A 114,249-nucleotide genomic window follows, 5' to 3' on the forward strand; every position below is an offset into this window, starting at 1 on the left:
AACGGACGCGTGCCGAGCACCATCACCGGCCCGCGGGGGCCCGCCGCCGCGCCGGCCGCGATCACCGCCGCCGCGCCGAGCGTGGGCAGCGCCGCCGCGTACCCCGGCCATGCGGTCTTCCCGCTGACCAGCAGCGCCGCCGCGACGATCGCGGCGAGACCGAGCCACCCGAGGACGACCGCCACGGACCGGGGCATCCGCGCGGCGCGGACCGCCAGCAGCGCGATGGCGGCGCCGACCCCGAGTTCCCACAGCCGCGTGGTGGAGACGAAGAACGCCCGCTGCGGCGAGTTGGCCGTCTCGATGATCGACCAGACGAACGACGGCACCGCCAGCACCGCGAGACCGACCCACAGGACCGGCCGTACGTTGGCCCGCCGGAGCTTGCGCGCGGCGAGGATGGCCAGCACGATCAACAGCGGCCAGAGCAGGTAGAACTGCTCCTCCACGGCGAGCGACCAGAAGTGCTGGACCGGCGACGGCGCGACGTCCTCGGCCAGGTAGTCGACCGCGCGGTCGGCGAAGCGCCAGTTCACGATGTACGTGGCCGCGGCGGCGATGTCACCGCCGACGACCTGCCACTCACCCCGGGGTACGAACAGCCGGACCGCGACGGCGGTGGCCGCCAGCACCACGGTTGCGGCGGGCAGGATGCGCTTGGCCCGGCGCGCGTAGAAGCCGATCAGCGAGACCCGGCCGCTGCGCTCGATCTCGGAGATGAGCTGCCCGGTGATGAGGAAGCCGGAGATCACGAAGAAGACGTCGACGCCGACGAAACCACCGGGGATGAACGGCAGCCCGGCGTGGTAGAGCAGCACCAGCCCCACGGCGACGGCCCGGAGCCCGGCGACGTCGGCCCGGAACCGGCTCGGCGTCGCCTCCTTGCCCGGCTCGCGTGCGGTCGCCGTACCGCCCGGCTCCTCGGAGGGTGAACCTTCCCGATCGGCAACCTTCGTCAACGGCGGGGAAGTCATCGCGATCCTCAAACTCTGCGGCTGGGGGCGAGGGAACGATAGCGGCTGGTCACTCGGCGGGACAATCGCGCCGCGTCACCACCTCACCGGCGCGTGGCGTCGAAACCTGATGCGGTTGAATCGGCTGCGTGGCGAAGACCCTGACGATCACCACCCGCAACGCGAGCTTCCAGCAGTGGCAGGCGCTGCTGACCAACCGCACCAAGCGGCAGCGTACGGGGGAGTTCCTGGTCCAGGGGGTACGCCCGATCACCGTGGCCCTCGAGCAGGGCTGGCAGATCCGCGCCCTCCTGTACCCGGACCGGCAACCCCTCTCCCGCTGGTGCCGCGACCTGCTCGACCGCGCCGACGCCCGGCGGGTCGCGCTCGCGCCCGACCTGATGCGGGAGCTGAGCGGCAAGGACGAGGAGTCCCCCGAGGTGCTCGCCGTGGTGGCGCAGCCCGCCGACGACCTCGCCCGGATCCCGGTCGGGCCGGCCATGCTCGTGGTGGTCTTCGACCGCCCCAAGACCCCGGGCAACATCGGCACGCTCATCCGCTCCGCCGACGCCTTCGGCGCCTCCGGCGTGATCATCACGGGCCACGCCGCCGACCCGTACGACCCGAAGGCGGTCCGGGCCAGCACCGGCTCGCTGTTCGCCGTACCGGTGGTGCGCGTCGCCGGCCACCGCGACGTCCTGGACTGGGTCGCCGCGGTGCGCGCCGACGGACGTCCGCAGATCCAGATCATCGGTACGGACGAGCACGGGGACGTGGACGTCGCTGAGCACGACCTGACCGGTCCCACTCTCCTGCTGATCGGCAACGAGACGCACGGGCTCAGCAAGGGCTGGCAGGAGGCCAGTGACCGGATGGTGCGCATCCCGATCGTGGGAGCGGCGAGTTCGCTGAACGCGGCGGCGGCCGGGACGGTGGCGCTGTACGAGGCCGCCCGGCAACGCGCCGGGCGCCGGTAGCGGGCGCCCGGCGCTCCCCTGTCCGGCCTATCCGGACGGGCGATTCGACGCCCGGTCCGCGACGGCGTTTCGGTGGGCCGCACTGCCCTCCCGGTAGAACAGGTAGCCGCCGTGGTGCAGGACGTCGCCATCGAACCGGCCGTCGGCGGTGAACCCGCTGTCGTCCCAGTAGTCGATGTGCTCGCCGGTCACCTCGTACCGGCCGGTGTAGGCGCTCCTCCGGTCGCCGCGCGCCTCGTCGTACCGGCCGTCGGGCAGCAACTCCTGCCGGATGTGGCCGTCGGCGGTGACCCACATCCCGACGTACGGATGAACGGTCCCGGAGACCGGGAACCGCGCCTGCGTCGCGGACGGAGTGGCCTGCGGTCCGGGCGGTGTCTCCGTGCCGCAGCCGGTGAGCGCCGCCGCCAGGAAGACGGTGGCGGCCTTGCGGGGATCGATGCCGGACATGTCAGCCTCGCTGCCGGGTCGGACGGATGATGATCTCGTTGACGTCCACGTCCGCCGGCTGGCCGACGGCGTACGAGATGGCCCGCGCGATGGCATCCGGTGAGATCGAGTTCCGGCGGTATTCCCGCATCGCCTCCCGGGCCACCGGGTCGGTGATCGACTCGGCCAGTTCCGACTCGACGACGCCGGGCGTGATCGTGGTGACCCGCAGGCTCGGATCGGCCTCCAGTCGCAGACCCTCGGTGATCGCCCACGCCGCGAACTTCGTCGCCGAGTACACCGCGGAGGTCGGCACCACCTCGTGCGCGCCGACCGAGGCGACGGTGACCAGGTGGCCGCTGCCCTGCCGCTGGAAGACCGGCAGGACGGACGCGACGCCGTGCAGCAGGCCCCGGACGTTGACGTCGATCATCCGGTCCCACTCGTCCACCAGCAGGGCGTCGAGCCGGGACAACGGCATCAGACCCGCGTTGTTGACGAGCACGTCGACCCGTCCGAACTCGGCCACCGCACTGTCGACGAACGCGGTGACGTCGTCGCGGTCGGTCACGTCGAGCCGCCGTACCCTGATGTTGTCGTGCCGTTCGGCGAGCGCGGCGAGCCGCTCGCGGCGCCGCGCGCCCGCGACCACAGCGTGCCCCTCGGCGGCCAGGCGTAGTGCGGTCGCCTCGCCGATGCCGCTGCTCGCGCCGGTGACCAGAACGACCTTCGGTGTGGATTCCATGAGTCCACGGTGCGGAGTACGGCCGGCCGCAACCAGGGTGCGTCACACCCCGGCTGAGCCGCCTGGCGGCCGGTCGATCGCGGTTATGTTGGGGTGGTGGACGGCATCAATCCGCTCGGCGAGTTCCTGCGCGCCCGGCGGGAGACAACCAGCCCGGCGGAGGCCGGCATCGTCTCCTCCGGCCAACGCCGGACGCCGGGTCTGCGGCGCGAGGAGGTCGCCCAGCTGTCCGGGGTCAGCACCGACTACTACGCCCGCCTGGAGCAGGGGCGGGAACAGCACCCGTCGGAACAGATGCTGAACGCGCTGGCCCGCACCCTCGGACTCGACGCCGAGGAGGCGGCGCATCTGCACCTGCTGGCCAGGATCGGCCGCAAGCCTGTCCGCCGGGGTACGCGGGAGACCGTCCGGCCGAGCCTGCTGCGCCTGATGGACGGCTGGTTGCACACACCCGCGCTGATCATCGACCGCAGGATGGACGTGCTTGCCGCCAACCGGCTCGGACGCGCCCTGTTCGCCGCGCTGTTCGAGGCCGACGAGCCCAACCTCGTCCGGTTCGTCTTCCTCGACCCGGCGGCCCGCTCCTTCTATCCCCACTGGGACCGGGTCGCGCGGTCCAGCCTGGGCGCGCTGCGGGCCGCCGCAGCCGACATGCTCGACGACGCGCGGCTCACCGAACTGGTCGGGGAACTCTCGCTGAAGAGCCCGGAGTTCCGCCGGCTGTGGGCCCGTCACGACGTACGGGGAAAGACGCACGAGGCGAAGCTGTTCCACCATCACGACGTCGGCGAGCTGACCCTCACGTACGACTCGCTCACCGTCGCGGGCGCGACCGGCCAGCAGATGGTCGTCTACCAGGCGGAGGCCGGCAGCCGTTCGGCGCAGGCGCTGGCGCTGCTGGGCACGGTCGCCGCCGACCTGCCCGCTCCGGGCAGAAGAGCACGGGCGGCCTCGTAACCGCGATTACAGCCGAAACGCTACTGGTGATCCCGACTGTTCTCCTGATGGGATTTCCCAGCGGCGCGAGGACGATCATCCGATGCGACAGGAGCATCCGCGGCACGTACCCGATCGCGCCGACCCGGGCAGATGGGCGGTCGCCCGCTGGCGGCGCGCCCTGGCGATTCTCGCGCCGCTGGTCGCCGCGGTGCTCGGCGCCGCGATGGCCACGCAGTGGGAGGTCGGCGGCGGCCGAGCCGTCGGCTCTCTCCCCGCTCCCGCGCGATGGATGGCCGAGAACCTGCCGTTGTTCGACGGTGGGGAGCCGGCGTGGATCTGGCGTGGGCCCTTCTTCGTGTCGGTGCTGCTGACGCTGCCGCTCGTCTGGACGGTGACCGGCCACGCCACCGCGACGCCCCGGCGCCTCACGCGGTACGGGCTCCTCGCTGCCGCCATCGCGATCGGCCTGGAATACAACAGCCCCGGGTACGGGTGGATTTTCGACCTCGTGGCTCTGCTGACGGCGCTGGTGGGCACCGTCTGGTGTGGCCTGCAAGGGCTGCGTCGCGGTGTGCTGCCACGCCGCGTCGCGTGGGCGCTCGTCGCGGCACTGCCGTTGACGCCACCGGCCGGCTTCCTCACGTTCTGGTACCTGCCGCCCGGCCTGACCATGGGCGTACTGCTGGCCTGGGCGGCTGCCGGTGTCTTGTCCGGCCGGCCGCGTTCGCGGAGCGGCACCCCGTCGGCGGCGGGGTGATCGGCCTCGGCAAACGGCGAAGCCCAGGCCGATGACCTGGGCTTCTGTACCGAGCCGCCTGACGGAATCGAACCGTCGACCTACGCATTACGAGTGCGTCGCTCTAGCCGACTGAGCTAAGGCGGCAACGATCGTCAAGTGTACGGCACGCCCCGCCGGAAGCCGAACCGGATCCCCCCGCCCCCGAACCCGGACATCGGACCACATCCACCCCGCCACGGGAGAGACTTCGCGCCCGGTCCGGACTACCCTGCGGCGGGTGACCGACGAACCGCCGCGACCACCGGCTCCCGAGGCGCATCCCGGCGAGCGGGCGACCCGCCGCCCCCGCAGCATCGACCCCCGGGAGCTGGGTTTCACCCCGCGCCGGCCGGTGCCCTGGCTCGCGCCACTGCTGCTGATCAGCACCGGCCTGCGGACGTTGCTGGCGATGCTGTTCGGGGCGTACCTGGACAAGCGCGAGTTGCAGAACGCGTTCGGCGACGGCACGTTCCGGCAGGTCGGGCCGGACGGTGGGCTCTGGCTGGACTACGTGGCCGACCTGGGTGACGGCTTCGACGCCACGTACTCGGTGGCGTACCTGCTCGCCCAACCGGAACTGACGGTGGACGGGCATCGCCTTCCTCGCGCGCAGACGCTGGTGATGGGCGGCGATCAGGTCTACCCGGCGGCGGGCTACGAGGCGTACGAGGACCGCTGCAAGGGCCCGTACCAGTCTGCGCTGCCTGTCGCCCCGCCGGAGCAGCCGACGCTGTTCGCGGTGCCGGGCAACCACGACTGGTACGACGGGCTGACCGCGTTCCTGCGCCTGTTCGTGCGTACCCGGGACCGGCACTTCGGCGGCTGGGGCACCGGCCAGTCCCGCTCGTATTTCGCCGTCGAGCTGCCGGCCGGCTGGTGGCTGCTCGGCCTCGACGACCAGTCCGGCTCTTACCTGGACGACCCGCAGCTCACCTACTTCGACGAGGTGGCCCGCAAGCTCACCCCGGAGTCCAAGGTGATCCTGGCGGTGCCGGCGCCGACGTGGGTCAAGGCCGTCGACCACCCCAACGCGTACGACTCGATCGACTACTTCATCCGTACCCTCGTCGCGCCCACCGGCGCGCAGGTGCGGGTGCTGATCTCCGGCGACCTGCACCACTACGCCCGCTACGCCGGGACGGACCGGCAGCTCATCACGTGCGGCGGTGGCGGCGCCTACCTCTACCCCACGCACCGGCTGCCGGAGAAGCTGGAGGTCCCGCCGCGTGACACGCTGACCCGCCGGGCCAGCAACACCCAGGAGTACGACCTGGCGGCGCGCTACCCGGACAAGGCGCGCTCCCGCCGGTACGGCTGGGGGATCTTCGCCCGGCTGCCGTTCCGTAACCCGGGCTTCACCACGCTGCTCGGAACCCTGCACACGCTGCTGATGCTGGCGATGGCCGGGGTGGCGGTGCAGCGGGTGGGCACCACCGAGCAGCGGCTGTTCAGCGTGCCGCTGGCGATCATGCTGGTGGTGGCAATGATGGGCGCGGTGTTCTTCGCCAAGCCGCCCACGGCGGGCGGGAAACGGCACGCCCGGCACTGGATCCTCGGGGTGGCGCACGGGCTGGCCCAGATCGCCCTCGCCGCCGGCGGCACGTGGGTCTGGTTGCAGTTGCCGTTCTACGACTGGCCGTGGCCGCTGCCGGCGGTCGCCGCCGTGGTGCTGTACGGCCCGGTGAGCGGGCTGGTCGCCAGCCAGGTCGTCGCGCTCTACCTGTTGGTGGCGGGCGCCTTCGGGGTGAACCTGAACGAGCTGTTCGCGGGGCAGGGCATCGAGGACTCGAAGGCGTTCCTGCGCCTCCGGATCGACAGGGACGGCACGCTGACGATCTACCCGATCGCCGTCGACAAGGTGTCCCACGACTGGCAGCTGAACCCCGACCAGTCCCCCACCGCCTCCTGGCTGACCCCGAAGACCCCGCTGACCCCCCGCCTCGCCGAACCCCCCATCGTCATCCGCTGATTCCCTATCGGGGATCGGCTGTCAAGGTGGTGGCCGGCTTGACCTTGTAGGTCGGCTGGTTGGACGATCGTTGGCGGGGAAGGTCGCCTCGTTTGTCGGCGCTTTGCGCGTCTGACCTGACATGTCCCGCGAGGACTCGTTGAGGGGCCTTCCCCGCCTTCGTGTCGGTGGTTTTGGTGCTGCGCCGGCGGGCGCGGACGCTGGCGGGGACGGTCCACTGTTCGGTGATGAGCTGTTTCGCCTGCTGTGGGGTGACCGGGGTGCCGTCGAGGTCGCAGATCACGTAAGGCATGCGGCGGCGCATCACGGCCCAGAGCCGTTCGGCGAGCCGGGCCGCGACGACGCAGCTGGCCTTGAGGTGCTCGGCGCCGCGTTCGACCATCTGCTGGTGGTAGACCCGCGCGAGCTGGGGATCCTGCTTGCGGGCCCAGTCCGCGGCCCGGATCAGGGTGGCCCTGGCGAGCCGGGAGCCGGCCTTGGACATCGGCTGGCCCTTGCGGTTGGTGTCACCGGTCTCCGACGCCCGCGGCGCGAGTCCGAGGTAGGACTTGAAGTGCGCCGCCGTCGGGAACCGGGCGGCGTCACCGATCACCGCGGTCATTGCCGGTCCGCCGACCTCGGCCAGGCCGGGCAGGCTGCGGGCCAGCTGCATCGGGTCCACCCACCGGTAACAGGATTCCCGCTCGGCCGCGTGCGAGGCCAGTTCGGCGTCGATGGCGCGTAGCAGCCGCACCTCGGTCGCGATCTCCGCGGCCAGGTCGCTGAACGCGACCGCCGGATGCTCACCGTAGAGGTCGACCGCGGCCCGGGCGGCGACCAGCCACAACTCGGCCCGCGCCTGACCCTGGTGGTTGTTCGACGCTTTGACAATCAGCGCGGTCAGCCGGGCCCGCCCGAGCCGTAGCAGCGCACGCGGGTCGGCGTAGCGTTCCAGCACCGCCAGATCGGCCTTGCCCAGATCACCGGTCAGCGGCGTGCACGGCATCACCTGCCGGACCAGGTCCTTGATCCGCACCTTGTGCTCGGACGCGGCCATCGTCAGCCGATCACACGCCCGCACCCGCCGGTCCAGTGCCGCCGCGGCCGCATCCGGCAGTTCCAGGGGCCGCAACCCGTCCGGATCGATCAACGGCAGCCGGGCCAGGGTGTCCGCGTCGATGCCGTTGGACTTCGCATGCCGCGACAGGAATCGACGCAGATCCGCGGCCTTCGCACTCGACACCCGGAACACCAGATGCCCGCGGGCGGTAAAGAACACCGCGATCGGCAACCACGCTGGCCCGGTCGGCTCCATCACCACCTCCAACCGAGTCCCGGCCTCGGCGCCTGCCAGCGCCGCCGTCTCAATCGCGGTCAGACTCTGCAGCGTCGGCTCGCACCGCCGCCTGCACACCTCCTGCCCGGCCTCGTCACGCACCCGCACCGTGTGCGCCGACGCGATCCCCAGATCGATACCGACCAACCTGCGCTGCACTTGCCGCCTCCCGCGCACCGACCAACCACCTACTCCGGCGATCCGCGCGGGAACACCGCACAACAGCCACGGTCCCAAGGAGGCAGAGCAATCCGACGACGGCTCCCACTCATGTGCTGCAACCGGGCCCGACCTCAACAGGGCCGACCCACTTCCCTCATCCGGGGCATCCGTGGCCAGACCAGCGGTGGCAATCAGCGGTACGAGGCTCTCCCTCAGACCCCAACTCGACGCCACCCACCGGACCAACCGGGATGCTCATGCAATCCCAGGACCCCCGCGCTGATCAAGCACCGGAGTTCCTTACATGACCCCACCCGGCCGACTCACCCCGTTGATCATGAAGTTGGCGGCAAAGTCGATCACCATTTCGACCGCCAACTTCATGATCGACGGAGAAAGACAGGGTGGGAGGAGAGGCAGCGGGTCAGGGCTGGGGGTAGTGCTGGTCGTGGGCCTGCCTGGGGCCGCACACCGACGCGCGGGAGCACATCGAGCGGGAGCCGTCCGCGTCCAGCCGGACCGTCACCGCGTCGCGCGGGACGCTGTGGCCGACCACCTTGCCCTCGCCCTGTGGCGTGGACACCCGGCTGCCCACCGCCGGGGCCGTCTCCTGGAATTTCTGATACAGCGGGTGCTCGTACTTCAGGCAGCACATCAGCCGCCCGCACGCCCCCGAGATGCGCAGCGGGTTGAGCGGCAGGTCCTGGTCCTTCGCCATCCGGATGGTCACCGGCTCGAAGTCGGTCAGGAACGTGGCGCAGCACAGGTCACGACCGCAGGAGCCGATGCCGCCCTGCACCCGGGCGGAGTCGCGGGCGGAGAGCTGCCGCAGTTCGACCCGGCAGTGCAGCGTGGCGCCCAGGTCGCGGACCAGCGAGCGGAAGTCGACGCGGTGCGGCGCGGTGAAGTAGATCGTGGTGCGGTCACTGCCGTTCTCCGGCGTGGCCAGGACGTGGTCGACGGCGACCACCTTCATCGGCAGGCCGTGTTCGCGGATCAGCCGCTTGGCGGCGACCTTCGCCTCGGCCTTGCGCCGGCGCAGCATCTCGTCGCGGCGCAGGTCGTCGTCGCCGGCGATCCCGGCCAGCTTCGGGAAGCCGTCGGTGTCCTCGCTGACCCACTGCGCGGCCCACACGCACTCGGCCACCTCGGGCCCGTCGTCGGTGGGCACCAGCACCCGGTCGCCCACCTGCGGGCGCAGCTCACCCGGGTCGAGGTAGTAGAGGCGCCCGTACCGGTTGAAGCTGACCGCGCAGAGCATGCCCATACGCCCCACCCTACGCGGATCGACGCCCGCCGCACGGCGCACCAGTCGCCGCCCGGTCACCCACCGCAGCGATCATCGTCGTTGACCCGGCCGAACCGGCCCCTTCGCCTCGCCCGGACGGCTGAATCTCCGACGGGCCCCTGACAAACACCGCCCGGGCGCGTTGAGTGAAGGCATACCTGCGGGGGGTGCAGGGGAAGGCCACGGCGTCGCCGCCGTCACCCGGCCACGGCCGGATCGGCGCGCGACGCCGTGGACCGTCAGTAGCCGATGCGGGTGGTGCCGCCGTAGCGCGGGCCGGTGATGGCGCGGTCCCGCCACTGTGTCTCGGCCAGGCTCGGCCCCCACTGGCGCAGCAGCGTCTCCGCGCCGTCGTAGGCCACCCCCAGCACACCCAGGATCCGGGTGGCGATCTCGGCCGCGGCCGACGCCCCGGCCCGTCCGGCCCCGGCACCGGGCCGTGTCGCCGCGTGCACCGCCACCGCCTCCGCCGAGCCCAGCACCTCGGCCAGCGCCCGGGCAAGCGCGGCCCGGCTGCCCTCCACCCAGCCGGCCAGCGCGTCGGCGTAGCCCGCCGTCGACTCCAGCCGCCCGACCAAGCTGTCCGGGCCTTCGTCCAGGTGCCGCAGCAGGGCGGCACGCGCTTCGTCGTACGCCGACGCGGCGGCACCGGACCAGGCGACCTGGTCGGCCAGCACGGCGCAGGTGTCGTCGTACCCCCGGACGAGCCGGCGCACGGCGTGGCCGGCGCCGGTCAGCGGCGCGGGATGCAGGTCGAGGAACTCGCGCACGGCCGCGCCGGGGAGCACCTGCATGCGGCGCAGCAGCGGCCAGAGCCGGTGCCCCTCGGGTGCGCCGGCGGCCAGCAGCGTGTCGACGCGGGCGAGCAGGTCGAGCCCCGGCTCGGCGAGGCGGTCGAGCGCGTCCATCAGGCCTCCCGGGCCATCCGCCGGGCGACCGCGTCGTCGGCCGCGGCGTAGCGGTCGGCGGCACTGCGCAGTGCCGCCGCGGCGGCGGCCAGCCGGACGGCGGCGGCCTGCGCCTCGCGTGCCCGGTCGGCCGTGGCCAGGGTCCACTGACGGTGCAGCGCGCGGCCCACCTCGCCGGGGCGGCCGGTGGCGTCCGCGCCGAACGCGGGGTGCGGCGGGTCGGTGGCGGTCACCGTGCGCGAGAGGGTGGCGAGGGTCGCGCCGGCCTCGTCGAGACGGGCGGCCAGCGCACGCAGCGTCTCCATGTCAGGCCCCCGCCAGCGGCCGGTAGGCCGCGAACGTCTCGTTGTGCAGCTTCTCCCGCGCCCACTGCGCCGCGTCGGCGGCAGCCGTCACCGCGGCCTGCACCGAACCGGCCACGTCGCGCGGGCTGCGGTGGTGCAGCGCCCCGAGGAAACGCACGTCGGTGATCCGCCCGCCGGCGGTGACCACCACCTCGACGAGCCCGTCGGGTGAGCGGACGGTGACCTCGACCGTCGCGACCGCCTGGTCGAACTCGGCCTGCAGGTTCTCGATCCGGCGGTAGCGCCGCACCGCCTCCTCGATCCAGGCCTCGTCGATCTCGCCCCGCGGCATCGGCGGACTCCTCCCGGCCGGTCCGGCCTTCACTGAGCGTGCCGCCTCGGTCACCGCGGCATCACCGGACCGTACCGCACGCCAATCGCGCGTGTCGATGCCCTGTGGACAGTGCGGAAGGGGCCGGTTCAGCCGCGCCAGAGGGCCAGCATCATCGCCTCCACCGCGATCCGCGGCTTGACGTTGGCCTCGATGGCCGCGCGGCACTCCAGCACCGCCTCCAGGCGGCGCAGCGAGCCCTCGGCGTCCCACTTCTGCGCGCCCGCCCCGGCGAGCGACGCGGTGTCGGTGTGCACCGGGGCGACCGGCGCCCGCAGCGCCATGACGATCGCGTCCCGGTAGAACCCGGCCAGGTCGACCAGGGCGCGATCGAGCGCGTCCCGCTGGGCCCGGGTGGCCCGCGACTTCTGCCGCTTCTCCAGGTCCTTGAGCTGGCCGGCCGCGCCGCGCATCGCGCCGGCCGCGCCCCGGCCGGTGCCGCCCGCGCCGAGCGCGGTCTGCAACGCCGTACGCTCCGCCTCGTCGATCTCGGCGACCGAGGCGGCGGCCTCCGCCTCGGCGGCCTCGATCAGCGCCGAGGCCGCGTCGAACGCCGCGCCCACGCCGGTCAGCCGACGCGGTACGGCCAGCACCGCGTCCCGCCGCTGCCGGGCCTCCGGGTCGCGGGCCAGCCGCCGGGCCCGGCCCACGTGCCCCTGCGCCGCCGCGGCGGCCCACTCGGCCACGTCCGGCGCGATGCCGTCGCGGCGGACCAGCACCTCGGCCACCGCGGCCGGCGGCGGCTGCCGCAGCGGTACGACGCGGCAGCGCGACCGGATGGTCACGGAGACGTCGTCCGGGTGGGTGGACGGGGCGCAGAGCAGGAAGACGGTACGCGGCGGCGGCTCCTCGATCGCCTTGAGCAGCGCGTTGCCGGCGGCCTCGGTGAGCCGGTCGGCGTCCTCGATGATCACGATCTGCCACCGGCCGCCGGAGGGCGCGCTGGCCGCCCGCAGCACCAGCGCGCGCATCTCGTTGACGCCGATGGACAGGCCCTCGGGCACCACGAGGCGCACGTCCGCGTGGGTGCCGGTGAGCGTGGTGTGGCAGCCGGGGCAGCTCCCGCACCCGGTGCCGTGCACGCACTCCAGGGCGGCGGCAAACGCGCGGGCGGCCACCGAGCGGCCCGATCCGGGCGGGCCGGTGAAGATCCAGGCGTGGGTCATCCCGGCGCCCGGGTCGGCCGGCGCGGCCGGGCCCGGGTCGCCGTCGTGCTCCTCGGCGAGCGCGTCGAGGTCGTCGTACCCGCCCGCGGGCACCGTCACCGGCGCGCGCAGCAGGGCGGCGGCCGAGGCGGCGGCCCGCCGCAGCATGGCCACCGCCTCGTCCTGCCCGACCAGATCGCCGAAGACGCCGGTCATCGTCGGGGTTGCTCCATCGTCACCAGCTCCGCGTCGGATAACTCGGGCTGGACCGAGGTGTCCGGGCCCTGCGCCGGACGGGGGTGCACGATGCCGGCCGGGTCGGTGAGCAGCTCGCCCACCCGGCGGGCGACCGCGTCGGCGGTCTCGTCGATCGGGCGGGACGCGTCGAGCACCAGGTATCGCTTCGGGTCGCCGGCGGCGAGGTCGAGGAAGGCGTACCGGACCCGCTCGTGGAACGTCAGCGACTCGGCCTCCAGCCGGTCGGTGCCCTCGTTGCGGTCCTCGACCCGGCTCAGGCCGGTACGCGGCTCGACGTCGAGCAGCACCACCAGGTCGGGCTTGAGGCCGCCGGTGGCCCAGGACGAGAGCCAGGAGACCTCGTCCACCGGAAGCGTCCGGCCGGCGCCCTGGTAGGCGAGCGACGAGTCGACGTACCGGTCGCTGATCACCACCGCGCCGCGCACGAGCGCCGGACGGACGACGGTGGCGACGTGGTGCGCCCGGTCGGCGGCGTAGAGCAGCGCCTCGGCGCGCGGCGACGGCGCCTCGCCGGGAGTGGTGCCGAGCACCAGGGAGCGGATCCGCTCGCCGACCGGCGTGGCGCCCGGCTCGCGGGTGACCACCACGTCGCGGCCCTGCGCGCGCAGCCGCTCGGCGAGTTCGGCGAGCTGGGTGGACTTGCCGGCGCCCTCGCCGCCCTCGAAGACCACGAACAGGCCGCTGGAGACGAACGGCTCGGCCGGCATCAGCGGGCGGCCCCGGATCGAGCCCCACAGGTCGGCGAGGACCGGTACGCCCTTCTTGTCGTCCATCTGGCCGAACGCGCTGATGCCGGCGATGATGCCGGCCGCGCCGGCGGCGAGCAGCAGCAGCCGGGTCGAGGAGATGGAGATGCCCAGGTCGGCGATGGTGAGCTGGCGGGAGCCGCCGACGCCGACCAGGAGGCTGCTCAGCGCGATGGCCAGGATCAGCACCAGCCGGGTGCCGATCTGCACCACCGCGAAGACCCGGCCGCGCACCTCGTCGGCCACCTCGCCGCCGAGCAGCGTGGTGCCGGCCAGGAACGCCATGCCGGCGCCCGCGCCGACCAGGATCGCGCCGAGGATGGCCATCGACAGGTGGATGGCGAAGGCGAGCACCAGCACGGAGGCGCTGGCGAGCACGATGCTCATGCCGAACCAGCGGCGGCGGGACATGTCCCGCACGATCATCGGCCCGAGCCCGATGCCGAGCGCCAGGCCGACGAAGATCGCGCCGAAGAGCAGCGAGAACGCGGCGTCACCGGCGCCGAGCGAGTTGGCGAAGAACTTGGCGGTGCCGACCACGATGCCGCCGCCGGCGAACGCGCCGAAGATGCCCAGCACCAGGCCGCGCACGAGCGGGGTCTGGCCGATGTATTTCCAGCCCTCGGAGAACTGCCGGAACATGCTCTGCTCGGAGCGCTCCGCCTCGGCGCGCTGGGCGTGGCTGATCTCCTTGATCCCGAACGCCACCACGAGCGCGGTGGCCAGCCGGGAGAAGGCGTTGAACCAGAGCGCGAGCTGGGCCGGTTCGGCCCAGTCGGGCAGGTCGCCGCCGACCGCACCCCGGACGCCGCGGTCCAGCACGGCCAGCGCGATGGCCGCGGCCACCGGTGTCAGGCCGTACGTGGTGATCAGCGTGAGCTGGTTGGCCGCCTCCAGCCGGGTACGCGGGATGAGGTTGGGGACCGCCGCCTCCTTGGCCGGGATCCACATCAACGTGATCGACTCGATCAGGAAGGTGGCGATCAGCGCCCAGCCGACCACCAGCCCGCCCGCGGCGCCGGTGAGCGCGTACAGCGGGATCGAGGCGAACAGCACGAAGCGCAGCAGGTCGCAGATGACCATGGTCCACCGGCGGTCGAACCGGTCGGCGAACACACCGGCCACCGGGCCGAGCACCAGCGCCGGGAGCAGCCGGATCGCGGTCACGCCACCGAACGCGGCGCCCTGGGCGGTGCTGCCGGAAACCTGGGAGGCGGCGAACAGCGCGGTGGCCAGCAGGCCGAGCCAGTCGCCGAAGGAGGCGGCGCTGAGCACGATCCACAGCCTGCGGAACGGCCGGATGCGCAGCACCGACCGGATGGCGGCGACGCCGGAGTGGTCGGCGGCTGTCCCGGACGACACGCCGGGCGACTCGCCGTTGTTCTGGCTTTCGATGGCCGTACCTCCACGTGCCGGCCCAGGTCTGGGCATCCCCGGTGGAACACTCTAGTCGCGCAGGAGGGGTCGTCCCCCGCGACATTCGCCTGCTCGCCGAGCCTAGGCCGCCGGGACCACCGCCCGCAGCCCGGACAGACGCGAGGGTATTTCGCATTGCCGTCCAGACAGTTAGCGTGCAGACGTGGCCATCGACCGTGACAAAACTCGCGATCGTCTCGACCGGGCGACCGCTCATCTCGACCCGCCGTACGCCGTTGTCGACCTCACCGCGTTCGACGCCAACGCCGAGGCGCTCGCCGGGCGGTCGGGCGGCAAGCCGCTGCGCGTGGCGAGCAAGTCGGTACGGGTCCGCGAGCTGCTGACCCGGGCGCTCAAGCGGCCCGGGTGGCACGGCGTGATGGCCTTCACGCTGCCCGAGGCGCTGTGGCTAGTCCGCTCCGGGGTCAGCGACGACGTGCTCGTGGCGTATCCGACGGCCCACCGGGGCGGCCTCGCCGACCTGGCCGCCGACCCGGCGCTCGCCGACGCCGTCACGCTGATGGTCGACGACACCGCACAGCTCGACCTGATCGACCAGGTGTGCCCGCCCGCGCGCCGCCCCGCACTGCGGATCTGCCTCGACCTGGACGCCTCCTGGCGCCCGCTGGGCGGCCGGGTGCACGTCGGCGTGCGCCGCTCCCCGGTGCACAGCGCCACGGCGGCCGGCGCGCTCGCCGCCGCCGTCGCCGGGCGGCCGGGCTTCCGGCTGGTCGGCCTGATGTCGTACGAGGCACAGATCGCCGGCCTCGGCGACGCGCCGCCCGGACAGGCGATGCTCGGCTCGGCGATCCGGGTCGCGCAGCGCGGGTCGTACCGGGAACTGCTCGCACGCCGATCGGCCGCGGTCAGCGCGGTACGCGAACACGCCGACCTGGAGTTCGTCAACGGCGGCGGCACCGGCAGCGTGGCCGCCACCAGCGCGGACCCCGCGGTCACCGAGGTCACCGCGGGCTCCGGCCTGTACGGGCCGACGCTGTTCGACGCGTACCGTGCCTGGCAGCCGGCCCCGGCGGCGTTCTTCGCCTGCGCGGTGGTCCGCCGCCCGGCACCCGGGCTGGCCACGGTGCTCGGCGGCGGCTGGATCGCCTCCGGTCCGGCGGCGGACAGTCGGCTGCCGCAGCCGTGGCTGCCGGCCGGGCTGAAGCTGCTCGGCGCGGAGGGCGCCGGCGAGGTGCAGACCCCGCTGGCCGGAAAGACCGCCGACGACCTGCGCGTCGGAGACCGGGTGTGGTTCCGTCACGCCAAGGCCGGCGAGCTGTGCGAGCACGTCAACGAGGTGCACCTGATCGAGGGGGACGCGGTGGTCGCCACCGCGCCGACCTACCGGGGCGAGGGGCACGCCTTCCTCTGAGCCACCCCGGGGCTCCGCCCTACCGCGTGACGACGGCGGGTCCCGGCGCACTCTCGGGAACCCGCCGCTCGGCGTGCCGCTCAGCCCTGGTGGACGGCCTCCGTGGGGGCGTTCACCTGCCGGTGCAGGTACTCCCGGATGAGCGCCTTGGCCTCGGCCAGCACCCGCTCGTCGCCGTCGGTGCGGCGGCGGAAGGCCAGCTTGATCAGGGCGTCGGCGGCCTCCACCGCGACCTCCAGGTGGAACCGCAGGTCGGGCACCCCGGCCAGGCCGAAACGCTCGGTGAGTACGCGGGCGAGCTGCTCCGCGATCACCCCGTTGTTGTCCCGCTGGTCGTCCAGCAGGTGCAGGTCGACCACGTCGCCGAAGTGCAAGGTACGGAAGCCGGGCACGGTGCGGTGCATCGAGATGTACTCGTCGATCGCCGCGTCGACCCCGTCCCACCAGTGGGTCAGGTCGTCCGAGGAGAACCGCTCGTCGAGCCGCTGGAGGTAGGACTCCATGGTGCGCAGGGTCAGTGCCTGCACGATCGCCCGTTTGTCCGGAAAGAACTGGTAGACCGACCCGATCGCCACCTCGGCGCGCTCGGCGAGCAGGGTCGTGGTCAGCCCTTCGTACCCCACCTCGTCGACGAGCTCGGCGCAGGCGTCCAGCATCCGCTGGACCCGCGCGACACTTCGACCCTGCACCGGTACCCGACGCAGCGGCCCGGTCGTGGCGGCTGGTGTGGACACTCGGCGCCACCCCCCTTCGACGGATGAACATATCTGCACGTCACGAGTCTGTGACTACCGGTACAACGAGCCGGGCTCGATTGCGGTATTTACCAGGCACAACGTTCCTGATATGAATTCAGTTCATATTCATGTCGAGGAGTGGCAGCCATGTCCGGTACCACCGCCACCTGGTCCAACTGGGCCGGCAACCAGCACAGCACCGCGCTCCTCACCGTGCGCCCGCGTAGCGTCTCCGACGTCGTCGAGGCGGTTCGCCAGGCCGCCGCGGCGGGCCGGACCATCCGGGCCACCGGCAGCGGCCACTCCTTCACCGCCACCGCCGTCGCCGACGGGCACCGCATCGACCTCGCCGCGCTGGAGACGGACGTCACAGTCGATGTGGCGCGCCGCCTGGTCACCGTACCGGCCGGGATGACGTTGCACACGCTCAACGAACTGCTCGCCGGGCACGGCCTCGCGATGCCGAACCTGGGCGACATCGACGCCCAGACCATCGCCGGTGCGCTCTCCACAGGCACCCACGGCACCGGGGCGAAACTGGGCTGCCTGTCCACCTTCGTGGCCGGGCTGACACTGGTCACCGGCACCGGCGAGGTGCTGCGCTGCTCGGCCGAGGAGAACCGCGACGTCTTCGACGCCGCCCGGGTCGGGCTCGGCGCGGTCGGCGTGCTGGTCGAGGTCACGCTGCGCTGCGTGGACGCCTTCGTGCTGCGCGCGCACGAACGCCCGGCCCCGCTCGCCGAGGTGCTCGACGACCTGCCCGGCCTCTACGACGCGCACGACCACGCCGAGTTCTACTGGTTCCCCTACACCGACCGGGTGCAGGTCAAGACCAACGACCGGGTACCCGCCGACGACCGGCCGCTGCCCGGCTGGCGCGGCTGGCTGGACGACGAGTTCCTCTCCAACACCGTCTTCGCCGGCGCCTGCCGCCTCGGCCGCGCCGTACCCGCCCTCGCACCCACGATCAGCGCCGTCTCCGCCCGCGCGCTCACCGAACGCACCTACACCGGCCGCTCCGACCGTGTGTTCTGCACGCCGCGCCGGGTCCGCTTCGTGGAGATGGAGTACGGCCTGCCGCGCGAGGCGCTTCCGACCGCGCTGGCCGAGTTGCGCCGGATCGTCGACCGGCTGCCGTTCAAGGTGCTGTTCCCGGTCGAGGTGCGGTTCACCGCCGCCGACGACATCTGGCTGTCCCACTCGTACGGGCGGGACTCGGCGTACATCGCCGTGCACCAGTACGTGGGTATGCCGTACGAGCCGTACTTCCGCGCGTTCGAGGAGGTGGCGACGGAGTTGGGCGGCCGCCCGCACTGGGGCAAGCTCCACTGGCGCACCGCCGAGTCCCTGGCGACGGCCTACCCGAGATTCGCCGACTTCCAGTCCGTCCGCTCCCGCCTCGACCCCCACAACCTTTTCAAGAACCCCTACCTGTCCCAGGTCCTGGGCTCCTAAGGATCTTGGTACGAGGGCGCCCGTGGAAGGGCGTTTCCGTACCAAGATCTCGGCGGCTGTCCACAGGGACAGCCAAGACGGGTGCTGTTCGGGTGGGGTTGCCGGTGTGGAGATGCCGGGGGATTTCGCGGACGAGCTGAGCTGGTTGCTGTTTCGTCAGCGACGGGTGCTGGGAGCGGCGCAGGCTCGACGGTTCCTGTCCGAGAAGGCGATCCGGCACCGAGTCGCCAGCGGACGGTGGCAGCAGGTGCACCCCCGGGTCTACGTCACCCATGACGGTCCCGTCGGCCCGGAGGAGCAACGCTGGGTCGCGGTGCTGGCGGCGGGCCCGGCCGCGACGTTGGGCGGGCTGACCGCGGCACAGTGCTGGGGACTCAGGCGCTACGAGAGCCGCCTGATCCATCTGCTGCTGCCTGCTCGGCACCAGACCCGGGTGCTGCCACCTGGGGTACGGATCCACCGCACCACAGTCCTGCCGCCGGAGGATGTACTCACCGTCGGCCAACCCCGCCGGACCATGCCGGCCCGCTCGCTCGTCGACGCGGCACAGTGGGCGGCGACCGACGAGGAGGCACGGGCTGTCATCGCCGCAGGATTCCAGCAACGCCTGGTCTGGGGTGACGACCTACACCGGGTGCTGGAACGACTCCCCCGCGCACGGCGGCGTCGGCTGATCCTGGCGACCGCCACGGACGCGGCGGGCGGCGCCCACTCCCTCGCCGAACTCGACTTCCTCGACCTCGTCCGCCGGGCCGGGCTGCCCGAGCCGTCCCTTCAGGTCGTCCGCCGGGACGCCAACGGGCGGCGGCGTTACCTGGACGTCTGGTTCGAGCGGTGGCGGGTGCACGTCGAGATCGACGGCGGGCAGCACCTCGATCCGAGGGCCGCCTGGGCGGACATGCAGCGGCAGAACGACATGTGGGCCGCCGGTGACCGGGTGCTCCGCTTCCCGGCCTGGGCCGTCCGCACCAACCCCACCCGAGTCGTGACCCAGTTACGAGCCGCCCTGCGATCCGCAGGCTGGCCCGGCTGAGATCTTGGTACGGACACGCCCTTCCAGGGGCGGCTCCGTACCAAGGTCACTCCTTCGGGGTTGAGGTCGCCTTCTTGGGGGCGGCCTTCTTCGCGGGGGCCTTCTTCGCCGCCGTGGCCTTGGCAGCCGTCGTGGCCTTGGCGGCCGTGGTCTTCTTCGCCGCGGCCGTCGTCTTCTTCGCCGCCGTCTTCTTGGCCGCTGTGGTCTTCTTCGCCGGAGCGGCCTTCTTCTTCGGCGCCGGGCCCTTCGCGCGCTTCTCGGCCAGCATCTCCGACGCCTGCTCCAGCGTCAGCTCCTCCGGCGTCTGCCCGCGCCGCAGCGACGCGTTGAACTCGCCGTCCGTCACGTACGGCCCGAAGCGCCCGTCCTTGATCACCAGCGGCTTCTCGGTGAGCGGGTCGTTGCCCATCTCCCGCAGCGGCGGTGCGGCGGCCCGGCGCTGACGCGTCTTCGGGGCGGCCAGCAACGCCAGCGCCTCGTCCAGCGTGACGGTGAACATCTTGTCTTCCGAGTCCAGCGAGCGGAACTCGTCACCGCGCTTGACGTACGGGCCGTAGCGGCCGTTGTTGGCGAACACCTCGGTGCCGTCCGGGGCCACGCCGATCAGCCGGGGCAGGCGGAGCAGCTGCAACGCCTGCTCCAGGGTGAGGCTGTCCGGCGACTGCGAGCGCAGCAGCGAGGACTTGCGCTCGCCGCTGGCCACGTACGGGCCGAACCGGCCGGACTTGAGCAGGATCGGCTCGCCGGTCGACGGGTCGTCGCCGAGCTTGCGCTCACCGCCACCGCCGAGGAACAGCTCGTGCACCTTCTCCGGGGTCAGCTCGTCCGGCGCGAGGCCCTCCGGGATCGGCGCCCGGTCGCCCTGCGAGCCGCCCTCCTCGCCCTCACTCTCACCCGAGGCCGAGGCCGAGGCCGAGGCCGAACCCGGGCCCGAAACCGAGCCGGGCAGCGCCCGCTGCAGGTACGGCCCGTACCGGCCGACCCGGACGACGACCTCGCGGCCCTCGTCGTCGGTGAACAGCGGGATGGAGTTGACGCTGCGCGCGTCGATCTCGCTGAGGTTCTCGGTCACCAGCTTCTTCAGCCCACCGGCGTGCGCGATGGCCTGGTCACCGGTGCCGTTGGTGCTGCCGAAGTAGAAGGAGGTGAGGAAGTCGACGGCGGCGTGGTCACCACCGGCGATCTCGTCCAGCTCGTTCTCCATGCTGGCGGTGAAGTCGTAGTCGATCAGGCGCGGGTAGTGCCGCTCCATCAGCCCGATCACCGCGAACGCCAGGAACGACGGGATCATGGCCTGGCCGCGCTTCACCACGTATCCGCGGTCCTGGATCGTCTGCATGATCGACGCGTACGTGGAGGGCCGGCCGATGCCCAGCTCCTCCAGCGCCTTGACCAGCGACGCCTCGGTGTAGCGGGCGGGCGGCTGGGTGTGGTGGCCCTGCGCGGCCAGCTCGTCGGCGGTGAGCGGCTGGTCCTTGACCAGCGTGGGCAGCCGCCGCTCGGCGTCCTCCGCCTCGGCGTTCTCGTCGTCGCTGGACTCGACGTACGCGCGCAGGAAGCCCGGGTCGGTGATGGTCTTGCCGGTCGCGCCGAAGTCGGCCTCCTCCTGGGCGGAGGAGACGGCACGGATGCGCACCGACACGCTGGAGCCGACCGCGTCGGTCATCTGCGAGGCGATGGTGCGCCGCCAGATCAGCTCGTAGAGCTTGTACTCCTCGGCGGACAGCTCCTTGGCCACCTCGCCGGGAGTGCGGAAGTTGTCGCCCGCGGGGCGGATCGCCTCGTGCGCCTCCTGGGCGTTCTTCACCTTGCCGGTGTAGCGGCGCGGCTCCGGCGGCACGCTGCGCTCGCCGTACAGCTCGACGATCTGCCGGCGGGCGGCTGCGATGGCCGTCTCGGACAGGTTCACCGAGTCGGTACGCATGTAGGTGATGTAGCCGTTCTCGTACAGGCGCTGCGCGGTGCGCATCGTCTGCTGCGACGAGAACCGCAGCTTGCGGGCCGCCTCCTGCTGGAGCGTGGAGGTGATGAACGGCGCGTACGGGCGGCGGCGGTAGGGCTTCTCCTCGACCCGGGTGACCGTGAACGGCTGGTCGGCCAGTCGGGCGGCGAGCCCTCGGGCCCCGCCCTCGTCGAGGTGCACGACACCCGCGCCGGCGCGAACGCGACCCGTGGTCGGTTCGAAGTCCTTGCCGGTGGCGATCCGGTCGCCGTTCAGCGCGACGAGCGTGGCGTTGAACGTGCGCGGACCCTCGCCCGGCTTCGCCACCGCGAGCGTGGCCAGGATGTCCCAGTATTCGGCGGTGCGGAACGCCATCCGCTGGCGCTCCCGCTCGACCACGATCCGCGTCGCCACGGACTGCACCCGGCCCGCCGAGAGCTTCGGCATGACCTTCTTCCACAGCACCGGCGAGACCTCGTACCCGTAGAGGCGGTCGAGGATGCGCCGCGCCTCCTGGGCGTCGACCAGGTCGCGGTCGATCTCCCGGGGGTTCGCCACCGCGGCCTGGATGGCCGGCTTGGTGATCTCGTGGAAGACCATCCGCTTGACCGGCACCTTGGGCTTGAGCGTCTCCACCAGGTGCCAGGCGATGGCCTCGCCCTCGCGGTCCTCATCCGTCGCCAGGAAGATCTCGTCGACCTCCTTGGCCAGCTTCACCAGCTTGCTGATCTGCTGCTTACGGTCGGGCGAGACCACGTAGAGCGCGTGGAAGCCGTTGTCGACGTCGACGCCGAGGCGCGCCCACGGCTCACCCTTGTACTTCGCCGGGACGTCGGCGGCGTTGCGGGGCAGGTCCCGGACGTGGCCGAAGCTGGCCTCCACGACGTACCCCGGGCCGAGGTAGCCCGAGATCGTCTTGGCCTTCGCCGGAGACTCGACGATGACCAGACGGGTGGTTCCAGCGTTGCTCGGCACGTCTCTCCCCGACCTCACTCCTACGCCATGCCCGCTTCGGGCCGTGTTGCGCCACCCGGACCACAGGCGGTCCGGATGTCCAACGTAACGCGCCGTCCGCGTTCCGGGTTTCGTGGGCGGCAAACGGGCCGCCCTCCCGGCGACCGCCGGCCGCACCCTGCCGGACGGCGTCACGGTACACCGTGGGTAGGGCGGCAGGCGTGTCACTGTGACGATCGCGTACACCCGGCGGAGTCGTTCCCGGGTGTCCGGGTTCGGACACCGGACGGTCAGCCGTGCGACCCGGGCCACTCCGTCGCCGGAGCCGTGGCCGGCCGTTCGCCCACCAGCTCGGCGAGTCGCGACATGCGCCGCCCGCCGATCCGGAACGCGGGCCCGCCCTCGTCCGGTTCCACGAACGCGGCCGGCAGGCCCACCGCCGCCAGGGCGGCGCGGACCACCGGCCAGGACTGCTCGTCGGCCGGTCCGAGCCGCAGCCGGAACCCGGCCGGTTCGGCCGTGCCGGCCGCCGCCGCCCAGAGCCGCAGCCGGCGTCCGTCCAGGTGGAAGCGGGCCGGTGGCCGCTTCGCCGCGCCGCGCAGCCAGGCCCGCGCGAGCGGCGCCAGCATGCTCGTGTACGCGGTGCGCACCCGGTGTCGCCCGTCCTCGGTCGGCTCCCAGCTCGCCGGCACGCCCCGGGCGGCCAGCTCGGCCACCAGCACGTGCACCCGCCAGGCGGCGTCCACCACGACGGAGATGCGGGCCGTGCCGCCCATCCGCCCCACCTCACCCGGCCCGGCGAGCAGGCCGGCGAGATCCGCCAGCGCGGGATCGGCCGCCTCGGTGGAGAACAGCGAGGGCTGGCGGGCCGGTTTCGGGGTGGGAGGGGTCAGCGACACTCCGGGACCTCGTCGAAGGCCTCTTTCAGCTCGGTCGAGTTGAGCTTGCTGGTGTCCAGCGCGCTCGCGTCGTACTCCTTGTTGAGCGTGTCCACGGCGGCGCGCACGCCGTCGTAGAACGGACCGGCCTGGGCGGTGTCGAGCCGGTCGACGGTGTCCCGGGCCCGGCCGTACGCGTCACGCATCTTGCTCAGCGACCCCAGGAACCCGGCGGACACCTCGGCGCCGCGCTCGGCCTCGGGCACGCCCGCCTCCTCGACCTTGCGCCGGGCCGTCTCGCTGGCCTGTTCGGCGCCGGCGAAGAGCCGGACCAGGTTCTCCTTGGCCTGCGCCGGAGTGGTCTGCGCGGTCATCTGCTGCTGCGTGCTGCTGGTCAGCTTGGAGATCTCCGCGCGCCACGGGGTGAGCGCCTGGCACACCGACGCGGCCCAGACCCGGGGGTTGGGACCGCCGCCGCATCCGGTGACCACGAGGACCAGCGTGGCCAGGACCACCGTGAGCTTTCCGGCGGTTGCCGCCCGGCGCGTACGCATGCGTTGCAGCGTACGACCTCCGGGCGGAACCGCCACCGGTCAGGTTTGCCGGACCCGGGGTTCCCGGCCGGCCGGGGCCGGCCGGGAACCGTCGCGTGCGATCAGGCGTTCACCGTCTCCGGACGCTGGTCCGGGGTGCCGGCGTCGCTGTCCGAGTCGGACATCGCCACGCCCTTGCGCTTGCTGAACACCACCGCCGCCGCGATGATCAGCGCGGCGACCACGGCGATCGTGATGCGCAGCGGGTTGTTCTTGTCGTCGCCCACGCTCCAGGCCACCACGGCCGGGGCGATCAGCAGCGAGACCAGGTTCATCACCTTGAGCAGCGGGTTGATCGCCGGGCCGGCGGTGTCCTTGAACGGGTCGCCGACGGTGTCGCCGATGACCGTGGCGGCGTGCGCGTCGGAGCCCTTGCCGCCGTACGCGCCGTCCTCCACCAGCTTCTTGCCGTTGTCCCAGGCGCCACCGGAGTTGGCCAGGAACACCGCCATCAGCGTGCCCGCGCCGATCGCACCGGCCAGGTACGCGGCCAGCGCGCCCGGGCCGAGGCCGAAGCCGACAGCGATCGGGGCCAGGATGGCCAGCAGGCCGGGGGTCATCAGCTCGCGCTGCGCGTCCCGGGTGCAGATGTCCACGACCTTGCCGTACTCGGGCCGCTGGGTGCGGTCCATGATGCCGGGCAGCTCGCGGAACTGGCGGCGTACCTCCATCACCACGGCCCCGGCCGAGCGGGAGACCGCGTTGATGGCCAGGCCGGAGAAGAGGAAGACCACCGCGGCGCCGATGATCAGGCCGACCAGGTTGCGCGGGTTGGACACGTTGAGCGAGTTCAGGATCTCGCTCCCGACGTCGCCCACGCCCGCATCCTCGTAGGCGGAGCGCAGCGTGTCGGTGTACGACCCGAACAGCGCCGTGGCGGCCAGCACCGCCGTGGCGATCGCGATGCCCTTGGTGATCGCCTTGGTGGTGTTGCCGACGGCGTCCAGCTCGGTGAGCGTCCGCGCGCCGTGCTCGTCGATATCGCCGGACATCTCGGCCACGCCCTGGGCGTTGTCCGAGATCGGGCCGAACGTGTCCATCGCGACGATGACGCCGACGGTGGTCAGCAGGCCGGTGCCGGCCAGTGCGACCGCGAACAGCGACAGCGTGATCGAACTGCCACCGAGCAGGAACGCGCCGAACACGCCCGCGGCGATCAGCAGCGCCGAGTAGACAGCCGACTCCAGGCCGACGCTGATGCCGGCGAGGACGACGGTGGCCGCGCCGGTCTGCGAGCTCTTGCCGATGTCCTGCACCGGGCGCCTGTTGGTCTCGGTGAAGTAGCCGGTGAGCGCCTGGATCGCGGCGGCCAGCACGATACCGATCACGACCGCGCCGATGGCCACCAGCCGCGGGTTGCGGTCGACGTCGGTGAGCCCGCCCTCCAGCTCGGCGAACGTGGCCGGAAGGTACGCGAAGGCGGCGATCGCGACGAGCACGGCGGCGATCAGCGCGGACAGGTAGAAGGCCCGGTTGATGGCGGTCAGGCCGTTGCGGTCGCTCGCGCGCAGCCGGGTGATGAAGACGCCGACGATCGCGACCAGCACGCCGATGGTGGAGATGATCAGCGGGAAGACCAGACCGGTCTCGCCGAACGCGGCCCGGCCGAGGATCAGCGCCGCGACGAGCGTGACCGCGTACGACTCGAACAGGTCGGCGGCCATGCCGGCGCAGTCGCCGACGTTGTCGCCCACGTTGTCGGCGATGGTGGCGGCGTTGCGCGGGTCGTCCTCCGGGATGCCCTGCTCGACCTTGCCGACCAGGTCGGCGCCGACGTCGGCGGCCTTGGTGAAGATGCCGCCGCCGACCCGCATGAACATGGCGAGCAGCGCGGCGCCGAAGCCGAAGCCCTCCAGCACGGTCGGGGCGTCGCCCCGGAAGATCAGCACGACCAGCGCCGCACCGAACAGGCCGAGGCCGACGGTGAGGAAGCCGACCACGCCGCCGGTGCGGAAGGCGATCTTCATGGCGCCCTCACGGCCGCCTTCTCGCTCCCGCGCGGCCGCCGCCACCCGCAGGTTGGCGCGGGTGGCCAGCCACATGCCGGCGCCGCCGATGAACGCGCTGAACAGCGCACCCACCACGAAGAACGCCGAGCGGCCGACCTTCACCAGCGTTTCGTTGCCGTCGGTGTCGTGCACCGGCAGCAGGAAGAGCAGCACGACGGCGATCACCACGAAGATCGCCAGCGTGCGGAACTGCCGCAGCAGGTACGCCGACGCGCCCTCCTGCACCGCGCCGGAGATCTCCTGCATGTTGGTGGTTCCCTTACCGGCCGCCAGGACCGCCCTGGTGAGGGCGGCCGCGAAGACGAGCGCCACCAGCGCGATGACCGCGGCGATGACGACGTACGTCACGTTGGCTCCGGTAAGGGACAGTGCGCCGCCGTCGGCGGCCAAGGTCCCGGACATCTATGTCCTCCTGTACCGAACAACTCGCGCCGACCCGTGGAGACGCACGGGCCGACGCCTGAATGCGGACTCGCAAGCGCGCGCCAACTCACCCCGGCGGACCGTTCCCGCTGGCTACGGGACGGGATCACTTGCTGACAACCCGGGTACTGTAGCCCTCCGGCGTGGCGGAGGTCACACCGAGGGGGCACCGTGTCTCGATGATCTTCGTAACTGTGCTAGATGAGGAAATCTGATATATGGCGCGGCCAATACGACGAGGCCGCGCCCCCTCTGCGGGAACGCGGCCTGCGTGTGCGATTCGGGTCAGGCGCGGCCGGCCGGCCAGGACATCCGCACCTCGGTGCCGACGCCGTCGTCCACCGGGCGGACCTGGAGGTCCTCCACGAAACCGGCGAGCAGCGCGAAGCCCACACCGGTGGTGAGCGCGTCCTCGCTCAGCGACTCCTTGGCCAGCTCGTCCGGGCCGAGCGCGGCCAGGCCGAGGCCCGCCTCGATCGGAGCCCGGTCCACCACCCGGACCGTGTAGCCGCCGCCGTCGGACATCTCCACGTACACCGGGTCGGCCAGACCGTACTGCCGGTGCAGCGCGACCGCCCGGGTGCACGCCTCGCCGATGGCCAGGCGCACCTCGTCCAGCAGGTCCTCGCGTACGCCGGCCCGCCGGGCCACCGCGACGCCGACCAGGCGGGCGGTGCGCACGTGCACCGGGGCCGGAGAGAAGGACAGCTTGACGGTCGCCATCACGCGCCGGTGGAGTCGGCGGCGATGGCCGCGTCGACCGTCGGATGCAGCGGGAAGACCTGGTCCAGGGCGGTGATCCGGAAGATCTTGAGCAGCGGCTCCTTGTCGCACACCAGCGCGAAGGAGCCACCGGCCGTGCGCAGCCGCTTGAGCGCGCCGACGAGCACACCGAGCCCGGTCGAGTCGAGGAAGTCCACCCGGCCGAGGTCGACCACCACGTGGCGGGCCCCGCCGTCGATCAACTCCAGGAGCCGTTCCCGCAGGCGGGGGGCGGTGTAGACATCCACCTCACCACCGACCTCGAGCACCGTGTGCTCCCCCACGGCGCGGGTCGCCAGCGACAGCTCCATCGGTCCCTCCTCGGTAAACTCTCCTGGGCATCTAACCATCCCCCCGCGCGACCCTCTCGGGTCACCGGCCACGCCCTCCCCATACCCCCACCCTGCGGTTCCCAATTCCGAACACCAGTGCGAGAGTGCAGGACGTGACCGACCACAGCCCCGGCCCGCGGCGTGCTCCGGGCGAGCTGCTGCGCCGGCTGCGGCTGCGTCACCCCACCGACCCGGTCACCCACGTCGAACGCGTCCCGGCCCGCGCCGGTGAGCCGGTCGGGTGGCCCGGCTGGGCGCCGGAGGAACTGCGGGCGGCGTTCGCGCGGCGCGGCGTCGTCGCCCCGTGGCGGCACCAGGCCGAGGCCGCCGAGCTGGCGTACGCGGGCCGGCACGTGGTCGTGGCCACCGGCACGGCGTCCGGCAAGTCCCTGGCGTACCAGCTCCCGGCACTGAGCACGCTGCTCGCCGACCCGCGCGCCACGGTGCTCTACCTGGCGCCGACCAAGGCGCTCGCCGCCGACCAGCTCCGCGCCGTCGCCGGTCTCGAACTCGACGGGGTACGCCCCGCCACCTACGACGGGGACACTCCGCGCGCCGAGCGGGAGTGGATCCGCCGGCACTCCCGGTTCGTGCTGACCAACCCGGACATGCTGCACCACGGCATCCTGCCCGGGCACGCCCACTGGTCCGGGTTCCTGCGCCGCCTCGCGTACGTGGTGGTCGACGAGTGCCACACCTACCGGGGCGTCTTCGGCTCACACGTCGCGCACGTGCTGCGGCGGTTGCGGCGGCAGTGCGCGCGCTTCGGGCGTACCCCCGGTCAGGCGCTCGCAGGCTCGCGCGGCACCCCGACCTTCCTCCTGGCATCGGCCACCTCGGGTGACCCGGCGACGGCGGCCGGGCGGCTCACCGGCCTGCCCGTCACCGCCGTCACCGAGGACACGTCGCCGCGTGGCGGCGTCACGTTCGCGCTCTGGGAGCCGCCACTGCTGCCGCCCACCGACTCCTCCGTCGACGCCGACCTCGTCCAGGTCCGGCGCTCGGCGCTGCGGGAGACCGCCGACCTGCTCGCCGACAGCGTCGTCGAGGGGGTACGCACGCTCGCGTTCGTGCGGTCCCGCCGGGGCGCCGAGGTGGTGGCCGCGAACGCCCGGCGGGCGCTCGACGAGGCGGTACCCGGGCTGGGCGACCGGGTGGCCGCCTACCGGGCCGGCTACCTGCGTGAGGAGCGCCGCGAGCTGGAACGGGCGCTGCTGCACGGCGACCTGCTCGGGCTCGCCTCCACCAACGCGCTCGAACTCGGCGTCGACCTGGTCGGGCTGGACGCGGTGCTGATCTGCGGCTGGCCCGGCACCCGCGCGTCGCTGTGGCAGCAGGCCGGGCGGGCCGGGCGCTCCGGCGACGAGGCGCTCGCCGTGCTGGTGGCCCGCGACGACCCGCTCGACACCTACCTGGTGCACCACCCGGAGGCGCTGTTCGGGCGGCCCGTCGAGGCGACGGTGCTCGACCCGGCCAATCCGTACGTGCTCGCGCCGCAGCTCGCCTGCGCCGCCCACGAGTCCCCGCTCACCCCCGCCGACCTGGACCTGTTCGGCGAGGGCGCGAAGGAGGCGGTGGACTCGCTGGTCGAGGCGGGGGCGCTGCGGCAGCGGCCCACCGGCTGGTACTGGCGGCACCGGGAACGCCCCGAGGTCGACCTGCGCGGCGAGGGCGGCGCACCGGTGTGCGTGGTGGAGGAGTCCACCGGCCGCCTGCTCGGCACCGTCGACGGCGGGTCGGCGCACTTCCTGCTGCACACCGGGGCGGTCTACCTGCACCAGGGCGTCTCGTACGTGGTCGACTCGCTCGACCTGGCCGACGGGTGCGCGCTCGTGCACGCCGAGGAGCCGGACTGGTCCACCCACGCCCGCGACGTGACCTCGCTGTCGGTGGTGTCCGTGCGCTCGTACGTGGACGCCGGACCGGTCGGGCTGTTCCTCGGCGAGGTGGACGTGACCAGCCAGGTGGTGTCGTACCAGCGGCGGCGCATCGCCACCGGCGAGGTGATCGACACCCGCCCGCTGGACCTGCCGGCCCGGGAGCTGCGCACCGTGGCGGTCTGGTTCACGCTCTCCCCCGAGTCGCTTGCCGCCGCTGGTGTCGAGGCTCCGGACGTGCCGGGCGCGCTGCACGCCGCCGAGCACGCCGCCATCGGCCTGCTGCCGCTGATGGCGACGTGCGACAGGTGGGACATCGGCGGGCTGTCCACCGCCCTGCACCCGGACACCGAGGCGCCCACAGTCTTCGTCTACGACGGTTACCCCGGCGGGGCGGGTTTCGCCGAGCGGGCGTACGGCACCGCCGCCGCCTGGCTGCGCGCCACCCGGGACGCGATCGCCGAGTGCGGCTGCGAGACCGGGTGCCCGTCCTGCGTCCAGTCCCCGAAGTGCGGCAACGGCAACAACCCGCTGGCCAAGGCGGAGGCGGTGAAGGTCCTCGACGTGGTGCTGGCCAACCTCGCCACGGTCACCGCCCCGGAGGCGGGCGTCGGCCCGAAGGCGGGCGTCGGCCCGAAGGCGGGCGTCGGCCCGAAGGCGGGCGCCGGCCCGGGGGGAGGCGAGATGTTGCCCCGGCAGGGCGACCGGGTGGCCCGCCCGGCCCAGCCAGCCGGTGACCCATCCGCGTGACCAGGCCGGGTGGGTGGCCTGCCCGTCCGCCAGTTCGGGGAGGTTGCGGTATCGGCGGGTGTTGGACCCCGCCACTTCCCCGAGCTGGTGTCGATCAAGCTGGCTCGGGCGGCCTTCCGGAGGCCGGGGTGTCTGGTTGGTGGGACGAAGGCATGAGCGCGGGGCGGTCGGGGCATTGATGTATGGGAGCGCTTCCATGCATCATTTCCGGTAGCGCAGGTGACCCGAGACCCGTCCCGCCGGAGGTGCCGCCGTGGCCGACACGATCGCCGAGACCGTCGAGCTGCTCTACACGATCGATCAGGAAAACCTCACCCCCGACCAGCAGATAGCGCTGGGCACCGCGATGGCCACGCTCGCCCAGGCGGAACGGCTGGAGCAGATCAACGAGCGTCTGCGCGGCATCCATCAGGTGCTGAACACCTGGGCGATGAAGGCCACTGTCGACGGCGGTCGCTGACCCTTGCGTTCCGCCCGGCGTGCCGGTGCCGCGGTCGGCCGGCCCGCGCCAGGGGCGGCGCTCGACGCACCTCCGGCAGCGGCTGCTGGGTGGGTGCGACCGGGCGAGCGGTGGTCGCCCTGCTGTGCAAGACTCCGGCGACCCTCGAAGGAGATCCCATGTCGCCCGACAACCTGCAGGCCCAGCACCGCTTCATCATCCGTCAGCGGCTCCGGATGATGGTCAACCAGTACGAGGTGCACTCGGTGGCACCCGACGGCTCCGAAGGCGGGCTGCTCGCGTTCGCGCAGCAGAAGCGGCTCGCCTTCAAGGAGCAGGTGACCATCTACACCGACGACTCCAAGCAGTACCCCCTTCTCGGCTTCAAGGCCCGTCAGCGGCTCGACCTCGGCGCCACCTACGACGTGACCGATCACGCGGGTAACCCCATCGGGCTGTTCCGCAAGGACTTCGCCCAGTCGCTGCTGCGCTCGACGTGGCACGTCGAGCAGCCCGGTCTGCCGCCTGCCACCGGGCAGGAGCGCAGCCTGCCGGTGGCGCTGCTGCGCCGGTTCGTCGACTCGCTGTCCTGGCTGCCGTACCACTTCGACTTCATGGCCGGCGGCCAGCCGGTGTTCTCGGTCGACCGGAAGTGGGGCCTGCGGGACCGGTACTCCGTGGAGATCCAGCACCCGCAGATCGACCGCCGTCTGGTGATCGCCATGGCGGTCGGACTGGACGCGCTCCAGTCCCGCTGACCTGGCCCGACGGTCCGCATCCGCCGAGCCGGGCTTGGTCCTCGGCCTCACTCGGCCCCGCTCCCGGTCCCGGCTCGGCTTCAGATCTCGGCGCGGGCTCCGGGCCTGGCCCGGCTCTCGGTTCCGGTGCGGCCCTCGGGCCCTCGGTTCAGGCGCGGCACCCCGCCCGTCAGGCCCGGGCGGGGCCGGCCCGGGACGTCGCGGTGGCGTCCCGGGTCAGCCCCGGCAGCGGCGCGACACGGACCCGCGCCGTGACGATCAGGTCCAGTCCGTCGGCCCGGCATCCTGTCATCCGGCCGCCGTTGGCAGTGACCAGGTCGGCGGCGCGAGCGCAGGCGGCATCGGCGCCGTCGAGCACCTGCCCGGCACCCGCCAGCGCACCGAAGTCCGCCGCGTTGCGGGCCTGATGCCGCGCGCAACGGGCTGCCCCGAGCGCGGCGCCGAACGTCCCGACCAGCACGAACACCAGCCCGATCGCGAGCAGGCACACGGTCGCGCCGCCCCGGTCGGACTCCCGCCGTTTCCCGCGCCTGGTTGTTCCGGGCCCGCTTGCTGCGGTGCATGATCGGTCCGGCTCGATCGTGACCGGCAGTCCTTCCGCCATCAGCCGGCGCAAGGACGGGTCAGCCCGGGCACCGCCGGTGCTCACGGCACCGGCCCCGGCGCACCGGGTTCCACGGCGGCCACCGCCTCCCCCGACACGACCAGGCGAGGCAGCCGCGCACCGAGCGTCCGGACCGGCGCCCGGACCGTCGCCGTGACCCGATCGCCTGTCACCGTCACGGTCACCTCGGCTCCCTCCGGGGCGTACCGGCTTCCAGCGGCAGTGCCGGTCTCGCCCCGGGCCGCGGCGAGAGCCGCCTCCCGGGCCGCGTCGACACACGAGACCCGCACGCCCACCGCGTTCACCGCGGTCAGACCGGCGACGAGGAGCAGCATGAGCGCCGGCAGGCCGGCCGCCAGCTCGGCGGTGAACGAACCCCGCTCGCACGCGACCCACGAGCGCCACCGGCGCCACACCGTCCCGGCCCGGCGACCGACGGTGTCCTGGACGGAATCGGTCGACACGTCGAGCAAGTGGAGCCGCCGGCCACCACGGCCGGCCCGCCGGCGCCCGATCACTTCAGGGCCCGGTCGATGACGGCGGTCAGCGCGGACTGCACGTTGCCGGAGGTGAGCACCTTCAGCAGGATCCCGGCGAAGGCGACCGCGGCGAGGGTGCCCACGGCGTACTCGGCGGTGTTCATGCCGGCGTCACCCCGCAGGCGGGTGAAGAGCTTACGCATGTCGTACGTCCCTTCTCGATGGTTCACAGCACGTCGCCGAGAACGGCGACGATCACCGGCACCAGACCGGCGAGAATGAAGGCGGGCAGGAAGCACAGCCCGAGCGGCAGCACGATGAGCACTCCCGCGCGGCGGGCCGCCGCCTCGGCCGCGGTCGAGCGTTCGGCACGCAGGTCGTCGGCCAGCCGGGTCAGCGCGCGAGCCAGGGCGGCGCCGCTGTTCGACGAGCGCACCGCTGCCGCGACCACGGGCTCGGCCCCGGTCACGCCGTCCAGGTGCGACCAGGCTTCGCCAGGGCTGCCACCGAGCTGCAGAGTCCGGCCGACCCGGCCGAGTCGCTCCGCGAGTGGGCCGCCGAGCGCCTCCGCGACGGCGAGCACCGAGCGGTCGACCGGCGCGCCGGCCCGCAGCGCGGCGGCCAGCAGGTCCGCGGCCAGCGGCAGGTCGGCGGTCTCCCGCAGTCGCCGTTCCCGAGCGGCGCGTGGCTCGATCCGGCGCAGCAGACGGTCGGCGGCGACACCGGCCAGCAGCCCGAGGACCAGGCCCGTCGCACCGCCGACGACCACCGCCACGGCGACCCCGGCCAGCGCTGCGCCGAGGCGTACCCGATCCGGCCACCATGCTGGGCGAGTCGGCGGCGGCGCCGGGGCGAGCCGGCGCAGCCGCCGCGCCGGGCGGACGACCGGACCGGCGACGACCAGGAGCGACGCGGCGCCGCCGAGGCACACGGCGGCCAGCACCTGCCGCGACATCAGGCGGCCTGCCCGGGCGTGACGCCGAGCCGCTCGGCCCAGAGCAACCCACCGACCTGCAATACGACTGCCGCCACCGCGCTGCCACCGCCCACCGGCGTGTGCAGGAGCACCGCCACCGGGTCCACCCCGATGCCGTAGCCGAGACCGATCCCGCCGAGCGGCAGTGCGGCGAGCAGCCAGGCGGTCGCCCGCGCCCCGGCAGCCTGGGCGGCGGCAGCGGCAAGGCCCCGGTCGGCGGCGCGGGCGTCGGCCTCGATCCGTTCCAGGAGATCGGCCAGCGGCGCGCCCGTCCGGTCGGCCAGCCTCCCGGCGGCCAGGGCCAGCCGCGCCACGCGTCCCGGGCCGTCGTCGATGCCGCCGTCGGCGGGTAGTCCGGCCCGCAGGTCGGCGGCGACAGCGCCAAGCCGGTCGAGTTCGCGGCGGTGCGCGAGCGCCGCCGTCCGATGGGTACGCCGACGCAGCACCGCCCGGGCCGCGAGCACGCCGTAGGTGGCGAGCACCAGGGCGGCCACCGGACCACCGAGCAGCGCCCCGGTCACGGCGCCGCCCAGCGCCGCCACCGGCAGCACGCGTCCGGCGGAGAGCGCCGGAGCGGCAGGCGAGTGGTCGGCCGATCGATGCGAGTTCGCGCCGAGGCGGGCCCATCGCCGGACCCGCTGCGCCATCCCCGAAGCCGATGCCGGCCACCCGGAAGCCGCAGCCGGTTCGAGGTCCGGCCACCGTCGTGCTTGGTGCTCGGCTCCGGGGCGACGCCGTTCCCGGCCGCGGCCGGGTGGCCGGGCAGACGCCTTCGGCCCGGAGTCGAGCGGACGTCGTGGCGGCCGGGCCGGCGATGCCGGACCCGCACCCCTCGCCCGCTCAGCCGGGGTGCCGGCATCGCCAAGGATCGCCAGGCGCCGGGCGCGACCGGCCCGTACCGGCCAGGCGACGGCGACCGCCGCTGCGGCCAGGAGCAGGACCGCCGGCCAGAGGTGGCCGGTCACGACGGTTCCGCCGGGGTGGGCCACGCCGCCTGGAGGATCGGCGGCACCGGCGCTCCCCGCTCCCGCAGCAGGCCGGCGAGCAGCCGGGCCGCCGGGGCAGGACCTCGGCCGCGAGTCCAGGCCGGGACCACTGTCACCACCCGGTCGGGCCCGTCGGGCAGCAGCAGGCCGATGGAGTCCAGCACGCGCCCCTCGCCGGTACGGCGGAGCTGGAGGACGACCTGCAACGCGGCGGCGACCTGGGCGTGCAGCGCGAGCCGGGGCAGGCCACCGAGCATCCCCAGCGCCTCCAGCCGGGCCGGGACGTCGGCCGGGGCGTTGGCGTGCAACGTTCCCGCCCCGCCGTCGTGGCCGGTGTTCAGTGCGGCCAGCAGATCGACCACCTCGGCGCCCCGGCACTCGCCCACGACCAGCCGGTCCGGCCGCATCCGCAGCGCCTGCCGCACCAGATCACCGAGACCGACGGCACCGGCACCCTCGACGTTGGCCGTACGCGCCTGCAGGCCGATCACGTGCGGGTGCACCGGGCGCAGCTCGGCGGCGTCCTCCACCAGCACGATCCGCTCGGTGCCGGGCACCAGCCCGAGCAACGTGTTGAGCAGCGTCGTCTTGCCGGAGCCGGTACCGCCGCTGACCAGGTACGCGAGGCGGGCCGCCACGACTGCGGCGAGCAGTGGCGCGACCGGCCGGGGCACGGTGCCCCGCTCGACGAGTTCGTCCAGTGTGAACGGCCGCTGCCGGAAGGTACGCAGCGACAGGTACGGTCCGTCGGTCGCCACGGGAGGCAGCACCGCGTGCAGCCGGGTGCCGTCGGGCAACCGCGCGTCGGCGTACGGCGAGGCGTCGTCGAGCCGCCGGCCGGCGGCCGAGGTGAGGCGCTGCGCCAACCGGCGTACGTCGTCGAGCGTGCCCAGCGGCACGGCGACCTGTTGCAGTCCCCGGCCCCTGTCGACCCAGACCCGCACCCCGTTCACCAGCACGTCGGTGACCTGCGGGTCGGCGAGCAGCGGCGCCAGTGGCCCGGCGCCGACCAGATTGTCGTGCACCCGGTCGGCGATCCGTAGCAGCGTGGTGTCACCGAGTACCGCTGTCGCCGGTTCGGCGCGTACCGCGGAGACGATCGCGGCGGGTGTGACAGGGGTGGCCTCGGCGGCGAACCGGTGCCGGACCCGGGCCGCCAGCTCCCCCGGGTCGGCCGGCACGGTCATGCCGCACCCGCTGCGGACGACCCGACCAGTTCGTCCACGAGCCGCTGGCACAGCGCGGCGAGCGGCCCCTTCCCGCTCGCGCCCGGCGCCTCGCCCCGCTCGAGCCCGCGGCACAGTCCCGGCTCGGGTCGCAGCGTGCCGGCGAGCGGCAGTCCCAGCGCCCGGGCCACCTCTGCCGCGCGCAGCCGACCGGGCGCCGGGCCGCGCACGACTACAGACAGATCGACGCAGTGCGGCGCGGCGACGGCGGCGACCCGGGCTGCCGCGGCCGCTGCCCGCAGCTCGGCCGGTACGACGAGCAGCGCGCGATCGGCGGCCTGGAGCGCGACCACCGCCGCGTCGTCCAGGTGCCGGGGCAGGTCGAGCACGACCACGTCCCGCCCGCGCCGGCCCGCGTCGACGGTGGCAGCCATCGCCTCGGCCGGCAGGTGCCGCAGGTCGCCCCGGTCCCAGGAGAGCACCACCAGGTCGCCTCGGCTGGGCAACGCGCGGATCAGCGACGGCGGGTCGACCCGCCCGTCCGTGCCGGCCAGTTCGGGCCAGCGCAACCCGTCGAGCTGCTCCCACCCGAGCACCAGGTCGAGACCGCCACCGAGCGGGTCGGCGTCGACGAGCAGCGTCCGCAGCCGGGACCGGGCCGCGCTGACGGCGAGCCCACCCGCCAGCACGCTGGCTCCGGCGCCGCCCCGGCCGCCGAGCACCGCCACCACCCGGCCCGAGCCCGGGCCGACCGGGCCGGCCACGCACTCGGCGAACCGGTCGACCAGCCAGGGCTCGGCCGCCGGCAGCGTCGCGACGTGCTCCGCGCCGACGAGTTCGGCCAACTCCGTACCCGGATCGAGCTCTCCGGAGCGACCGACCAGGACCGTGCGGGCGCGGCGGGGAAGGCGTGCCCGCAGGCAGGCCGCCGCCTGGTCGGCGCCGATGAGGACCAGCGGCGCCGGGGCCCAGCGGGCCCGGGCGGCGGCCGGATCCGCCGCCAGCTCGACCTCGGTGCCGCCGGCGGCCGCGAGTCGCAGCAGCTCGTCGAGAAGGTCGCCGTCGGACGTGACGAGCAGGGGCAGGCGACGGTACGGCGGGAGCGGAGTACGGGGCGGCATGGCGGCCTCCAACTGTCGAACTCGGACGTGCCGGGATGCAGCCTGCCCGGCCGGAGGAGGCGAGGTCTGTGCCCTGTGGACAAGCAAAGGGGTTGTGGACAGACCTCGGCGAGCCGGTTGATCTGCTATGTGCCGGAGACGGGAGAAACGATTCGCCCACCGGGCATTGACGGCAGGGATGATCAGTAACGGATAATCGGGGCCCCTCGCCGCTCAATGGACGGCACCCGCTTGCGGAATCGAGGCCATGACCGATTCACCGCGCCCCCTCGCGACCCCCTCGGTTCGACCCCACTCGCGGTCCGCCCCGACGGCCGGTGGCCAGGTGTGGCTACGCGATCCGTCGCCGATGCTGCTCGCCGCGATCGCCCTCGGGCTCGTGGTGCTGGCGAGCATCGTCAGCGTCTTCGCCGCACCGCGTCGCCCCGACCTCCCGCCGCCGCTCGAAGGTCAGGCGATCCTGGCCTCCCCGACCCGGGCGGAGTCGGTGACGGAGACGCCGGAGAAGTCCTACGCGCCGCCGTCGGTGTCGTTCTCCAGCCGCGCCGTGGCGCCGACCCGCACCACCGCACCCACTCGCCGCGCCGCCCCGAGCAGCCGGGCGGCCTCTCCGGCGCCCACGCGTCCCCGGCCGAAGCCGCCGGTGGTCAGGCCCGGGGACCTTGCTCCGCTACCGGCCTCGCGCGAGTCGCGGCTGCGCTCGCACGGCGGTGGTCCGTCGACGTTCATCGACTTCGTCAACACCCGGGAGTCGACAGTCGTGGTCCACTGGATCAACTACGACGGCCGCCGACAGCAGTACGCGGTGCTGCGGCCCGGGCAGTCGTACCGGCAGCAGACGTACGTCGGTCATCCGTGGGTCGTGGCCGACGAGCGGGGCCGAGGGCTGGTGTGCTTCGAGCCGGCCCGGCAGACGCTGCGCGCGGTGATCCGGTAACTCCCTTGCCGGGCCCCGCCGGCGGCTGCCACGCTCCGTCGAGTGATCGACAAGCCTGACATCGACGAGCGGATGCTGGCGGCGGAGGTCGCCGCCGCCTGGTCGGTGGATGTCACCCACCTGGCGTTCATGCCGGTCGGACTCGACGGGCAGGCGTGGGCGTACCGGGTGGAGACGTCCGACGGCGGGCGCTACTTCCTGAAGGTGCGGCGGGGTGACTTCACGCCGGCCGCCGTCCTGCTGCCCGGCTTACTCCGGGCGCAGGGCCTTCGGCAGGTGGTCGCGCCGCTGAACCTTCGCCTCCATGGCGGGGTCGCACGTCGATTCGGGGACTATCGGCTACTGCTCTACCCGTTCCACGACGGCGGCAGCCTGTGGGGGCGCGGCCTCACCGACCGCCAGTGGATCGAGTACGGCGAGTTCCTGGGCCGGCTGCACCGGGTCACGCCGAGCGCGGAGGTCGCCGCCGTCCTGCCGGCCGAGACGTACCGGTCGAGCGCGGGCGAGCGGTTGCGCACCCTCGGCGGGCAGGCCGCGACGAGCGAGGTCCTCGGCGCCTTCTGGAAGCGGTACGGTGACGCGCTGCACCGGCTGGCGGAGACCGTCGACGACCTGGCGTCGCGCGTGACGCCGGGGCAGCACGTCATCTGCCACGCCGACATCCATCCCGGCAACCTGATCGCCGACGGCGACGGTCCCCTGCACGTCGTGGACTGGGACGCGCCGATCCTCGCGCCGCGCGAGCGGGACCTCATGTTCGTCTACAGCACCGACTTCGGCGACCACCCGATCAACGGGCGCCGGGCCGAACTCTTCCGCGAAGGCTACGGGGCGCTGGAGCCGGACCCGATCCTGCTGAGTTACTACCGCAGTGAGCGGCACCTCGACGACGTCGCGGCGATTCTGGGCAGCATCCTCGATCCGGAGGCCAGTGCGGAGTCGCGGGCCAATGATCTGCACTGGCTCACCCGCATCGCCGAGGCGGTGGCCGACCCCGGTTACCGGCCCTGATCTCGGGGCGGAACGCGGACCGCGCAAAGGGACGACCCCCGTCGGGGGGAGACGGGGGTCGTCTTGTGGTTCGGCTCCGGGGGGGTCGAGCCGAACCGACTCAGCGGTTACGGGGGGTGCAACCGCCGAGGCCTATCGACGCCGGGTATGCGAACTCCCGTCGCGAGGACAAGCATGCCGCAGTCGACCCTTATACGTCGAGTGTTGTTCACTCCACGCAAAGCTAAATTCATCGATAGCTGCCTGTGACCGCCGTCACTCCACCGGGTGCTCATCGGCTTTCCCGACCCGCGCGGACGCCTCCGCGTCTCCGGTCGGGCTAGACTTTCGCGCCGTGGGCCGTAGCGCCGCTTTCTTCGATCTCGACAAGACCGTCATCGCCAAGTCGAGCGCCCTGGCGTTCGGTCGGCCGTTCTACCGGGACGGGCTGATCACTCGGCGTGACGTGGTCAAGTCGGCGTACGCGCAGTTGATGTTCCGGCTGGGCGGCACCGACGAGCAGACCATGGCCCGCACCCGGGACTACCTCGCCACGCTCTGCAAGGGCTGGCCGGTGGAACAGGTCCGCCAGATCGTCGCGGAGACACTCCACGAACTGATCAACCCCTATGTGTACGCCGAGGCAGCCGCCCTGATCGAGGAGCACCAGGCCGCCGGGCGGGACGTCGTACTGGTCTCCGCCTCCGGCGACGAGATGGTCCGGCCGATCGGTGAGCTGCTCGGGATCACCGACGTGATCGCCACCCGGATGGGTGTGGTGGACGGCCGCTACAGCGGCGAGGTCGAGTTCTACGCGGCCGGCCCGAGCAAGGTCGAGGCGGTCAGCGAACTGGCTCTGGAGCGCGACTACGACCTGGCCGACTCGTACGCGTACTCCGACTCGTACTCGGATCGGCCGCTGCTGGAGTGCGTGGGGCATCCGACGGTGGTCAACCCGGACCGCGCGTTGCGCAAGCTGGCGGTGGAGAACGCGTGGCCGGTGCTGGAGTTCCGGCACCCGATCCCGCTGGGCCGGCGGCTGCGCGAGCGGCCGGCGGTGCCGGTCGCGGCGGCGGCACTCGGTGTGGGCGTCGGCGTGGCCATCGGCATCGCCTGGTACGGCCGACACCGGCGCACCCGCGCCGCCGCACCGACCGCCTGACACCCCGCGCGCCCGTCAGGACGCGGCGAGGATCTCGTCGCCGATCAGCGTGATCTGGTCGGCGCCGACCTCCACCGCCGTCATGTAGTGCCGCAGCCAGGAGCGCAGGCCGTCGGGCGTGCCGGTGGCGAACGCGCCGGCCGCGCCCACGTACTCCGGTTCGCGCTCGCGGTGACCGACGTCCACCGCGACCAGCCCGCGGGGATCGAACCCGGTGGAGATCAGCACCAGCCGGGCGGCGGCGCGGGCCACCACCCCGGACGGGCCCGGGAACGGGCGCAGGTTCAGCAGCTCGCCGTGGACGACGGCGGCCAGCACCAGCGGTGGCACCTTGGTGCCGCCGGCCACCAGGGCGGCCAGGCCGTCGAGGCGGGCCGCGACCACCGGGTCGGCGACCGGGCGGCCCAGTTCCTCCTCGGTCACCACGTCGCGGGCGGCGAGTACGTGCAGCCGGGCCATCACCTGCCGGGGCGCCTTGGGCCAAAGGTCACTCAGCCCGGGCAGCGCCCCGGCGACCCGCAGCGCGCCCTGGAGCACGGGGTCGGTGACGGTGCCGGCGCGTACCTCTTCGCGGTCGTGGACGCGGCCCTCCAGCGCGGCGCTGGCCACGGCGGAGCGGAGGCTGACCTCGGCGGCGACCTGGCCGCCCTGGCGGCGCAGCGCGCGGTGCCGGTGGGCCTGGTCGACCCGCTCGCGGGCCTGGTCGACGGCGGTGGCGACGTCGGCGAGCGCGAGCAGCGGGGCGAGCGGATCGGTGGTCACCCCGTCACGCTAGCGACCACCGGACTCCTCCCGAGCCCGGGGTTGTTAATAAGGGGCCCTTCCTCTACCGGAGGCGTTAACAAGGGGCCCTTCCTTACACCTCGGCGCGGGGAGGAGGCCGCTGGGCGCGCGGTGCGGGGCGGGGCGGTCGCGGCCGGGGTACGCCGGGACTAACCTTCCCCGCATCAGGAGACGCAGGTCACGCGACGAAGGAGTCACCGCATGAGCGAGGCATTGGCCAACTTGCTGAACGAGACGCGCCAGTTCCCGCCGCCGGCTGAACTCGCCGCGAACGCCAACGTGACCGCCGAGGCGTACGAGGAGGCGGCCGGTGACCGGCTGGCCTTCTGGGAGCGCCAGGCCGGCCGGCTGGCCTGGGCCCAGCAGTGGGAGCAGGTGCTCGACTGGTCGAACGCCCCGTTCGCGAAGTGGTTCACCGGCGGCAAGCTCAACGTGGCGTACAACTGCCTGGACCGGCACGTCGAGGCGGGTCTCGGCGACAAGGTGGCGATCCACTGGGAGGGCGAGCCCGGCGACACCCGTACCGTCACCTACGCCGACCTGCACCGGCTCACCTGCCAGGCGGCGAACGCGCTGACCGAGCTGGGCGTGACCGCCGGTGACCGGGTGGCGATCTACCTGCCGATGATCCCGGAGGCGGCGGTGGCGATGCTCGCCTGCGCCCGGGTCGGCGCCACGCACAGCGTGGTGTTCGGCGGCTTCTCCGCCGACGCGCTCACCAACCGGATCCAGGACGCCAGCGCCAAGGTGGTGATCACCGCGGACGGCGGTTTCCGCCGGGGCAAGCCGTCGGCGCTCAAGCCGACGGTGGACGAGGCGGTGGCGAACTGCCCGTCGGTGGAGCACGTGCTGGTGGTCCGGCGCACCGGTGAGGAGGTCGCCTGGTCGGCCAAGGACCACTGGTGGCACGAGACGGTGGAGACGGCGTCGCCGGAGCACGAGGCGCAGGCGTTCGACGCCGAGCACCCGCTGTTCATCCTCTACACCAGCGGCACGACGGCCCGGCCGAAGGGCATCCTGCACACCACCGGCGGCTACCTGACCCAGGCGTCGTACACCACCCACGCGGTGTTCGACCTGAAGCCGGAGACGGACGTGTACTGGTGCACCGCCGACATCGGCTGGGTGACCGGGCACTCCTACATCGTGTACGGCCCGCTCTCCAACGGCGCCACCCAGGTCATGTACGAGGGCACGCCGGACACCCCGCACAAGGGCCGGTTCTGGGAGGTCGTCGACAAGTACAAGGTGACCATCCTGTACACCGCGCCGACGCTGATCCGCACCATGATGAAGTGGGGCGAGGACATCCCGGCCGGGTACGACCTGTCGTCGCTGCGCCTGCTCGGCAGCGTCGGTGAGCCGATCAACCCGGAGGCGTGGATCTGGTACCGGCAGCACGTCGGGCGCGGCGAGCTGCCGGTGGTGGACACCTGGTGGCAGACCGAGACCGGCGCCATCATGATCTCGCCACTGCCCGGTGTGACCGAGGCGAAGCCCGGCTCGGCGATGAGCCCGCTGCCCGGCATCGTCGCCGACGTGGTCGACGACCAGGGCCAGTCGGTGCCGAACGGCGGCGGCGGGTACCTGGTGCTGAAGGAGCCGTGGCCGTCGATGCTGCGGACGATCTGGGGCGACGACAACCGGTTCCTGGAGACCTACTGGTCCCGGTTCGGCGCGGGCGCGAACACCGGCGACGAGTGGGTCTACTTCGCCGGTGACGGCGCCAAGAAGGACGACGACGGGCACATCTGGCTGCTCGGCCGGGTGGACGACGTGATGCTGGTGTCCGGTCACAACATCTCCACGACGGAGGTGGAGTCGGCGCTGGTGAGCCACCCGTCGGTGGCGGAGGCGGCGGTGGTCGGCGCGACCGACCCGACCACCGGCCAGGCGATCGTCGCGTTCGCCATCCCGCGCGGCAGCACGGAGATCTCGGGTGACGCGGGCGAGCAGCTCATCGCCGAGCTGCGCAACCACGTGGCGAAGACGCTCGGCCCGATCGCCAAGCCGCGGCAGATCATGCTGGTGCCGGAGTTGCCGAAGACCCGCTCCGGCAAGATCATGCGCCGGCTGCTGCGGGACGTGGCGGAGAACCGGTCGCTCGGCGACGTGACCACGCTCCAGGACTCCTCGGTGATGGATCTGATCTCGTCGGGGATGAGCGGCGGCAAGTCCGACGAGGACTGACCACAGCCCGACCAGGGGGCGGACCGCACTGCGGTCCGCCCCTTCGTCGTATCCGGGATCCGCGCTGGTCGATCGGTGGACCCGAGCTGACCTGATCGGCCAGAGCACTTTTCCACCACTGTCGATGTCGCTGCTTGTCGGTTACGTTCAGCCGCACCGGCGGATTTCGACGAGCGTCAGTGAGACGGCCGGTTCCCCACCATTCCCTACGAACGGAGTGGCATGCTCCCCATGTCGCAGCACAGGGCACGGCGACGCTTACTCGTCGCGCTGCCCGCCATCGCGCTCGCGGCCACGTCGCTGACCGTGACGGGCAGCGCGGCGGCTCAGCCGGCCCGATCCGCACCGGTCACGATCGGGGCGGACGAGCACTACATCAACTACGCCGAGCCCGAGGTCCAGCCGGACACCGGCGGCAAGGAGGTCAAGGGCCGCGACGGCGTCTTCTCCTCGCCCGCCGACGAGGCCCGCGCCTACGACCGCAAGTACGCCGGGGGCAACCCGGTCGCCGCCCGCGAGCTGGCCAAGCTGGAGGCCAAGTCCATCCGGACCGGTCATAGCCCGCGGAAGATCAAGAAGGCCAAGAGCACGCAGACCGCCAAGCTGCTGACGCTGCTCGTCGAGTTCAACGACAAGGCCAACGACGACTTCACGAACGTGATGGTCCCGAAGACGGTGTTCGAGGACCGCACCTGCGTTCCCGGCACCGTGCAGAACGGGCCGCGGCACAACACGATCCCGAACCCGGCCACGCTGCCGCACAAGGACAACAACTCGATGTGGGTGCCGGACTTCTCCCCGGCCCACTACGACAAGATGCTGTACAGCAAGAAGGGCATCACCGAGCGGGTCCGCAAGGACCTGAAGGGGCCGGACGGCAAGCCGGGCATCAGCCTCGCCGGGCGGACCATGCACAACATGTACCTGGAGATGTCCAAGGGCGCGTACACCGTGGACGGGCAGGCCAGCCCGTGGATCACGGTGCCGCACTCGGAGGGCTGGTACGCCGCCTCACGCTGCTTCCAGGACGAGAACGGCAACTGGGTCGCCGGACGTGAGCAGTCGATGAACGGCCACCCGGACAACCCGCAGGGCGCGGGCCGGCTCGCCACCGACGCGATCGACGCGCTGGCCGCCGCCGACCCGAACTTCCCGTGGGCCGACTACGACATCGAGGACCAGAGCGACCGCGACGGCGACGGCAACTACCACGAGCCGGACGGCGTGATCGACCACCTGGTGCTGGTGCACGCCAACCAGGGCAAGTCCCGTGGCGGCGGCGACGTCGGGATCTACTCGGTCTGGGCGCACTCCTCGACCGTGACCGGCGGCTACACGATCCCGGGCACCAACCTGAAGGTGTCGAACTACATCGTGCAGCCGGAGGACGCCGGCGTCGGCGTCTTCGCCCACGAGTTCGGGCACGACCTGGGCCTGCCGGACCTCTACGACACCTCCGGCAACGCCGACTCCGACGTGGACTTCTGGGACCTGATGGCGTCCGGCTCGCACTCCGGCGAGATCTTCCAGGCGCTGCCCACCCACATGGGTCTCTGGGACAAGTGGGTGCTGGGCTGGGCCGAGCCGAAGACGTTCGGGCCGGGTGACCGGGCCAAGCTGGTCAAGCTCGGGCAGACGTCGCGTACGCCGGTCGGCACCGAGGACGGCATCAAGATCGACCTGCCGGACAAGGTGATCTCGCTGGCCACGCCGCACAGCGGCGGGAACATGTGGTACTCCGGCGCCGACCAGAACTGGGCCGACGTCAAGCTCAGCCGCACGGTGACCGTCCCGAACGCCGCTGACGCGAAGTTCTGGATGTGGAACAACTACGTCATCGAGGCGGACTGGGACTTCGGCTTCGTCGAGGTCTCCACCGACGGCGGCGCCACCTGGAACGAGCAGAAGGTGTACGCCGAGGGCGGCGCGCTGGTCTCCACGAACGACGGCTACGCCGACCCGAACGGCCGCATGGTCGACTTCGGCAACAAGAAGTACGGCCTGACCGGCAGCACCGGCGGCTGGCGGCACGACTACGTCGACCTGTCGTCGTTCGCCGGGCAGACCGTGCAGGTGCGGCTGCGGTACGCGACCGACGAGGCGTTCGTGGAGCGCGGCTGGTTCGCCGACGACTTCTCGGTGACCGGCGGTGGCGCGACCACGTGGAGCGACGACGTGGAGAGCGGCGCGGCGGGCTGGACCCAGACCGGCGGCACCTTCACCGACACCAGCGGCGCGGGTTGGTACATCGACTCGGGCACGCAGGTGAAGTCGCACTACTACCTCGCCGAGTGGCGTAACTTCGACGGCTTCGACAAGGGCCTGAAGTACACCTACGACACCGTCTACTCGCACGAGGCGTGGAAGGTCGACCGGATCGCGTACAACGCGCCGGGCATGCTGGTCTGGTACCGGGACACCCAGCTCGGCGACGTCAACCACGTCACCGCGCAGATGACCGCCCTGCCCAGCTACGGCGCGAAGGGCGGTCTGCTGATCGTCGACTCGCACAACGACCCGCTGCGCCGCAAGGGCGTCGCGGCCGAGAAGGACCCGTCGGTGCTGAAGAACCTGCCCAGCCGGCCGCAGTCCTCCAACGCCGCGTTCGGCCTGAAGCCCACGTACCCGTTCAAGGAGTGCCTGGAGGCGGCGGACGAGCCGTACAGCGAGTACTGCACGAAGTTCGGCCCGCAGGCTCCGGTGCGTGGCTTCACCGACGCCAAGGGCTGGTACCCGGGCATCGAGATCCGCGACGGCGCCGCGTACGCGCGGGACAACGACGCCTCGGTGGTCATCCCGTCGCGGGGCAACCAGCAGTACACGACCCGGGTGGTGAACCCGGACGGCACGCCGGCGACGGACTACTACGGTTCGACGCTGGGTGGCGGGGCGATCGTGCTCGGCACCGGCAACCCGGGTGACGCGGGCGTCCAGTACGGCGTCTCGATCATCATCAAGCGGGCCGCGAAGGACAACTCGTACGCCCAGGTGTACGTGGTTCCGCCGCGGAGCTGAGCCGTACGTTCAAACCGGAACCGGAATGACCGGAAAATGAGCTGAAGATGCTCGATGGGGGAAGGGTCGGGAGCGCTCGCGCTCCCGACCCTTCCGCGCAGCCGGTTAATCCATGATTGTCACTGCACTCCATGATCGAGACATCGTTGCTGGTCAACGGCTCGGCGACGGGCCGGCGTGTGACGGTGGAAAGCATTCCCAACAAAAAGTTGCTACAAATCGACGCACACATCTTCCCACCAGTCGCAGCAGTGTCTATGTTCACCATTGGTCCCACTAGTGGGACGTTCCACCGGCCCGTACCCCCAGTTGGGCCGGTTCCCTCACACCGGAGGTACCACGTGCGCAAAGTCGCAGTGGGTCTGCTCGGGCTTTCGCTGACCGCGACGGGGCTGGTGGCGGGCACGTCCGCCAGCGCCGCGCCGACGCCGAAGCTGCCGGCCGCCGCTCCGTCGGTGGCCGAGCCTGCGCAGGCTGAGCACGACCTGCCCAACCCGCTCGAGGAGAAGCGGCGCGCGCTGCGCCAGGAAGGCCTCAGCGAGGTCCTGTCCGGCAGGGCGAAGGCCCAGAAGATCAACGGCAGCACCGTCGTCAAGGTCGGCGAGAAGGCTGCCGCCGGTTCCGCGGCGGGCAGGTCCGCCAAGAGCACCAAGGCCGGCAAGGGTCCGACCGAGGACCAGTACGTCGAACTCTCCCGCGAGCGGACCGACAAGATCTTCGTCATCCTCGCGGAGTTCGGCGACGAGCGGCACCCGAACTACCCGGACCAGGACACCGACCCGGACACCCCGGGCCCGACCCGGTTCGACGGTCCGCTCCGCAACCAGATCCCCCAGCCCAACCGTGCGGTGGACAACTCCACGGTCTGGCAGGCCGACTACAGCGCCGACCACTACCGGCAGCTGTACTTCGGCACCAACCCGGGCGACGAGTCGCTGAAGCAGTACTACGAGGCCCAGTCCTCGGGTCGGTACAGCGTCGACGGCGAGGTCACCAACTGGGTGAAGGTGCAGTACAACGAGGCTCGCTACGGCCGTTCCGACGGCTACCCGTGCGCCTCGAACGTCTGCACCAACACGTGGGCGCTGGTCCGCGACGCCGCCAACCAGTGGGTCGCCGACCAGAAGGCGCAGGGCCGCTCCGACGCGGAGATCGCCGCGGACGTCAAGGCGATGGACGAGTGGGACCGGTACGACTTCGACGGCGACGGCAACTTCAACGAGCCGGACGGCTACATCGACCACTTCCAGATCGTCCACGCCGGCGGCGACCAGGCCGACGGTGACCCGTACCAGGGTGAGGACGCCATCTGGAGCCACCGGTGGTACGCCTTCGCCAGCGACCAGGGCAACACCGGCCCGGAGAACTTCCCGGCCGGCGGCACCCAGATCGGCAACACCGGCGTCTGGATCGGTGACTACACGATCCAGCCGGAGAACGGTGGCCGGAGCGTCTTCTACCACGAGTACGGCCACGACCTCGGTCTGCCGGACGACTACAACGTGGTCAGTGGTGGGGACAACAACAACGAGCACTGGACCCTGATGGCCCAGAGCCGGCTCGGCGCCAAGAACGACGGCGGCATCGGCGAGCGCGGTGGCGACCTCGGCGCCTGGAACAAGCTCCAGCTCGGCTGGCTCGACTACGAGGTGATCGTGGCCGGCCAGAAGCGCACCCTGGAGCTGGGCCCGCAGGAGTACAACTCCCCCAAGGCCCAGGCTGCCGTGGTGGTGCTGCCGCAGCGGGAGTACACGTTCCAGAACGGCAAGCCGTTCGAGGGTACGAAGCAGTTCTTCTCGGGCAACGACGACGACCTGAACAACACGATGACGCGCACTGTCGACCTCACCGGGAAGACCAGCGCCGCGCTGTCGATGAAGGGTCGCTACAGCATCGAGGCGGACTACGACTACCTGTTCTTCGAGGCGTCCACCGACGGTGGCCAGACCTGGGCCTCGCTGCCCGGTACGGCCAACGGCACCCCGCTGAAGGAGATCTCCCCCGGGCGCTACGCCCTGGACGGCTCCAGCAACAACCAGTGGGTCGACGTCAACATCCCGATGGACGCGGTCGCCGGCAAGGTCGTGCAGTTCCGGCTCCGCTACCAGACGGACGGCGGTGTCTCCGAGGGCGGCTTCTACGGTGACGCGATCACCGTGACCGCCGACGGTCAGACCCTCCTCACCGACGGCGCCGAGGCCGGTGCCAACGGCTGGACCCTCAGCGGCTTCAGCATCGTCGAGGAGACCTACACCCGTAAGTTCGACAACTACTACATCGCCGGCAACCGGTCGTACGTCTCGTACGACAAGTACCTCAAGACCGGCCCGTACTTCTTCGGCTACGCGAACACCCGCCCGGACTACGTGGACCACTACGCGTACCAGGAGGGTCTGCTGATCTCCTACTGGAACCTGCGGTTCGCGGACAACGACACGTTCGCGCACCCGGGTGAGGGTCGGAACATGATCATCGACGCGCACCCGCGGCCGATCTACAACCTGACCGGCCAGCCCTGGCGGGCCCGTGTCCAGGTCTACGACGCGCCGTTCAGCCTGAAGAAGGCCGACTCGTTCACGCTGCACCTCAACAGCCAGCCGCAGTACATCCGCGGCCAGGCGGCGCAGCCGCTGTTCGACGACACCAAGCAGTACTGGTACCCGGAGCTGCCGAACCACGGCGTCAAGCTCCCGGCCACCGGCACCAAGATCAAGGTTCTGGAGCAGAACGGCACCTCGCTGAAGGTCCGCTTCTCCTGATCCACTGATCGACGCACCACGCGATGCCCGGGCGGGGAACCGCCCGGGCATCGCCCTTTTCGGGAACCCGGCACACCGCACCGGCGTCCCATCCCGGTGACGCCCCGCACCACGCTGCCGGCCGCGTTCGCGACGGCCTTGCCCGCCGGCGCTCGCAGCCGAGACGGAGGATCCGTGTCCAACGACCACCAGCCCGCCACCGGCGACGCGGCCTCGCCCGCCGGTCGCCCCACGCCGCGCTCCGCCGGCGACCTGCCGACGCTTCGCCGGCCCGCCGGCCCGCCGAAGAAGCCGACCGACAACCGGCCGACGGGCGTCGTCGCCGGCTGGATCACCAGGGGTGGGTCCGGGCCGTGCTACGGGCTGATGGACGAGAACGGCACGGAGTACGCGGTGTACGGCCCCAACGCCGGCGAGCTGCGCAAGGGCGACCTCGTCACGCTGCGGCTCACCGCACGGGACCGCTCCGTCGACTGCGGACCCGGCATCCCGATGCGGATCATCGAGGATTGACAGCCGGTAGCGGCGCGTTCACACGCCTCCGAAGCATCGGGGTTCGCGGTTCCGGGTGACCGCCCGGAGAAATCCCTGATCCTCGTCACCTGCGGGGCCGGTGGGTGACCGGCAGCCCTAGGCTGTGCCCCATGACCGACCAGCGCGGCGGACCCGTCGACGAGTCCTGCGTCCTGCCCGAAGGGCCGTGGACGCACCGGTTCGTCGGCGCCAACGGCAGCCGGTTCCACGTCGTCGAGGCGGGCACCGGCCCGATGGTGCTCTTCCTGCACGGCTTCCCCGAGTACTGGTACGCCTGGCACGAGATGCTGCCCGCGGTCGCCGACGCGGGCTTCCGCGCGGTCGCGGTCGACCTGCGCGGTTACGGCGCGAGCGACAAGCCACCCCGGGGGTACGACGGCTACACGCTCGCCGCCGACGTCGCCGGCCTGATCCGGGCGCTCGGCGAACGGTCCGCCACCGTGGTCGGCACCGGCGCGGGCGGGCTCATCGGCTGGACCGCCGCCTCCTTCCACCCGACCCTTGTGCGCCGGCTCGTGGTGCTCGGCGCGCCGCACCCGCTGCGGCTGCGGGCGGCCATCTTCGCCGACCCGCGCGGCCAGTTCACCTCGGCCACCGCGACCCTGAAGTTCCAGCTCCCCCGCTACGAGCACGTGCTGACCCGGGACGACGCCGCCGAGGTGGAGGAGATCCTGCGCCGGTGGGGCGGGCCGCGCTGGGTGTCCGGCCCCGACTTCGCCGACTACGCGCACTGCTGCCGGGTGGCGATGCAGATCCCGCAGGCCGCGTTCTGCGCGATGGAGGGCTACCGCTGGGCGTTCCGCTCGGTGCTGCGGCTGCACGGCTACCGCTTCGTGAAGCTGATGCAGAAGCCGCTGGTCACGCCGACCCTGCAACTGCACGGCGCCCTCGACCGTGCCTCGCTCCCTCGTACCGCCCAGGGCTCCGGCCGCTACGTCACCGCCCCGTACGAGTGGCGGCTGCTCGACGACGTGGGGCACTTCCCGCACGTCGAGGCGCGAGACCTGGTGCTCGGCGAGATCCTGCGCTGGGCGAAGTCCTGACTCAGACCCGCTGCTCGCCCAGGTCGGCCACCTCGGCCGCCGGTGCCCAGCCCTGGTAGACGCCGAAGTCGAACGCCTCCAGCCCCATCGCCTCGGCCACCGGCCAGCGCCCACCGGTGTACTCCAGCCGCAGCCAGCCGTCGTGCTCGGCCAGCACGATGAACGGCTGCCCCTGCCAGGTGCAGGTGGTCCGCACGTACGCCAGATCGTCGACCTCGGCGGCCGGCACCACCCGGACGTACCGGCCGGGGCGTACCTCGGTGAAGCCCTCGTCCGGGCCGGGCTGGTACAGGCGGATGTTGTCGCCGTCGGGGCTGGCCTGGTACTCCCGGCCCTGCCAGCGGGCCACGTAGCCGTCGCGGGTCACGCCTCGGCCGCCTTCCGCCACAGCAGCTCGTCGGTGTCCAGCACCGCGACGAGCTTGCTGTCGCCGTCCGCGCCGACCCGCCACAGCTCGGCGCCGTGCGGGAGCCGGGCACTGTCCACCTTGAACTCGGCGATCACGTCGCTGCTCTCCCCCGGCGCGAAGCCGTTGCCACGGAACGGGGGCCGCTCGATCACCCAGCCCTCCATCGCCCGCATCGCCGTCTCGGTCGGACCGCCGTACGGGATCCGGTAGAGGCTCGGCCGGTAGGCGGGCCAGCGCAACAGGTAGATCTCCTCGTCGTCCGGGGAGAACGGCGAACCCGGGTGGCCGAGCCCGAGCGCCCGGTACAGCTCCGCCGGGGTACGCAGGTGCGCCAGCTCCCCGGCCCGGTGCACGAAGCCGGAGACCCGGTCGTAGCCACGCTCCAGGTAGTACGCGAGCTGGCTCGCCGCAATCGCCTTCTGCATGGTCACCGGCCGGTTCGCGGCGATCGTGGGCGCCTCCGGGCGCTGCCGTTCCGCCGGCTGCGGCGCGGCGGCCGGCTCCGGATCGTCGCCGAGGCCCACCTCGGCCGCCCAGTTGGCGAGCGCGAGGACCTGCTCCCCCGGGTACGTCGCACCGACCGGGCTGCCCGGGTTGACCCGGAACGACCACGCCACGTCCGGCCACCTGCGGATGAGCTGGACGAACTTGACCCGTACCGTCTCGACCTGGCCCTCGGTGTGCTCGGCCAGGCGTTCCGGCGAGGTGTAGACCGAGACGCACCGCTCGCCGTCGACCCGGTCGGCGTGCCAGACGAAGCCGGGGTCTCCCGGCCGGCTGCCGGCGGCCGAGTCGGGCGCGACCGGCAGCAGCACGCGGGCCAGCAGCAGCGTGGTGAGGAATCCGTCGGTGCTGCCGCTGCCCGCGGCGGCCAGCAGGTCTTCCTCGACGTCGTTCGCCGGTACGAAATCGGCGGCCGGTCCGTCGTCGGACGGCGGGACGTCCGGAGCCGCGGGCTCCGGTGTGGACAGCGGCGCTTCGGTCGGGTCGTCGGAGGCGAACAGCGACGTGGTGACCGGTTCGTCGGCGGTCGCCGGCTCGAAGAGGGACACGGTCGGCTGGTCCGCCGGCACGTGTCCGGACAACGACACGGTCGGCTCGGCCGAGACCGGACCGGTCAGCGGGGCGGTGAGGTCGTCCGGCACGGAGAACGCTGTCGTCGGCTCGGCCGAGACCGGGTCGAACAGCGACACGGTCGGTTCGGCCTCCGCCGAATCGAACAGCGACACTGTCGGTTCGGCCTCCGCCGGGGCGGACAACGGCGCAGCCGGTGCCGGATCGAACAGCGACACCGTCGGCTCGGCCGACGCCGACGGCGTGAACAGCGGCGCGGTGACCTCGCCCGCCGGGGCCGGCGACTCGAACAGTGACGTGGTGGGTTCGGCCGCCGGCGCGGACGACACCGTCGGCTCGGCGGGCGGCGTGCTCCGGTCGGGCGTACCGGTGGCGTCGAGACGAGTCGGCGCCGGCTCGGCGAGGTTCACCGTGTCGTCGGCGACCGGCGCCGCGGAGAGCGGCATCGTCGGGTCGGTGGTGCCGGCCCACGGCGTGGTCGCGTCCTCGGCCGGCTCCGGACGTATCGGGCCGGCCTGCTGCGCGGACCAGAACGGCGCGGGCTCGGTCAGGTCGCGGGCCTCGATCACGGTGCCCTCGATGACGATGGGTGTGAAGTCGCGGCGCGGCGCGGGCGGCGCGGAGACCGGCTCGGCGATCGACGGGGGCAGTTCCTCCACCGGCTCGGCGAGCGTTTCCCACCGCACGGTCTCGCCCTCGGTGCCGTCCGGTGCGGCACCCCGCCCGTCGGCGGCGGCCGGTCCGGCGTTCGCGGTCGTAGCCGGTCCGGCGTGCGTCACGGTGCCCGGTCCCGCGTGCGCGGCCGGGCCGGCGGGCCGCCGGGGCAGCGTCTCGGTCGCGTCCTCGGCCGGACGGGTCGGCCGGAACGCCTGGGTAGCCTCCTCCGACCGGGACGTCGGCGGCGGCTCGTCCGGTTGCGCCGGGAACGCGTGGGTCGGGCCCTCGCGTACCGGCTCGTTCAACGGCCGCCGCCGTGGGAACGGCTGCCCGCCGGCGAACCGGGTCGGCGGGGTGGCCCGGTCACCGGCCCGGCGCGACGGGTCCAGCGACGACGGGCGCCGCGCCGATCGGCCACCGGACGAGGGCTCGAAGAAGGAGCGGGACGGTGGCGGCACGGAGGTCGCCGGTGACTCGTCGGGCGGCGCCGCCGGGGCGGCGGCGAAGGGGTCCGGCTCGTCCGGGCGGCGGCGCAGGTCGGTGAGCCAGCCGTCGAGGGCGTCCGTCTCGGGCTCGGCACCGGGGGCGGTCCGGCTCGGGACGTCGTTGTCCGGTGCCCGGCGGCGGGGCGGCACGGTGGGCAGCCGCCGTCCCAGGACCGAGGCGGCCCGCATCGGAACCGTGGACGGCTCCTCGCCGCCCATCAGCCGCTCGTCACGGCCCGGCACACCCGCAGCCGGCGGCACGGCCGGGGACGGCACCGCGGGCGGCGGCACGGCGGGAGGCGGCACCACGGGCGGTGGCACCGCGGCCGGGGGCACGGCCGGAGGCGGCACCGCGGGCGGCGGCACCGCGGCCGGCGGAACGACGGCAGAAGGCACCGGAGCAGGCGCGGCGGCCGGCGGGACGGGAACGGCCGGCGGGCGGGGTGCGGGCTCGGGCACCGCGTTGCGCGCCCCCCGGGTGGCGTTCTCGACCCGTTCCAGCCGTGCGCGGGCGCCCATGGTGCGGCCGGGAAGCCGGATGTCGCCCCGGGAGAGCTGGGCCACGTACCAGGCGGGCAGGTAGCCCTCGATCGGCAGGCCGGGGTTGACCGCCAGCCACCATTCGGGGTTGGGCCATCCGGCCGCCAGGTCCGGGTAGGGGACGCGACGGGTCGGCCCCGCGTTCTCCCCCAGGCTCGCGCGCAGCGCGGCGGCCGAGGTGAAGGCCAGCACGTGGGTCCGGCCCCCGGCGGTCCAGGTGCCCCACCCGGCGGACGGCCCGCTCGCGACCGGAAGCAGGAGATCGACGCGCGTCAGCACGCGGAAGTACTGCTGCTGGTCCTGCGCTCGCAGCGCGTCCCGCATCGCCACCTCGGCCTCGGTGGCCGGCTCCCATCCGGTCACGGCCACCTCTCCTTCCGCGAACAGGCCACAGGCATCGCCTACAACCTACAAGGTGGCAGCAAGATCAGGACTTCTGGCCATCGACGGGCGGCCCCGGACCGAGCGAGGCGCTAACATCCCGTTCCGGAGCCGACACGTTACGGAGGTCGTCGATGCCTCGGCCAGTCGCGTACCCCGCCGTGGCCGCCCTGGCGACGCTCCTCGTCACCGCATCGCCGGCCGCACCGGCGGCGGCCCGCGCGCCGGCCGGCTGCGCCAACCCGCCCGCGCCGGCCCGGACGGTGGCGGACCAGCCGTGGCCGCAGCAGCGGTACGCACCGGACCGGCTCACCCCGCTCGCGACCGGCGCCGGAGTGGTGGTCGCGGTGGTCGACTCCGGAGTGGACAGATCCCATCCGCAGCTCGCGGGCCGCGTACTCGACGGCGCCGACTTCCTCGACCGGGGCGGGGACGGCACCCGGGACTGCGCCGGGCACGGCACCGGGGTGGCGAGCATCATCGCCGCCGCCCCGCAGCCCGGCGTCGCGTTCCGCGGCCTCGCGCCGGACGCGCGCATCCTGCCGGTACGGGTGAGCGAACAGCAGGTGGTCGAGGGGCGGGAGTCGGGGCGTACGGTCGACGCCGCCGGATTCGCCCGCGCCATCCGCTGGGCCGTGGACCACGACGCCGACGTGCTCAACCTCTCGGTCGTGCTGTACGCGGACGACCCGGCGGTACGCGCCGCCGTCGCCTACGCGGTGCGCCGGGACGTGGTGGTCGTGGCCGCAGCCGGGAACCTGCACGACAACGGTGATCCCCGGCCCTACCCGGCGGCGTACGACGGGGTGCTCGGCGTCGGGGCGATCGGGCGGGACGGGACGCGCTCGGCGTTCTCCCAGACCGGCGCCTACGTGGACGTGGTCGCCCCCGGCAGCGAGGTGCTGATGGCGGCGCCCCGGGCGGGACACCAGCGTGCCGAGGGGACCAGCTACGCCACCCCGTTCGTGGCCGGCACCGCGGCGTTGCTGCGTCAGTACCGGCCCCGGCTGAGCGCGGACGAGGTGACCGCGCGGATCGTGGCCGCCGCCGACCCGGCACCGGGGCGGGACGCGGGCTACGGCGCGGGGGTGCTGAACCCGTACCGGGCGGTGACCGAGTCGGCCGGTGCGGCGGATGCCCGTACCCGACCGGGTGCGGTACTTCCCGCCGACCGGCCGGATCCGGCCGCGCTGGCCCGGCAGTCCCGCCGGCAGACGGCTCGGGACCGGGCGCTGCTGGCGGCGGCCGTGGCGGGCGGTGCGGTGGCGCTCGTGGCGGCACTCGCCCTGGTGCTGCCGCGCGGAGCACGCCGGCGGTGGCAGGCGGCCGCGACGGACGCTCCGAGATGACCGGCGGCCGGGCACGCCATCGCACGGCCCGGGTCAGCTGCCCGGGCCGTGCGATGCCGCTTCACTGGAACAGGTTGGCGTTGCGCTTCTCGGTGTCCAGGTAGTCGGTCGCGGAGTCCTCCACCGCGAGCTTGATGTCGCGCAGCATCGCCTGGAGGTCCTGCGAGGCGGCCCGCCACCGGGACTGCCGCACCTCGTACGCCTCGCGGGCCTCGCCGTTCCAGCCCGCCACCAGCGGGGCGGCGTCGCGTTCGAGCTGACCGAGCTGGCTCTCCAGGGTGGACAGCGCCCGTTGGATGTCGGCGCCCGCCTGTTGCAGGGCGGCGAAGTTGACGACCAGCACACCGTGCTCCATGGGTTCGATCCTTCCGGTTGTCAGAGCGGCAGCTGGATGCCGCGGTTGGTGCCCGCCACCCGGCCGGCGGCCTCGGTGTCGGAGGCGTCGTACTGGCGGCCGGCCGTGCGGATCGCGGTGGCGGTCTCGCGCAACGCTCGTTGCAGGGCGGCCTGGTCCTGTGCCCACTGCTGCTTGACCTGCGCGAACGAGCGCCCACCGGCGCCGCGCCAGGCCTGCTGCAACACCTCCAGCTCGGCCATCAGGCCGCTGAGCATGGTCTGGAGCGACTGGTCGACCTGCTCGAACTTCGCGGCGGTCTGCTGCATCACCGCGGCTTCTGCCTGGGTCTGGGACATCCCGGACGTCACCTCGTCTCCTCGGTCGTGGCTGGCCACCGAGTGACCACCGTGGACTCGTCGGGGGGTGCCCGGGGCCGGTGGAGGGGAAGCCTGGCGGCGGCGGACACGCGACTCGACGATTTCGTCGCTGACGGTAGCCGTCCGACTCCGGTTCTGCTACCCCTTCGGGCTCCCCTGTGGACAACTCGCCCACTACGATGAGCCACGACTACGTCACGCGAAGGCCCGGCGAGGAGGTGCGGTGACCGCGAGCACGTCCGAGCGGCCCGCGTCCGTTCCGGTCCGCACACCACAGTGGACGACCCGCCCGGCCGCGCGGCTGCGCGCCGGCCAGATCGTGGCGACCCAGGTCGCGGTCGCTGTGCTGATCGCGACCGCCGGGCGGGGGGTCGTACCGACAGCCGTCGCGCTGCTGTCGGCGGCCCTGCTGCTGCCGGCCGCGTGGGTCCGGGTGCACGGCCGGTGGCTGCACGAGTGGCTCGTCGTCGCCGCGGCGTACCTGACCAGGCGGCGCGCCCTGCCGGCGGCGGCCGATCCGGCGGCGCTGCTGGAGCTGCTCCGGCCGGGCTCGGTGGTCGGCGCGACGGAGGCGTCCGGCGGTGCGGCCGTGCTGCACGACGCCGCCGGCCTGACCGCGCTGCTGGAACTGGGTGACCCGGACGACCTGCTCGGCGACCACGCGCCCGAGCTGCCCGCGCCGTTCGACCTGCTTCCCCCGGCCGCCCCGGACGCCCCCGCGATCCGGTTGCAGCTGGTGTTCTCGTCGTCGCCCGCACCCGCGCCGTCGGTCGCGGGCGGCCCGGCCGGTACGTCGTACCGCCAGCTCACCGACGGCCGGGTCGCCGGGCGGACCCGCGTGGTGCTGGCCGTCCAGGTGCTGCGCGCCGACGGCTGGCCGGACGAGGACCTGTTGCGGGCCCTGTCCGGCACTCTGCGGCGGCTCGTCCGCCGGCTCGACCCGCTCACCGCCCGGCCGCTGGGCGGCGACGCGGCACCGCGGGTGATCGCCGAGCTGGCCCATCACGAGCCGGGTGCCCCGGTGCGGGAGACCTGGCCGTTGCTCACAGTGGGTGGACTGGCGCAGGCCACCTGGCGACTGCGCCGGTGGCCCGATCCGCGCGGCGAGGCCGCCCGAGGGCTGCTGGGACGGCTGCTCGCCCTCCCGGCCACCGCCACCACCGTCGCGCTGACTGTCGGTCCGCGCATCGGCCCGGCACCGGTTCCGGCCGAGCTGGCGGTACGGGTCGCGGCGGGCAGCGCGGCCGAGCTGTCGACCGCGGAACGCACGCTGCGCCGGGTCGCCGGTGACGTCGGCGGCGAGCTGCGCCGGCTCGACGGTGAGCACCTGGCCGGGCTGGCCGCCACGCTGCCGCTGGCGGTGACCGGCGGCGCCGCGTCCCCCGTCGGGTCGCCCCCGCCCGTGCTGGATCTGCCCTCGGCCGCCGCCGGCCTTATGGTGGGCGCGAACCGGCACGGCGCGGCGCTCACCGTCCGGCTGTTCCGGCCGGCCACGACCCGGGTGCTGCTGGTCGGCGGCGTGCCCGCGGCGCAACTGCTCGTGCTGCGGGCGCTGGCGCTCGGCGCGCGCGTGGTGGTGCAGACCGGCCGTCCCCGGTTCTGGGAGCCGTTCGTGCGGGGTGTCGGGACGGTCGGCGGCGGCGTACCGCTGATCCCGCCGGGCCGTCCGATCGGTGGCGCGCCCGGCTCGCCGCTGTGCCCGCTGCTGGTGGTGGTGGACGCCGGCCCGGTGCCGCCGGAGGCCGGACCGGCCGCCGCCTGGCAGTCGGTGCTGGTCGTACGCGACGAGCTGACCCCGGCCGACACGCAGGCGCTGGCCCGCGCCGACCTGGCGATCCTCCAGCCGCTCGACCCGGACGAGGCCGCGCTGGCGGGCGCGGCGCTGGGCCTGGGCGGCTCCGCGGAGTGGCTGACCCGGATCCGCGACGACATGGTGGCGGTGGTCAACCGGCGAGCCCTGCGCTGGGCGCTGCTCTCGCCCACACCTGTCGAGTCGCAACTGGTCGGTCGCCCGGCCCGCCACTGACGAGCCGCACCGCCGCGTACCAGGTCGAGCCTTCCGCTGGTGGTACGGCCGTGGCACGATCCCGGCCATGGATTTCCTGAAGGGTCTTCTGATTCGCGTGGGCTCGACGGCGGTGGCGTTCTGGCTCGCCACCCTGCTCATCCCCGGCATCTCGCTCGACTCCGACTCGGCCACCGAGACGGTGATCACGCTGGTGCTCGTCGCGGTCATCTTCGGCGTGGTGAACGCGGTGCTCCAGCCGATCATCAAGACCGTGGGGTGCGGCTTCTACCTGCTCACCCTCGGCCTGATCGCGCTCGTGGTGAACGGCCTGCTGTTCCTGCTCACCAGCTGGATCGCCGGTGAGGCCGGACTGCCGTTCCACGTGGACGGGTTCTGGCCGGAGGCGGTGCTGGGCGCGCTGTTCGTCGGCATCGTCACCTGGATCCTCGGCGCCGTCCTCGACCGCGACTGACGCCACGGTCCCGGCCGGGCGCGACGGCGACCGGCCGGGCCACCAGGAGGGAATTGGCTGGCGGGAGGGCCGGGCGGCGGTACTAGCCTCGGCCTGGTGTTCATCCTGACCCGCGCGGACGGCTACGAGATCAGCACCGACCCGGACCGGATCGACCTGGACCGGGTCCACGCCTGGCTCTCCACCGACGCGTACTGGGCGCTGGGGCGGGAGCGGGAGACGGTGGCGCGCGCGTTCGCCGGCTCGGTCGGCTTCGGCGTCTACCGGCCGGATGACGGGCGGCAGGTGGCTGTCGCCCGGGTGGTCACCGACGGGGCCACGTTCGCCTGGCTCTGCGACGTGTACGTGGACCCGGCCGAGCGGGGTCGCGGGCTGGGCACCTGGCTGGCCGGGGCGGTTCGCGACCACCTCGCCGAGCTGGGCGTACGCCGGATTCTGCTCGCCACGCTCGACGCGCACGGGGTCTACGCGAAGATCGGCTTCCGCCCGGTCGCGGCGGATCGGTGGATGGAGCTGGACCAGCGGGTGACGCCGGTCACCGATAAGGATCAGGACAGCGATCCACCACTTACGGTGGAGCGGTGAACCAGCTCCGGCTCGGCTACCTGTACGGCGTCGGCGCGTACCTGATCTGGGGTTTCTTCCCGATCTATTTGAAGCTGCTGCGCCCGGCCGGGCCGGTGGAGATCCTCGCGCACCGGATCCTCTGGTCGGTGGCGTTCGTGGCGTTGCTGCTGGCCGCCACGCGGCACGCCGGCTTCCTGCGCAAGCTGGCCCGGCGGCCCCGGGCGCTCGCCGGCATCGGGCTCGCCGCCGCGCTGATCGCCGTCAACTGGGGTACGTACATCTACGGCGTCAACTCCGACCGGGTGGTCGAGACGGCACTCGGCTACTTCATCAACCCGCTGGTGTCGGTGCTGTTCGGCGTACTGGTGCTGCGGGAACGGCTGCGCCGGGCCCAGTGGGCGGCGCTCGGCGTCGGCGCGCTCGCGGTCGCCGTACTCACCGTCGACTACGGCCGCCTGCCCTGGCTGGCGCTCACGCTGGCGTTCAGCTTCGCCGGGTACGGGCTGGTCAAGAAGCAGCTCGCACTGCCCGCCACGGAGGGGCTGTTCGTCGAGTCGGCGGTGCTGGCGCTGCCCGCGCTGGCGTACCTGGGGTGGCTGTCGACGCGCGGCGACTCGACGTTCGGGCATGTCTCGGCCGGGCACACCGCGCTGCTGGTGCTGGCGGGTGCTGCCACCGCGATCCCGCTGCTGCTGTTCGCCGGTGCGGCGAACCGGCTGCCGCTGTCCACTGTCGGCATGTTGCAGTACCTCGCGCCGATCCTCCAGCTCGGCTGCGGCGTGCTGATCTTCCACGAGCCGATGCCGCCGGCCCGGCTGGCCGGCTTCGCCCTGGTCTGGCTCGCGCTGGTGGTCTTCACCGCCGACGCCCTGCGCCACTCCCACCGCACCCGCGTAGCCGCCCGCACCTCAGCCACCCCGACCCCCGCCCCGTCAACGGGGAGGTAGGGGGCGGGGAGAGGGCTCAGCGGAGGTCGTAGGCCAGGACGGGGGAGTTTGTTCCTCGGAGCAGCTCCAGGCGGACCAGTTCCCCCTTGGTGAAGCGGGTGACGCCGGAGAAGCGCAGGTCGTCGCCGGGGGCGGCGAGCCAGGAGCCGATCTGCTCCGTCGCGCCGTCCGGGCCGTGCGCCACCAGCCGGAACGTGTACGCCTCCCGATGCCCGGCCCGCCTGTCGTACCCGCAGTGCATGGTGACCTCGGTGCCCCAGGGCGTCTCGGTCAGCCCCACCTCGGCGTGCACCGGCACCGTCCCGGCCACCGGCCGCATCGAGGCCAGCGCCACCGGCGGCTTGGACGGTTCGGCGGGCGGCTGCACGAGCCCCACGCCGACACCGGCGATCACCGCGAGCGCGGCGGCGGCGAGCGCGGTCAGCGCGTACCGTCGGCGGGAGCGGGACCGGTCGCGGCGCTTGCGCTCGCGCGCGGCGTCGAGCAGCGCGGGCACCCGCGACGTCTCCGGCCCGACCTCCAGGAACTGCTCCAGCCCGGCCGGGTCGAGCCGGCCCAGGAGGCCGGGCAGCACGGCGATCTCGGCCACCGCCTCCCGGCACTGCGCGCACCCGGCCAGGTGCCGCTCGTAGGCGACCCGGTCCGCCGGGGCGAGGGCACCGAGCACGTACGCCCCGTCGTCGTGCGCGAACTCGCAGCCTGTCACCCGGTCACCCCCATCTCGGCCAGCGCCAACCGTAGTGAGCGAAGCGCGTAGTGGGTACGCGACTTCACCGTTCCCGGTGGTACGCCCAGCCGCGCCGCCGCCTCCGCCACCGAACGCCCCTGGTAGAAGCACTCGACGAGCACTTCCCGATGGGTCGGGCTGAGCCGGTTCAGCGCCTCGGCGACGGTCCACGCCTCCACCGCGCGCTCGGTCTCGTCGACCGTCTCGGCGGTCTCGGGCAGCTCGTCGGTGTACACCTCGCCGACCCGGGCCGAGCGCCGCCGCCAGGCGTCGATGGCGAGGTTCCGTGCGGTGGTGAACAGCCAGGCGCGTACCGAGCCGCGTCGCGGGTCCAGCGACTCGGGGTGCCGCCAGGCGCGCAGCAGCGTCTCCTGCACCAGGTCCTCGGCCCGGGGCCGATCGCCGTTGACGAGCCGCAGGGCGTGCGCGTACAGCGCGTCGGCATGCTCGTCGTGCAGCGCGCGCAGCAGCTGGGCGTCGTGGTCACTGATGGCGGTACCTCGCTTCCGGCGGCGGGGAAACCGGCGATGCGTTCGCCCTTCCATACGTGCCGTGACGCCGAACGGTTCATCCGCAGGTCAGCGCGGAGCTGTTCACGTCCGGTTCAGATCCGGGCCGATCGCCGCTCACCGTGCCCTGGCAGCGTCCGGCGGGTGAGCGCGCGGGCCTCCTCGTCCGTGCGCATTCCCCCACGTCCGATCAGGAGGCTCCACCCCATGAGCGACCGGCCTCGCCTGCTTCCGCTGCTGGGCGGCACCCGCCACGGCAGCCGCGACGCGATGACCTGTCTGTACCGGTGCGGCAACGCGTGTGACCACCCGGTGCCGAACCCGACCGACAACCCGTACTTCGGGGACGTGGTCGGCACCGAGATCTCCCGGCGCGGCGTGGTCCGGGCCGGCGCGGTCGGCGCGCTGGTGCTCGGCTTCGGCGGCGCCGCCGCGGGCGCGCTCGCCGGCGCGGCACCGGCCGTCGCGGCGCCCGCCGCACCGCCCGCGCCCGGCGGCGGCCGGGTGCCTCCCGCCGATCCGGGCAACGGCAAGCTGACGTTCAAGCCGATCCCGCCGAACAAGCTCGACACCCTCGTCGTCCCGAACGGGTACGACCACTCCGTGGTGATCCGCTGGGGCGACGAGGTCGTGCCCGGTGCGCCCGCGTTCAGCCTGGGCCGGCAGACCGCCGCCGCCCAGTCCCAGCAGTTCGGCTACAACAACGACTTCGTCGGGGTGCTGCCGATCGACCGTCGGCGCGCGCTGCTCGTGGTGAACCACGAGTACACGAACGAGGATCTGATGTTCCCCGGCTTCACCGGCCAGGACGCGCTGACCGTCGAGCAGGTGCGGGTGGCGATGGCCGCGCACGGCATGTCCGTGGTCGAGCTGGAGCGGGTGGAGAACACCGGGCAGTGGCGGCCGGTACGGCGTGGCCGGCGCGAGTACAACCGGCGGGTCACGGCGCTGGCCACGAAGTTCGAGCTGACCGGCCCGGCGGCCGGCTCGGCCTGGCTGCGTACCGCCGCCGACCCGAAGGGCCGGACGGTGATCGGCACGCTGAACAACTGCGCCGGTGGCGTGACCCCGTGGGGCACGGTGCTCTCCGGCGAGGAGAACTTCAACCAGTACTTCGTCGGCGGCGACGGCGTGCCGGAGGAGCAGAAGCCGAAGCTGGCCCGGTACGGAATCCCGACCGACGTGCGTCACCCGAGCGGCAGCCGCAAGTGGGAGCGGGCGGACGAGCGTTTCGACCTGGCCCGGCACCCCAACGAGGCGAACCGGTTCGGCTGGATCGTCGAGATCGACCCGTTCGACCCGCAGGCCAAGCCGCGCAAGCACACCGCGCTGGGCCGGTTCAAGCACGAGGGCGCGAACGTGATCGTGGCGCGCAACGGCCGCGTGGTCGCGTACATGGGCGACGACGAGCGTTTCGACTACCTCTACAAGTTCGTCTCGGACAAGAAGTTCATGCCGGGGAAGTCCTCGGTGGCCCGGCGGCACAACCTGACGCTGCTGGAGTCGGGCACGCTCTACGTCGCGAAGATCGAGGGCGACAGCCCGGCCGCCGAGATCGACGGTTCCGGCACGCTTCCGGCCGACGGCGGGTTCGGCGGCCGGGGCCGCTGGATCAAGCTGGTCAGCGGCAACCGCTCGTACGTCGACGGCATGACCGCCGCCGACGTGCTCACCTTCACCCGGCTCGCCGGTGACAAGGTCGGTGCGACCAAGATGGACCGTCCCGAGGACGTCGAGCCGAGCCTGCTCACCGGCAAGGTCTACGTGGCGCTGACGAACAACAGCGACCGCGGCAAGGCCGGCAAGGCGCCCGCCGACGAGGCGAACCCGCGCAACAGCAACCGGCACGGGCAGATCCTGGAGCTGGTCGAGGACCGCGGCGACAACACCGCGGAGACCTTCGCCTGGTCGCTGCCGATCGTCTGCGGCGACCCGGCTGACGCCTCGACCTACTTCGCCGGGTACGACAAGACCAAGGTCTCGCCGATCTCCTGCCCGGACAACGTCGCCTTCGACGCCACCGGCAACCTGTGGATCTCGACCGACGGCAACGCGCTGGGCAGCAACGACGGCCTGTTCGCCACTGCCGTCGAGGGTCCGGAGCGGGGCCACCTGAAGCAGTTCCTCACCGTGCCGCTCGGCGCGGAGACCTGCGGCCCGTTCATCACCGGCGACAACCGCTCGGTGTTCGTCGCGGTGCAGCACCCGGGCGAGGTCACCGGCGCGTCGGTGGAGAACCCCGCCTCCACCTGGCCGGACGGCGACTTCGCCAAGCCCGGCGTGGTGGTCACCTGGCGCCTCGACGGCGGCCCGGTCGGCAGCTGACCCACCCCGGGGGCGGTCCGGCGCTGGACCGCCCCGCGAGGGGCCGCCGACCCACCAGGTCGGCGACCCCTCGTCGGTTGTGGGAGACGATCCGCAGGCGATCGGCCCGCGCGGCGAGTCAGTTCTCGGAGGCGATCCCGTCGGCGATGGCCCGCGCGGCGGTGAGCAGTTTCGCGCGGACCACCCGGGCCGAGGTCATCATCTCGCCGGCCGGCAGCGCGCACGCCAGCACCACCCGGCGCTCCATGTCCTTGTCCGGGGCGACGAGCACCGCCGCGCACGCCACGCCCTGCCGGAACTGCCCGAGTTCCAGCTGCATCCCGCGCCGGTCACCGGCGGCGAGGTCCGCCTCGAACGCCTCGACGGTGGTGAGGGTGGCGGTGGTGAACGGGCGCATGCCGTACTCGCGCAGGTAGCGGAAGCGCTGTTCGGTGGTGAGCGTGGCGAGCAGGCTCTTGCCCAGCGCGGTGGCGTGCGCGCCCTCGTCGAAGCCCGGCACCAGGTCTTCCAGGTAGGGCGAGCGCGGCCCTTCGGCGGACGCGGTCACCGCCACCTGTCCGCCGACGAAACGGCCGAGGTAGTGGCTCCAGCCGGTGTCCGACGCCGCGCGGCGCAGCGCCTCGCCCACCGCCGGCGGCCCCCGGAACGCGGTGACCAGCTCGCGGTAGCGGTCGGCCACCTCCAGCCCCACGATGTACGTCCCGTCCTCGCGCCGTATCACGTAGCCCTCGTACGCGAGCGTGCGCACGAGGTGGTACGTGGTGGCCACTGTCAACTCGCAGCGCCGGGCGATCTGCTTCACGGTGAGCCCTCTCGGCGCACGGCCGACCGACTCGAGCACTCGAAGCGCGCGGGACACGCTTCGGATCAGGTCCGAAGGTTCCGCCAGGGGGTCGCGCACAACCACCTCCGCCGCCGGGGACTTACACCATATGAAAAACCGGCCGAGTGCGAAATGCCTGTTCGGATGGAGGATGCCAGAAGACCGGACACACACAGTGTGCCGACGGACACGATGAGCAGCCAAAACGTTCCGGCGTAAGGTGTGCTCGCGATGACCGAAACTGTTTCGCGAACCGACGCGCCGACGGCCCGACACGCCGTCTCCGTGGGCGCCGGCGCCACCCTCACCACGATCGTGTGCGTCCTGCCCGTCTTCCTGGTCGGCGGTCTCGCCGTGCAACTCGCGGACGAACTCAGCTTCAGCCCGGCCGGGCTGGGCCTGGCCGTCTCGATCTACTTCGGCGTGAGCGCGCTCGCCTCGGTGCCCTCCGGCGCCCTGGTCGAGCGCTTCGGCCCGGCACCGGTCGCCCGGGCCGCCATCCTGCTCTCCGCCGCCTCGTTGCTCGCCGTGGCCGGGCTCGCCCGGTCGTACCCGGTCCTGGTGGCGCTGCTGGCCCTCAGCGCCGCCGCCAACGCCCTCGGGCAGCTCGCCAGCAACGCCGCGCTCGCCGAGCACGTACCCGCCCACCGGCAGGGCCTCTCGTTCGGCGTGAAGCAGGCCGCCGTACCGGCCGCCACGCTGCTGGCCGGTCTGGCCGTCCCCACGGTCGCGCTCACCGCCGGCTGGCGCTGGGCCTTCGTGGCGGCCGCCGCAGCCGCGCTGGCCGCGCTGCCGGCCGTACCGAGGGCCGGACGGGACCGGCGGGCCCGGACCGCCTCCGGCCGCCGCAACGGCGGCACCGGCCCGCTCGTGGTGATCGGACTGGCCGCGACGCTCGCCGCTGCGGCGGCCAACGCCCTCGGTACGTTCCTGGTCGACTCGTCGGCGGCGCGAGGGCTCTCCCCCGGCCTGGCCGGCCTGACGCTGACGCTGGGCAGCGTGGTGTGCGTGCTCGCCCGGGTGGGCCTCGGCTGGCTGGCCGACCGGCGCACCGGCGGGCACGTCGGGCTGATCGCCGGGATGCTGCTGACCGGCTCGGTGGGCCTGATCCTGCTCGCGGTGACCGGCTCGGTGCCGCTGATCGCGGGCGTGGTGTTCGGCTTCGGTCTCGGCTGGGCCTGGCCGGGGCTGATGAACTTCGCCGTGGTCCGGCTCCACCCGCAGGCCCCGGCCGCCGCCACCTCGATCACCCAGACCGGCGTGTACGCGGGCGGCTGCCTGGGGCCGCTCGGCCTGGGCGCGCTGGCCGACGCGTCCGGTTACCCGGCGATGTGGCTGACGGCGGCCGCAGCGATGCTCCTGGCCGCCCTCCTGATGCTGCTGGGCGCCCGCCTCCTCCGCCCCACCCCGCCCGGCCCGACCCAGCTGCGTCGATCATGAAGTTGGCGGCGCGACACGCCGTCCCGGAGCCCGTCAACTTCATGATCGACGGAGCGCCAGGGCGGCAGGTGGGGTGCGGGGAGGGTTGGGCCGGTCAGCTGGTGCGGTCGGCGATGTAGTCGCAGAGCGACTCCAGCGCGCGACGCGCCGGGCCCTCGGGAAGCGGGGCCAGCCGGGCCCGGGCGTCCTCGGCGTAGCTGCGCACCGTCTCCCGGGCTCGCTTGAGCGCCGGGGACTCCCGCAGCAGGCCGAGCGCCTCGGCGTGCAGCGCGTCGTCCACCAGCGGGCCGGTGGCCAGGATCTCGCGCAGCCGTACGCTCGCCGCGTCCGCGTCGTCCGAGGCCATCGCGTAGAGCACCGGCAGGGTCGGCACACCCTCGCGCAGGTCGGTGCCGGGCGTCTTGCCGGACTGTTCCGACTCGCTGGCGATGTCCAGCAGGTCGTCGGAGAGCTGGAACGCGACACCGATGATCTCGCCGTACTCGGCCAGGGCCTCGACGTGCGCGGGCGCCGCGCCGCTGAACATGCCGCCGAAGCGGGCCGAGGTCGCGATGAGCGAGCCGGTCTTCTCGGCGACGACGTGCAGGTAGTGCGCGACCGGGTCGGTGTCACGCGGGCCGACCGTCTCGGCGATCTGGCCGTGCACCAGCCGGGCGAACGTGCGCGCCTGCAGGCGTACGGCCTCGGGGCCCAGGTCGGCGGCGATGTCGGCGGCGCGGGCGAAGAGGTAGTCGCCGACCAGGATGGCGACGGAGTTGGTCCAGCGGGAGTTGGCGCTCGGCGCGCCACGCCGCACGGCGGCCTCGTCCATCACGTCGTCGTGGTACAGCGTCGCCAGGTGGGTGAGTTCCATCACCACGGCGGCGGGGACGACCTGGTCGGCGTCCGGGTCACCGAACTGGGCGCCCAGCGCCACCAGCAGCGGACGGAACCGCTTACCGCCGGCCTCGACCAGGTGCCGGGACGCCTCGGTCACCAGCGGGTCGGCGCTGGCCACGCTCGCCCGCAGGCTCACCTCGACCCGGTCGAGCACGCCCAGCACGGAGGCTTCGACGCGCGGATCGGCGAGGTGCAGGCCGAGCGCGCCGAACTGACCTGAACGCTCGCCAGCCGGGTTCGCCACGTCCTCAACCATGCCACACCCGTTCGACCTGCTCGTCGAGGGGGATACGCCGGGGGCCGGCACGCCACGGCGTACCGGCCCCCGGTGGGATCACCTCTGTCATCTGACGAATTCGGCGGCACCGGTCGTCAGGTCGAGCAGCGGACCGGGCACCACGCCGAGGACCAGCGTGGCGAGCACGCCGATGACCAGCGCGGCCGAGGTGAGCGCCCCCGGCACGGTCACCGTCGGGGTGGACTCGCCCGGCTCGGAGAGCCACATCATCACCACGACCCGCAGGTACGGGAAGGCCAGCACCATGCTGGTCAGCACGCCCGCGATCACCAGCCACGCCTGGTTCGCCTCCAAGGCCGGGCCGAAGACCGCGAACTTGCTGGTGAAGCCGCTGGTCAGCGGGATACCGGCGAAGGCCAGCAGGATGAACGTGAAGATCGCCGCGAAGAACGGCGAGCGGCGGCCCAGCCCGGCCCAGCGGGACAGGTGGGTGGCCTCCCCGTCGGCGTCGCGCACCAGCGTCACCACGGCGAACGCGGCGAGTACCGAGAAGCCGTACGCGGCCAGGTAGAACATGGTGCCGGAGAGCCCTTCACGGCTCGGGGACAGCACACCGACGAGCAGGTAACCGGCGTTCGCGATCGACGAGTACGCCAGCAGGCGCTTGATGTCGGTCTGGGTGACCGCCAGCACCGCGCCGACCAGCATGGTCAGCACCGCGATCGCGCCGAGCACCGGGGTGAAGTCCCACGAGGCCCCGGCGAACGCGACGTGGAAGACGCGCAGCAGCGCGCCGAACGCGGCGACCTTGGTGCAGGCCGCCATGAAGCCGGTCACCGGGGTCGGCGCGCCCTGGTAGACGTCCGGCGTCCAGACGTGGAACGGCGCGGCGGCAGCCTTGAACAGCAGGCCGATGGCGAGCAGCGCCATGCCGGCGAACAGCAGCACCGGGCTGGCCGGCGACTCGGTGACCGCGGCGTGCACGGTGGCGAAGTCTACGCCGGCCGTGCGACCCGGGATCCCGGAGGTGAAGCCGTAGATCAGGGCGACACCGAACAGGAAGAACGCCGAGGCGTACGCGCCGAGCATGAAGTACTTCAGCGCCGCCTCTTGGCTCAGCAGACGCCGGCGGCGGGCCAGCGCGCAGAGCAGGTAGAGCGGCAGCGAGAAGACCTCCAGCGCGACGAACATGGTCAGCAGGTCGTTCGCCGCCACGAAGATCAGCATGCCGCCGATCGCGAACGACATCAGCGGGTAGACCTCGGTGGCGCCACCGACGCCCTCGGCCTGCCGGCGGTCCTCCGCCGACTCGGCGGTGACCGCGGCGTGCGCCACGAAGGCGCCGCCCCGCTCCACGGTGCGCTCGCCGACGAGCAGCAGCGCCATCACCGCGAGCACCAGGATGGCGCCCTGCAGGAACAGGGTGGGTCCGTCGATCGCGATGGCGCCGCCGATGGTGATCAGCCGGTCGTCGGAGTTCAGGATCACCATGACGATCGCGGCGAGCATCGCCACCAGGGCGAGCCCGAGTTGCACCGCGTTACGCAGGCGGCGCGGCACGAACGCCTCGACCAGGACCCCGAGGAGCGCCGCGCCCAGCATGATCAGGATCGGAGCGAGCGCCGCGTAGTCGATCGACGGCAGCTTGAGCTCGGTCATTTTGCGGCCTCCTGGACGCTGCCGACCTCAGGGGCGGGGTCGGACTTGCCGACGTCCTGCATGGTCGCCTGGACGGCGGGGTTGATGACGTCGGTGACCGGCTTCGGATAGAAGCCGAGCAGCACGATCAGCGCGATCAGCGGCGCGACGACCACCTTCTCGCGCAGGGTGAGGTCGCGGCGCATGCCCTCGACCTCGGTCAGCGCCGGGTTCAGCGTGCCCTGCGTGGTGCGCTGCACCATCCACAGCACGTACGCCGCCGCCAGGATGATGCCCAGCGTGGCGATCACCGCGACCGGCTTGTTGACGGTGAACGTGCCGATCAGCACCAGGAACTCGGAGACGAACGGCGCGGTGCCGGGTAGCGCCAGCGAGGCGAGACCGGCGAAGAAGAGCACACCGGCCAGCACCGGCACGAGCTTGCCCGCGCCGCCGAAGTCGCTGATCAGCGCCGAGCCGCGCCGGGCGATCAGCATGCCGACCACCAGGAACAGCAGGCCGGTGGCCAGGCCGTGGTTGAGCATGTAGAGCACCGCGCCGGTGCCGGCCTGGGTGGTGAACGCGAAGATGCCGACGCCGATGAACCCGAAGTGCGCGATCGAGGTGTACGACACCAGGCGCTTCAGGTCGTTCTGGCCGACCGCCAGCAGCGCGGCGTAGATGATGCCGATGACGCCGAGCGCCAGCGCCCACGGCGCGAACCAGCGCGACGCCTCCGGGAACAGCGGAAGGCAGTAGCGCAGGATGCCGAACGTGCCGACCTTGTCCAGCACGCCGACCAGCAGCGCGGCGGCACCGGCCGGGGCCGCCCCACCGGCGTCCGGCAGCCAGGTGTGGAACGGGAAGAACGGCGCCTTGATCGCGAAGGCGACGAAGAAGCCGAGGAACAGCCAGCGGGCCGTGTCGGTGGCGAACTCCGCCTGGCTCAGCGCCTGCCAGTCGAAGGTCTTCCCGCCGACCACCCAGAGGCCGATCACCGCGGCCAGCATGAACAGACCGCCGACCAGCGAGTAGAGGAAGAACTTCACCGCCGCGTACTGCCGCTGGTGGCCGCCGTAGCTGCCGATCAGGAAGTACATCGGCACCAGCATGACCTCGAAGAACACGTAGAACAGGAAGACGTCGGCGGCGGCGAAGACGCCGATCATCGTGCACTCGAGGACGAGCAGCAGCGCGAAGTACGCGGGCACCGAGCGCTTCGACGCCTCGGCGTCGTGCCAGGACGCCAGGATCACCAGCGGCACCAGGATCGCGATCAGCATCAGCATGACCAACGCGATGCCGTCCACCTCGAAGGTGAAGCTCACGCCCCAGTTCGGGATCCACGGGTACGACTCGCGGAACTGGAACCGGTCACCACCGGCGGAGAAGGCGAACCACATCACCACCGAGAGCACCAGCACCAGCAGCGACCAGCCGAACGCCACCAGCTTGGCCAGGTCCGGACGGCTGCGGGGCAGCAGTGCCACCACCAGGGCGCCGACCAGCGGCGCCACGGTCAGCACCGAGAGGAACGGGAAGTTGGACATTATTCGGCCTTACCTCCGTCGTGACTGCGTGGCCCGCCGGCGGGGGCGGCCGCGTTGAGGTCGATCACGCCAACCACCCCGCCTGCACCGCGAGGAACGCCGCCACCACGAGCAGCGCGCCGGTCAGGATCGAGGTCGCGTACGACCGCACGAAGCCGGTCTGGAGCCGCCGGAGCCGGCCCGAGCCCCCGCCCACGGCGGCGGCCAGGCCGTTGACCAGCCCGTCCACGCCCCGGTTGTCGAGGAACACCAGCGCCCGGGTGAGGAAGATGCCCGGCTTCTCGAAGACCGCCTCGTTGAAGGCGTCCGTGTAGAGGTTCCGGCGGGCGGCGGTGACCACCACGCCGGCCGGCTGCGGCTCGGTGGCCGTACCGGAGCGGAACAGGAACCAGGCCAGCCCGGCGCCAAGCACGGTGACCAGCAGCGACAGCGCGGTGAGCAGCCAGTGCGCCAGCACCGGCGCGTGCTCCCCGCTCTCGCCGCCGAGCCCGTTGGTGGCGGTGAGCCAGTCCGGCACGGAGGTGGCGAGCAGGAAGCCCGCGCCCACCGAGCCGATCGCCAGCAGGATCAGCGGGATGGTCATCAGCTTCGGCGACTCGTGCGGGTGCTCGATGTCCTCGGTCCAGCGCTTCGGCCCGTGGAAGGTGAGCACGAACAGCCGCGTCATGTAGAACGCGGTGAGCCCGGCGCCGAGCAGCGCGGCCATGCCGAACAGCCAGGCCGTCCAGCCCTCCCGCTCGAACGCGGCCACGATGATCGGCTCCTTGGAGAAGTAGCCGGAGAACGGGAACATGCCGATGATGGCGAGCCAGCCCATCATGAACGTCAGCCAGGTGACCTTCATGTACTTGGACAGCCCGCCGAAGCGGCGGATGTCCACCTGGTCGTTCATGCCGTGCATGACCGAGCCGGCGCCGAGGAACATGTTGGCCTTGAAGAAGCCGTGCGCCAGCAGGTGCACGATGGCCAGCGCGTACGCCGCGCCGCCGAGACCGACGCCGAGGAACATGTAGCCGATCTGGCTCACCGTCGACCAGGCCAGCACGCGCTTGATGTCGTCCTTGGCCGCGCCGATGATGCAGCCCATCAGCAGCGTGAGCGCGCCGACGCTGACCACCACGAGCTGGAGCGTCTCGTTGGCCGAGAAGATCGCGTTGGAGCGGGCGATCAGGTAGACGCCGGCGGTGACCATGGTGGCCGCGTGGATGAGCGCGGACACCGGGGTCGGGCCCTCCATCGCGTCCGGCAACCACGCCTGCAGCGGGAACTGGCCGGACTTGCCGGCCGCGCCGAGCAGGAGCAGCAGCCCGAGCACCAGCACGGTGGTCGAGGTCATCGAGCCGACCCCGTTGAACACCTCGTCGTACTGGGTGGTGCCGAGCATCGCGAACATGATGAAGATGCCGATGGCCAGGCCGGCGTCGCCGACCCGGTTCATCAGGAACGCCTTCTTGCCGGCGGTGGCCGCGCTGGGCCGGCCGTACCAGAAGGAGATCAGCAGGTACGACGCCAGACCGACGCCCTCCCAGCCGAAGTAGAGCATCACGTAGTTGTTGCCGAGCACCAGCAGCAGCATGGCGGCGACGAACAGGTTGAAGTACGCGAAGAACAGCCGCCGGCCCGCGTCGTGCGCCATGTACTCCACGGCGTAGAGGTGGATCAGGAAGCCCACCCCGGTGATCAGCAGGACGAAGACCGCGGCCAGCGGGTCGAAGAGCAGACCGAAGTCCACCCGCAGGTTGCCGACCGCCATGAAGTCCCAGAGGCTCAGCTCGACCTGCTTGTTCTCCAGGCCGCGGAGCTGGAAGAAGTAGGTGAGCCCGAGCACGAAGGCGGCGCCGATGGCGCCCACACCCAGCCAGTGGCCCCAGCGGTCGGCCCGCTTGCCGAGCAGCAGCAGGATCGCCGCGCTGACCAGCGGGATCGCCACCAGCAGCCAGACACTGCCCAGCATCCCGTCCGCCGTGGCGAAGGTGACGGCTTCGGCTGGCTCAGACTGGGCGATCGTCAGAATCTGTTCCACCACGAGCCCCTCAGTACTTCAGCAGGTTGGCGTCGTCGACGCTGGCCGAGCGCCGGGTCCGGAAGATCGCCATGATGATCGCGAGCCCGACCACGACCTCGGCCGCCGCCACCACCATCACGAAGAACGCCATGATCTGGCCGTTCAGGTCGCCGTTGATCCGGCTGAACGTGACCAGGGTCAGGTTGGCCGCGTTGAGCATCAGCTCGATGCACATGAACAGCACGATCGCGTTGCGCCGGACCAGCACGCCCACGGCGCCGATGGTGAACAGCACCGCCGCGAGGATGAGGTAGTAGTCCGGGGTCATTTGTCAGTCCCCTTCGGTGCGGTCTCCTCGGCCGTCAGCTCACGCACCGGCATGATCTCCGGGATGCTGCGGTCGGTCAGCCGGCCGTCGGGCAGACGGGCCGGGGTGGCCACCGAGGAGGACGTGGCGTAGACACCCGGGCCGGGCTTCGGTCCGGGGTAGTTGCCGGGACGGAACCGCGCCTTCATGGTGGCGATCTGGTCCATCCGGTCCGCCTTGCGCCGCTCCACGTGCGCCAGCACCATCGCGCCGACGGCGGCGGTGATCAGCAGCGCCGAGGTCAGCTCGAAGGCGAAGACGTACTTGGTGAACAGCAGCCGGGCGATGCCCTGCACGTTGCCCTCACCGTTGGCCTCGTCGAGCCCGACCGCCTGGACGCCGTCGAGCGCCCGGTAGAGGCCGGTGCCCACCAGACCGGCGAAGCCGAGCCCGAGGACCACTGCCGCGACCCGCTGGCCGCGCAGCGTCTCGATGAGCGAGTCGGACGCGTCCCGGCCGACGAGCATCAGCACGAACAGGAACAGCATCATGATCGCGCCGGTGTAGACGATGATCTGCACCATGCCGATGAACGGCCCGGCCTGGAGCACGTAGAACACGCCCAGGCAGAGCATGGTCAGCACCAGCCAGAGCGCGGAGTGGACCGCGTTGCGGGCCCACACCATTCCGATCGCCCCGAGCAGGGCCAGCGGCGCGAGGATCCAGAAGGTGACCTCCTCACCCCCGGACACCTGGCCGGCGGCGGCGAGCACCGTAGCCGAGGTCATGCCTTGCCTCCCTTGCCCGCCGCGGCGGCGGACCGCTGCTCGGCCTGCTCGGCGCCGGGGAAGGTCACACCGGGGTGCTCCTCCACCTGGTACCGGCCGGGGCCCATCGGCGAGCGCTCGGCGCCGGCCGAGGTGCCCGGGTTGGTGAGCGCGCCGACGTAGTAGTCCTTCTCGCTGTCGCCCAGCCGCATCGGGTGCGGCGGCTGCTCCATGCCTTCGAGCAGCGGCGCGAGCAGCTGCTCCTTGGTGAAGATCAGGTCCTGCCGGTTGTCCCGGGCCAGCTCGTACTCGTTGCTCATGGTGAGCGAACGGGTCGGGCAGGCCTCGATGCAGAGCCCGCAGAAGATGCACCGGGCGTAGTTGATCTGGTAGGTGCTGGCGTACCGCTCACCCGGGGAGAAGCGCTGCTCCTCGGTGTTGTCGCCACCCTCAACGTAGATCGCGTCGGCCGGGCAGGCCCAGGCGCACAGCTCGCAGCCGATGCACTTCTCCAGCCCGTCCGGGTGCCGGTTGAGGATGTGCCGCCCGTGGTAGCGCGGCGCCGAGACCGGCGGCTTGAACGGGTAGTCGGTGGTGACGACCTTCTTGAACATGTGCGAGAAGGTGACACCGAAGCCCTTGAACGTTCCGGTGATCGCGCCCACGTCACACCTCCCTGGAGTCCGGGCCGGCGACGACGTTGGCCGGCTCCCGCTCGGCGAGCACGCGCTTGGTACGCGGGCTCGGCGGAACCTGAAGATCCATCGGCGGCAGCGGGAAGCTGCCGTACGGCCGGGTGTCCGCCTGCTCCTGGAGCGACGGCTTCAGCTCCTTCTTCCGCGACGGCCAGAAGAGCGTGATCAGCAGCAGCACGCCCGCGCCGACGGCGGTGACGAGCAGCCGGTCCCGGGCCTGCCAGTCCTCGATCGAGCGCAGCCCGGCGAGCACCATGATCCAGACCAGGTTCAGCGGCAGCAGCACCTTCCAGCCGAAGCGCATGAACTGGTCGTACCGGAGCCGGGGCAGCGTGCCGCGCAGCCAGACGAAGACGAACACCAGCAGGATGACCTTGCCGAAGAACCACAGCATCGGCCACCAGCCCTCGTTGGCGCCCGACCAGATGGTGATCGGCCACGGCGCGTGCCAGCCGCCGAGGAACAGCGTCACGGTGAACGCCGACATGGTCACCATCGCGACGTACTCGCTGAGCATGAACAGCGCGAACTTCAGCGAGCTGTACTCGGTCTGGAAGCCGGCCACCAGCTCCGACTCCGCCTCGGGCAGGTCGAACGGCGCCCGGTTCGTCTCACCGACGATGGCGATGAAGAACATGATGAAGCTGGGCAGCAGCAGGATCGCGTACCAGCCGGGCGCGGCGAGGTCGAAGCCGCCGATGCTCAGCCGGGTGCCGTCGCCCTGCGCGGCGACGATCCCGCTCGTCGACATGGTGCCGGCGGTCATGAAGACCGCGACCACGCTCAGGCCCATGGTGACCTCGTACGAGACCAGCTGGGCCGCCGAGCGCAGGCCGCCGAGCAGCGGGTAGGTCGAGCCGCTGGCCCAGCCGCCGAGCACGATGCCGTACACGGCGAGCGAGGAGAAGGCCAGCACCACCAGCACCGCCACCGACACGTCGGTGACCTGCAGCGGCGTCCGGTGCCCGAAGATGCTCACCATCGGCCCGAACGGGATCACCGACAGCGCGGTGACCGCGCAGACCACCGAGATCACCGGGGCGAAGAAGTAGACGACCTTGTCGGCCTTGCGCGGGAGGATGTCCTCCTTGAAGGCCAGCTTCACGCCGTCCGCGAGCGTCTGGAGCAGACCGAACGGGCCGGCCTGGTTGGGGCCGGGCCGGACCGCCATGCGGCCGACGACACGGCGCTCGAACCAGACGCCGAGCAGCGTGGCCGCCACGGCGACGACGAACGCGAACAGGATCTTGCCGAGGACCAGCCACCACGGGTCCTTGCCGAAGTCGGCAAGCGTCGGGTCCTGCGCCGCGAGGATGACGGGGTTCACTGCACCCACCTTTCGTTCCCGACTGCGGAGACGCTCACCACGTCGCCGGACGTCGCGCCGAGGCCACGCCGCACGGTGGAGCCGGGTGAGTTGGTCGGCAGCCAGACGACGCCGTCGGGCATCTCGGTGATCGCCGCCGGCAGCGTGATAGCGCCGCGGTCGGTGCCCACCGTGACCGGGTCACCGTCGGCGACGCCCAGCGCCTCGGCGGTGCCCTTGCCGAGCCGGACCACCGGCGGGCGGGCGGTGCCGGCGAGGTGCTCGTCGCCGTCGGTGAGGCTGCCCAGGTCGATCAGCTGGTGCCAGGTGGCGAGCACTGCCTCGCCCGGTCCGGGCTGCCGCACGGCGGCCGCCTCGACCGAGGGCGCCGACGGGCGCTCGACCCGGGTACGCGGCAGCGCGCCCAGCTCGCGCCGGATGCTCGGCACGTCGCCCGTGCCCAGCCGCACGTCGAGCTGCGCGGCGAGCGCGTCCAGGATGCGGGCGTCGGTCATCGCGCCGGTGTCCAGCACCTTCTCGAACGTGCGCAGCCGGCCCTCCCAGTCCAGGAAGCTGCCGGCCTTCTCAACCACCGGCGCGACCGGCAGAACCACGTCGGCGCGGCGGGACACCGCGCTCATCCGCAGTTCCAGGCTGACCAGGAACGGCACCGCGTCCAGGGCCGTCTCGGCCAGACGCGGGTCGGCCAGGTCGGCCGGGTCGACGCCAGCCACCACCAGGGCGCCGAGCTGACCGTTCGCGGCGGCGCTGAGGATGCCGTCGGTGTCGCGGCCAGCCTGGCTGGGGATCACCCCGGCCGGGATGTCCCACGCCTCGCCCAGTTCCGCGCGCGCGGCCGGCTCGGTGACCACACGGCCGCCGGGGAGCAGGTTCGGCAGGCAGCCCGCGTCGACAGCGCCGCGGTCACCCGCGCGCCGCGGCACCCAGACCAGCCGGGCACCGGTACGCCGGGCGACGTCCGCCGCCGCCGACAGCCCGCCCGGCACCTCGGCCAAGCGCTCGCCGACGATCAGGATCGCGCCGGGCTGCCCCAGCGCCTCGGCCACCGTGGCGTGCTCGGCCAGCACGCCGGCCTCCTCGCCGGGCACCACCCGGGCGAGCTTCGCCCCGAGCTTCTCCAGGCCGCGGGTCGCGAACGGCGCGAGCGCGTACACGGTGAGCTTCTTCTTCAGGTACGCCTTGCGCAGCCGCAGGAAGAGGATCGGGCACTCCTCCTCCGGCTCGAGGCCGACCAGCACCACGGCGGGCGCGTTCTCCACGTCCGTGTAGGTCACGTCGGTGACCCCGGCGACGCTGCTGGCCAGGAAGTCGGCCTCCTCGCGGGAGACCGGGCGGGCCCGGAAGTCGATGTCGTTCGTGTGCAGCGCGATGCGGGCGAACTTCGCGTACGCGTAGGCGTCCTCGACGGTGAGCCGGCCGCCGGTCAGCACCGCCGTGCCGGTCGCGCCGTCGCGGGCCGCACGCAGCCCCTCGGCGGCCCGGGTCAGCGCCTCGCTCCAGGACGCCTCGCGCAGCTCACCGGTCTTCTCGTCGCGCACCATCGGGGTGCTGATCCGGTCGAACGCGCGGGTGTACTGGAAGCCCCAGCGGCCCTTGTCGCAGTTCCACTCCTCGTTCACCGCCGGGTCGTCGCCGGCCAGCCGGCGCAGCACCTTGCCGCGCCGCCAGTCGGTGCGCTGGGCGCAGCCGGCCGAGCAGTGCTCGCAGACGCTGGGCGTGGAGACCAGGTCGAACGGGCGGGCCCGGAACCGGTACTGCGCGCCGGTGAGCGCGCCCACCGGGCAGATCTGCACGGTGTTGCCGGAGAAGTACGAGTTGAACGGGACGTCACCGGCGTCGCCGTCCTCGCCGTACTCCTCGTCCCGGTAGATGTTGATCTCCTCGTGCGAGGAGCGTCCCATCAGGTCGATGAACTTGTCCCCGGCGATCTCCTCGGAGAACCGGGTGCACCGCTGGCAGAGCACGCAGCGCTCGCGGTCGAGCAGCACCTGGGTGCTGATCGGCAGCGGCTTCGGGTACTCCCGCTTGTGCTCGTGGAACCGCGAGTCCGTCCGGCCGGTGGACATCGCCTGGTTCTGCAGCGGGCACTCGCCGCCCTTGTCGCACATCGGGCAGTCCAGGGGGTGGTTGAGGAGCAGCAGCTCCATCACCCCCTCCTGGGCCTTCTTGGCGACCGGGGAGGTGAGCTGCGTCCGCACCACCATGCCGTCGGCGACGGTCTGGGTGCAGGAGGCGACCGGCTTGCGCTGGCCCTCCACCTCCACCAGGCACTGCCGGCAGGCGCCGGCCGGGGCCAGCAGCGGGTGGTCGCAGAAGCGCGGGATCTCGGTGCCGAGCTGCTCGGCGACGCGGATCAGCAGCGCGCCCTTGGGCGCGGTGACCTCGACGCCGTCGATGGTCAGCGTGACGGTCTCGGTCTGCTTGGCTACGTCGGTCATCAGTGCGCCCCTACCAGGGTCTTCTCCGACAGCTTCGGAGCGGTACGTCCCTCGATGTAGTCGAGGTAGTCCTGCTTGAAGTACTTCAGCGACGAGGTCACCGAGCTGGTCGCGCCGTCACCCAGACCGCAGAACGAGCGGCCGAGGATGTTGTCGCAGGTGTCGAGCAGGGTGTCCAGGTCCTCGTGGGTGCCCTGGCCGGCCAGGATGCGCCGGTAGACCCGGACCATCCAGTAGTTGCCCTCCCGGCACGGGGTGCACTTGCCGCACGACTCGTGGTGGTAGAACTCCAGCCACCGGTAGGTCGCGTACACCGGGCAGTCCTGGTCGGAGAAGATCTGCGTAGCGGTGGTGCCCAGGATCGAGCCGGCCCCCGCCACCCCCTCGAAGTCCAGCGGCACGTCCAGGTGCTCGGCGGTCAGCAGCGGCGTCGACGAGCCACCCGGGGTCCAGAACTTCAGGTTGTGCCCGGGCTTCATCCCGCCGGCCAGCTCGATCAGCTCGCGCAGCGTGATGCCCATCGAGCACTCGTACTGGCCCGGGTTGGCGATCCGGCCGGACAGCGAGTAGATCATCGGGCCGGACGACTTCTCCGTGCCCATCGTCTTCCACCAGTCCGCGCCACCGAGCACGATGTACGGCACGCTGGCGATGGTGCCGACGTTGTTCACCACGGTCGGGCTGGCGTACAGGCCGTGGGTCGCCGGGAACGGCGGGCGCAGCCGGGGCTGGCCGCGGAAGCCCTCCAGCGAGTCCAGCAGCGCGGTCTCCTCACCGCAGATGTACGCCCCGGCGCCGGAGTGCACCACCAGGTCCAGGTCGAAGCCCGAACCGAGGACGTTGCGGCCGAGATAACCCTTGGCGTACGCCTCGTCGACAGCGCTGCGCAGCCGGCGGGCGGCGTGCACCGCCTCACCGCGGATGTAGATGTACGCCCGGTTGGCCCGGATCGCGTACGAGGCGATGATGACGCCCTCGACCAGCGAGTGCGGGTCGTAGGTCATCAGCGGCAGGTCCTTGCAGGTGCCCGGCTCGCCCTCGTCGGCGTTCACCACCAGGTAGTGCGGCTTGCCGTCGCCCTGCGGGATGAACCCCCACTTGAGACCGGTCGGGAAGCCCGCGCCGCCCCGGCCGCGCAGTCCGGAGTCCTTGATCAGCTGGATCAGGTCGTCCGGGTGCGCCTTGAGCGCCTTGCGCAGGGCGGCGTAGCCGTCCAGCTTCTCGTAGGTGCCGAGCCGCCACGCGTCCGGCGAGAGCCAGCGCTTGGTGAGCACCGGCGTGAGCTTGGCCAGCGTCTCCGGCCGAGGAGTGGTCACTTCCGGACCCCCGATCCGTTGGCGTCCGCCGGGTCGGCGCCGTCCGCGCCCGTACCGGACTCCGCTTCCTTGAGGTTGCGCTCCTGCGCGCCGGCGTCGTCGCCGGCGGGCTTGCCGTCGCCGGCCGGCGGGTTCGCCGCCGCGCCGGCCGCCTCCGCCGCCCGCGCGTCGCGCGGCGCCGGGGCCGGTCCGTCCACCGGGACCTTGGTGCCGGGGGCGTCCGGCACCGGGGTGCTCGCGTCCGGCTGCCGGGTCTCGGCGGTACGCACCTGCGGCGACTTGGCGTCCGGTGCCTTCACGTCCGGCGCGGTGCTGCCGGAGGCCGCCTTCGGCTCGGCCGGCTCGGGCGCGGGGGCCGGTTTCGCGGCCTCGGCCTTCGCCTTCGCCTCGGCGGCGGCCCGGTCGGCCTCGGCCTTGCTGCGGATCGGGGTCTTCGGGTCGAAGCCCGGCACCGAGACGCCGTGCTGCTCGGCCAGGCGCAGGCCGCGCAGGCTCGGCTCGCCCGGCCCGCCGTCGGCCACCGCGCCGTCGCGCTCGTCGGCGAAACCGGCGAGCTGGACCGCCATCTCCTTGAGCGTGCAGAGCCGCGCCCCACGGGTCGGCATCGGCCGGCCGCCGGCACGCAGCTCCTCGACCACGTCGAGCGCGGCCTGCGGCTCCACGTTGTCGAAGAAGTCGTAGTTGACGGTCATCACCGGGCCGTAGTCGCACGCCGCCAGGCACTCGGCGTGCTCCAGGGTGATCTTCCCGTCGGCGGTGGTCTCCTCGTGCCCGACGCCGAGGTGCTCGGCCAGGGTGTCGTAGACCTTCTGTCCGCCGAGCACGTCGCACATCGTGTTGGTGCAGACGCTCACCAGGTAGTCACCGGTCGGCTTGCGCTTGTACATGGTGTAGAAGGTGGCGACGGCGCCGACCTGGGCCTTGTTGAGCCCGAGCACCTCGGCGCAGAACTCGACACCGGCCGGGGAGACGTAGCCCTCCTCGGACTGCACCAGGTGCAGCAGCGGCAGCAGCGCCGAGCGGGACCGGTCCGCCGGGTACCGGGCGATGATCTCCCGCGCCCGGGCGCGAGTCGTTTCGGAAAAACTCATCGGTCACAACCACCCATCACGGGGTCCAGCGAGGCGCCGCCGGCGATCACGTCGGCGATCAGGCCGCCCTCGGCCATCGCCGGGAGGGCCTGGAGGTTGACGAAGCTCGGCTCCCGGTAGTGCACCCGGTAGGGCCGGGTGCCGCCGTCGGACACCGCGTGTACGCCCAGCTCGCCGCGGGGCGACTCGATGCCGACGTACACCTGGCCCGGCGGAACCCGGAAGCCCTCGGTGACGAGCTTGAAGTGGTGGATCAGCGACTCCATCGACTGACCCATGATCTTCGCGACGTGCTCGAGCGAGTTGCCCATGCCGTCCACGCCGATGGCGAGCTGCGCCGGCCAGGCGATCTTCTTGTCGGAGACCATCACCGGGCCGGGCTTCAGGCGGTCCAGCGCCTGCTCGATCAGCTTCAGCGACTCGCGGATCTCCGCGACCCGGACCAGGTAGCGGCCCCACACGTCACCGTCGGTGTGGGTCGGCACGTCGAACTCGTACGTCTCGTAACCGCAGTACGGCATCGTCTTGCGCAGGTCCCAGGCGAGGCCCGCGGACCGCAGCACCGGGCCGGTGACGCCGAGCGCCATGCAGGCGGTCACGTCGAGCACCGCCACGTGCTGCGTACGCTCCAGCCAGATCGGCTGGCCGGACAGCAGGTTCTCGTACTCCTTGAGCCGCTTCGGCATCAGCTGGAGGAAGTCGCGGATCTTGCGGATCGCGTCGTCCGGCACGTCCTGCGCCACACCGCCCGGCCGCACGTACGCGTGGTTCATCCGCAGGCCGGTGATGGTCTCGAAGATGTCGAGGACGTACTCCCGCTCGCGGAAGCCGTACAGCATCATGTTGATCGCGCCCAGCTCCATGGCGGTGGTCGCCAGCCAGACCAGGTGCGACGAGACGCGGTTGAGCTCCATCATCAGCACGCGGATGGTGGTCGCCCGCTCGGTGATGTCGTCGGTGATGCCGAGCAGCTTCTCCACCGCGAGCGCGTACGCCGTCTCGTTGAACAGCGGCGAGAGGTAGTCCATCCGGGTCACGAACGTCGAACCCTGGACCCAGTTGCGGTACTCCAGGTTCTTCTCGATGCCGGTGTGCAGGTAGCCGACGACCGAGCGGGCCTCGCGGACCGTCTCGCCCTCCAGCTCCAGGACCAGCCGGAGCACGCCGTGGGTGGACGGGTGCTGCGGACCCATGTTGACGACGATCCGCTCGTCGTTGATCGGGTCCGTGCCGGAGACGACCTCGTCCCAGTCCCCGCCGGTGACGGTGAAGACCTTGCCCTCGGTCGTCTCGCGCTCGGTCGCGTAGTTCGACGTGCTCACAGTGCCAACCCTCCGATCGCGGCTGCGGGGCTCCGCTTCGCTGCACTCCTCGCGCTCACTGGTACGACCGCCGCTTGTCCGGCGGGGGGATCTCCGCACCCTTGTACTCAACCGGTACGCCGCCGAGCGGGTAGTCCTTGCGCTGCGGGTGCCCCTCCCAGTCGTCCGGCATGAGGATCCGGGTCAGGGCGGGGTGGCCGTCGAAGATGACGCCGAACATGTCGTACGCCTCCCGCTCCTGCCAGTCGGCGGTCGGGTAGACGGCGGTGACGCTCGGGACGTGCGGCTCCTCGACGGAGACCGCCACCTCCAGCCGGACCGTGCGCCGGTAGGTCATCGAGGTGAGCTGGTAGACCACGTGCAGCCGGCGCTCCGCGCCCAGGTAGTCCACACCGGACACCGACGAGAGCAGTTCGAAGCGCAGCGCGAGGTCGTCGCGCATCACCTGGCAGACCTCGGCGATCCGCTCCGGGCGGACGTGCAGGGTCAGCTCGCCCCGGTCGACCACGACCTTCTCGATCGCGTCGCCGAAGTCCGGGTACGCCTCCTCCAGCGCGTCCCGCACCTCGTCGAAGTAGCTCCCGTACGGCCGGGTCGCCTCCTCGATCGGCTTGCGCTGGCGGACCAGGCCGCCGTAGCCGGAGACGTCACCGGTGCCCTGGTTGCCGAACATGCCCCTACCGGCGGGGCTGGCCGGCGGGTACTCCGCCGGGGCGGTGGAGCTGGCACCGGCCGGGGTGGTGGGTACCGGCACCCCGCCGTCGTTGTTCTTGTCGTTCGGTGCGGTCATTTCGGGCCCCTATGCGACGCCTGAAGGTGGTTCTGCGCCTTCATCCAGTTCTCGATCCGGAGCTGCTCCTCGCGCCCCTCGCGGACCGCCTTCGTCCACTCGGCACGGCGGGCCTTGTCGCTGCGGTACGACGAGGGCATCGAGCCGTACGGCACCACCGGCACGTCACCGCGCGCCTGGCGGGCCTCCAGCATCTTGCGGCCGTTCGGGCCCAGCGGCTCGTGCATGATCTTCTCGCGCAGCTTGAGCACCGCGTCGATGAGCATCTCCGGCCGGGGCGGGCAGCCGGGGAGGTACATGTCGACCGGGACGACGTGGTCGACGCCCTGCACGATGGCGTAGTTGTTGAACATGCCGCCGCTGCTGGCGCAGACGCCCATCGAGATGACCCAGCGGGGCTCGGCCATCTGGTCGTAGATCTGGCGCAGGACCGGTGCCATCTTCTGGCTCACCCGGCCGGCCACGATCATCAGGTCCGCCTGGCGGGGCGAGGCGCGGAAGACCTCCATGCCCCAGCGGCCCATGTCGTAGTGCGGGCCGCCCGCCGCCATCATCTCGATGGCGCAGCAGGCCAGACCGAACGTGGCGCCCCAGACCGAGGTCTTCCGCGTCCAGTTGACCAGCTTCTCGACGCTGGTGAGCAGGACGCCGGAGGGGAGCTTCTCCTCGATGCCCATCTGCTACCTCCTCAGTCCCAGTCCAGGCCGCCGCGACGCCACACGTAGGCGTACGCGACGAAGACCGCGACGATGAACAGGACCATCTCCACGAAGCCGAAGATCGGCAGGGCGTCGAAGGAGACCGCCCAGGGGTAGAGGAAGATGATCTCGATGTCGAAGACGATGAAGAGCATCGCCGTCAGGTAGAACTTGATCGGGAACCGGCCGCCGCCGACCGGCTGCGGGCTCGGCTCGATGCCACACTCGTACGCCTCGAGCTTGGCCTTGTTCAGACGCCGCGGGCCGGCGAGTCGGGCAGCGGCCACGGAGAACAGCGCGAACGCCGCAGCGAGGGCGAACAGCCCGATGATGGGTGCGTAAGGAGAGAGCGTCATCGTTGTCCCCTGCTCGTCCTTCCCTGACCTCGGTGGTTGGCCAAAATCACACTATTCACGTCCCTGAGACCTCGGTCGTCGGGGGGTCGATCTCTGTCCGGCTCGTGGTCGGTCGTCTCCTACACGGCCGGGGCCGCCTTCGTCATCGCGTTGATGACCCGGTCCATCGCGTCCCCGCCGCGCGGGTCGGTCAGGTTGGCCAGCAGCTTGAGCACGAAGCGCATGAGCATCGGGTGCGGCATGCCGTGTTTGGTCGCCATCCGCATGATCTCGGGGCGGCCGATGAGCTTCACGAAGACGCCGCCGAGCCGGTAGTAGCCGCCGAAGCGGGCCTTCAGCTCCTGCGGGTACGCCATCAGTGCCCGCTCCCGCTCCGCGCCGGCCGGGCGGGCCAGGGCCTGCACCAGGACCTCCGCAGCCATCTCGCCCGACTCCATCGCGTACGCGATGCCCTCGCCGTTGAACGGGTTGACCATGCCACCGGAGTCGCCGACCAGCAGCACACCGCGGGTGTAGTGCGGAACCCGGTTGAAGCCCATCGGCAGTGCGGCGCCGAGAATCGGGCCCTCCGCGTTGGCCTCGTCGGTCATCCCCCAGTCCTCGGGGGTGTTCGCGAGCCAGTCGGTGAGCAGCTTGCGGTAGTTCGTCTTGCCGAACGCCGAGGAGGAGTTGAGGACGCCCAGGCCGACGTTCACCCGGCCGTCGCCGAGGCCGAAGATCCAGCCGTAGCCGGGCAGCAGCGCGTCGCTGCCCTTGGCCCGCAGCTCCAGCCAGGACTCCAGGTAGTCGTCGTCGTGCTTGGCGGGCGAGCGGTAGTAGCGGCGGACGGCCACACCGATCGGGCGGTCCTCCCGCTTGGCCAGCCCGAGGGCGAGCGGGAATCGGCCGGAGACGCCGTCGGCGGCGACCACGAGCGGCGCGTGGAACGTCGCGGGTTCCTTGTCCGGGCCGACCTCGGCCTGCACGCCGATCACCCGGTCGTCGGCGCCGAGCACCGGCCCGAGGACGTTGACGCTGGTCTGGAGCTTCGCCCCGGCGGCGACCGCGCGCTGGGCGAGCAGGTCGTCGAAGTCGAGCCGGGTGCGCACCAGGCCGTAGTTGGGGAAGCTGGCCAGGTCGGGCCAGTCCAGCTCCAGGCGTACTCCGCCGCCGATCACCCGCAGGCCCTTGTTGTGCAGCCAGCCCGCCTCGGGCGAGGTGTCCACGCCCATCCGGATGAGCTGCCGTACGGCCCGGGGCGTGAGCCCGTCACCGCAGACCTTCTCCCGGGGAAACTCCGTCTTCTCCAGCAGCAGCACGCGTACGCCGTGCCGCGCCAGGTGGTACGCCGTGGCCGATCCTCCGGGACCGGCGCCCACGACGATGACGTCGGCGTCGTTCTCCACCGCGGTCATCCGCGCCTCCTCCCGCATGCTCGTGAAATGCTTCACAAGCCGATCCGGTTGGAGTCTATGACCGCCGTTACACCAGTACGCGGTGAGGGGGGCCTAACTTCGCGGAAACGGGCCGGTAGGAGCGCCGAAACCGGTCACGGACGGGCCGGCGAGGCCGGTCCCAGGCCGGCGTCGAGGCGGATCGCCTCGGGCAGGTGGTCGCGCAGCGCGCCACCGGCCGCCCGGTCCAGCGCCGCCAACACCTCGGCGACGACCTGCCGTACGTCGGCGGGATCCGCGCCGGCCAGTTCGCGAAGCTGCGCGATCAGCTCGGCGGCGTCGTCGTCGGTGGCGGCCTGGTCTGGTCCCGTCATGGGGGCGAGCCTACGGGACAAAGTAGACCAGAATCGGATATTCACGAAATGACCAGCGCTTGCTGGCTGGAGGGTCAGTTTCGGACGGCCCGGTGCAGCGCCACGACGCCGCCGGTCAGGTTGCGCCACGCCACCCGGCCCCAGCCGGCCGCGCCGATCCGGGCGGCCAGCGCCGCCTGGTCCGGCCAGGCCCGGATCGACTCCGCCAGGTAGACGTAGGCGTCCGGGTTGCTCGACACCGCGCGGGCGACGGCCGGCAACGACCGCATCAGGTACGACAGGTAGACGGTGCGGAACGCCGGGTTCACCGGCGTGCTGAACTCGCAGACCACCAGCCGCCCGCCCGGCCGGGTCACCCGGGCCAGCTCGGCCAGCGCGGCGTCGGTGTCGTTCACGTTGCGCAGCGCGAAGGAGATGGTCACCGCGTCGAAGCTGGCGTCGGCGAACGGCAACCGCAGCGCGTCCCCGGCCAGCAGCGGCACCGACGGGCGGGTGCGCTTGCCCGCGTACAGCATGCCCAGCGACAGGTCGGCGCCGACCGCGTACGCCCCGGAGTGGGCCAGTTCCTCGGTCGAGACGCCGGTGCCGGCGCCCACGTCGAGCACCCGCTCGCCGGGCCGCAGCCCGAGCGCCGCCCGGGTGGCCCGCCGCCAGGACCGGTCCTGCCCGAAGGAAAGCACGGTGTTGGTCAGGTCGTAGCGGGCCGCGACACCGTCGAACATCGCGGCTACCTCGTGCGGCTGCTTGTCCAGGCTGGCGCGCTGGCCCTGCGGGGTACGGCTCACCCCTCCACTCTGCCAGCCGCGCCGCTCCCGTCCCGCCCCGGGTACGCGAGAGGGCGGGGTGGTCACCCACCCCGCCCTGATCGCGTAACGGTTCGCCGGTCAGTCCTCGGCGCGCTCCTCGCCCGGCGTGACGAGCACCACCTTGCGGCGGCGGGACAGCATCATCAGCGCCGCGCCGGCCGCGAGGACGGCCGCGCCGATTCCGCCGATCAGGCCGACCTGCATACCGGTCACCGGCAGGCCGCCGTCGCCGGTGCCGCCTCCCGTACCGCCACCGGCGGTCGGGGTCGGCACCGCCGTCACGCTGCCGGTCGGGGTCGGCTCGGCGGTCGGCGTCGAGGTCGGGCCGGCGGTCGGCGTCGGGCTCGGCGTCGACTGCGGGCTCTGGTCGACGAAGACGTCGAACTGGGCGGTGTTGTCACCGTCGTCGGCCTCGGAGAACGCGCGGCGCTGCGCCGAGGTGGCGGCCTTCGGCCGCTCCTCCGGCGTGCCGGAGGCCGCCTCCAGCCCGGCGGCCCAGACGAAGCCCGGGCGGAGCACCTTCTCGGTCACGTCCGCGCCGACAGTCACCCGCACGCCCGCGGTGTAGTACTGGCCGGGCTTGAGCACCGCGCCCAGGTCCTCGCAGTACGCGTTGGCGAACCCGCCCAGGTTCTGCTCGACGCAGCCCTCGGGCAGCTCGGCGAAGGTGACGCCGGCCGGCAGCGTGATGCCGTAACTGACGCCGGTGGCGTTCTCGCTGCCGTCGTTGAACACGGCCCAGTCCAGCGGCGCGGTCTGGCCCGGCCGGACCGGGCGCAGGCCCGACTCACCGGCGTCGTCGCCGTCGACCACCACGTCGGCGTACACGTCCTGGACCCACGTGGTGAGGTCGTAACCGGGGTCGGTGACGGTGATGTCGTGGTCGACCGTGTCCAGCACGCCGGTGCCGTTCGCCGCGCTGATCGAGACCGTGAGCGTGCCGGCCGCGCCAGTGCCGCCGGTGGAGAACAGCGGGATGCCGAAGTCCTCAGTGGTCCCGGCGGGCAGGTCGCCCAGCAGGCAGGAGAAGGCGGTGCCGCGGATGTCGCAGCCGGCCGGGACCAGCACACCGACCTTGGCCCTCACGAGGCCCTTCGTCTCGACCGTGACCCGGACGTCCTTCGCGTCCACCGTCCCGACGGTGTTGTTCACCTGGAACTTGAACGGCTTGGCCTTGGCCTTGCTGACGCCGTTGGCGAGCTGGTAGCTGAGCGGGATGAGCTGGAGGTCGGCCTTGTCGGCCGCCTGCGCCGGGCCGGCGAGCGCGCCGAGACCGGCGGTGGAGAGCAGGGCCACGACGCCGGCGCTGGCCAGCGTGGACCGGTAGCGGAAGGTCATTGTTCCCCCGGGGGTAGGGACGTGCCGATCAATGCACGGAACGAAGGGACGGTACCGGAGCGACGCGTCGCCACGCCAGCGTCCGACGGTGGGAATTCCCGTCGGTACCGACAGACGGCAAGGGCGGGATGGTCACCCATCCCGCCCTTGCCGCGGTGCGTTATGTGAACGGCCCTCATGGGCCGATGGAGGACGACGGTCCCCGACGGACGCCGCCAGCGTAATGGCGTCGTCGGCTCACCGGGCCGTGCTCGACCGGGTCGCCGCCGACCTGTTACCTGCCTGCTCGCGGCCCGGATCGGTGGTGTCGCGCGGGCAGGCTAGCCGCCGGTGATCACGCAGGTGAAGACCCCTGACCGAAGCTTCACCGGAAACGGGCGGACCTCCGGCCGCACGACGGACGGTGACCGGCCGAACGGCCGAACCCGCTCAGTTGACCTCGACCAGCGGCAGCGACTTACCGGCCCCGCCGCCGGGCAGGGCGATCGACGAGAAGTGCGAGACCACCCGGTCGTCGCTCGGGTCGTCGGCGGGCGTGTGGTGCACCGCGAGCCGGTTGTAGAGCGTGTCCCGCTGGGCCGGGATCCGGTCGGCCGACCGGATCATGCCGATCAGCTCGTGCAGGTTGGAGCGGTGCCGGGCGCCGGCCGAGGAGATGACGTTCTCCTCCAGCATGATCGAGCCGAGGTCGTCCACGCCCATGTGCAACGCGAGCTGCCCGACGTCCTTGCCGGTCGTCAGCCAGGACGCCTGCAGGTGCGGCACCGTCTCGAAGAACAGACGGGCCACCGCGACCAGGCGTAGGTATTCCAGCGTGGTCGCCTGGGTGCGGCCCTTCAGGTGGTTGTTCTCCGGCTGGTACGTCCACGGGATGAAGGCCCGGAAACCGCCGGTGCGGTCCTGCACGTCACGAATCATCCGCAGGTGCTCGATGCGCTCGGCGTTCGTCTCGCCGGTGCCCATCATCATGGTGGCCGTCGACTCCAGGCCCTGCCGGTGCGCCAGCTCCATGACCTCCAGCCAGCGGGCGCCCGACTCCTTCAGCGGCGCGATCGCCTTGCGCGGCCGGTCCGGCAGCATCTCGGCCCCGGCACCCGCGATCGAGTCCAGGCCGGCGGCCTTGATCCGGGCGATGGCCTCGTCCAGGCTCACGCCGGAGACCTTCGCCATGTGCAGGATCTCGCTCGGGCCGATCGAGTGGATCGCGAGCTGCGGGTACGCCTTCTTGACCGAGGAGAACAGCTCCTCGTAGTACTCGACGCCGTAGTCCGGGTGGTGCCCGCCCTGGAGCATGACCTGGGTGGCGCCCAGCTCGACCGCCTCGCCGCAGCGGCGCAGGATCTCCTCGGTCGGGTGGGTCCAGCCCTCCTTGTGCTTGGGGGCCCGGTAGAACGCGCAGAACTTGCACGCCGTCACGCAGACGTTCGTGTAGTTGATGTTGCGGTCGATCAGGTACGTGACGATGTTGTCCGGGTAGCGGCGCCGCCGTACCGCGTCGGCCGCCTCGCCCAGCGCGTGGAAGGGCGCGTCGGTGTAGAGCAGCAGCGCCTCCTCGGGCGTGATCCGCCCGCCGTCCGCGCCGCGTTGCAGGATGTCGTCGATCTCCCGGTTCGCCGTCACATCCCCGAGCGTACGTCGCGGGCCCGACGGCGGGAAACGCCACTCCTCACCTGGTGACGAGAGACCCACCCGGTCAGGGCATGCCCGGGCTGGCCACCGGCAGCCCGATCGCCCTGGCCGCCTCCAGCAGCCGCTTGTCGTACGTGACGAACGCGACGAACTCGGCCGCCGCCTGCCGGGCCAGCACCTCGGCGGTCGCGAGATGGACGGCGTCCAGGCTGCGCAGCATCGGCTCCGGATACGCGCCCGCTGTCGCCCGGACCGTGGCGTCGATCTCGACCCGGTAGAGACGTCCCAGCACCGAGGGGACACCCACCAGCGCCTGTGGAGCGGCACGACGCAACGCCCGTGGCACCTCCACCTCGACGAGAGCCGACGACACCAGGGCGGTGCCGGCGCGCTCGTTCAGCCAGCCGAGCAGATCCGGTGTCTCCGCCTCCCGCCGCAGCATCTTGATGACCGCCGCCGAGTCGAGGTAGATCACCAGCGCTCCTCGTCGCGCGCCTCTACCAGCGCGGCTGCGGCGTCCACCGTGGGATCCCCGAGCACCGGCGGCATCGGGACCGGGCCGATCGTGGTCGGGGCCGTAGCCCGGCCCTCGGCCACCAACCGGCCGAGAAGCGCGTCGCCGGCCAGCACCGGGACGAGACGGGCGATCGGCTCACCCCGATCGGTCACCTCGACCGTCTCACCGGCGCGCACCCGCGCCAGCACCCGGCTGGTGTGCTGGTTCAGCTCCCGGACGGCGATCTGCTCCATGAGCCAAGTGTAGGACGCAACGTTCTACGTGTCACGGATGGTGGTCGACCCGAAACGCCACTCCGGAAAGCGGAGCGCTGGCGTCGCCCACCTACGCTCTCGGCGTGTCAGTCGTATCCACTCCCGTACGCGTGGCCGGTGCCCGCTCCGCCCTCTGGTCCCTCACCATGACCGCCGTCCTTGTCGGCTTCGGCCTCGCCGTGATCGCGGTGAACACGCTCGTCGGCTACCTGACGGTAGGGCTGTCCCAGGCCGTGCCGATCTGCCTCGGCCTGGTGGGTTGCTTCGCCTTCACCGTCGCCCTGCGCCTGCTGCACCGGGCCTGGTGGCTGGCCGTCCTGTCGGTGGTGCCTTCCCTCTTCGTGCTGGTGGGAAGCGTGCAGCTCGCCCCCGAGGCGGTGCTGCGGGATCGGGGCGTCGCCCAGCAGGTCACCATCACCGACGTGCAGACGGCCGGCAAGCGGCACGAGTTCGCGCTCCGCGGCGACTCCGGTCCGCTCGACGAGCCACTCGTCTACTCGGGCAGCGCTCCCGGCTACCGGGTCGGCCAGCGGCTGACCGTGCTCGCCGACCCGCAGGGGCAGGTGGAGCTGGCCGACGCCGAGAAGGTCGACGTCGCCGGCAAGCGGAGCATGCTCGTGCTCGGCGCGGCCGGCTGGACGCTGTTCGCGCTCCTGGCCGGATGGCGCGGCCACGTCCGCCGGGCCCGGGGGCGTGAAGCGTCGGCGCCGCTGCCGCTGCCGTTCTGACCGACGGGCACCGGCCACCTCACGCGTCGTAGTCGACTGTCAGCTCGCCGGTGACCGGGCTGGACTGGCAGGTCAGCACGTAACCGGCGGCCACCTCGTCCGGCTCCAGCGCATAGTTGCGCGCCATCGTCACCTCGCCGACCGTCACCTTGGCCCGGCAGGTCGAGCACACGCCGCCCTTGCACGCGTACGGCAACTCGCCGCGCACCCGCAGGGCCGCGTCCAGCACCCGCTCGTCCCGGCCCATCGTGAAGCTCGACGAACGGCCGTCCAGCAGGATCGTCACCTCGGTGCCCGCCTCGGGCCGGTCGGTCTCCCGCCGGACCGGCTCCGGCGGGGCGTCGACGTGGAACAGCTCGGTGTGCACCGCCGCGTCCGGCACGCCACGACCCGCGAGCACCGCCTTGGCGTCCACCACCATGCCGTACGGGCCGCAGAGGAACCACTCCTCGATCTCGTCACCGGGCACGACGGTGTCGAGCAGCCGGGTCAGCCGGTCGGCGTCGATCCGCCCGGACAGCAGCGCCGACTCCCCCATCTCGCGGGACAGCACGTGCACCAGGTGCAGCCGGGTCGGGTAGCGGTCCTTCAGGTCGGCCAGCTCCTCGGCGAACATCACCGAGTTCGCCGTGCGGTTGCCGTACACGAGCGTGAACGTGCTGTGCGGCTCGGTCGCCAGCGCGGTCGCGGCCAGCCCGAGGACCGGGGTGATGCCGGAACCGGCGACCACCGCGCCGTACCGGCGGGCCCGGTCCGGGGTGAACGCGGAGGTGAAGTGGCCCAGCGGCGGCAGCACCTCGACGGTGTCGCCGCCACGCAGCGCACCGCAGGCGTACGCGGAGAACGCCCCGCCCGGAACCTCACGCACCCCGACCCGCAGCCGGCCGTGCCGGGCCAGCTCGTCGGGGGTGGAGCAGATCGAGTACGACCGCCGGACCTCCTCGCCGTCGCCGCCGGCCGGGCGGCGGACGGTGAGGTGCTGCCCGGCGGAGAACGCGAATGTGTCGCGCAGCTCCTCCGGTACCGCGAACGTGATCGACACCGAGTCGTCGGTGAGCCGGTCCACGGCGGCGACGGGCAGCGGGTGGAAGACCGGCCGGCGGCGAACCGGCCGCGTGATGGTGACAGTCACAGCGCCTTCAGGTGGTCGAAGGGTTCGGAACAGGAGCGGCAGCGCCACAGCGCCTTGCACGCGGTCGAGCCGAAACGGCTGATCTGCGTGGTCTCCGGCGACCCGCAGCGCGGGCAGCGGACGGCCAGCGTCAACGGCACCACCGTGTCGTCGCCGCGCGGCGCGGGCGGGGCGATGCCGGCGGCGGCGAGCTTGGCCCGGCCGGTGTCGGAGATCCAGTCGGTGCTCCACGCCGGGTGGTAGACGGTACGGACCTCGGCGTCCGGATGCCCGGCGGCGGCCAGCGCCCGGCGGATGTCCTCCCGGATCACGTCCATGGCCGGGCAGCCGGTGTAGGTGGGGGTGATGGTGACGACGACCCGGCCGGTGTCCGGTTCCTCGTCGACCGCGCGCAGGATGCCCAACTCGTCGATGGTGATGACCCGGATCTCCGGGTCCACCACCGCCGCCGCGGCGTCCCTCGCGCTTGTCACCAGCGCGCTCCGGGGTGGGCGCGGTGCAGCACCTGCATCTCGGCGAGCAGATAGGAGAGGTGCTCGGTGTGCAGGCCGTCCCGGCCGCCACCGGGCGTCCAGCCCGTCTCCGGGCGGGTCAGCGTCGCCTCGTCCAGCACCACGGACACGGTGGCGTCGAAGTCGGCCCAAAGGGTGGACGGGTCGACCGGCGCCGCCGGGTCCGGGGTGAACAGCTCGTGGACGTACGGCCACACCTCGTCGACCGCGTCCTGCATGCGCCGGTGCGACTCCTCGGTGCCGTCGCCGAGCCGCTTCACCCACAGCGCGGCGTGGTCCAGGTGGTACGCCGACTCCTTGCGCGCCTTCGCGCCGACCGCCGCCAGCCGTTCGTCACCGCAGCCGGCCAGCGCCGTGTAGAGCGGCACCTGGTACGCGGCCAGGAAGAACAGCTTCGCCATGGTCACGCCGAAGTCACCGTTGGGCAGCTCGACCAGCAGGCAGTTGCGGAACTCGCGGTCGTCGCGCAGGTAGGCCAGGTCGTCCTCGTCGCGGCCCGCGCCCTCCAGCTCGCCCGCGTACGTGAGCAGCAGGCGCGCCGCGCCGAGCTGGTCGAGGGCGATGTTGGCGAGCGCGATGTCCTCCTCCATCTCGGGAGCGCGGGAGGTCCACTCACCGAGGCGCTGCGCCGCGATCAGCGCGTCGTCGCCGATGGCGAGCGTGAAGTCGAACAAGCTCATAGATGCGCAGCCCCTTCGGGGACCTCGTAGAAGGTGGGGTGCCGGTAGACCTTGTCGGCGGCCGGATCGAAGAACGCGTCCTTCTCGTCCGGGCTGGACGCGGTGATCGCGCTCGCCGGCACCACCCAGATGGAGACGCCCTCCTGGCGGCGGGTGTAGAGATCCCGGGCGTTGCGCAGGGCCAGCTCGGCGTCGGGGGCGTGCAGGCTGCCGACGTGGGTGTGCGACAGGCCACGGCGGGCCCGCACGAAGACCTCCCACAGGGGAGAGGACGAGCCGCTCATGCCGGATTGACCGGGCATGCCCTCACGGCCCTCGCTCCGCTCGGTGCGTTCGCTCATGCCGTGCTGGCTGGGCATGCCCTCACGGCCCTCGCTTCGCTCGGTGCGTTCGCTCATGCCGGCACCGGCTCCTTTCGCTCTGCCCGCTTCGCGGCGTACGCCGCGGCGGCCTCCCGTACCCACGCGCCGTCGGCGTGCGCCTTACGCCGGTGCGCCATGCGCTCCCTGTTGCACGGCCCGTCGCCCTTGATCACCCGCATCAGCTCGTCGTAGTCGGGCTGGGTGTAGTCGTACGCCTGCCGCTCGTCGTTCCAGCGCAGGTCGGGGTCGGGAAGGGTCAGGCCGAGCACCTCCGCCTGGCCGACGCACATGTCGACGAAGCGCTGACGCAGCTCGTCGTTGGAGAAGCGCTTGATCTTCCAGGCCATGGACTGGGCGCTGTGCGTCGAGTCGCCGTCCGGCGGGCCGAACATGGCCAGTGACGGATACCACCAGCGGTCCACCGCGTCCTGGGCCATCGCCTTCTGCGCTTCGGTGCCGTGCGCCAGCGTGTGCAGGATCTCGTAGCCCTGCCGCTGGTGGAACGATTCCTCCTTGCAGACCCGGATCATGGCCCGGGCGTACGGGCCGTAGGAGCAGCGGCACAGCGGCACCTGGTTGACGATCGCCGCGCCGTCCACGAGCCAGCCGATCGCGCCCACGTCGGCCCAGGTCAGCGTCGGATAGTTGAAGATCGAGCTGTACTTCTGCCGCCCCTCGAGCAGCAGCTCCACCAGCTCGTCGCGGCTGATGCCGAGCGTCTCGGCGGCCGCGTAGAGGTAGAGGCCGTGACCGGCCTCGTCCTGCACCTTGGCGAGCAGGATCGCCTTGCGCTTGAGCGACGGCGCCCGGCTGATCCAGTTGCCCTCCGGCTGCATGCCGATGATCTCGGAGTGGGCGTGCTGCGCGATCTGCCGGATCAGCGTCCTGCGGTACGCCTCGGGCATCCAGTCGCGGGGTTCGATCTTCTGGTCCGCGCTGATGACGTCGGCGAAGTACGCCTCGACGTCCTCGTCCGGGGCCGCACCGCCGCGCCGGGCCCGCGCCGCCGCCTCGCGCAGCGCCGCTTCCGCCGCCTCCACCTCGCCGAGCAGGCCGCCGCCCGGAGCGTCCTCCGGCGGGGCGAAGTCGTTGCCATACATGCAGCCAGTGTTACAGCTCGCCACGAATGACACCAGAGGGTGTAACAGGTTTCGAGGGACACCTCGCGTCACCGGGCATGTGCATGCCGACATCGGCCCTGGTAGCTGTGATGTCGATCACTCACAGTGGGTGAAATCCCCCAAGGATGGCAAAGCGGCTCAATATCCCGCTCACCCGGCAAACTCACGGGTGTCGAGACCTGGCATCGAGGCTGTCCGGAAGTAGACTTCCGACCGGCAAACCGTTCGGCTTCATGATCGTCACCGTTCAGGCCATCGTCCCCCGGCCTAGTGGCGACCGGGCCGAACCCATGCGGAAGCGCCGGTCCCCCCGGCCAGACATCTGGAGCTCACCACTCATGCGACCTCGCGTGACCATGGTGCTCGCCATCGTGGCGGTCCTCATCGGCGGCGTCATGCTGGTGCCGGCCGCGTACGCGAAGTTCTCCACCGGAGACGGCGTCGGCGGTTTCGGCGGCGGCGAGCAGGTCCCGGCGCCGGCACCGACCGCGCCGGCGGCCCCGACGCTCGCCGACGCCCCGGTGTCGGTGAACTTCAAGGGCGAGTTCTTCTCCTGGGCCCTGATGGACCGCGAGACCGGCACCGTCACCGGCGCCGAGAACATGAACCAGACCAGCTCCACGGAGTCGATGCTCAAGGCCTGGATCGTCGCGGACTACCTCCGCCAGCTCGGCGACAGGCAGCCGAGCGCCGGTCTGAAGAAGGCGGCGATCCTCGCGATCCGGGACAGCGACGACGACGGCGCGAACGCGGTCTACCGGGCGGCGGGAGGTTCCTACCGGCCGCAGCCGGGCGGGCGGCCCGACCCGGTCATCGCGCGGGCCATCCAGATCTGCGGTCTGACCGACACCAGGCCCGGCAACGTGCCCGACTACAAGGGCTGGTGGAGCTTCACCGAGATGTCCCCCCGGGACGCGGTCCGCCTCGGCGACTGCATCGCCGACGGTCGCGCCGCCGGCCCCAAGTGGACCAAGTGGCTGCTCAGCGAGATGACCAAGGTGGCCGGCAGCGTCAGCAAGCAGGGCACCCGGTCCGGCGGCGGCCGGTGGGGCATCATCGACGGCCTTCCGGCGACGATCAAGTCGCAGGGCCCGGTGCACATGAAGAACGGCTGGACCCAGCTCGCCTACGACGGCAACTGGCACGTCAGCTGCCTGGCGTTCACCGACAAGTGGAGTCTCGCCGTGATGATGCGGTACCCGGGCCGCGCCGGCCTGCCGTACGGTGCGAAGATGTGCGCCACAGTCGCCACCCAGCTCGTGACGCCGCAGCCCGGCGCCGCGCTCAAGGTGCCGCAGCAGCCGGTCGGGAAGCTCTGATGGCCGGTGCCCGGCGTCGGCCCGGCAGCTATCGGCGGCCGCTGGCGTTCAGCGTCCTGGCTGCGGTCCTCGTCGGCCTTCTCGGCCTCTCCCTGCGCGTGATCCCCGGTTCGCCGCTGGAGGCGACCGCGAACTCGCGTCCCGAGCCGACGAGCGAGCGGTCCGCCCGGCAGCCCGTCGACCGCAACGCGACCCGCGTCGCCCCCTCACCGTCGATCGCCCCGCTGCCGTTCCAGGCGAAGAACCTGGACAGCCTGAAGATCAAGGGCTGGTACGCCTGGTCCGTGCTGGACAAGCGCACCGGAAAGATCATCGGCTCGGCGAACATGGGCGAGACGAGCACCACCGCGTCCCTGATCAAGTCCTGGGTGGTCGCCGACTACCTGCGCCTGAGCGCCGCGGACGGCAAGACGCCGAGCGACGCGAAGCTGGCCGACGCCACGAAGATCATCCGGGACAGCGACAACACCCGGGCCCAGGAGTTCTACAAGAACGTCGGCGGCTCGGACTCGATCGAGCGGCTGATCTCGATCTGCAAGCTGACCGACAGCGAGGTCGCCGATGACGGCGGCTGGAGCCGCACCGAGCTGTCCCCTCGGGACACCGCCCGCCTCGGGCTCTGCATCGACGACGGGCGGGCCGCCGGGCCGAAGTGGACCAAGTGGCTGCTCAACGAAATGCGCCAGGTCCGCGCTCCCGGCGACTTCGGCATCCGCAAGGCGTTCCCGGCGGCCCAGCAGAAGAAGATCGCCATCAAGAACGGGTGGATCGACCGGGACAAGGAAGAGGAGTACCACGTCAACTGCCTGGCCATCGGCGACACCTGGACGATGGGCGTGATGCTGCGCACCCCGTTCGGCGTCGAGGGCGGCTGGGAGTACGGCATGGACGCCTGCGAACGGATCACCAAGGCGCTGCTGCGCCCGGCGACCTGACCCGGGCACGCCCGGCCTGACTCCGCGCGGCCCGCGCGGTCAGCCCTCGCTCGCCCGCGCGGTCAGCCCTGGAAGAACTCCGGTCCGCCGGCCGGCAGCGCCGGCACCTCCCCGTACGCGGCCGCCCGGCGGGCGAACTCGCGCAGCCCGGCCACCTGCCGCTCCCCCAGCGAGAAGTCCAGCGCCCGGAAGTACGTGGCGAGCGTCGCCGCGTCGAACGTCTCCCAGCGGGCCGCCGCCTCCGCCACCTGGTCCAGCTCGGCCAGGCACAGGTCGCGCGAGCGCAGGAACGCCTCGTGCACCTCCTTGACCAGCCCCGGGTGGGCAGCCGCGAACTCGCGGCGTACCGCCCAGACGGCGAACACCATCGGCAGGCCGGTCCAGTCGTGCCACGCCTGCCCCAGGTCGGTCACCTCGAGACCCTTGGCCGGCGCCTCGTAGAGCGCGCGCAGCGCCACGTCGCCGATGAGCACTCCGGCGTCGGCCTCCAGCAGCATCTGAGTCAGGTCCGGCGGGCAGCGGAAGTACTCCGGGCGCACCCCGTGCCGCTCGGCGAGCAGCAGCTGGGCCAGCAGCACCCCGGTACGCGACGTGGAGCCGAGCGCCACCCGGGCGCCGTCCAGCTCGCCCAGCGGGCGGGTGGACACCACGTTCACCGAGAGGACCGGCCCGTCGCTGCCTACTGCCAGGTCGGGCAGGAGCAGCAGGTCGTCGGCGTGCTTGAGGAACTCCACGAGCGTGATCGGGCCAATGTCCAGGTCACCGGCGACCAGATCGGCGCTCAGCCGGTCCGGCGAGTCCTTGTGCAGGTCGACGTCGATGAGCGCGCCGGACCGCATCAGCCCCCAGTAGATGGGCAGGCAGTTCAGGAACTGGATGTGCCCCACCCGGGGGCGGGCGATGCGATCGGCCATGACCCGACCGTATCGCCGTGGCTTCCGCCGCGCCGCCGGGGGAGCCGATGAAGTGGCGAACCCCGCTCCCGCCGGGAAGGAAGGGCCCCTTGTTAACGCCTCCGGTAGAGGAAGGGGCCCTTATTAACACCGGCGATCAGAACACCGGCGATCAGACCGGCTCCGGCGCCACGGCGGCAGGCGTGGCCGTACGGGCGGCGGCGCGCTCGGCGCGTACCGCGCGGCGGACCGGCCAGGCCAGCGCCACCACCACGAGCAGGCCGGCCACGCCGCATCCGGCGACGAGCGTGCGCGGGCCGGCAACCTCCAGCAGCAGGCCACCGACCAGGTATCCGCCCATCGCGGCGCCCTGGGCGGCCGCCCCGAAGGCGGCGAACGCGCGGCCCCGGGCCGCCTCCGGCACCCGGCGTGCCAGCAGCAGGTTGTTGAAGACGTTGTCGCCGCCGTTGCCCACGCCGCCCAGCAGCCAGATGGGCGCGAGCAGCCAGGCCGAGGGCACCGCCGCCGAGACCAGCACCGCCAGACCGCAGCCGCCGAGGAGCAGCAGCCCGGCGCCGAGCAGCGCGCCGTCGTCGGCGAGCCGGCGGGCGACGCGGGCGAACAGCCACGCGCCGAGCACGATGCCGAGCGTCCAGGAGCCGGTGACCAGGCCGTACACGGTCGCGCTGCTGCCGAGCGTCTCCCGGATGAAGAAGACCTCGATCACGTTCACCGCGCCGACCGCGCCGATCACCGCGGCCACGCTGCCGACCATCACCGTCAGCAGCGGGTCGCGGCGCAGCCGCCACGGGGGTGCGACCACGGCGGCGGTCCCGGCCGTCGCCCGGCGGCCTCCCCTGCGGGTACGGACGAGCAGCCCGGCCGCCACCAGCGAGAGATAGCTGAGGGCGCCGAGGAGCAGCGGTACGCGGGTGCCGAACTGGCCGACGAGCAGCCCGGCCAGTGCCGGGCCGGCGAGTGCGCCCAGCGTGCCGGCGGTCTGGTTCAGCGCACCGGCACGGGGCAGGTCCTCGGGCAGCACCATGGCCGGCACCAGCGCGGCGATCACCGGCTGGGTGACCGCGAGCCCGGTCGCGAGCAGCGCCACAAGTGCGATCACCAGCACCGGATCCGTGGCGTACGCGAGCGCCACGCATGTCGCGCCCTGGCCGGCCCCGGCGGCGATCAGCAGCACCCGGCTGTCCACCCGGTCGGCGAGGCGGCCGGTCAGCGGGGCGAGCGCCACGAGCGGCAGTGTCGCGGCGAGCAGCAGCCCGGAGACCGCGAGCCCACCGGCCCCGGCGGACTGGAGCGCAAGCGTAAGGGCGCTGGTGACCAGGAAGTTCCCGCAACTGGAGACGCCGCGCGCGGTGGCCGCGAGCCAGACGTCCGGCCAGCGCGACGCGGCAGTTGTGAAGGACATACTTCGAAAGTAATCCTTCACAACTGCCGTGCGCAACCCCGTCAATCGAGCGGCATCGCCCGATACTGCGTCGCCACCGGCCGGGCTCCGGCCGGCGGATCGGTCCGGGTCCGTCGCCGGTACGGCTCCATCAGCGCCTGGATCGCCTGGTTCAGCTCCGTCAACTCCTCGGCGGTCATGAGCAGCACGCTGTCGCTGAACCAGGTCGCCGCGTACCACTCCGGCGGCTCGTCCGGCGCGCGGCGCAGCCACTCCCGGACCCGCTGGGCGTCGCGGACCATGTGCGCCTCGACCAGGGCCGCCTCGGCGGCATGCGCCTCCGGGTCGGCGTCCGGTCCCACCTCGACGTGGTACGACGGATTCACCGCCTGCCAGACCCGCTCCCGGGCGTCACCCCGGCCGGGCGCCTGCCGGACCAGCCCGAACTTCGCCAGCTCGCGCAGGTGGTAGCTGGTCGCGCTCGGCGACAGCCCGGCGATCTCGGCGCACTCGGTCGCCGTCGCACCGCCCTCCAGCGTGCCGAGATGTTCCATGATCGCCATGCGCGCCGGGTGAGCGAGCGCCCGCATCACCTGCGGGTCGCTGATCGTCACCCGGCTCCTGCCGGGAAGCGCCTCGGTCATGCCTCAATGATCCCGCGTCCACAGACGCCGGGATCCAGTGGTGAACCCATCGGATTCAGGCAACCTTGAGCTGCTCGTCGCCGAAGTCGGCGATCAGCTTGAGGGTGCCGCCGAGCGCGCCGATGTAGCGCGCGAGCACCTCCTGGGTCGCCACGTTGCCCGACTCGATCTGCGACACCCGGGCGACCGAGACACCCATTCTCGATGCCACCTGCTCCTGGGTCATCTCCCGCCGCTTGCGCAATTCAGCGAGCCGCCACCCGCGGGCGTGATCGAGCATCGCCCCGACCTCGGCCTCGAACGCACGCGGGCCGCCGGCCGTGTCGATAGCCCGGTCCAGGTTGGTGGTGTCACGCCAGCGCTTGACCCCGCTCATCGGTTCTCCTCCTGCCGTTCCTTGAGGTACGTGTCGTACAGCTGCTCCGCCTCCGGAATGGCTTCGCGATACCACCGTGCCCACTGCCCGGACTTGTCACCGGCGACCAGCAGCACCGCCGAGCGCCATGGATCGAAGACGAACAGAACCCTGATCTCGGTCCGCCCCGCCGACGGGGGCCGCAGCTCCTTGAGATTGCTCAGACGCGATGCGGTGATGCTGTCGACGAGAGGCCGCCCTTCGGCCGGCCCGTTGCGTTCGAGCACCAGGATGGCCTGGTTGACGAGGCGGTGGGATTCGCGGTCGCGAACGTAGAGCTGGTCGAGGAATTCCTCCACCTGCCCGGTCATCAGGATCTCCCACTCCATCCCCCGCACCTCCGGACTTAATAATATTCTTAAGGCGGAGGCGGGTCGAGCGAAACGGCAGCCACCAGGAAATTGGTTGGCGCGACCGGCCGGCGCTCCCGTAGCGTGGAGGGCCGCCCGACGGCCGCGGTGAGCATGCACCGCAGCGGACGTCCCCGCGCCGGGAGCAGGCCAACCGCCCCGGATACGCGAGCGAGCCTCAGTTGAGCCATCGGAGTTCACAGTGCCCGCAACCGACCTTGACGCCACACCCGGCCTCGACGCCGAACTCGCCGCCGAGCGTGCCCACCTCACCGCCTCCCGCGCCGCGCTGACCCGGATGCGGGAACGCGCCGAGTCGCTCTTCGCCACCGGCGACAAGGTGGCCGGCGACTCGTACACCGCCGAGCAGCTCGGCCGGCACATGGCCCGGCGGGTCAAGGAGCTGGCCGACGATCCGACCACCCCGCTGTTCTTCGGCCGCCTGGACTTCGGGGAGGCAGACCCGGACCACGCCGGCCGGGAGTACCACGTCGGGCGGCGGCACGTCACCGACGAGCTGGGCGAGCCGCTGGTGCTGGACTGGCGGGCCCCGGTCTCCCGGTCGTTCTACCGGGCCAGCGCGCGGGACCCGCAGGGTGTCGCGGTACGGCGCCGGTTCGGGTTCAGCGCCGGGACGCTGACCAGCTTCGAGGACGAGCACCTGGACCGGGGTGAGGAACTCGGCACCGCCAGCCGCATCCTCACCGCCGAGATCGAGCGCCCCCGTGTCGGCCCGATGCGGGACATCGTCGCCACCATCCAGCCCGAGCAGGACGAGCTGGTCCGGGCCGACCTGGCCGACTCGATCTGCGTCCAGGGCGCTCCCGGCACCGGGAAGACGGCGGTCGGGCTGCACCGCGCCGCGTACCTGCTCTATCTGCACCGGGAACGGCTGCGCCGCTCGGGTGTGCTGATCGTCGGGCCGAACCGGGCGTTCCTGTCGTACATCGCGGCGGTGCTGCCGGCGCTCGGTGAGGTCGAGGTCGAGCAGGCCACGGTGGAGGACCTGGTCGCGCGGGTACCGGTCCGCGCGGTCGACGACCCGGCCGCCGCCGCGCTCAAGCACGACGTCCGGATGGCCGAGGTGCTGCGCCGGGCGGTCGACGCCCACATCGGTACGCCCACCGAGCCGATCATGGTGTCGGACGGCTCGTACCGGTGGCGGATCGGGCTCGACCCGCTGCACCGGCTGGTCACCGAGACCCGCCGGGAAGGTCTGCCCTACGCCACCGGCCGGGAACGGGTCCGGGCGCGGGTGGTGGGGCTGCTGCAACGCCAGGCCGAGGCCCGCCGGGCGGAGTCACCGAGCGACGCCTGGCTGCGCCGGATGAGCCGGATCAAGCCGGTCACCGACCTGCTCGACGCGGTCTGGCCGGCGCTCACCGCGGACGGGCTGCTGCACCGGCTGCGCACCGACGCCGACGCGCTCGCCGCCGCCGCGGACGGCCTACTCACGCCCGAGGAGCAGGAGCTGTTCCGGTCCGGCAAGGTCGCGCGCACCGCGAAGGCGACCCGGTGGACCGCCGCCGACGCGGTGCTCATCGACGAGGTGGCCGGGCTGCTGGAACGGCCCGCCGGCTTCGGGCACGTGGTGGTCGACGAGGCGCAGGACCTGTCCCCGATGCAGTGCCGGGCCATCGCCCGGCGCAGTGAGCACGGCTCGATCACGCTGCTCGGCGACCTGGCGCAGGGCACCGCGCCGTGGGCGGCCACCGACTGGCGGGAGTCCCTGGCCCACCTGGGCAAGCCGGACGCCGCCGTGGTGCCGCTGAGTGTGGGCTTCCGGGTTCCGGCCGCCGTGGTGGCGTTCGCGAACCGGCTGCTGCCGGCGCTCGCCGTCGACGTACCCCCGGCCCGCTCGCTTCGCCACGACGGCGCGCTGGATGTGCGTACCGCCAAGGACCTGACGGCCGCGACGGTGGCCGAGGTGCGGGCGGCGCTTGCCCACGACGGCTCGGTCGGTGTGATCGCCGCCGACGACGCGGTGGACCGGCTCCGCGCGGCGCTCGCCGACGCGGGTGTCGAGACCGCGACCGCCGACGACGTCGAGGCCGCGGCGCGCGTCACGGTGGTCCCGGCGACGCTGGTGAAGGGCCTGGAGTACGACCACGTGGTGGTCGTCGAGCCGGCCGCGATCGTGGCCGCCGAGCCGCGCGGGCTGCACCGCCTCTACGTGGTGCTGACCCGGGCGGTCTCCCGCCTGGCCGTGCTGCACCGCGAGCCGCTGCCCGCGCCGCTGGCCGCCTGACGGGAGCGGACCGGCCACCGGTGACACCGGCGGCCCGGTCAGGCGGACAGTGCGGTGGCGACGTCGCGCAGCGGGCGGCCGGACTCGGCGATCGGCACGGTGAACGACAGCCAGGAGCCGTCGGTGAAGTCGATCCGCAGCCGCTTCGGGTTGAGCCGGTGCCACCCCACCCGCGCGGAGGCGATCTCCGCGCGCGCGGCCGACCAGGCCACTGCGGTCTCGGCCAACGCACGTTCCTCGGCCTCGCGCCCGGCCAGCAGCTTCACCCCGCCGGTACGGCAGACGACCAGCCGCCGGTCGGTGACCGCGAGCAGCGTCTCCCGGACCTGCAGGTCGGGCCGGGGCGGACGGAGCGCGCGGTGCAGGCGCGAGGCGGCCGAGCCTGGGGCACCGCGCCCGGCGATCCCCCAGCCGATCGCGTCGACGAGGCGGTCCCCACGGTCCCAGGTGGCCAGTGGCAGCAGCACGTTGAGCAGCACCGAGCCGACGGTCCGCCGGCCCGGGTCGGTGGTGGACTCCGGCTCGGGCGGTGGCGCCGGAGCTAGTCCCTGGCCGACGTCGGCCTTGGCGTGGGCCAGGACGCGCTCGCCCGGCTCGACGAGCAGGCCGATCCGGTCGCGGTATCTGGTCTCGTCCATCGGCTCAGTATCGGTCGTGGCCGTAGCCGTCGTCGGCGGGGCGCTCCGCGGCGGGGGCGTTGCCCATCACCTCGCCGACGATCTCGCGTACCCGGGCCGCGGCGGCCTCCTGCGCCCGGTTCGCCGCCGAGGTGATCTCCTCGGCGAGCGTGTACGAGTCGAAGCGCATGGCCCGCGCGTTGATGTCGGTGGAGAGGATCTTGCCGTCGGCGGCGGCCACGACGGTGACCAGGCCGGAGTCGCTCACCCCCTCGGCGCTGCTCTGCTCCAGCTCGGCCATCCGCGCGCCGAGTTCGCGCTGCCACCCGTCCAGGTTGCGGGCGAGCGCCTCGATCCGGTCCAGGGCCGGAAACGTCATTGCTGCCTCTCAGTTCACGATCGAGTCGAACACGTTCTGCACGCCCTTGGTGTACGGGCCGAGGTCGTCGCGGTACGTGCCGTCCGTCAGGTAGTTGCGGTCCTTGCGCCCGTCGGAGACGTCGTGCAGGCCCATTCCGGTGTCGAGCAGGGCGCCGCCGATGCCGGGGATGTTCACCGGGGACGCCTGGTTGATGACGAACTTGCCCGGGAACAGGATGGCGGCGCGCTTGGCCTTGAACACCATCGCCTCCCTGGTGTAGCCGGCCTTGCTGAACGCGCCGTACGCCTTCTTGGCTTTGCGGAGCTCCAGCACCACCTGGCGGTAGCGCATGAGCAGCTCGGCGACCTTCTGGAGCTTGGTGGCGAGCTTCGTGAGGATCTCCGCGAACCGCGCCACGATCTTGACCATGCGGCCGACGGTGGTGGCGAGCCGGGCCAGCACCCGCACCACTGTGGCGGCCAGGCTCACGCCGGCGCTCAGCGCCGCCGCCACCGCGGCGATGATGACCTCGGTCAGGAACCAGAGCAGGAACTCCAGGATCAGCTCGACCAGCAGGTTGAACGCGTCCACCGACGCGTTCGCGGAGTCGACGAGCACCTCCTTGGTGCCGTCCAGCCCCTTGGCCAGATCGTCCATCGCCTCCTCGATGGACTGCATCGAGGCGTGGAACTTCTCCGCCGCGTCGCCGTCCCAGGCGCCGCGCAGCCGCGCCCGGTCGGCGATCTGGTCACCGGCGATCTGCCGGACCGCCTCCCCGGTGGTCAGCGCGAGCTGGGCCGCCCGCATCAGGTCGTCCGGCTCACCGGCGACCAGTTCCAGGAGCTGCTCGAACGGCCACAGCACCGCGTTCGACAGCGGCTTGAACGGGTCGGGCGTGCCCGACACGATCTGCTCGAAGTAGGTCTTGTTGCGCTGGAGCGCCTCGGTGCTCATCCCCGCTCCCTCAGCCGCCCGCGGTGAACATGGTGTCGTTCGCCGAGTCCGTGTCGTCGTACGCGGCGGCGGTCTCCATCAGACCGGCGGCGATGGTCAGCATGGTCTCGGCGCCGTCCGCCAGCCCCTCCAGGCACGCCTCGAACTGCTGCTCGTACGCGGCGGCAAGGCTGAACGACGCGGGCATCACGCCGAAGGAGTGCCGGGCCACGTGGCCGTCGCGGAAAGTCCGCTCCAGCTCACGGAACCGGGAGGACCGGTCCCGGGAGGCGAGGGCGAACGCCCTCAGCGCCTCCGGCTGGACGTCGAGATTCCTGCTCGGACTGGTCACGGACCCTCCCCAGTGTCCGGTTGGAACTTCCACCGTCGTCGACGGCGCCACCAGACTAGGGGATGCGCGCAGCCGGGCAGGGGACACCGCGACTGGCACGGGCACGGTAGACAGGGAAGGCACAGCCCCTCCGCCCGAGGAGAACACCGATGATCCTGGCCCGCGCCGAACAGGTCAGCCGCCGCTACGGCGAGGTGCTGGCGCTGGACCGGGTCGACCTCACCGTCCGGGCCGGCGAGCTGGTCGGCCTGCTCGGGCCGAACGGCGCCGGCAAGAGCACGCTGATCAACCTGCTGGTCGGGCTGCGCCGCCCGACCACCGGCCGGGTCGAGCTGTGCGGCGGCGACCCGCGCGACCCGGCGAGCCGGCGGCAGCTCGGTGTCACCCCGCAGGAGACCGGCCTGCCCGGCACGCTGCGGGTCGGCGAGGTGGTCGACTTCGTCTCCGCGCACTTCCCCGACCCGGTGCCCCGGGGCGAGCTGCTCGACCGGTTCGGCCTCGCCGACCAGGTACGCCGGCAGACCGGTGGTCTCTCCGGCGGCCAGCGCCGCCGGCTGGCCGTGGCGCTGGCGTTCGTCGGCCGTCCCCGGCTGGTGGTGCTCGACGAGCCGACCACCGGCCTCGACGTGGAGGCGCGGCACGCCCTCTGGGACGCGATCCGCGGCTTCCACGCCGACGGCGGCACCGTGCTGCTGAGCAGCCATTACCTGGAGGAGGTGGAGGCGCTCGCGCAGCGGGTGGTGGTGATCGGTCACGGGCGGGTGCTGGCCGACGACTCGGTGGCCGCGATCCGCGGGATCGTCGGCGTACGCCGGGTCAGCCTGGTCGCCGACGACCTGCCGGCGCTGCCGGGCGTGGTCGCCACCGAACGCACCGACGGGCGGGTGCACCTGCTCACCACCGACGCCGACCAGCTCGTCCGCGACCTGGTCACCGCCGGGGTGGCCTTCCGCGACCTGGAGGTCCGGCCCACCTCGCTGGAGGAGGCGTTCCTCGCCATCACGGCCGAAGACCGGCCCGCGCCCACAGCCGCCTAGGAGACCGCCGTGCCGCTCGCCCTCGTCCACGCCCGCTACCAGCTCCTGGAGGTCATCCGGATCCCGGTGGCGGTGGTCGGCAGCGCGTTCTTCCCCGCCGCCGCGATGCTCTTCTTCGTGGTGCCGTTCGCCGGCGACGATCCGACCGGCGCCACCTACGCCACCGCCGCCATGGTGACGTTCGCGGTGATGAGCGCCAACATCTTCCAGTACGGAGTGGGCGTCGCCGAGGACCGCGACCAGCCCTGGAACCCGTACACCCGGACCCTGCCGGCCGGACCGGCGCCGCGGCTGGCCGGGCGGATCCTGGCCGGGCTGGTGCTGACGTACGTGTCGATGATCCCGGTGGTGGTGATCGCGGCGGTCGCCACCGAGGCCCGGGTCGGCGCGGTCCAGTTCCTGCTCGGGCTCGGCGCGGTGGCCGTGATCTCGGTGCCGTTCACGCTGCTCGGCCTGACGATCGGCTACTCGCTGCCGAGCAAGGCGGCGATCGTGGTGGCACAGGTGATCTTCTTCCCGCTCGCGTTCGGCGGTGGCCTGCTCTCCGGGCCGGACGACGCGCCCGGCTTCATCAAGGCCATCGCCCCCTACCTGCCGACCCGGGGCGCCGTGGAACTGCTCTGGGCGGCGGTCACCGACTTCACGCCGGACACCCGGGCGCTGGTGATGCTCGTCGTCTGGGTGCTGGTGCTCGCCGCGGCGGCCGGCTGGGCGTACCGGCGGGACGAGGGACGCCGCTTCAGCTGACCTTTTGTCCGGTTCCGGCCCGGCGGCCGACCGGGCGGTGCCACGATGCCGACAGGGCGGGCGAGCGGAGCCGCCCCCGGCGAGAGGGGTCACCGTGAACGGCGTCGAGCCCGGCACACCCTGCTGGACCGACCTGGCCACGCCCGGTCTGGACGACGCACGACGGTTCTACCCCGAGCTGTTCGGCTGGACCGGGGATATCTCCCCCGAGCCGGACGCGGGCGGCTACACCGTGTTCCGCAAGGGCGGCAAGGCGGTCGCCGGGGCCGGGCCACCCGGTACGCCGGACCAGGTGCCGGTCTGGTCCACGTACGTGGCGACCGACGACGCCGACCTGGTCGCGACCCGGGTTGAGGCAGCCGGCGGGCAGGTGGTCGTCTCCCCGTTCGACGTCGCCCGGCAGGGCCGCATGGCGGTGCTCGCCGACCCGGCCGGCGCGGTGTTCAGCGTCTGGCAGCCGATGGCGATGCGCGGGGCGGAGCTCTACAACGCGCCGGGCGCGATGTGCTGGAACGAGCTGGTCACCCCCGACCCGGACGGCGCGAAGGAGTTCTACGCGCTGGTCTTCGGGTGGCACCCGGAGGAGCGCCCGGTCGGGCCGGTCGCGTACACCGGGTGGCGCTGCGGCGCCCGCATCGTCGCGGGCATGTTGCCCCGGGCCGAGCCGCTGCCGGAGGACCTGCCCGCGTACTGGGCGGTCTACTTCGCGGTGGAGGACGCCGACGCCGCCGCGGCCCGGGCCGCCGAGCTGGGCGGCACCATCCTCGTCCCGCCTCGCGACAACCCGGCCGGCCGCAGCGCCGCCCTGCGAGACCCGTCCGGCGCCCTCTTCTCCATCTCCACCCTCCGCTGACCCCACCCCACCCCACCCCACCCTCGCCCCTCCCCGCCCCGCCCCGCCGATCTTGCACTTACGGCCCGCGCGACGTCACATACGCACCTTTCGCCGGGGCCGAATCTGCAAGATCGAGGGGAGAAACGGGAGCCTCGGAGATCTTGGTACGGGACGGCCCCCACGAGGGCCGATTCGTACCAAGATCTATCCGCCCTCCCGCAAGGCGCAACGCCGACCCGGGGATCGAGACGGCGAACGCCGTGGGGTGGGCAGGAACACCCACCCCGTCGATCTTGCGGTTGTGGCCCTCGTGGCGTGACATTCGCACCTTTTGCCGGGGCCGGAAGTGCAAGATCGACGGTGCGAGAGGGCGAGGGCGGGGGTCAGGTGGGGCGGACGGGGACCACCAAGGGGCCGTGGTCGCCGGGGATCACCCGGATGTGGGCTCGGTAGTGGCGGGCCAGCAGCTCCTCGGTGAGCACGTCCTCGGGCGGGCCGGCGGCTGCCACCCGGCCGTCGGCGAGCAGGACCAGGCGGTCGGCGTACTCGCCGGCGATGGAGAGGTCGTGCATGGTGGCGAGCACGGTCAGGCCGTGCGCGCGGCGGAGCTGGTCGACGAGTTCCAGCACCTCCTGCTGGTGCCCGATGTCGAGCGCGCTCGTCGGCTCGTCCAGCAGCAGCAGGGTGGCGCCCTGGGCCAGCGCGCGGGCCAGGAAGACGCGCTGCCGTTCGCCGCCGGAGAGCGTGGCCAGCTCCCGGTGCGCGAACGGGCCGAGGTCGAGCCGGTCCAGCACCTCGTGCACGGCGGCCAGGTCGGCGGCCGACTCGCGGCCCAGCGCCGGGATGTACGGGGTGCGCCCGAGCAGCGCGTAGTCGAAGACCGACATGCCGGCCGGCACCACCGGGGACTGGGCCACGGTGGCCACCACCCGGGCTCGTTCGCGGCGCCGGAGCGCGGCGATCGGCGTACCGAAGAGTGCGACCTCGCCCGGGCCGGTCAGCAGGCCGCCGACGGCGCGCAACAGGGTCGACTTGCCGGCGCCGTTGGGGCCGATCACGGTGACCCACTCGCCCGCGGCGACGGTCAGGTCGACGCCGGTCAGGATCGGGTTGCCGCCGAGGTCGACCCGCAGGTCGTGGACGCGCACGGCGGGGGCGTTCACATCGCCACCCGGCGGGCGGTACGCAGGACGAGGACGAAGAACGGGCCGCCGAGCAGCGCGGTGACCACGCCGATCGGGATCTCGGCGGGGGCGGCGGCGGTACGGGCGACCACGTCGGTGAGCGCGAGGAACGCGCCGCCGAACAGCATCGACAGCGGCAGGATGATCCGGTGGCTGGAGCCGAAGAGCAGCCGCATGGTGTGCGGCACGATGATGCCGACGAAGCCGATCAGCCCGGACGCGGAGACGGCGGCGGCGGTACCGAGCGACGCGGCGGCGATCAGCAGGTAGCGGGAACGCTGCGGGTGCAGGCCGAGACCGGTGGCCTCGTCGTCGCCGACGGAGAGCACGTCCAGCTCACGCCGGTGCAGCAGCACCACCACGGCGGTGAGCACGAAGTACGGCAGGACCAGCCACACGTCGTGCCATCCGGCGGTGGCCAGCCGCCCGAGCAGCCAGGAGTAGACCTGCTGGATGTTGTCGGAGTGCTGTTGCAGCAGGTACGTCTGCCCGGCGCCGAAGAACGCCGAGACCGCCACCCCGGCCAGGATCAGCGTGGCCGGTGACCGGTCCCGCCCGCCGGCCGCGCCGAGCAGGTACGTCAGCACGACCGCGCCGAGCGAGCCGACGAACGCGGCGAGCGGGATGGTGATCGGCAGCCCGGTCAGCGCCCCGCCGGCTCCGGCGCCGAGCACGATCGCCGTGGTGACGGCGAAGCCGGCGCCGGCCGCCACGCCGAGCAGGTACGGGTCGGCCAGCGGGTTGCGGAAGACGCCCTGGTAGCAGCCGCCGGCCAGGGCGAGGAGCGCGCCGACGAGCAGCCCGAGCACGACCCGGGGCAGCCGCAGCTCGGTGATGATGGCGACTTCCCGCTCGGTGAGCCCGCTGTCGAGGTGCACCCCGGGTAGCAGGTTGAGCAGTTCGGCCGCGACGCTGCCGGGCGGCAGGCTGACCGGGCCGAGCGAGACGCCGGCCACCAGCGCGACGAGCACCGCCACGACTCCGGCGAGCAGCCAACGCTTGCGCAGCCCGGCGGGCCGGATCGGGGCGCCGCCCGCGCCGGGCGCCCCGCGCCGCCCGGGACGGGACAGCGGCCGGATGCCCGGCCGGGACGCCCGAGGCGTTCCGGCCGGGTTCGGGGCGGAGTCCGCCTGTCGAAGGGCCACGGTCAGGCCGGGACCTTGGCGGTGGCGTCGACGATGACCTTCAGCAGGTCGACCACGCGTGGGCCCCAGCGCGAGGCGATGTCGTCGTCCAGTTCCACGATCTGGTTGTTCTTCACGGCGTTGATGCCGGCCCATCCGCTGCGCGCCTTCACCGTGTCGGCGCTCTGCTTGCAGCACTTGGTGTCGGAGAGAAAGACGAAGTCGGGGTTCGCCTTGACGATGACCTCCTGGGAGAGCTGCGGGTAGCCGCCGTTCTTCCCGTCGGCGTCGGACGGGTCGGCGATGTTCTCCAGCCCGGCGAGCGCGTAGATGGTGCCGATGAACGTCTTGCTGGTCGCGGTGTACAGCTCCGGGCCCAGCTCGTGGAAGTAGGTCAGCTTCTCGGTGCGCTTGGGCAGGTCCTTGGTCAACGCGGTGATGTCGTCCTTCATCTTCTGCACCACGGCGTCGGCCTCGGACCGGTGGCCGGTGAGCGTGCCCAGGTCGGTGAGCTGCCGGTACGTGTCGTCGAGCGTGGCCGCGGCGGGGATCTGCAGGACCGGGATCTTCAGCGCGACGAGCTGATCGGCGATCTTGTTGAGGTTGTCCGAGATCACCACGAGGTCGGGGTTGCGAGAGGCGACGGCCTCGGCGTTCGGCTGGTAGCCGGAAAGATCGGTGCGGGGCGCCTCGGCCGGGTAGTTCGACTGGTCGTCGACGGCGGTGACCTGCTTGCCGGCGCCGATGGCGAAGAGCATCTCGGTGGAGGTCGGCGAGAGCGAGACGATCTTCTCGGGCCGCTTCTCCAGCGTCAGCTTGCCGACGGTGGCCGGGAACGCGCCGCCGGAGGCACCGGCGGCGGGGGTGTCGGTCGAGGTCTTCTCGGCGCAGCCGCCGAGGAGCAGCACGCCGGCCGCGAGTGCGGTGGCGAAGAGCCGGGGGGTACGTCTGGACATGAAGCCTCCTGTCGGTCGAGGAGTGTGGTGCTTCGCCGACAGGAGAAAAGGCCCGCCCGCGAGGCGCCCTTCCTCGAGAGCGCGTGTCGCGACCGGGCCGCAGGCGACCTGGCTCGTCCCACGTCCGTCGGCGCCGGCGGAAGGCCGACGCCGCGCGTACGGGGCATCACAGTTGCGGGACAGCGCCGGTTTCGCACCGGCTTCGCTGTGGCACGGTCGGTGCCACGGTAGCGCACGACCAGCGGAGATCGTCCGGACGGTGGGGGTGGGTGGGAACCCCGGCGGGGGTGGAACCGGGGTTCCCACCACGTGGTGAGGTCAGCAGTACTGGCTCTGCTTGCCGATCGCCCGGTACGGGCAGTCGGCGTACTCGGACAGGATCAGCACGGCCTCCCGGTTGCGTGAGGTCTGCGCCGGGATCACCTCGTCCGGCGGGTAGAAGCCGCCACCGGAGGCCGAGCCGGGGTACATCTCGAAGGTGTACGCCCAGATCTTGTGGGTGCCCCACATCCAGTCGATGCTGGTGCCGTCGGCGATGTAGAGGTCACTCGACTGTTCCGGGGTGTAGTTGTTCGTCGCCGCCATCTGCCGTCCGATGGTGGCGAAGGTGTTGTACTGGTCGGTGTTCATCCCGGTCGCGGTGTTGTTGTACGTGTACCCGTACGGCCAGAGCACCAGCTGCGAGTACGTGTGGAAGTCGATGTTCGCCTTGATCTGCTGCACCCCGCCGACGACGCGGCTGTTGACGAAGTTGCGCAGCGCCGCGGTCTCCGGGGCGGAGAAGGCGGACGGGCCCCGGTAGGTGTCCGACGACTTGGTGCCGGACGAGCCGCCGCAGCAGCCCCACTGGTAGCTCCAGTTGCGGTTCAGGTCGGTGCCGATGGCTGTGGAACCGCTGTTGGGCTGCCGGTTCTTGCGCCAGGAGCGGTACGAGCCGGTGGCGATGTCGTACTCGCTGCCGTCCGGGTTGACGGTGGGGACGATCCAGATCTCCCGGGTGTTGACGATGCTTGTGATCCGGGAGTCGCTGCCGTAGTTGTCGGTGAAGAGGTTGAGCAGGTAGATCGCCATCTCGACGGTCAGGTGCTCCCGGGCGTGCTGCTGCGCGTTGAACAGGATCTCCGGCTCGGCCTCGTCGGTGGCGACGTTGTCGGAGATCTTCACCGCCATCAGGTCCCGGCCCTGGTACGACGTGCCGATGCTCAGTTTCCGGGCGATGGTCGGGTGGTCGGCGACCACCTTGTTCACCACGGCGGTCAGCTCGGCGTAGTCGTGGTAGTTCGAGTCGGCGGGCGGGAACGCGTTGGCGGTCATGCCCCCGTCGGCGTGGTTGTGCTCCGGCACGACGTCCTTCTCGAGCCGGAATCCGAGCCGGGTGATCGCGTTGGCCTCGGCCTTTGTCGCCGTGACGTGCAGCACACCGTGCTCGGAGTAGTCGATCGCCGCGCCGGTGGAGGCGACGGCGGTGCGGTCGGCCGCCGTACGCGGTCCGAGCACCCGGTAGGCGACGGTGGACGGCTCGCCGGAGCCTTCCGGTGCGGGTCGCGCGACCGCCGGCGCGGCGGCCGCGGCGGCGATGGTGAGGCCGACGGCGGCGGCGAGCGCCAGCCGGCGGCGGAGCGGAGAGGTGCGGAAGGCCATGGACAACCTCCTGGGGGTACGGGAGAGCTCCCGTTGTCCGCACACTCCACCAGGAGACACATGGTCATATCAATATCTGTCTTTCTCTTTAGCCATCCCGACCTGATCGTCACTTCGGCAATGATTTTCTTGGCTCGAACATCTGGCGAAACTTCCCGCCAAGCGCGACAGTGAACGGCAACGATGCCGTCTCCCTGTGGAGCTGCCATGTTCGGAAGACCTATGCGCGCGGCCGCCCTCGCCGGCCTCACCGCGCTCACCCTCCTCGGCACCAGCGCACCGGTCCAGGCACAAGCCCCGCGACCGGGCGTCACGCACGACGAACAGATCACCTTCCAGGAGTTCTCCCGCTTCCCCGACTGGCGTACCGGCACCCACCAGGGCACCCGCGCCGTACCGGGCCGCCACCCGGCGCTGACCATCGACCGGCCGGCGGGCACCACCGAGTTCACCGACGAACACACCGGCACGACACGCACCTGGGAGTACGCCACCTGGACCTCGCCGGAGCGGCGGATCGGCTTCGACGCCACCGAGATGGTCGCGTCGTGGAACGCCGCCACCCCGGCCGGCACCTGGATCCAGGTCGAGCTGCACGGCACGTACAACACCGGGGCGCAGACCCCGTGGTACGTCATGGGCCGCTGGGCCTCCGGCGACCAGGACATCAAGCGGTCCACGCTGGACGGCCAGGGCGACCCGTGGTCGAGCATCTGGACCGACACGTTCTCGATCGACGACGCCGACGCCGGGGTGCTGCTGCGCTCGTACCAGTTGCGGCTGACGCTCTACCGCGCGCCCGGCCAGGCCGCCGCGCCGCAGGTCCGGATGCTCGGCGCGATGGCGTCGAACGTGCCGGACCGGTTCACCGTCACGCCGAGCCGCGGCGGCATCGCCTGGGGCACCGAGCTGGCCGTGCCGCGCTACTCGCAGAACGTCCACATCGGCGAGTACCCCGAGTACGACGGCGGCGGCGAGGCGTGGTGCTCACCCACCTCGACGGAGATGGTGGTCGAGTACTGGGGCCGCAAGCCCTCGGCCGAGGACACCTCCTGGGTCGACCCCTCCTACCCCGACCCGACCGTCGACCACGCCGCCCGGATGACCTACGACTACGAGTACGAAGGCGCCGGCAACTGGCCGTTCAACACCGCGTACGCGGCGAGCTTCCCCGGCCTGGAGGCGCGGGTCACGCGGCTGCACTCGCTGGACGAGGCGGAGCGGTTCATCAAGGCGGGCATCCCGGTGGTGACCTCGCAGTCGTTCCTGGCCAGCGAGCTGGACGGCGCCAACTACGGCACCTCCGGGCACCTGTTCGTGATCGTCGGCTTCACGGCCGAGGGCGACGTGATCGTCAACGACCCGGCGTCCTCGTCCAACGACGCGGTCCGCAACGTCTACAAGCGGGAGCAGTTCGAGCAGATCTGGCTGCGCACCAAGCGCTACCGGGCCAACGGCACGGTGGCCTCCGGCTCCGGCGGCATCGCCTACCTGATCAAGCCGGCCGACCGGCCGTGGCCGGTCGTTCCCGGCTCGACCAACTGGTGAACGGCCCCGTCAACCGGTGAACGGCTCGACCGGCCGATGAACGACGAGGGCCCGGCGCCATCTGCGGCGCCGGGCCCCTCGTTCGTCCGCTCAGCCGTCGCGGCGTTCGGCGTCCGGCTCGGCCTGGTCCTCACCGGCCAGCGCGGAGCGCAGCCGGTCCTTCTCCACGCGACGCCGCTCCGCCGCCTCCGCCATCTCCCCGGCCATCTGGTCCCGCAGGCCCTTGAGCAGGAAGAACGACAGCGTGGCGGAGAAGATCAGCGCCAGCATCAGCCGCAGGAACATGTTCATGTCGACGAACCAGAGGGCCGCCAGCACGGCGACGAACAGCCCGATCCGGCCCAGCGTGTACTTGAGCGCCGCGCTCATTCCCGCATTCCCACTCTCTTCGTGCCTCAGCCCGTACGCCGGGCCAGCCAGTGCACGCCATGAAACCAGATGACGGCGTAGACAACGGTGAACACCGCCGCGGCCAACGCGCCGGTGACCAACGCGGGCAGCCCGGAGGCCAGGCCCGCGGCCAACAGACCGGCGACGATCCCGAGCCCGAGACCCGCCAGCGCGGCCACCACCCGGGCGGCGCCGAACTCCCAGGCCCGGAACTCGTCCCAGAACAGCCAGAGCGGCAGGATCACCGCGAGCCAGCCGTTCGTGCCCCCGAATCCGCTGTCGCCCACCGTGGCGAACGCGAACTCGAAGACCAGCAGCGCCAGCACCCCGATGACCAGACCGGCCAGGGTCACGCCGAGCAGGTCACCGAGGGTCAGGATGCGCCCCTCGGCGTCGCGCCGGGGAAAGCCGCGCTGCTGTTCCTCGTCGCTCATCGCCAGGTCAGGCCCAGACCTGCTGCGGCTCGGACCGGCGCTCCGCCAGCGACGGCGGCCCGTCGTACTCGCGGACGATCTCGTAGCGGGTGTTCCGCTCGACCGGACGGAAGCCGGCGTCCCAGATCATGTGCAGCAGGTCGTCGCGGTGCATGGTGTTCGGCGTGCCGTACGAGTCGGCGTCGTGGGTGATCTTGTATTCCACGACCGAGCCGTCCAGGTCGTCGACGCCGAAGTTCAGCGAGAGCTGCGCGACCGACAGGCCGTGCATGACCCAGAAGCACTTGACGTGCGGCACGTTGTCGAACAGCAGCCGGGAGACCGCGAACGTCTTGAGCGACTCGGCCGGCGAGGCCATCGTGGTCCGGGCCTGGATCCGGTTACGGATCTTGCCGTCCGCCGAGTCGACGAAGTCGTGCTGGTAGCGCAGCGGGATGAAGACCTGGAAGCCG

Annotated in this window: 107 protein-coding genes, 1 tRNA gene, 1 pseudogene and 1 riboswitch (2 of these 110 only partly in view); of the genes and pseudogenes, 33 read left to right on the plus strand and 76 right to left on the minus strand. The window is 72.3% G+C overall.

Going from position 1 to position 114,249, the window contains the following annotated elements:
* Positions 1-974, minus strand: partial view of an acyltransferase family protein gene (locus O7604_RS07350; protein ID WP_269702740.1) — the 5' portion only. Its footprint begins 1,201 nt before the window's first position; only the first 974 of its 2,175 coding nucleotides appear in the window; it begins with the start codon at positions 972-974; the stop codon falls past the left edge of the window.
* A 128-nt stretch (positions 975-1,102) separates the two neighbouring features.
* Between O7604_RS07350 and O7604_RS07355 the strand changes: the two genes are divergently transcribed.
* Positions 1,103-1,930 (plus strand): TrmH family RNA methyltransferase, encoded by an 828-nt coding sequence (locus tag O7604_RS07355; protein WP_281579221.1) that lies wholly within the window; start codon positions 1,103-1,105, stop codon positions 1,928-1,930.
* Between the two features lie 27 nt (positions 1,931-1,957).
* Here the strand turns inward: O7604_RS07355 and O7604_RS07360 are convergent, their stop codons facing one another.
* Positions 1,958-2,380: an Atu4866 domain-containing protein gene (locus tag O7604_RS07360; RefSeq protein ID WP_281579222.1), complete on the minus strand. Its 423-nt coding sequence runs from the start codon at positions 2,378-2,380 to the stop codon at positions 1,958-1,960.
* A 1-nt stretch (position 2,381) separates the two neighbouring features.
* Positions 2,382-3,104 carry an SDR family oxidoreductase gene (locus O7604_RS07365; protein ID WP_281579223.1) on the minus strand — a complete coding sequence of 241 codons (723 nt, stop codon included), beginning with the start codon at positions 3,102-3,104 and terminating at the stop codon, positions 2,382-2,384.
* Positions 3,105-3,200: 96 nt separating this feature from the next.
* Between O7604_RS07365 and O7604_RS07370 the strand changes: the two genes are divergently transcribed.
* Both O7604_RS07370 and O7604_RS07375 read left to right on the plus strand, forming a co-directional pair.
* Positions 3,201-4,061 carry a helix-turn-helix transcriptional regulator gene (locus O7604_RS07370; protein ID WP_281579224.1) on the plus strand — a complete coding sequence of 287 codons (861 nt, stop codon included), beginning with the start codon at positions 3,201-3,203 and terminating at the stop codon, positions 4,059-4,061.
* Between the two features lie 82 nt (positions 4,062-4,143).
* The gene (locus tag O7604_RS07375; RefSeq protein ID WP_281579225.1) at positions 4,144-4,800 is read left to right on the plus strand and encodes a hypothetical protein; all 657 of its coding nucleotides are present in this window, start codon (positions 4,144-4,146) and stop codon (positions 4,798-4,800) included.
* 52 nt (positions 4,801-4,852) lie between these two features.
* Here O7604_RS07375 and O7604_RS07380 read toward each other — a convergent pair.
* Positions 4,853-4,926: transfer RNA gene (locus O7604_RS07380), tRNA-Thr, on the minus strand.
* A gap of 133 nt (positions 4,927-5,059) precedes the next feature.
* On the opposite strand from O7604_RS07380, the gene O7604_RS07385 reads away from it, so the two are divergent.
* Positions 5,060-6,790, plus strand: a complete 1,731-nt coding sequence (locus O7604_RS07385) for a metallophosphoesterase (RefSeq protein WP_269702749.1) — start codon at positions 5,060-5,062, stop codon at positions 6,788-6,790.
* Between the two features lie 4 nt (positions 6,791-6,794).
* Here the strand turns inward: O7604_RS07385 and O7604_RS07390 are convergent, their stop codons facing one another.
* The 7 genes from O7604_RS07390 to tmk all read right to left on the minus strand — a co-directional run bounded on the left by O7604_RS07390 (position 6,795) and on the right by tmk (position 14,718).
* Entirely contained in the window at positions 6,795-8,264 is a 1,470-nt protein-coding gene (locus O7604_RS07390; RefSeq protein WP_281579226.1) for an IS110 family transposase, read from the minus strand.
* A 427-nt stretch (positions 8,265-8,691) separates the two neighbouring features.
* Positions 8,692-9,534 carry a regulatory iron-sulfur-containing complex subunit RicT gene (gene ricT, locus O7604_RS07395; protein ID WP_269702750.1) on the minus strand — a complete coding sequence of 281 codons (843 nt, stop codon included), beginning with the start codon at positions 9,532-9,534 and terminating at the stop codon, positions 8,692-8,694.
* A 260-nt stretch (positions 9,535-9,794) separates the two neighbouring features.
* Positions 9,795-10,463, minus strand: coding sequence for a hypothetical protein (locus O7604_RS07400; protein ID WP_281579227.1), 669 nt, complete (start codon positions 10,461-10,463; stop codon positions 9,795-9,797).
* A complete protein-coding gene (locus tag O7604_RS07405; RefSeq protein ID WP_269702754.1) occupies positions 10,463-10,768 on the minus strand; it encodes a hypothetical protein in 306 nt (101 codons plus the stop codon). Before O7604_RS07405 ends, O7604_RS07400 begins: the two co-directional genes overlap by 1 nt.
* A gap of 1 nt (position 10,769) precedes the next feature.
* Positions 10,770-11,099: a YbaB/EbfC family nucleoid-associated protein gene (locus tag O7604_RS07410; RefSeq protein WP_269702756.1), complete on the minus strand. Its 330-nt coding sequence runs from the start codon at positions 11,097-11,099 to the stop codon at positions 10,770-10,772.
* Between the two features lie 128 nt (positions 11,100-11,227).
* On the minus strand, positions 11,228-12,499 hold the full coding sequence (locus O7604_RS07415; RefSeq protein ID WP_281579228.1) for a DNA polymerase III subunit delta': 1,272 nt from the start codon (positions 12,497-12,499) through the stop codon (positions 11,228-11,230).
* Positions 12,496-14,718 carry a dTMP kinase gene (gene tmk / locus O7604_RS07420; RefSeq protein ID WP_281579229.1) on the minus strand — a complete coding sequence of 741 codons (2,223 nt, stop codon included), beginning with the start codon at positions 14,716-14,718 and terminating at the stop codon, positions 12,496-12,498. The genes O7604_RS07415 and tmk overlap by 4 nt, the downstream gene beginning before the upstream one ends.
* A gap of 148 nt (positions 14,719-14,866) precedes the next feature.
* On the opposite strand from tmk, the gene O7604_RS07425 reads away from it, so the two are divergent.
* Positions 14,867-16,075 carry an amino acid deaminase/aldolase gene (locus O7604_RS07425; protein WP_281579230.1) on the plus strand — a complete coding sequence of 403 codons (1,209 nt, stop codon included), beginning with the start codon at positions 14,867-14,869 and terminating at the stop codon, positions 16,073-16,075.
* A gap of 80 nt (positions 16,076-16,155) precedes the next feature.
* On the opposite strand, the gene O7604_RS07430 is transcribed toward O7604_RS07425, so the two are convergent.
* The gene (locus tag O7604_RS07430) at positions 16,156-16,731 is read right to left on the minus strand and encodes a TetR family transcriptional regulator (RefSeq protein WP_269706936.1); all 576 of its coding nucleotides are present in this window, start codon (positions 16,729-16,731) and stop codon (positions 16,156-16,158) included.
* A 219-nt stretch (positions 16,732-16,950) separates the two neighbouring features.
* On the opposite strand from O7604_RS07430, the gene O7604_RS07435 reads away from it, so the two are divergent.
* Together O7604_RS07435 and O7604_RS07440 are read left to right on the plus strand one after the other, a co-directional pair.
* Positions 16,951-18,267, plus strand: a complete 1,317-nt coding sequence (locus O7604_RS07435; RefSeq protein WP_281579231.1) for a D-arabinono-1,4-lactone oxidase — start codon at positions 16,951-16,953, stop codon at positions 18,265-18,267.
* A 112-nt stretch (positions 18,268-18,379) separates the two neighbouring features.
* Positions 18,380-19,300 (plus strand): DUF559 domain-containing protein, encoded by a 921-nt coding sequence (locus tag O7604_RS07440; protein ID WP_269702764.1) that lies wholly within the window; start codon positions 18,380-18,382, stop codon positions 19,298-19,300.
* A 46-nt stretch (positions 19,301-19,346) separates the two neighbouring features.
* On the opposite strand, the gene topA is transcribed toward O7604_RS07440, so the two are convergent.
* The 6 genes from topA to O7604_RS07470 form a co-directional block, all read right to left on the minus strand.
* Positions 19,347-22,217, minus strand: coding sequence for a type I DNA topoisomerase (topA, locus tag O7604_RS07445; RefSeq protein WP_281579232.1), 2,871 nt, complete (start codon positions 22,215-22,217; stop codon positions 19,347-19,349).
* A 269-nt stretch (positions 22,218-22,486) separates the two neighbouring features.
* Positions 22,487-23,095, minus strand: a complete 609-nt coding sequence (locus O7604_RS07450; RefSeq protein ID WP_281579233.1) for a hypothetical protein — start codon at positions 23,093-23,095, stop codon at positions 22,487-22,489.
* Positions 23,086-23,628, minus strand: a complete 543-nt coding sequence (locus O7604_RS07455; protein ID WP_269702769.1) for a hypothetical protein — start codon at positions 23,626-23,628, stop codon at positions 23,086-23,088. Before O7604_RS07455 ends, O7604_RS07450 begins: the two co-directional genes overlap by 10 nt.
* A 101-nt stretch (positions 23,629-23,729) precedes the next feature.
* Positions 23,730-26,078, minus strand: coding sequence for a sodium-translocating pyrophosphatase (locus O7604_RS07460; RefSeq protein WP_281579234.1), 2,349 nt, complete (start codon positions 26,076-26,078; stop codon positions 23,730-23,732).
* A gap of 306 nt (positions 26,079-26,384) precedes the next feature.
* Complete coding sequence (locus tag O7604_RS07465; protein ID WP_013283650.1) at positions 26,385-26,822, minus strand: ATP-binding protein; 438 nt, start codon at positions 26,820-26,822, stop codon at positions 26,385-26,387.
* Positions 26,822-27,172, minus strand: coding sequence for an STAS domain-containing protein (locus O7604_RS07470; RefSeq protein ID WP_269702772.1), 351 nt, complete (start codon positions 27,170-27,172; stop codon positions 26,822-26,824). The genes O7604_RS07465 and O7604_RS07470 overlap by 1 nt, the downstream gene beginning before the upstream one ends.
* A 134-nt stretch (positions 27,173-27,306) precedes the next feature.
* Here O7604_RS07470 and O7604_RS07475 point away from each other — a divergent pair, with 134 nt between their 5' ends.
* From O7604_RS07475 to O7604_RS07485, 3 genes are all read left to right on the plus strand, one after another.
* On the plus strand, positions 27,307-29,820 hold the full coding sequence (locus O7604_RS07475; protein WP_281579235.1) for a DEAD/DEAH box helicase: 2,514 nt from the start codon (positions 27,307-27,309) through the stop codon (positions 29,818-29,820).
* A gap of 253 nt (positions 29,821-30,073) precedes the next feature.
* Positions 30,074-30,280 carry a hypothetical protein gene (locus tag O7604_RS07480; protein ID WP_269702775.1) on the plus strand — a complete coding sequence of 69 codons (207 nt, stop codon included), beginning with the start codon at positions 30,074-30,076 and terminating at the stop codon, positions 30,278-30,280.
* A 158-nt stretch (positions 30,281-30,438) separates the two neighbouring features.
* Positions 30,439-31,017 (plus strand): hypothetical protein, encoded by a 579-nt coding sequence (locus O7604_RS07485; RefSeq protein WP_091414614.1) that lies wholly within the window; start codon positions 30,439-30,441, stop codon positions 31,015-31,017.
* Positions 31,018-31,186: 169 nt separating this feature from the next.
* On the opposite strand, the gene O7604_RS07490 is transcribed toward O7604_RS07485, so the two are convergent.
* The 7 genes from O7604_RS07490 to ssd form a co-directional block, all read right to left on the minus strand.
* The gene (locus O7604_RS07490; RefSeq protein WP_281579929.1) at positions 31,187-31,597 is read right to left on the minus strand and encodes an Rv3654c family TadE-like protein; all 411 of its coding nucleotides are present in this window, start codon (positions 31,595-31,597) and stop codon (positions 31,187-31,189) included.
* Positions 31,598-31,662: 65 nt separating this feature from the next.
* On the minus strand, positions 31,663-32,037 hold the full coding sequence (locus O7604_RS07495) for a TadE family type IV pilus minor pilin (RefSeq protein ID WP_281579930.1): 375 nt from the start codon (positions 32,035-32,037) through the stop codon (positions 31,663-31,665).
* 98 nt (positions 32,038-32,135) lie between these two features.
* Entirely contained in the window at positions 32,136-32,303 is a 168-nt protein-coding gene (locus tag O7604_RS07500; protein WP_216931686.1) for a DUF4244 domain-containing protein, read from the minus strand.
* 23 nt (positions 32,304-32,326) lie between these two features.
* A complete protein-coding gene (locus O7604_RS07505) occupies positions 32,327-33,055 on the minus strand; it encodes a type II secretion system F family protein (protein ID WP_269702779.1) in 729 nt (242 codons plus the stop codon).
* Positions 33,055-34,041 carry a hypothetical protein gene (locus O7604_RS07510; protein ID WP_281579236.1) on the minus strand — a complete coding sequence of 329 codons (987 nt, stop codon included), beginning with the start codon at positions 34,039-34,041 and terminating at the stop codon, positions 33,055-33,057. Before O7604_RS07510 ends, O7604_RS07505 begins: the two co-directional genes overlap by 1 nt.
* Positions 34,038-35,249: a TadA family conjugal transfer-associated ATPase gene (locus O7604_RS07515; protein ID WP_281579237.1), complete on the minus strand. Its 1,212-nt coding sequence runs from the start codon at positions 35,247-35,249 to the stop codon at positions 34,038-34,040. Before O7604_RS07515 ends, O7604_RS07510 begins: the two co-directional genes overlap by 4 nt.
* Positions 35,246-36,349, minus strand: a complete 1,104-nt coding sequence (gene ssd, locus O7604_RS07520; protein ID WP_281579238.1) for a septum site-determining protein Ssd — start codon at positions 36,347-36,349, stop codon at positions 35,246-35,248. The genes O7604_RS07515 and ssd overlap by 4 nt, the downstream gene beginning before the upstream one ends.
* A gap of 325 nt (positions 36,350-36,674) precedes the next feature.
* Between ssd and O7604_RS07525 the strand changes: the two genes are divergently transcribed.
* The 3 genes from O7604_RS07525 to O7604_RS07535 all read left to right on the plus strand — a co-directional run bounded on the left by O7604_RS07525 (position 36,675) and on the right by O7604_RS07535 (position 39,438).
* Entirely contained in the window at positions 36,675-37,286 is a 612-nt protein-coding gene (locus O7604_RS07525; RefSeq protein ID WP_281579239.1) for a hypothetical protein, read from the plus strand.
* Positions 37,287-37,328: 42 nt separating this feature from the next.
* Complete coding sequence (locus O7604_RS07530) at positions 37,329-38,297, plus strand: aminoglycoside phosphotransferase family protein (RefSeq protein ID WP_281579240.1); 969 nt, start codon at positions 37,329-37,331, stop codon at positions 38,295-38,297.
* A 334-nt stretch (positions 38,298-38,631) separates the two neighbouring features.
* On the plus strand, positions 38,632-39,438 hold the full coding sequence (locus O7604_RS07535; RefSeq protein WP_013283636.1) for an HAD-IB family hydrolase: 807 nt from the start codon (positions 38,632-38,634) through the stop codon (positions 39,436-39,438).
* 15 nt (positions 39,439-39,453) lie between these two features.
* Here the strand turns inward: O7604_RS07535 and O7604_RS07540 are convergent, their stop codons facing one another.
* Positions 39,454-40,200, minus strand: a complete 747-nt coding sequence (locus tag O7604_RS07540; protein ID WP_269702790.1) for an oxidoreductase — start codon at positions 40,198-40,200, stop codon at positions 39,454-39,456.
* A gap of 222 nt (positions 40,201-40,422) precedes the next feature.
* Between O7604_RS07540 and acs the strand changes: the two genes are divergently transcribed.
* The 5 genes from acs (at position 40,423) to O7604_RS07565 (ending at position 49,762) form a co-directional block, all read left to right on the plus strand.
* Positions 40,423-42,411: an acetate--CoA ligase gene (acs, locus tag O7604_RS07545; RefSeq protein ID WP_269702792.1), complete on the plus strand. Its 1,989-nt coding sequence runs from the start codon at positions 40,423-40,425 to the stop codon at positions 42,409-42,411.
* A 231-nt stretch (positions 42,412-42,642) separates the two neighbouring features.
* Positions 42,643-45,426, plus strand: coding sequence for an immune inhibitor A domain-containing protein (locus O7604_RS07550; protein WP_281579241.1), 2,784 nt, complete (start codon positions 42,643-42,645; stop codon positions 45,424-45,426).
* A gap of 356 nt (positions 45,427-45,782) precedes the next feature.
* Positions 45,783-48,185, plus strand: coding sequence for an immune inhibitor A domain-containing protein (locus O7604_RS07555; RefSeq protein WP_281579931.1), 2,403 nt, complete (start codon positions 45,783-45,785; stop codon positions 48,183-48,185).
* Between the two features lie 174 nt (positions 48,186-48,359).
* Positions 48,360-48,698, plus strand: coding sequence for a hypothetical protein (locus O7604_RS07560; protein ID WP_281579242.1), 339 nt, complete (start codon positions 48,360-48,362; stop codon positions 48,696-48,698).
* A gap of 131 nt (positions 48,699-48,829) precedes the next feature.
* On the plus strand, positions 48,830-49,762 hold the full coding sequence (locus tag O7604_RS07565) for an alpha/beta hydrolase (RefSeq protein ID WP_269702798.1): 933 nt from the start codon (positions 48,830-48,832) through the stop codon (positions 49,760-49,762).
* A 1-nt stretch (position 49,763) separates the two neighbouring features.
* Here the strand turns inward: O7604_RS07565 and O7604_RS07570 are convergent, their stop codons facing one another.
* Both O7604_RS07570 and O7604_RS07575 read right to left on the minus strand, forming a co-directional pair.
* Positions 49,764-50,129: a hypothetical protein gene (locus O7604_RS07570; RefSeq protein WP_281579243.1), complete on the minus strand. Its 366-nt coding sequence runs from the start codon at positions 50,127-50,129 to the stop codon at positions 49,764-49,766.
* On the minus strand, positions 50,126-53,290 hold the full coding sequence (locus tag O7604_RS07575; RefSeq protein ID WP_281579244.1) for an SseB family protein: 3,165 nt from the start codon (positions 53,288-53,290) through the stop codon (positions 50,126-50,128). Before O7604_RS07575 ends, O7604_RS07570 begins: the two co-directional genes overlap by 4 nt.
* A gap of 152 nt (positions 53,291-53,442) precedes the next feature.
* Here O7604_RS07575 and mycP point away from each other — a divergent pair, with 152 nt between their 5' ends.
* Entirely contained in the window at positions 53,443-54,657 is a 1,215-nt protein-coding gene (gene mycP / locus O7604_RS07580; protein WP_281579245.1) for a type VII secretion-associated serine protease mycosin, read from the plus strand.
* A 61-nt stretch (positions 54,658-54,718) separates the two neighbouring features.
* Here the strand turns inward: mycP and O7604_RS07585 are convergent, their stop codons facing one another.
* Both O7604_RS07585 and O7604_RS07590 read right to left on the minus strand, forming a co-directional pair.
* Entirely contained in the window at positions 54,719-55,012 is a 294-nt protein-coding gene (locus tag O7604_RS07585; RefSeq protein WP_269702805.1) for a WXG100 family type VII secretion target, read from the minus strand.
* A 20-nt stretch (positions 55,013-55,032) separates the two neighbouring features.
* A complete protein-coding gene (locus tag O7604_RS07590) occupies positions 55,033-55,350 on the minus strand; it encodes a WXG100 family type VII secretion target (RefSeq protein ID WP_269702807.1) in 318 nt (105 codons plus the stop codon).
* A 244-nt stretch (positions 55,351-55,594) separates the two neighbouring features.
* On the opposite strand from O7604_RS07590, the gene eccE reads away from it, so the two are divergent.
* The 4 genes from eccE to rarD all read left to right on the plus strand — a co-directional run bounded on the left by eccE (position 55,595) and on the right by rarD (position 59,365).
* Positions 55,595-57,397 (plus strand): type VII secretion protein EccE, encoded by a 1,803-nt coding sequence (gene eccE, locus O7604_RS07595; RefSeq protein WP_281579246.1) that lies wholly within the window; start codon positions 55,595-55,597, stop codon positions 57,395-57,397.
* 67 nt (positions 57,398-57,464) lie between these two features.
* On the plus strand, positions 57,465-57,851 hold the full coding sequence (locus O7604_RS07600) for a phage holin family protein (protein WP_013283623.1): 387 nt from the start codon (positions 57,465-57,467) through the stop codon (positions 57,849-57,851).
* A 96-nt stretch (positions 57,852-57,947) separates the two neighbouring features.
* Positions 57,948-58,436, plus strand: a complete 489-nt coding sequence (locus O7604_RS07605; RefSeq protein ID WP_281579247.1) for a GNAT family N-acetyltransferase — start codon at positions 57,948-57,950, stop codon at positions 58,434-58,436.
* Positions 58,433-59,365: an EamA family transporter RarD gene (gene rarD / locus O7604_RS07610; protein ID WP_281579248.1), complete on the plus strand. Its 933-nt coding sequence runs from the start codon at positions 58,433-58,435 to the stop codon at positions 59,363-59,365. Before O7604_RS07605 ends, rarD begins: the two co-directional genes overlap by 4 nt.
* A 16-nt stretch (positions 59,366-59,381) precedes the next feature.
* Here the strand turns inward: rarD and O7604_RS07615 are convergent, their stop codons facing one another.
* Entirely contained in the window at positions 59,382-60,071 is a 690-nt protein-coding gene (locus O7604_RS07615; protein WP_281579249.1) for a zf-HC2 domain-containing protein, read from the minus strand.
* Positions 60,068-60,637: a sigma-70 family RNA polymerase sigma factor gene (locus O7604_RS07620; RefSeq protein WP_013283619.1), complete on the minus strand. Its 570-nt coding sequence runs from the start codon at positions 60,635-60,637 to the stop codon at positions 60,068-60,070. Before O7604_RS07620 ends, O7604_RS07615 begins: the two co-directional genes overlap by 4 nt.
* A 171-nt stretch (positions 60,638-60,808) precedes the next feature.
* Here O7604_RS07620 and O7604_RS07625 point away from each other — a divergent pair, with 171 nt between their 5' ends.
* Positions 60,809-62,926 carry a PhoX family phosphatase gene (locus tag O7604_RS07625; RefSeq protein WP_281579250.1) on the plus strand — a complete coding sequence of 706 codons (2,118 nt, stop codon included), beginning with the start codon at positions 60,809-60,811 and terminating at the stop codon, positions 62,924-62,926.
* A gap of 118 nt (positions 62,927-63,044) precedes the next feature.
* Here the strand turns inward: O7604_RS07625 and O7604_RS07630 are convergent, their stop codons facing one another.
* Positions 63,045-63,827, minus strand: a complete 783-nt coding sequence (locus tag O7604_RS07630) for a helix-turn-helix domain-containing protein (protein WP_269702819.1) — start codon at positions 63,825-63,827, stop codon at positions 63,045-63,047.
* Between the two features lie 153 nt (positions 63,828-63,980).
* Between O7604_RS07630 and O7604_RS07635 the strand changes: the two genes are divergently transcribed.
* Positions 63,981-65,189, plus strand: coding sequence for an MFS transporter (locus O7604_RS07635; RefSeq protein WP_281579251.1), 1,209 nt, complete (start codon positions 63,981-63,983; stop codon positions 65,187-65,189).
* A 94-nt stretch (positions 65,190-65,283) separates the two neighbouring features.
* On the opposite strand, the gene O7604_RS07640 is transcribed toward O7604_RS07635, so the two are convergent.
* The 22 genes from O7604_RS07640 to O7604_RS07745 all read right to left on the minus strand — a co-directional run bounded on the left by O7604_RS07640 (position 65,284) and on the right by O7604_RS07745 (position 88,876).
* On the minus strand, positions 65,284-66,324 hold the full coding sequence (locus O7604_RS07640; RefSeq protein ID WP_269702823.1) for a polyprenyl synthetase family protein: 1,041 nt from the start codon (positions 66,322-66,324) through the stop codon (positions 65,284-65,286).
* Between the two features lie 87 nt (positions 66,325-66,411).
* Positions 66,412-67,965, minus strand: a complete 1,554-nt coding sequence (gene nuoN / locus O7604_RS07645; RefSeq protein WP_269702825.1) for an NADH-quinone oxidoreductase subunit NuoN — start codon at positions 67,963-67,965, stop codon at positions 66,412-66,414.
* Positions 67,962-69,494 (minus strand): NADH-quinone oxidoreductase subunit M, encoded by a 1,533-nt coding sequence (locus O7604_RS07650; protein ID WP_120572072.1) that lies wholly within the window; start codon positions 69,492-69,494, stop codon positions 67,962-67,964. Before O7604_RS07650 ends, nuoN begins: the two co-directional genes overlap by 4 nt.
* Positions 69,495-69,558: 64 nt before the next feature.
* Positions 69,559-71,448: an NADH-quinone oxidoreductase subunit L gene (gene nuoL, locus O7604_RS07655; protein WP_269706939.1), complete on the minus strand. Its 1,890-nt coding sequence runs from the start codon at positions 71,446-71,448 to the stop codon at positions 69,559-69,561.
* A gap of 79 nt (positions 71,449-71,527) precedes the next feature.
* Positions 71,528-71,827, minus strand: a complete 300-nt coding sequence (gene nuoK, locus O7604_RS07660; protein ID WP_013283611.1) for an NADH-quinone oxidoreductase subunit NuoK — start codon at positions 71,825-71,827, stop codon at positions 71,528-71,530.
* A complete protein-coding gene (locus tag O7604_RS07665) occupies positions 71,824-72,594 on the minus strand; it encodes an NADH-quinone oxidoreductase subunit J (protein WP_269702828.1) in 771 nt (256 codons plus the stop codon). The genes nuoK and O7604_RS07665 overlap by 4 nt, the downstream gene beginning before the upstream one ends.
* Positions 72,591-73,238: an NADH-quinone oxidoreductase subunit NuoI gene (gene nuoI / locus O7604_RS07670; RefSeq protein WP_013283609.1), complete on the minus strand. Its 648-nt coding sequence runs from the start codon at positions 73,236-73,238 to the stop codon at positions 72,591-72,593. Before nuoI ends, O7604_RS07665 begins: the two co-directional genes overlap by 4 nt.
* Before the next feature lies 1 nt (position 73,239).
* Positions 73,240-74,595, minus strand: a complete 1,356-nt coding sequence (nuoH, locus tag O7604_RS07675) for an NADH-quinone oxidoreductase subunit NuoH (RefSeq protein ID WP_269702830.1) — start codon at positions 74,593-74,595, stop codon at positions 73,240-73,242.
* Positions 74,592-77,033 (minus strand): NADH-quinone oxidoreductase subunit G, encoded by a 2,442-nt coding sequence (locus O7604_RS07680; RefSeq protein ID WP_269702832.1) that lies wholly within the window; start codon positions 77,031-77,033, stop codon positions 74,592-74,594. The genes nuoH and O7604_RS07680 overlap by 4 nt, the downstream gene beginning before the upstream one ends.
* Positions 77,033-78,349, minus strand: coding sequence for an NADH-quinone oxidoreductase subunit NuoF (gene nuoF, locus O7604_RS07685; RefSeq protein WP_281579252.1), 1,317 nt, complete (start codon positions 78,347-78,349; stop codon positions 77,033-77,035). Before nuoF ends, O7604_RS07680 begins: the two co-directional genes overlap by 1 nt.
* Positions 78,346-79,440, minus strand: a complete 1,095-nt coding sequence (gene nuoE / locus O7604_RS07690; protein ID WP_269702836.1) for an NADH-quinone oxidoreductase subunit NuoE — start codon at positions 79,438-79,440, stop codon at positions 78,346-78,348. Before nuoE ends, nuoF begins: the two co-directional genes overlap by 4 nt.
* Entirely contained in the window at positions 79,437-80,762 is a 1,326-nt protein-coding gene (locus tag O7604_RS07695) for an NADH-quinone oxidoreductase subunit D (RefSeq protein ID WP_269702838.1), read from the minus strand. Before O7604_RS07695 ends, nuoE begins: the two co-directional genes overlap by 4 nt.
* Positions 80,763-80,817: 55 nt before the next feature.
* Positions 80,818-81,552, minus strand: coding sequence for an NADH-quinone oxidoreductase subunit C (locus O7604_RS07700; RefSeq protein WP_281579253.1), 735 nt, complete (start codon positions 81,550-81,552; stop codon positions 80,818-80,820).
* Positions 81,549-82,229, minus strand: a complete 681-nt coding sequence (locus O7604_RS07705; RefSeq protein ID WP_013283602.1) for an NADH-quinone oxidoreductase subunit B — start codon at positions 82,227-82,229, stop codon at positions 81,549-81,551. Before O7604_RS07705 ends, O7604_RS07700 begins: the two co-directional genes overlap by 4 nt.
* 11 nt (positions 82,230-82,240) lie before the next feature.
* Complete coding sequence (locus tag O7604_RS07710; protein ID WP_013283601.1) at positions 82,241-82,606, minus strand: NADH-quinone oxidoreductase subunit A; 366 nt, start codon at positions 82,604-82,606, stop codon at positions 82,241-82,243.
* Positions 82,607-82,725: 119 nt separating this feature from the next.
* Positions 82,726-84,000: a geranylgeranyl reductase family protein gene (locus tag O7604_RS07715; RefSeq protein ID WP_281579254.1), complete on the minus strand. Its 1,275-nt coding sequence runs from the start codon at positions 83,998-84,000 to the stop codon at positions 82,726-82,728.
* 134 nt (positions 84,001-84,134) lie between these two features.
* Positions 84,135-84,353 (minus strand): hypothetical protein, encoded by a 219-nt coding sequence (locus tag O7604_RS07720; RefSeq protein ID WP_269702843.1) that lies wholly within the window; start codon positions 84,351-84,353, stop codon positions 84,135-84,137.
* Positions 84,354-84,427: 74 nt separating this feature from the next.
* On the minus strand, positions 84,428-85,138 hold the full coding sequence (locus O7604_RS07725) for a demethylmenaquinone methyltransferase (RefSeq protein WP_091414513.1): 711 nt from the start codon (positions 85,136-85,138) through the stop codon (positions 84,428-84,430).
* A 99-nt stretch (positions 85,139-85,237) separates the two neighbouring features.
* Complete coding sequence (locus O7604_RS07730; protein WP_281579255.1) at positions 85,238-86,497, minus strand: cell wall anchor protein; 1,260 nt, start codon at positions 86,495-86,497, stop codon at positions 85,238-85,240.
* A gap of 429 nt (positions 86,498-86,926) precedes the next feature.
* Positions 86,927-88,117 (minus strand): cyclic dehypoxanthinyl futalosine synthase, encoded by a 1,191-nt coding sequence (gene mqnC / locus O7604_RS07735; RefSeq protein WP_030500766.1) that lies wholly within the window; start codon positions 88,115-88,117, stop codon positions 86,927-86,929.
* Between the two features lie 73 nt (positions 88,118-88,190).
* Complete coding sequence (locus tag O7604_RS07740; protein ID WP_043327321.1) at positions 88,191-88,601, minus strand: type II toxin-antitoxin system VapC family toxin; 411 nt, start codon at positions 88,599-88,601, stop codon at positions 88,191-88,193.
* Positions 88,598-88,876, minus strand: coding sequence for a type II toxin-antitoxin system prevent-host-death family antitoxin (locus O7604_RS07745; protein ID WP_281579256.1), 279 nt, complete (start codon positions 88,874-88,876; stop codon positions 88,598-88,600). Before O7604_RS07745 ends, O7604_RS07740 begins: the two co-directional genes overlap by 4 nt.
* Positions 88,877-88,980: 104 nt before the next feature.
* On the opposite strand from O7604_RS07745, the gene O7604_RS07750 reads away from it, so the two are divergent.
* Entirely contained in the window at positions 88,981-89,625 is a 645-nt protein-coding gene (locus tag O7604_RS07750; protein ID WP_281579257.1) for a hypothetical protein, read from the plus strand.
* Positions 89,626-89,644: 19 nt separating this feature from the next.
* On the opposite strand, the gene paaE is transcribed toward O7604_RS07750, so the two are convergent.
* From paaE to paaA, 5 genes are all read right to left on the minus strand, one after another.
* A complete protein-coding gene (gene paaE / locus O7604_RS07755; protein ID WP_281579258.1) occupies positions 89,645-90,757 on the minus strand; it encodes a 1,2-phenylacetyl-CoA epoxidase subunit PaaE in 1,113 nt (370 codons plus the stop codon).
* The gene (paaD, locus tag O7604_RS07760; RefSeq protein ID WP_281579259.1) at positions 90,754-91,230 is read right to left on the minus strand and encodes a 1,2-phenylacetyl-CoA epoxidase subunit PaaD; all 477 of its coding nucleotides are present in this window, start codon (positions 91,228-91,230) and stop codon (positions 90,754-90,756) included. Before paaD ends, paaE begins: the two co-directional genes overlap by 4 nt.
* Positions 91,227-91,949: a 1,2-phenylacetyl-CoA epoxidase subunit PaaC gene (paaC, locus tag O7604_RS07765; protein WP_281579260.1), complete on the minus strand. Its 723-nt coding sequence runs from the start codon at positions 91,947-91,949 to the stop codon at positions 91,227-91,229. The genes paaD and paaC overlap by 4 nt, the downstream gene beginning before the upstream one ends.
* Positions 91,946-92,233, minus strand: coding sequence for a 1,2-phenylacetyl-CoA epoxidase subunit PaaB (gene paaB / locus O7604_RS07770; RefSeq protein WP_269706940.1), 288 nt, complete (start codon positions 92,231-92,233; stop codon positions 91,946-91,948). The genes paaC and paaB overlap by 4 nt, the downstream gene beginning before the upstream one ends.
* A gap of 110 nt (positions 92,234-92,343) precedes the next feature.
* Complete coding sequence (gene paaA / locus O7604_RS07775; RefSeq protein ID WP_281579261.1) at positions 92,344-93,411, minus strand: 1,2-phenylacetyl-CoA epoxidase subunit PaaA; 1,068 nt, start codon at positions 93,409-93,411, stop codon at positions 92,344-92,346.
* A 359-nt stretch (positions 93,412-93,770) separates the two neighbouring features.
* Between paaA and O7604_RS07780 the strand changes: the two genes are divergently transcribed.
* A complete protein-coding gene (locus O7604_RS07780; protein WP_269702860.1) occupies positions 93,771-94,751 on the plus strand; it encodes a hypothetical protein in 981 nt (326 codons plus the stop codon).
* Positions 94,751-95,686 carry a hypothetical protein gene (locus tag O7604_RS07785; protein WP_269702862.1) on the plus strand — a complete coding sequence of 312 codons (936 nt, stop codon included), beginning with the start codon at positions 94,751-94,753 and terminating at the stop codon, positions 95,684-95,686. Before O7604_RS07780 ends, O7604_RS07785 begins: the two co-directional genes overlap by 1 nt.
* 62 nt (positions 95,687-95,748) lie before the next feature.
* On the opposite strand, the gene O7604_RS07790 is transcribed toward O7604_RS07785, so the two are convergent.
* The 5 genes from O7604_RS07790 to O7604_RS07810 all read right to left on the minus strand — a co-directional run bounded on the left by O7604_RS07790 (position 95,749) and on the right by O7604_RS07810 (position 99,369).
* The gene (locus O7604_RS07790; RefSeq protein ID WP_194802049.1) at positions 95,749-96,600 is read right to left on the minus strand and encodes a menaquinone biosynthesis protein; all 852 of its coding nucleotides are present in this window, start codon (positions 96,598-96,600) and stop codon (positions 95,749-95,751) included.
* A gap of 151 nt (positions 96,601-96,751) precedes the next feature.
* Complete coding sequence (locus O7604_RS07795) at positions 96,752-98,002, minus strand: MFS transporter (RefSeq protein WP_281579262.1); 1,251 nt, start codon at positions 98,000-98,002, stop codon at positions 96,752-96,754.
* Positions 98,003-98,043: 41 nt separating this feature from the next.
* Positions 98,044-98,625 (minus strand): winged helix-turn-helix domain-containing protein, encoded by a 582-nt coding sequence (locus tag O7604_RS07800; protein WP_269702864.1) that lies wholly within the window; start codon positions 98,623-98,625, stop codon positions 98,044-98,046.
* Between the two features lie 55 nt (positions 98,626-98,680).
* Entirely contained in the window at positions 98,681-99,001 is a 321-nt protein-coding gene (locus O7604_RS07805) for a helix-turn-helix transcriptional regulator (protein WP_269702866.1), read from the minus strand.
* Positions 98,998-99,369, minus strand: coding sequence for a type II toxin-antitoxin system RelE/ParE family toxin (locus tag O7604_RS07810; RefSeq protein ID WP_281579263.1), 372 nt, complete (start codon positions 99,367-99,369; stop codon positions 98,998-99,000). The genes O7604_RS07805 and O7604_RS07810 overlap by 4 nt, the downstream gene beginning before the upstream one ends.
* Positions 99,370-99,592: 223 nt before the next feature.
* Between O7604_RS07810 and O7604_RS07815 the strand changes: the two genes are divergently transcribed.
* Positions 99,593-101,638, plus strand: coding sequence for an AAA family ATPase (locus tag O7604_RS07815; RefSeq protein ID WP_281579264.1), 2,046 nt, complete (start codon positions 99,593-99,595; stop codon positions 101,636-101,638).
* A gap of 38 nt (positions 101,639-101,676) precedes the next feature.
* Here the strand turns inward: O7604_RS07815 and O7604_RS07820 are convergent, their stop codons facing one another.
* From O7604_RS07820 to O7604_RS07835, 4 genes are read right to left on the minus strand one after another with little or no spacing between them, the layout of a single operon-like run.
* Positions 101,677-102,276 carry a hypothetical protein gene (locus tag O7604_RS07820; RefSeq protein WP_281579265.1) on the minus strand — a complete coding sequence of 200 codons (600 nt, stop codon included), beginning with the start codon at positions 102,274-102,276 and terminating at the stop codon, positions 101,677-101,679.
* Positions 102,277-102,280: 4 nt separating this feature from the next.
* Entirely contained in the window at positions 102,281-102,634 is a 354-nt protein-coding gene (locus O7604_RS07825; protein WP_269702870.1) for a YbaB/EbfC family nucleoid-associated protein, read from the minus strand.
* A 9-nt stretch (positions 102,635-102,643) separates the two neighbouring features.
* Positions 102,644-103,570 (minus strand): WXG100 family type VII secretion target, encoded by a 927-nt coding sequence (locus tag O7604_RS07830; protein WP_281579266.1) that lies wholly within the window; start codon positions 103,568-103,570, stop codon positions 102,644-102,646.
* Positions 103,571-103,580: 10 nt separating this feature from the next.
* Complete coding sequence (locus tag O7604_RS07835; RefSeq protein ID WP_269702872.1) at positions 103,581-103,901, minus strand: type VII secretion target; 321 nt, start codon at positions 103,899-103,901, stop codon at positions 103,581-103,583.
* A 149-nt stretch (positions 103,902-104,050) separates the two neighbouring features.
* Between O7604_RS07835 and O7604_RS07840 the strand changes: the two genes are divergently transcribed.
* The 3 genes from O7604_RS07840 to O7604_RS07850 all read left to right on the plus strand — a co-directional run bounded on the left by O7604_RS07840 (position 104,051) and on the right by O7604_RS07850 (position 106,538).
* On the plus strand, positions 104,051-104,938 hold the full coding sequence (locus tag O7604_RS07840; protein ID WP_281579267.1) for an ABC transporter ATP-binding protein: 888 nt from the start codon (positions 104,051-104,053) through the stop codon (positions 104,936-104,938).
* 9 nt (positions 104,939-104,947) lie between these two features.
* Complete coding sequence (locus tag O7604_RS07845; protein ID WP_281579268.1) at positions 104,948-105,685, plus strand: ABC transporter permease; 738 nt, start codon at positions 104,948-104,950, stop codon at positions 105,683-105,685.
* A 94-nt stretch (positions 105,686-105,779) separates the two neighbouring features.
* Positions 105,780-106,538: a VOC family protein gene (locus tag O7604_RS07850; protein WP_281579269.1), complete on the plus strand. Its 759-nt coding sequence runs from the start codon at positions 105,780-105,782 to the stop codon at positions 106,536-106,538.
* Positions 106,539-106,903: 365 nt separating this feature from the next.
* Here O7604_RS07850 and O7604_RS07855 read toward each other — a convergent pair whose 3' ends face one another.
* The 4 genes and pseudogenes from O7604_RS07855 to O7604_RS07870 all read right to left on the minus strand — a co-directional run.
* Positions 106,904-107,683, minus strand: a complete 780-nt coding sequence (locus O7604_RS07855) for an ABC transporter ATP-binding protein (RefSeq protein WP_281579270.1) — start codon at positions 107,681-107,683, stop codon at positions 106,904-106,906.
* On the minus strand, positions 107,680-108,774 hold the full coding sequence (locus O7604_RS07860; protein WP_269706941.1) for an iron ABC transporter permease: 1,095 nt from the start codon (positions 108,772-108,774) through the stop codon (positions 107,680-107,682). Before O7604_RS07860 ends, O7604_RS07855 begins: the two co-directional genes overlap by 4 nt.
* Before the next feature lie 77 nt (positions 108,775-108,851).
* Positions 108,852-109,784 (minus strand): ABC transporter substrate-binding protein, encoded by a 933-nt coding sequence (locus O7604_RS07865; RefSeq protein WP_281579271.1) that lies wholly within the window; start codon positions 109,782-109,784, stop codon positions 108,852-108,854.
* Positions 109,785-109,891: 107 nt separating this feature from the next.
* Positions 109,892-109,985, minus strand: a riboswitch (cobalamin riboswitch).
* Positions 109,986-110,105: 120 nt separating this feature from the next.
* Positions 110,106-111,425: pseudogene (locus O7604_RS07870) on the minus strand (M14 family metallopeptidase); the annotation flags it as partial.
* Between the two features lie 207 nt (positions 111,426-111,632).
* On the opposite strand from O7604_RS07870, the gene O7604_RS07875 reads away from it, so the two are divergent.
* A complete protein-coding gene (locus O7604_RS07875) occupies positions 111,633-112,973 on the plus strand; it encodes a C39 family peptidase (RefSeq protein WP_269702880.1) in 1,341 nt (446 codons plus the stop codon).
* A 90-nt stretch (positions 112,974-113,063) separates the two neighbouring features.
* Here O7604_RS07875 and O7604_RS07880 read toward each other — a convergent pair whose 3' ends face one another.
* The 3 genes in view from O7604_RS07880 to mqnE are tightly spaced (at most 26 nt apart) and all read right to left on the minus strand, a layout consistent with a single transcriptional unit that may run on beyond the window.
* Positions 113,064-113,342 carry a DUF4229 domain-containing protein gene (locus O7604_RS07880; protein ID WP_269702882.1) on the minus strand — a complete coding sequence of 93 codons (279 nt, stop codon included), beginning with the start codon at positions 113,340-113,342 and terminating at the stop codon, positions 113,064-113,066.
* Between the two features lie 26 nt (positions 113,343-113,368).
* Entirely contained in the window at positions 113,369-113,797 is a 429-nt protein-coding gene (locus O7604_RS07885) for a hypothetical protein (protein ID WP_269702884.1), read from the minus strand.
* A 7-nt stretch (positions 113,798-113,804) separates the two neighbouring features.
* Positions 113,805-114,249, minus strand: partial view of an aminofutalosine synthase MqnE gene (mqnE, locus tag O7604_RS07890; RefSeq protein ID WP_269702886.1) — the end only. Its footprint extends 725 nt past the window's final position; only the last 445 of its 1,170 coding nucleotides appear in the window; the start codon falls outside the window, past its right edge; it ends in the stop codon at positions 113,805-113,807.

This window comes from Micromonospora sp. WMMA1947 (genome assembly GCF_027497355.1).
GTDB lineage: Bacteria > Actinomycetota > Actinomycetes > Mycobacteriales > Micromonosporaceae > Micromonospora.

Excerpts from the sequence above, each read along its gene's own strand:
- O7604_RS07360 (WP_281579222.1), bottom strand. The coding sequence starts at position 2,380 with ATGTCCGGCATCGATCCCCGCAAGGCCGCCACCGTCTTCCTGGCGGCG.
- O7604_RS07365 (WP_281579223.1), bottom strand. The coding sequence starts at position 3,104 with ATGGAATCCACACCGAAGGTCGTTCTGGTCACCGGCGCGAGCAGCGGC.
- O7604_RS07375 (WP_281579225.1), top strand. The coding sequence starts at position 4,144 with ATGCGACAGGAGCATCCGCGGCACGTACCCGATCGCGCCGACCCGGGC.
- ricT (WP_269702750.1), bottom strand. The coding sequence starts at position 9,534 with ATGGGCATGCTCTGCGCGGTCAGCTTCAACCGGTACGGGCGCCTCTAC.
- O7604_RS07400 (WP_281579227.1), bottom strand. The coding sequence starts at position 10,463 with ATGGACGCGCTCGACCGCCTCGCCGAGCCGGGGCTCGACCTGCTCGCC.
- O7604_RS07405 (WP_269702754.1), bottom strand. The coding sequence starts at position 10,768 with ATGGAGACGCTGCGTGCGCTGGCCGCCCGTCTCGACGAGGCCGGCGCG.
- O7604_RS07410 (WP_269702756.1), bottom strand. The coding sequence starts at position 11,099 with ATGCCGCGGGGCGAGATCGACGAGGCCTGGATCGAGGAGGCGGTGCGG.
- O7604_RS07415 (WP_281579228.1), bottom strand. The coding sequence starts at position 12,499 with ATGACCGGCGTCTTCGGCGATCTGGTCGGGCAGGACGAGGCGGTGGCC.
- tmk (WP_281579229.1), bottom strand. The coding sequence starts at position 14,718 with ATGCCCAGACCTGGGCCGGCACGTGGAGGTACGGCCATCGAAAGCCAG.
- O7604_RS07430 (WP_269706936.1), bottom strand. The coding sequence starts at position 16,731 with ATGCTGGACGCCTGCGCCGAGCTCGTCGACGAGGTGGGGTACGAAGGG.
- O7604_RS07440 (WP_269702764.1), top strand. The coding sequence starts at position 18,380 with ATGCCGGGGGATTTCGCGGACGAGCTGAGCTGGTTGCTGTTTCGTCAG.
- O7604_RS07455 (WP_269702769.1), bottom strand. The coding sequence starts at position 23,628 with ATGCGTACGCGCCGGGCGGCAACCGCCGGAAAGCTCACGGTGGTCCTG.
- O7604_RS07460 (WP_281579234.1), bottom strand. The coding sequence starts at position 26,078 with ATGTCCGGGACCTTGGCCGCCGACGGCGGCGCACTGTCCCTTACCGGA.
- O7604_RS07465 (WP_013283650.1), bottom strand. The coding sequence starts at position 26,822 with ATGGCGACCGTCAAGCTGTCCTTCTCTCCGGCCCCGGTGCACGTGCGC.
- O7604_RS07470 (WP_269702772.1), bottom strand. The coding sequence starts at position 27,172 with ATGGAGCTGTCGCTGGCGACCCGCGCCGTGGGGGAGCACACGGTGCTC.
- O7604_RS07485 (WP_091414614.1), top strand. The coding sequence starts at position 30,439 with ATGTCGCCCGACAACCTGCAGGCCCAGCACCGCTTCATCATCCGTCAG.
- O7604_RS07500 (WP_216931686.1), bottom strand. The coding sequence starts at position 32,303 with ATGCGTAAGCTCTTCACCCGCCTGCGGGGTGACGCCGGCATGAACACC.
- O7604_RS07505 (WP_269702779.1), bottom strand. The coding sequence starts at position 33,055 with ATGTCGCGGCAGGTGCTGGCCGCCGTGTGCCTCGGCGGCGCCGCGTCG.
- O7604_RS07515 (WP_281579237.1), bottom strand. The coding sequence starts at position 35,249 with ATGACCGTGCCGGCCGACCCGGGGGAGCTGGCGGCCCGGGTCCGGCAC.
- ssd (WP_281579238.1), bottom strand. The coding sequence starts at position 36,349 with ATGCCGCCCCGTACTCCGCTCCCGCCGTACCGTCGCCTGCCCCTGCTC.
- acs (WP_269702792.1), top strand. The coding sequence starts at position 40,423 with ATGAGCGAGGCATTGGCCAACTTGCTGAACGAGACGCGCCAGTTCCCG.
- O7604_RS07550 (WP_281579241.1), top strand. The coding sequence starts at position 42,643 with ATGTCGCAGCACAGGGCACGGCGACGCTTACTCGTCGCGCTGCCCGCC.
- O7604_RS07565 (WP_269702798.1), top strand. The coding sequence starts at position 48,830 with ATGACCGACCAGCGCGGCGGACCCGTCGACGAGTCCTGCGTCCTGCCC.
- mycP (WP_281579245.1), top strand. The coding sequence starts at position 53,443 with ATGCCTCGGCCAGTCGCGTACCCCGCCGTGGCCGCCCTGGCGACGCTC.
- O7604_RS07585 (WP_269702805.1), bottom strand. The coding sequence starts at position 55,012 with ATGGAGCACGGTGTGCTGGTCGTCAACTTCGCCGCCCTGCAACAGGCG.
- O7604_RS07590 (WP_269702807.1), bottom strand. The coding sequence starts at position 55,350 with ATGTCCCAGACCCAGGCAGAAGCCGCGGTGATGCAGCAGACCGCCGCG.
- O7604_RS07600 (WP_013283623.1), top strand. The coding sequence starts at position 57,465 with ATGGATTTCCTGAAGGGTCTTCTGATTCGCGTGGGCTCGACGGCGGTG.
- O7604_RS07620 (WP_013283619.1), bottom strand. The coding sequence starts at position 60,637 with ATGGAAGGGCGAACGCATCGCCGGTTTCCCCGCCGCCGGAAGCGAGGT.
- O7604_RS07625 (WP_281579250.1), top strand. The coding sequence starts at position 60,809 with ATGAGCGACCGGCCTCGCCTGCTTCCGCTGCTGGGCGGCACCCGCCAC.
- O7604_RS07635 (WP_281579251.1), top strand. The coding sequence starts at position 63,981 with ATGACCGAAACTGTTTCGCGAACCGACGCGCCGACGGCCCGACACGCC.
- O7604_RS07640 (WP_269702823.1), bottom strand. The coding sequence starts at position 66,324 with ATGGTTGAGGACGTGGCGAACCCGGCTGGCGAGCGTTCAGGTCAGTTC.
- nuoN (WP_269702825.1), bottom strand. The coding sequence starts at position 67,965 with ATGACCGAGCTCAAGCTGCCGTCGATCGACTACGCGGCGCTCGCTCCG.
- O7604_RS07650 (WP_120572072.1), bottom strand. The coding sequence starts at position 69,494 with ATGTCCAACTTCCCGTTCCTCTCGGTGCTGACCGTGGCGCCGCTGGTC.
- nuoL (WP_269706939.1), bottom strand. The coding sequence starts at position 71,448 with ATGCTGGGCAGTGTCTGGCTGCTGGTGGCGATCCCGCTGGTCAGCGCG.
- nuoK (WP_013283611.1), bottom strand. The coding sequence starts at position 71,827 with ATGACCCCGGACTACTACCTCATCCTCGCGGCGGTGCTGTTCACCATC.
- O7604_RS07665 (WP_269702828.1), bottom strand. The coding sequence starts at position 72,594 with ATGACCTCGGCTACGGTGCTCGCCGCCGCCGGCCAGGTGTCCGGGGGT.
- O7604_RS07680 (WP_269702832.1), bottom strand. The coding sequence starts at position 77,033 with ATGACCGACGTAGCCAAGCAGACCGAGACCGTCACGCTGACCATCGAC.
- nuoE (WP_269702836.1), bottom strand. The coding sequence starts at position 79,440 with ATGAGTTTTTCCGAAACGACTCGCGCCCGGGCGCGGGAGATCATCGCC.
- O7604_RS07700 (WP_281579253.1), bottom strand. The coding sequence starts at position 81,552 with ATGACCGCACCGAACGACAAGAACAACGACGGCGGGGTGCCGGTACCC.
- O7604_RS07705 (WP_013283602.1), bottom strand. The coding sequence starts at position 82,229 with ATGGGCATCGAGGAGAAGCTCCCCTCCGGCGTCCTGCTCACCAGCGTC.
- O7604_RS07710 (WP_013283601.1), bottom strand. The coding sequence starts at position 82,606 with ATGACGCTCTCTCCTTACGCACCCATCATCGGGCTGTTCGCCCTCGCT.
- O7604_RS07715 (WP_281579254.1), bottom strand. The coding sequence starts at position 84,000 with ATGACCGCGGTGGAGAACGACGCCGACGTCATCGTCGTGGGCGCCGGT.
- O7604_RS07720 (WP_269702843.1), bottom strand. The coding sequence starts at position 84,353 with ATGACGGGACCAGACCAGGCCGCCACCGACGACGACGCCGCCGAGCTG.
- O7604_RS07730 (WP_281579255.1), bottom strand. The coding sequence starts at position 86,497 with ATGACCTTCCGCTACCGGTCCACGCTGGCCAGCGCCGGCGTCGTGGCC.
- O7604_RS07745 (WP_281579256.1), bottom strand. The coding sequence starts at position 88,876 with ATGGAGCAGATCGCCGTCCGGGAGCTGAACCAGCACACCAGCCGGGTG.
- paaC (WP_281579260.1), bottom strand. The coding sequence starts at position 91,949 with ATGAGCTTGTTCGACTTCACGCTCGCCATCGGCGACGACGCGCTGATC.
- paaB (WP_269706940.1), bottom strand. The coding sequence starts at position 92,233 with ATGAGCGGCTCGTCCTCTCCCCTGTGGGAGGTCTTCGTGCGGGCCCGC.
- paaA (WP_281579261.1), bottom strand. The coding sequence starts at position 93,411 with ATGTATGGCAACGACTTCGCCCCGCCGGAGGACGCTCCGGGCGGCGGC.
- O7604_RS07780 (WP_269702860.1), top strand. The coding sequence starts at position 93,771 with ATGCGACCTCGCGTGACCATGGTGCTCGCCATCGTGGCGGTCCTCATC.
- O7604_RS07785 (WP_269702862.1), top strand. The coding sequence starts at position 94,751 with ATGGCCGGTGCCCGGCGTCGGCCCGGCAGCTATCGGCGGCCGCTGGCG.
- O7604_RS07790 (WP_194802049.1), bottom strand. The coding sequence starts at position 96,600 with ATGGCCGATCGCATCGCCCGCCCCCGGGTGGGGCACATCCAGTTCCTG.
- O7604_RS07795 (WP_281579262.1), bottom strand. The coding sequence starts at position 98,002 with ATGTCCTTCACAACTGCCGCGTCGCGCTGGCCGGACGTCTGGCTCGCG.
- O7604_RS07800 (WP_269702864.1), bottom strand. The coding sequence starts at position 98,625 with ATGACCGAGGCGCTTCCCGGCAGGAGCCGGGTGACGATCAGCGACCCG.
- O7604_RS07805 (WP_269702866.1), bottom strand. The coding sequence starts at position 99,001 with ATGAGCGGGGTCAAGCGCTGGCGTGACACCACCAACCTGGACCGGGCT.
- O7604_RS07810 (WP_281579263.1), bottom strand. The coding sequence starts at position 99,369 with ATGGAGTGGGAGATCCTGATGACCGGGCAGGTGGAGGAATTCCTCGAC.
- O7604_RS07820 (WP_281579265.1), bottom strand. The coding sequence starts at position 102,276 with ATGGACGAGACCAGATACCGCGACCGGATCGGCCTGCTCGTCGAGCCG.
- O7604_RS07825 (WP_269702870.1), bottom strand. The coding sequence starts at position 102,634 with ATGACGTTTCCGGCCCTGGACCGGATCGAGGCGCTCGCCCGCAACCTG.
- O7604_RS07830 (WP_281579266.1), bottom strand. The coding sequence starts at position 103,570 with ATGAGCACCGAGGCGCTCCAGCGCAACAAGACCTACTTCGAGCAGATC.
- O7604_RS07840 (WP_281579267.1), top strand. The coding sequence starts at position 104,051 with ATGATCCTGGCCCGCGCCGAACAGGTCAGCCGCCGCTACGGCGAGGTG.
- O7604_RS07865 (WP_281579271.1), bottom strand. The coding sequence starts at position 109,784 with ATGTCCAGACGTACCCCCCGGCTCTTCGCCACCGCACTCGCGGCCGGC.
- O7604_RS07875 (WP_269702880.1), top strand. The coding sequence starts at position 111,633 with ATGTTCGGAAGACCTATGCGCGCGGCCGCCCTCGCCGGCCTCACCGCG.
- O7604_RS07880 (WP_269702882.1), bottom strand. The coding sequence starts at position 113,342 with ATGAGCGCGGCGCTCAAGTACACGCTGGGCCGGATCGGGCTGTTCGTC.
- O7604_RS07885 (WP_269702884.1), bottom strand. The coding sequence starts at position 113,797 with ATGAGCGACGAGGAACAGCAGCGCGGCTTTCCCCGGCGCGACGCCGAG.